This is a genomic window from Paucilactobacillus salsurae, from assembly GCF_054784995.1.
This window is the reverse complement of record NZ_BAAHWX010000001.1, coordinates 230,157-345,499: the sequence shown is the minus strand read 5'-3', so window position 1 is coordinate 345,499 and position 115,343 is coordinate 230,157. Positions and strand designations below refer to the sequence as shown.

Genomic DNA, 115,343 nt, shown 5'->3' with positions numbered 1-115,343 from the left:
CTTTGGTGGTTATGATGATGCGGAAATGCAACGAGTTTTGCTATACCCAGCGTACTATCAACCAACCAAAGCCGATTTTCAATTACAGGTTTTGCAAGTGAAATATCCACAAAAATTTGCTGAACTGAAACATCGTCAAATACTTGGCACACTGATTAGTCAAGGAATCGAACGCAGCTCATTTGGAGATATTATTACGGATGGACGCGAATGGCAGGTTATTGTTGATGAAAAAATGGCGCAATATTTTGAACTGAATGTCGACAAAGTTGCGAATATAAAAGTGGCATTGGTTGAAGTGTCACCAGAAGCTGTTCTCATGCCTGTATCTGACTGGGAAGTGCGGGAAACAACAGCAACTTCATTGAGAATTGATATTATTGTGTCAACGGCATTTAACTATTCACGAAATCGCGCTAAAACGTTGATTGAAAGTGGTAATGTCCGGTTAAATTGGGTAACCGAAGTTAAACCAGATTACCCGATAAAAGTGCACGATATGATTTCTGTTCGTCATGCAGGAAGAATTAAATTAATCGAAATTGATGGCACAACAAAAAAAAATAAAATTCGAGTCACATTGGCAACCGTGACAGCGAGTTAACTGGAGGCAATATAATGAGTTTAACAGTAGATGAAATTCAAAATGAAAAATTTTCGACCAAAATGCGAGGTTACAATGTAGACGAAGTAAACCAATTTTTGGATAAAGTGGTTGCGGATTATGCACAATTACAAAAAGAAAATCAAGAATTACAAGAAACAGTTAAGTCAGATCAAGAAAAGTTGAAATACTTTACTGATTTGAAAGATTCATTGAATCAATCAATTTTAGTAGCGCAAGAAGCTGCCGATAAGGTGAAGTCAAATTCACAAAAGGAAGCAGATATTACGTTACGTGAAGCACAAAAGCAAGCAACAGATATCGTGTCAGAGGCAAATGAAAAGGCTAATCAGCTCGTTAATGACGCTGCTCAATCAACCAAAAAGTTGACTGTTGAAACAAATGATCTAAAGAAACAAACAAGAGTTTTCCGCCAACGTCTACAAGTGATGTTAGAATCACAACTTGAAGTTGTAAAAAGTAAAGACTGGGACAACCTGTTAAGTGAAGTGGATGTCAGTTCATATGATGAAATTGAAAAAGTTCTGGGAAAGACGCTTGACAATACAGGAAATCAAAGTGTAAACTCGATAGCATCAAGTTCTGAAGCTCCAGCCTCATCTGAGGCACCAGAAGTATCACATGAACCTGTGGAATCTCAACAACCTGCAGACGATGGTGAAACAGTTGTTATTTTTCCAGATGATGGTAGCAAAGAGTAGCTAGAACAAAATTTAATTAGCGATAAAATGATGAAAAGAACAGCAAGTTAGTTATTGAACCGCAAGCGAGTTAACAATTGGTGAGAGGTTAACCGGTCATCAAAACTAATAGATCATCTTTTCAATACTTGATTGAACAATGTAGATCAAGTCGGTTCATCACTGTTAACAAATGACAAAGAGAGTCAACTAGACTCTGAATTTGGGTGGTACCACGATATCTTCGTCCCTTGCGGACGGGGATTTTTTTATTTGCTAATTAAAAATATACATATTTGTCAGGAGGATGTCACCAATGCGAATCAAAGAAACATTAAACTTAGGGAAAACCAAATTTCCAATGCGTGGAAATTTACCAGTTAAAGAAGTTGAACGTCAAAACGTGTGGGCGGAAAATAAAGTTTACGAGCAACGACAAAAATTAAATGAAGGAAAACCAACTTTTGTCTTACATGATGGACCACCATATGCTAATGGTAATATTCATATCGGTCATGCGATGAATAAAATTACGAAGGATATGATTATTCGTTATAAGTCGATGACTGGATACCGTTCACCATATGTTCCTGGTTGGGATACACATGGCTTACCTATTGAACAGCAATTAACGAAGATGGGTTATGATCGTAAGAAGATGAAAACCTCAGAATTTCGTGATTTGTGTCGTAATTATGCTTTGGAACAAGTTGAAAAACAAAAAGAAGGTTTTATGCGTCTTGGTGTTTCAGGTGAATGGGACCATCCTTATTTAACCCTGCAACACGAATATGAAGCCGCCCAAATTCGCGTATTCGGTGATTTTGCACAAAAAGGACTCCTATATCGTGGTAAGAAACCAGTTTTCTGGTCATGGTCATCCGAATCCGCTTTGGCTGAAGCCGAAGTTGATTATAAAGACGTCACCTCACCATCTGCGTTTTATGCTGAACAAGTTGTTGATGGTAAAGGCGTTTTAGATACGGATACTTACATGGTTGTATGGACAACCACACCATGGACAATTCCTGGTTCTGAAGGTATTACGATTGATGCAACATTTGATTATTCGGTTGTCACACATAGTGGTGATGATAAAAAATATGTTCTTGCCACAGAATTAGTAACTAAATGTGCTGAATTGTTTGAATGGGAAGATGTACAAACAGTTAAAACAGTCAAAGGACAAGAGCTAGACAATGTTTTAGCACAACATCCATTTTTCAAAGACAAAAAGATGGTAACCATGCTAGGAGACTTTGTGACGCTTGATGCCGGAACTGGGTTAGTGCATACAGCTCCTGGATTTGGTGAAGACGATTATAATATTGGCCGTCAATATGGGTTGGACGTTTTTGTACCCGTTAATGATCAAGGGTATCTTACAAAAGAAGCTGGACCTGATTTTGAAGGTGTCTTTTATGAAGATGCTAACCAAATCTCACTTGATAAATTAAAAGAAGCCGGTTTGCTCCTCAAATATATGCCATACAAACATAGTTACCCATTTGATTGGCGAACCAAAAAGCCGATTATTTTCCGGGCCACGGATCAGTGGTTCGCTTCTGTAGATAAAATTAGAGATGAAATTTTGAGTGCGATTGATGATGTCACCTTCTTCCCTGACTGGGGGAAAGTCCGGCTTCACAATATGATCAGAGATCGTGGAGATTGGGTCATTTCACGTCAACGTGTTTGGGGTGTGCCACTGCCAATTTTTTATGGTGAAGATGGCGAACCAATCATGACCAAAGAAACTATTGACCATGTTGCTGATTTATTTGCAGAGTTTGGCTCAAATGTTTGGTTTGATCGCGATGCTAAGGATCTATTACCAGAAGGCTTTACAAGTGAACATTCACCGAATGGAGTATTCAAAAAAGAAACCGACATTATGGATGTGTGGTTTGATTCAGGATCTTCTCATCAAGGTGTGTTAGCTGAGCGTGATTACCTCACTTATCCGGCTGATATGTACATGGAAGGTTCAGACCAATATCGTGGTTGGTTTAATTCGAGTTTAATTACGAGTGTGGTCGTCTCAGGACACGCACCGTATAAGACAATTTTGTCACAAGGCTTCACGCTTGATGGTGAAGGTAAGAAGATGAGTAAGTCGATTGGTAACACAATCGATCCGAATAAAGTAATCAAGCAAATGGGTGCGGAAATTATTCGTCTGTGGGTTCTTAGTGTCGACTCTTCTTCTGATGTGCGAGTTTCTATGGAAGTCTTAAAACAGGTTTCAGAAAGTTACCGTAAAATCCGTAACACGATGCGGTTCTTGTTAGCTAACACAACAGATTTTGATCCGAAAACAAACGCCATTGATTATGATGATTTAGAATCAGTTGATCAGTACATGTTAATTCGGTTAAATCAGTTTGAAGAAAATGTTAAACAGCATTTTGAAGAATATGATTTCTTAGACGTTTATAAAAAATTAATGAACTTTGTCACAACTGAATTATCTGCATTTTATATGAATGTTGCTAAAGATGTCGTTTATATTGATGCGGAAAATTCACATACTAGAAGATCAATGCAAACTGTTTTCTATCAAATTTTAGTCACGATGACTAAGTTATTAACACCTGTTTTACCACATACGACCGAAGAAATTTGGGGCTATCTAAAAGAACCAGAAGAGTTTGTTCAATTAACTGAAATTCCAGAAGTACAGCACTTCGATAACGAAGCTGAAGTACTGAAGAACTGGACGGCGTTTATGGGTATTCGCTCACATGTTTTGAAAGTTCTCGAAGAAGCACGTGACTCTAAACAAATTGGTAAATCATTGGAAGCGCAAGTTGATTTATATGTGTCACAGGGCAATCAAGCAATTTTGGATTCATTAAATGCTGATGTCCGTCAATTGCTGGAAGTATCAGAATTAAATATTGAAACATTAGATGATGCACCTACTGATGCTAGTCAATTTGATGACGGAGTTGCTTTAAAAGTGACTGCTGCCCAAGGAGATTTATGTCAACGCTGTCGAATGATTACAAAAGATGTTGGCAGTGACGATGCATATCCAGAACTCTGTGCACGGTGTGCTCAAATTGTTAGAACTGAATTTCCTGAAACAGTTGATCAAGGATTAGAAGTTTAAGCCGTAACAATTTCAATTTTTAACAAGTGACAAAACCAAAAACAAACCTAGTTCAAAAAACGGTGAACTAGGTTTTATTTTGTGTTAGGGGTGACAATATAATATCCAAGTAAAACATAAATTGCTATAATGGAATGCATACTTTTAAAATAGAGGAGAAAACATGATGACCTATCCACAATTAGAACTCGAAAACGTAAAGGGGCCTCAAGCACAGATTAAAACAACCTTTGGAATCATTCAATTGCAATTATTTCCAGACCAGGCACCAAAAACAGTTGAAAATTTTGTGACACTTGCAAATCAAAGCTACTATGATGGTGTCATTTTTCATCGCGTTATTCCAGATTTCATGATTCAGGGTGGAGATCCAACTGGCACTGGAGCTGGTGGTGAAAGTAGTTTTGGAGACGCTTTTGAAGATGAATTTTCAGATGAAGTTTTTAATCTAAATGGTGCATTATCAATGGCTAATGCTGGTCCGAACACGAATGGTAGTCAATTTTTTATTGTAACTAATCAAAATATCAATCAACAAATGATCGAACAAATGGCTGATGCCGGATATCCAGCTGAAATCATTGAAGCTTATAAAAAAGGTGGCACGCCGTGGTTGGATTTTCGCCATACCGTATTTGGGCAGGTGATTAAAGGAATGGATGTTGTGGACAAGATTAGTCAGGTTGCTCGAGATATGTCTGACCGTCCTGAAGACGACGTGATCATTGAAACAATAAGCATTAAAGAATAATAAACAGGAATAAGAAAAGTCGGATTCTCAAAAGAGAATCCGACTTTTTGACTCTATATTTTATTTTGAACCGAGATTAATTTTACCAGAAATGCTGATAAAATAACGCGCCAAAGTAGAAAATTCATCTGGATCACTTCCAAAGGCAACAGCTCCACTTTGGGGATTGTTGACGACGTTTAAAGAAGATAAGGGTGATTTTTTCCAGGTTGGTGTACTTTGTTTTTTTGATTGGTTTGTGTGCGTGTCTTGGCTATTATCAGCCTTAACTGCAGCACCGTCAGGTTGAGAAGCTTTTGGTGTAGTCGATTGTGAAGCACTCTCAGTTGTCTGCGAACTAGAAGTTGTTGAAGGTGTGGCAGCTGATTTTTCGGATACCACAATAGATTTTTTCGTAGGGAACATTTCAGCAAATTTTTGAACAGAAGGCATTGAAGCGTGATGTAACGTTGCTTTTTTCTTACTGTTAACTTGTTGCATAGAAACTTTATAAATCGTGTGGGACATATCAAATTGGCCACCATACAGTGTCTCGTCATTTAAAACAATATAATTATTTTGGAAATATTGTTTAATAAATGTTGGTGTATCAAAATTGATTGGCGTGTTTAAGAGACCAGTCAAGATTTCACTAGTCAGCACTTTACCACTTTTGGCGTCTACATATTCAACTGAGACCTGACGGATTGGTTTGTCTTCATTTTTTGAGGTGTCATTAGGTTGAGTCCCATCGTTTGATGTGATAGGTGGGGTGTTCGAGTCGACATCTTTTTGAGGTTTACCAGTTTGACCAGGATTTGTTGTTTCTGTGGTTGAAGTACCGGGATTAGTTTGTGTTTCACCAGTAGGTGTAGAAGTGGTAGTCTGATTGCTTCCAGGTTGTTGAGTGGGTGAAGTGGAAGGTTCATTATTTGGATCAGTAATTGGTGTCGTTGTTGAACCGGTAGTTGTCCCAGTAGTAGTGCTACCAGTGTTGGTATCTGCTGTATTACCGTTATCTGTAGAGTTTCCGGATGATGTTTGATTACCACTACCAATTGTCAAAGAAATATCGTATTGGACGCCAGATTCTGGTGAAATTTTTGACGTGCCAGTGTTGGTCATTTCGGTGGTATAGGTTTTAGCATCTTCAAGTGACAGGAAAGCTAGGTAATTTGTACTACCATCGCTCTTCTTTTCTTCAACCCACCAAATTGTGACCTGCTTATTAATGCCATTGATCGACATAATTTGCGTGGTTGAAAGTGAGCCATCAGTCATATCATCAGGACTAATATATTTGCTAGATGTTTGAGACTGATTTGAGGTTCCCAAATCTACAGTCAAAGTGGCATTAGTTTTTGAGCCACTAATAGATGCGGTGCCGACGATATTTTGGCCTTTAAAAGTGGTACCACTGATTATTTTTAGATAGTCTTTCAGTGCTCGTCCACTGACTTCACCGAGCAACATCTGTGGATTAGTCAACTGCTGGCTAGTAATTGGTGAATTGTAAGGGGTATTTAGAATTGTTTGGCTGACCAGTGAACCGTTCACTGTCAAATTGACCCTAACAATTTCTTGAGCATCTGAAAGCTCATTAGATTTATTTGTAGCAGAATTTTCGGTAGTCGTAGTTGCGGTACTTGTTTGAGTTGTATTACTTTGTCCATTAGTGTCTTTAATTGCAGGTGGAAGTGTTTGACTCGTTGTAGAATAACTCCACGATGCAGCATGAGTGTCATTTGAATCAGTTAAACCTACTGAAATCAAGGCTACTGAAAATAGACTAGCAGTTAACCAACTTTTAACAGTTACTGAATGATTAAATTGTGAGTTTACTTTAGTCATTTTTATTGCTCCTTAATTTGTGGTTTTAGGTGATTCAATTTACTCTTTTTTTGATCTAAAATCATATCCGCTAGCTGTGACCAATCATTTGGTGTTGGTGGATCTTGCCAAATGATTTGTGGAACGGAAACATCATCCGTACGGAAATCTGAAATATAAATATCCGTATTGTCGGTCACATCTGGTTCAATGATAATGTGGGCGTGATTAAACGACCCTAGTGATTTTACGACATACTCAGAATATAAAGTACCTTCTGAAAAATCAACACAGATAAAAATTTTATCCTTTAATGCAGTAGGTGGTATTGAATTAATCAATGCAAACATATAACTAAAATAAAGATTAACGGCCATTTTTTGACTAATTTGTAAGTCCGGATCTGCTTGTAACTTAGTGATGAACTTAGTAATTACAATGTCAAAGGATGGGTATAAATCTTGAAAAAAACTAATTTGGTCGGGATCAATGAACGTTGTTGGCTCCACATAAAAGGTGGTAAATTGCAAATGAATCTGCATTAAATTTGCAGTTAAACGCTCTTTTTCCCATGTTATATTATCAACTAAAATTCCATTATTAACCACTTCAGCAATCATCTGTTGCGTTAATTTGGTAGCAATTGGAAAATCAGCGGGATCATTTTGCTGGGTTGTCAATGTTAAATAGCCTTGTGTATACAAGAAACAATATAGATAATCAATTTCATCTTGGTTAACAGTCAATGCCTGTTCGAGAATTTCTCGAATTTGAACCATTAATGGTCCGTATTTAACGTCGTCTTGACTATTTGGCAGGTCCAAATTACTAATGGTGAAGCCATTTTGCATTCTGAGTACCCAAATTTTAAGAAAAATGCCAAATTTTGCGCGCTGAGTTGGTTTGAAGGGCTTATCAAAATAGTCATTGAAGCAGTCATAAATTGTTTCCACCAACCCATCAAGCTCTGCAAACGGCGTTGAAACACCATTGTATGCTGTATAGTACAGTTGAAATAACTTCAACCGAATAATGAATTCATCATCTTGATAATGACTGACTGGTTGATAAAAGCTAATTTGATTGAGATCCTTATCCAGCTGTTTTAGTGATCTAAAAAAAGCTGATTTACTCATAAAGTGTTCACGCATGAACTGCGCTTTAGAGTATTGATTTGAATAAAAGAAACTATACTCAAAAACTGGCAGCATATTTGAACGTTCTAAATATAATAGTGTCAGTTTTTGCACTATTAATGTGTTCAAATTATTGGCATGCCATAAATCATGATCTTGCTCGTCGATATATGTGGGTTCTTCACCTGAAATAGTCATCAAGTCGCTGTTGATCAAGTCAAAATATTTATTCAATTGATAATTAGTTAACGATAAACGTTTGGACAATTCAGTTTTAGTCACTGATTGAACTGTTCGTTGACTGATCAGTTGAACAATTTGATTACAAATTAGATCATCGTTATTGAGTAAGAATTGATAATTCAAGATGCACCACTTTTCACCAGCGTTGGTCATAATATTAACTATTATTATAACATTTTTATAAATGTTTCATACAGTCTCTTTAGTGAAGTTAGAAAAAAACAGTCCCAAACTTTTTGAAAAGAAAAAAAATTGCGGTACCAAAAGTCCCTTAACAACTAAACCTTGTTGCATATATAATATTCTTATAGCAAGTGCACTATGCGAGATAGGAAATGCAATCTTTTGAGGAAAGTATTTGCATTCATTTGGGGGAGTATATATGCAAACAAGCGACAATAGTAAATACGAAAAGAATAGACGATCAAATCTCAAAAAGTATCGTGGGTTGTTACTCAGTGAGATGACTGACTTATATACAAAACACGATGCGATTCGAGATCATAAATTGGGTGAAGATACAGATCATTGTGAATATTGTGCACAATATGTAGATGATAAAAAAACTTTTGATAAATTGGGGCAAATTGTGAACGTTAAACGTCAAGAATTGCGTCAACGTCGTTTGTCAATGGTGCGTATTTATTATTATTTATGCACATATGCTAATGCAGATATGTATTTGTTAAAAGCTACTAGTTCATCAGAAGCAACGCGAATGATTACTAGTAAATTACAAACGATTGAACTGCCGGTTAAAACTTTTAGAATTAACAAACGGGATGCTTTGAACTTAATTGAAACATCTGATGTCGAAGATGCACAAAATTACGTTGATTTTCTAAAAAATAACCGTTCATTTACAGGCGTCATTATGAAAAAAGGTAGCGGCCGCATGGTTGCTCACAGTTAAAAAGTGCTCTAATTATACTTATTATTTCTTAAATAACAGCAAAACTGACATAACGTCATTGTTTTGGTGTTATTTTTTTATTAAATTGATCTAACAGATAGGCTTTTCGTTGCTTGAATCTAGGCAACGTAGTAAAATACCAGTTAATGAAATTACAAAGAAATGAGGCACAGACAATGGACTTTATTAAGGTACACGGATCAGAAAATGATTTTTTTATGTTAGACACCAGTCAATTTGAAACACCACTGAGTGAAGAACAAATCAAACAATTAGCAATTAAGGTCTGTGACCGAAAAAATGGTCTTCTAGAAGGAGCCGATGGTGTTTTACTTGTAGATCAACCTACTCACGAAGGGCCACTGGGAAAAATGCGAGTTATTAATGCTGATGGTAGTGAAGCAAGCATGTGTGGAAATGGGTTACGTTCAGTTGCCCGTTATTTAGGCGAGCAAAATAATCAACAGTCATTTAAGGTTGAAACAATGGCTGCAGATTTACCTGTTTCAAAAATGCCACAATTAGCTGAGGGTGTTGCGACTTATCAAGTTCGAATTTCACCAATCAGTTTTAAAGCACAAGATCTTAAGATGCATGTTAATGGGGAAGCGGAAACTTTGGTGGATCAACAAATTGCTGAACTGGATTCGGATTTAAAGTTTACGGCTGTTGCAGTTCCTAATCCACACTTGATTGCTTTTGTGGATGATGAAACATTAAAAAGTGACCAATTAGGTGCACTTGGACGATATCTCAATAATGGTACTAACCCAATTTTCCCAGACGGCGTGAACGTTAGTTTTGTGAACATTATTGATCAAAACAAAATTTTTGTGCGCACTTTTGAACGTGGCGTTGGCTATACCAATGCATGTGGTACGGCAATGTCAGCTTCCAGTTTAGTTAGCGTTTTATTGCATAGCAATCAAGTTGCTAACAATACCACTATCTCTGTATTGAATCCTGGCGGCATGGTGAAGACCAAAGTTCATCACCAAGTTAGTGGTGAAAGTTGGGTAGATCTGATTGGCAATGCTACTTTTGTTAAACATGTTTCAGTTTCATTGAATGATGCTTTGGCAGGAAACTTTGATGAAGTTACTGTTAATCAAACCGGTGAACAAGTAGCCTATCAAGATTTTGTGGCACAATTACAAGGCGCTTAAAGAAGTAAGTGGGGAATTAATGTGTTAGGAACAGTGAAAACATTTGATCAGAAACAAGGATTTGGGTTCATTAGTGTTGAAAATGAACCAGATGTGTTTGTCCATTTTGGCGCAATTGAGGGTCAAAGTGATAAAAACCTAGAACCGGGGCAAACAGTGGAGTTAGTGGTGGTGGTTGGTCGTAAGGGCCCACAGGCTGCGCATGTTCGCGTGATCCATGACGAAGATCAATTTTCCGGGGATGAAAACTGATGAATATGCGAGAAAAACCGTTAACAACTGAATCCGTGTTTAAGGGTCATATTATGGACGTTCAAGTGACCACAGTTGAATTGCCAAATGGTCAAAAAACAACGCGTGAGATTGTGCGTCATTCGGCTGCAGTGGCCCTGTTAGCACTTACTAAAGCGCGTAAAATGCTTTTGATGAAACAATGGCGAGCACTAATCGATGGGGCCACCCTTGAAATTCCGGCTGGAAAATTGGATCAACGTGATCAGGGTGACGCGCTTGCTGCTGCAAAAAGAGAATTAAATGAAGAAACACGATTTGCTGCAGAAAAAATGGCAGAAGTTAGTTCATTTTATACCTCAGTTGGATTTTCGGACGAATACATGACATTGTACTTAGCGACTGGTTTAACGGCTGTTCAAAAAGCATTGCCTCAAGACGATGATGAAAATTTAGAACTAATTGAAGTTAGCTTGAGTGAAGCACTTCAAATGATTCAAGACCATCAAATTGAGGATGCTAAGACAATTATGGCCATTTATTATTGGCAAGCAAAAGTGTTAAGTGGTGAATTAGATGGCAAATGATGAGCTGAATGAGAAATCAAAAAAGCCTTTATCACGAGCTGAATTTCGTAAACAACAACAGGCCGAATTTGAGCAACGAGATAAAAAAAGGGTTGAAGTCGAACGTGAATATGCTAAACATCATCGTCATCAAGAACCTGATGACGATTTTGTGTCGGATCATTTTGAACCAGATGTGGATGATCAAGCAGATACACTTGTGACACGTAAACAAGCCCATACGAAAACGCCTGACGAAAAGATAAGTCACCTAAAGAAAAAATTAAACTGGGCAATTTTATGGCTAACGCTAGCGATAATTATTGTTTACTTAATTTTGTTTTTTGTCGGATAAATAAATTAAGAAATGGAGTCAATTATGAAATTTGGAATTATTTGTGCAATGCCAGAAGAATTAAAAGAACTGCTTGCAGAACTTCAAGATCGGCATGAAGTCGCACTGGGTGATAAAACATACTACGAAGGTCAAATTAACGCACAAAATGTGGTACTGGTTGAATCTGGTATTGGGAAAGTGGAGGCAGGCATTACCACTGAACATTTAATTTCTGAATTTCAAGCAGATATCATCATTAATTCTGGCTCTGCTGGCGGTATCGGTCAAGGATTGCATGTTGGTGATGTTGTCGTCTCATCCGAAACGGCTTATCACGATGTAGATGCAACTGCGTTTGACTATGTGTATGGACAATTACCTGGCCAACCGGCACGATTTCCAGCATCAAACAAGTTGGCGGATGAACTTGTAAAAGCAGGACAGCAAACAGGATTAACGGTTTACAAGGGATTAATTGTTTCCGGAGATCAGTTTGTAGCTAGTCAAACTGCAATTGAACAGATTTTAAAACAGTTTCCAGATGCGCTTTCTAGTGAAATGGAAGGCGCTGCAGTAGGGCAAGTGGCTAATGACCATCAAGTGCCGTATGTGGTTGTGCGTGCCATGTCGGATACCGGGGATGAAAATGCAGGGGTTTCTTTTGATGAATTTATCATTGAAGCCGGGAAAAAATCAGCACAAATGTTATTAGCACTGTTGAACAACAAAGGAGCATAAAGTAGTGGAACGTGTATATTTAGATAACGCAGCAACAACACCAATGGCACCTGCTGTCGTTGATGAAATGATCGATAAAATGCAACACAACTTTGGCAATGCGTCAACAACCTACAGTTTTGGTCGGGAAGCAAAAACAATCATGGAAAATGCAAGACACATCATTGCCCAAAGTATTAATGCGCAAGATACGGAAATTATGTTTACTAGTGGTGGTAGTGAAAGCGACAATACAGCAATTATTCAAACAGCCCTCAAACGTCAATCTGAAGGCAAACATATTATTACTACTGCGATTGAACATGAGGCCGTTTTAAAGCCATTGCATTATTTAGAAACACTTGGTTTTGAAGTGACATATCTACCTGTTGATCAAAAAGGGAATATTTCAATGACTGATTTTAAGAATGCCCTACGTGATGATACAATTTTAGTAACCATTATGTATGGCAACAATGAAGTTGGTTCACAAATGCCGATTCATGAAATTGGCGAACTGTTGAAAGACCATCAAGCATGGTTCCATACTGATGCCGTTCAGGCATATGGGTTATTAGATATCGACGTGGAAGCTGATCATATTGATTTATTATCGACGTCGGCTCATAAATTAAATGGTCCTAAAATGATGGGCTTCTTGTATCGACGAACCGGTGTTAATTTTGATTCGTTTGTTAAGGGTGGCGACCAAGAAACCAAACAGCGAGCAGGAACTGAAAATATTCCGGCGATTGCAGCATTTGGCAAAGCTGTTTCGTTGGTTACTTCTGAAGAAAAAAAAGCGCGTCAAGCTAAGTATTTAGGGTTTAAAAAGCAAATTGTTGCTGGTCTAACCGCTGCTGGTATTGAGTTTGAAATCAATGGCGAAATTACATCACATAATTTAAATCATGTGTTTAATATTTGGTTAAAAGGTGTCTCAACCTATGTGATGCAAACTAATTTAGACTTGGCTGGGTTTGCCGTGTCTGGTGGATCTGCATGTACCGCTGGTAGCCTAGAACCATCACATGTGCTAACAGCCATGTATGGTGCCGAGAGTCCCCGTATTAGTGAATCAATTCGTGTCAGCTTTGGTAAAGATAATACCACTGAACAAATTGACGCATTTATTCAGACAGTGGTGCAAATTATTGGACGATTAAATTCACAAAAGGAAGGTGTTTCAAATGGCATTTAGTACGTCAGTACAAGTAAAGGGCGATCAAGATACGTATGAGATTAGTGATCAAATTAAAAAGTACACATTACGTGATTTGGGGTTTGATGTTTCCAACAAAGGTACATTTTCTTATGAACGTTCTCTTGATCCAACTTCACCATATGCGGCAGGTGCCAAATTAAAGATTGCCGTTAATGCAGATTTGACGGGCTTTAAAATGAACACTGTGAATGCGAGCGGTACGCAATCAATGAATATCTTCACGAATCAACGAGCCAGCGAATTTGTGCAGCAATATCATTACATTTTGGATGAAATGGTTGAACGTGGTGTGTTCATAAAAAAATAAATTAGTCTGATAAACTACCAATGAAGTGTTTCTGGTAGTTTATCTTTTTTATTTTTGGTATAATCGATTTTACTGAATTATTACGACCTTCAAATCGTGGATTGTTCAGAATCTATTTGAAATGATGGTGATGATATGACTGACCACAGTCAAACTCGTGTAGTAGTCGGCATGAGTGGTGGCGTCGATTCATCGGTTGTTGCTTTGTTACTGAAACAGCAAGGATATGATGTCGTAGGTGTCTTCATGAAAAATTGGGACGATACCGACGAAAATGGCGTCTGTACGGCTACAGAAGACTATAAGGATGTTGCCAAAGTAGCGGCTAAAATTGGTATTCCTTATTATTCTGTCAATTTTGAAAAGGAATATTGGGACCGTGTGTTCACATATTTCTTGGATGAATACAAAAAGGATCGAACCCCGAATCCTGATGTGATTTGCAACAAAGAAATAAAGTTTAAAGCCTTTATTGATTATGCAAATCAGTTAGGTGCAGATTATGTAGCAACTGGTCATTATGCAGATTTAATGCGCGATGACAACGGTCATATGCATTTGATGCGGGCAACTGATCAAAACAAGGATCAAACATATTTCTTGAGCCAATTGGATCATGAACAGCTTGATCGGGTTATGTTTCCTTTAGCTAAGCTCACTAAACCTGAGGTACGGGAAATTGCCAAAGAGGCTGGCTTAGCAACTGCTGAGAAAAAAGATTCTGTCGGAATCTGCTTTATCGGTGAAAAGGGTCATTTTCGTGACTTTTTGAGTACCTATTTGCCGGCCACACCTGGTAAGATGATGACCTTAGATGGTGAAGTCAAAGGTGAACATGCTGGCTTAATGTATTACACCATTGGCCAACGAAAAGGATTAGGCATCGGTGGTAATGGTACAAGCAATGATCCATGGTTTGTGATTGGTAAGGACCAAGCCAAAAATGTTTTATATGTTGGCCAAGGTTATCATAATGAGCATCTCTATGCGACACATTTAAACGCTAGTGATATCCACTGGGTTGATGACATTACAGCCGATTATGGCAATGAGTTTCACTGCACAGCAAAGTTCCGTTATCGTCAAAAAGATACGGGTGTCACAGTTTCTTTAGCAGATGACGGTCAGCAATTAACTGTTAAGTTTGATGATCCTGTTCGTGCGATTACACCAGGCCAAGCCGTTGTTTTTTACGATGGCGAGGAATGTCTTGGAAGTGCGATCATTGATCATGCTTATAATGAGGAACGCTTATTGCAATATGTTTAATATTTGAAGAAGAAGGGTGAAATTTCACGCCTTCTTTTTTTGAATTGTTGTGAAAATCAGGCGCGTAAAGGTTGCCATTTCAAGTATAAATTGGGATAATGAAATCAATTGAAATTAAAGGACGAATTATGACTAAACTGTATTTTATTCGACATGGAAAAACTGAGTGGAATTTAGAATCTAGGTATCAGGGGATGCATGGTGATTCCCGATTACTGCAAAGTAGCTACCAAGAAATCGATCAATTAGCAAAATATTTAAAGACGACTAAATTTCAACAAGTTTATGCAAGTCCAATTAAACGGGCTTTTGATACAGCTGTGTCATTAATTGAGGCACTAAAGCAACCCTTGAGATTGACACTGATGAGTCAGTTAATGGAATTCAACCTAGGCAAAATGGAAGGCATGCATTTTGACGAAGTTAAGAAACAATACCCACAAGAGTATGTGGCATTTCGCCATCATCCTGATCAATACGATCCAACACCAATTGATGGGGAAAATTTTACAGAACTCATTAATAGGATGACTGGTGGTGTGCAAGAAATTTGTCGCGCGCACCCGCAATCAGATGAACGTGTCATTATTGTGTCACATGGCGCGGCATTGAATGCGGCAATTAATGCTCTGTTGGGTGTGCCATTACCTCATTTGCGTGATCGTGGCGGATTGAGCAATACTTCTACAACTATTTTGGAAACATTAGATCAAGGAGCTCATTTTGAGTTGTTAAAATGGAACGACACGAGTTATTTAACACATCAAGGTGATCCAACGGATACGATTTAGGAGAGAAACTATGGCAGAAAAACAAGATAGTACAAAACGCAGTCAGCAAAAAGTTCAATCTGAGCAGTTGGTTCAAAAACTCGTTGATGCAATTGATGCACAACCCGACAAAGTGCAAAATTATTATGACTTGGGGAGTTTATTAACGAAACTCAATAGTTTCGAGCAGGCTGAAGAACTTTACATGAAAGCGATTGGTCGTTTTGAACATGACCAAAAAAGCCAAAATTTATTAAAGTATGGACTCGGAAACGTTTATTATGAAGTTGGCAAGTATGATGAGGCAATTACCTATTATGATCAAATTAGTGATCATAAACTAAAGGCGGATGCTTACTTGATGATGGCACAAAGCCTAATGCAAAAAAAAGACTATAAGCGCGCAATTGCTTATGGATTGACGGCCCATGATTTGCGTAAGCAAGATCCTGAGATTAATCAAGTGATTGGAGACTGTTTGCTAGCGATTGGTGAATTTAAGCAAGCTGGGGACTTTTACGATCAGATTTTGAAGTTTCACCCAGGTCGCGCCGATACGCAGTTTAATCGGGGATTAGTTGCGATGGTTCTTGGGGAAGACTACACAGATTATTTGACACAAGCCAAGCAACTTGATCCAGACTATTACAAACAAAGTGAAAGTCGAATTGACGACATTCAAAAAGTTTTAAAGAATAAAAAATAAAAAGGGAGGCTTTCTGATGGATAATTCAATGAACTTATTTGAACAACCATCTGAGCCTGCTTTTTTAATTGGCAAACTAATTACGACTTTTTTTGCGAGTGATGATGGATTTTATAAAGTATTGCTGGTGCAAATTGAACAAACCAATATTGAGTTTCCAGAAGAAGAAATTGTCGTGACAGGCAATTTTGGAGATATTAATGAGGAAACTAGTTATAAATTTATCGGCAAGCTTGTGAATCATCCACGATATGGCCAACAATTTCAGGCGACTAATTATTCGCAGGCGCAGCCAACTACTAAACAAGGTATTATTAATTTTTTGTCTGGTGACCAATTTAAAGGTATTGGCAAAAAAACAGCTGAAAAAATTGTTGATCAACTGGGCTTGAATGCGATTAATAAAATAGTCGCAGACAGCACAGTGTTAGCGCCGTTACATTTGAAACCAAATTTAGTTCAAACGTTAGTTGATCATTTGAATACCGTTCAAGGCATGGATAAAATTATTATCGGGCTAAATGATTTTGGCTTTGGGAGTTCTTTAGCTGGCGCAATCTATGAAAAATATCGGGATGAAACATTGGAAATTATTATGCAAAATCCCTATCAATTGGTTGCTGATATTGATGGTATTAGTTTTAAAAGGGCTGATGCAGTTGCCCAAAAATTGCACATTGAGTTAGACGATCCACGGCGCGTGCAAGCAGCAATTTTACAAGTTTTAGATGATGTGACAGTGCAAACTGGCGATACATATACAACCGCAAAGCCACTGGTTACTAAAACATTGGCATTATTAGAAGAAAATAGTAGTACTGCGATCGCACCCAATGCAGTGTCTAAAGAATTAATTGGCATGGCTAAACAAAATGAGGTGGTTGCCCAAGATGATCGAATTTATCCGGCAACATTATTTCAAGCAGAATGGCAAATTGCACAACATCTTTATCGAATTCAAACTGCCGTAGAGTTGGAAACCTCTGCAAAACAAGCTCAAAAAGCTTTAAAACAAGTGGAACGACAATTGGACATCGATTATGATCAATCACAAGAAGAAGCCATTTTAGCGGCACTTAAATCACGAATCTTCTTATTAACAGGTGGTCCAGGCACGGGTAAGACAACCATTATTAATGGCATCGTTGCCGCTTTTGCCAAACTCCATGATTATTCACTGGACATCAATGAATATAAACAACAACCATTTCCAATTTTATTAGCTGCGCCTACTGGAAGGGCTGCTAAACAAATGGGTGAAACAACAGGATTACCGGCAAGTACGATTCATCGTCTGTTAGGATTAAATGGCCGTGAAGCCGCCAGTGACATGAATGTCAAAGATCTAGATGGTGCTTTATTGATTATTGATGAGTTATCTATGGTTGATACATTACTATTCAAAGCGTTACTTCAAGCTATTCCCAGCACCATGCAAGTCGTGTTTGTTGGAGATAAAGATCAGTTGCCATCAGTGGGATCGGGTCAAGTTTTTCATGATTTACTGGATTTTGAACAGTTACCAAAAAAAGAATTAACGCAAATTTACCGACAAAATGAGGATTCTTCCATTATCCCATTAGCTCACCATATCAAAATGGGACAGGTACCGGCAGATCTCACTACTAATTTTCCGGATCGTTCCTTCATTGCTTGCGAGCAATATCAAGTGGCCGATGTGGTTGAGCAAATTACCAAAAAAGCCATGGAAAAAAAATTCGATGCGAAAGATGTGCAAGTTCTCGCACCGATGTATCGTGGCAGCGCTGGCATTAATCAATTAAATACGCTGGTTCAAAACGTGTTTAATGATAACAGTCAGCAGCAACGTAAAGAAGTTGAATTTCGTGGTCAACACTTTCGGATTGGTGATAAGGTACTGCACTTAGTCAATAGTCCAGAAGATAACGTATTTAACGGAGATATTGGGACAATTGTGGGAATTGAACCAGCACTTAAAAATGGTAAGGAAAATAAATCTGATGCACTAGTCATTGCATTTGAACAAACAGAGGTCACCTATCCACGTAATGAATGGCAACGAATTACGTTAGCTTATTGTATTTCGATTCATAAGTCACAGGGGAGTCAATTTCAAATGGTGATTTTGCCCCTAGTGAATGCTTTTCATAAAATGTTACAACGTAATTTGCTTTATACAGCGGTCACAAGAGCGCAGAGTAAGCTGATCATGGTGGGGGAGCCATCAGCTTTTGCGGCATGTATTGAAAATCAATCTGTTAATCGGAAAACGTCATTACCGTTACGATTACGAGCTACTTTCAATGATGAAACGATTGATCAGCAAGAAGCGGCCATTGATGAACTAGATAAAACTAATGAACAGGATGAAATAGTTTCAAATGATGACGAACCTAGCATCACTGAAAATCATCAACTAACACAAGCAATGATTGCAAATGGTAAGGTTGATCCAATGATTGGCATGCATGGGATTAAACCTGATGATTTTATGGCGGTCTAATCGGGATAGATACTTGCACATGTAAGTAAATGTTGCGATAATGGAGAGTAAAAGCAGATAAAAAGTGATCACTGGAGGATCGTGTAAATGGCAGAAATGAAACAAGCGGGTAACGTGAGATTATTTAGCTTAAATTCAAATCAACCATTGGCTCAAAAAATTGCTGCACAGTTGAAAATGCAGCTTAGTAATGCAACAATCAAAAAATTTGCCGATGGTGAAATTCAAATTAGTATTGACGAAAGTGTACGAGGATGTGAAGTCTACGTTGTTCAGTCAATATCAGATCCCGTTAATTCAACGTTAATGGAATTGTTAATTATGATTGATGCGCTTCGTCGGGCAAGTGCGAAAACAATTAATGTGATTTTGCCATATTATGGTTACGCAAGACAGGATCGTAAGGCCCGTTCGCGGGAACCGATTACCGCTAAATTAATTGCATCATTAATTGAAATGGATCAGGCGGATCGCGTGATTACACTTGATTTACATGCTGCACAAGTGCAAGGTTTCTTTGATATTCCAGTGGATCACTTATTAGCTGCACCATTACTTGCAAATTATTTTTATAGCCACCAACTGTTAGATAATGTCGTCGTGGTGGCCCCTGATCATGCAGGTGTTTCACGAGCACGTAAATTTGCAGAATTGTTAAAAGCGCCAATTGCCATTATTGATAACCGTAATCCTGAAGAAATTGAGCGTAAGACCGAAGCAGTGCCTGAGTATGTGATTGGAGACGTCAGTGGTAAAACAGCCATTTTAGTGGATGATATTGTTGATACTGGCGTACGTATGGCAGTTTCGGCGCAAGCTGTCAAAAATTTTGGGGCTAAAGATGTTTATGCTTGTGCGACACATCCTGTTTTTTCTGGGGATGCGATGACTAAAATTGAAGAATCGCCGATCAACAAGATGATTGTGACGGATTCAATTAATATTCCTGAACAAAAACAGACTAGTAAGTTAATTCAACTTTCTGTGGCCCCGTTGTTCGGACAGGCTATTTCGCATATTCATAACAATGAACCGGTTGATGCACTGTTTGTTAGTCGAGATAACAAAAACGTTAAATTATAAGCAAAGTTGCTTTACTATTCATGAAGAGCAACCTACAATGTACACAAATACTATTAAATGAGGCGAATATAATGGCTGAATTCGATTTAGCTGCAGCACGAAAGCAATTAACAACAGGGTTAGAGGAATTTTTTACGGAGTCAGATTTTCAAGAAGATGCACTGATTGTTTTGGGATCCAGCACTAGCGAAATTCATGGACAAAGAATCGGTAAAGATTCTTCAATAGAAATTGGGCGCATGGTCATTGATGTTATTTTACCAATGATTGAGAAACGTGGCCTTCATCTTGCTGTTCAAGGCTGTGAACATTTGAATCGTGCTTTATTATTAGAGCGGAGTGAAGCAAAAAAACGTGGCTTTGATCCCGTTACTGTTGTACCTGCGCTTCACGCAGGTGGGGCAACACAAATGGCTGCTTATGAACGATTTAGTGATCCAGTAGAAGTTGAACATATCGTTGCGGATGGTGGCATTGATATCGGTGATACTTCCATTGGAATGCACGTTAAGTTTGTGCAAATTCCTGTCAGAACTTCCGTTAAAGAAGTGGGATCTGCGCATGTTACTTATTTAAGAAGCCGACCAAAATTAATTGGTGGCGAACGTGCTCAATACGTTTGGAAGGGCATTGATTAATATTTGATATTTAAAAAAACGAGGATTATCTGTCTAGCTGACGAATAAGCCTCGTTTTTAAATTACAAATTTTAGTGTTGTTCATTATAGGAAAGCACGGTTACTTGATTGGGTTGTAATTGAAGTTTAGTAACGCTCCCGTTGTCTGGAAAGTGGTGAACGGCATCAAATTTATTTTGACCATAGGTTATGGCAATTGAGCGAATTAAGGTACCGTGAGCCACTAAAATAGCACTTGATTGATCCTGCATGACTGTCAATAATTTTTCAAAGCCGGCGTTTACTCGCGTCCAAAATTGTTCGCCAGTTTCTGCAAATCCAGTTGGATCAGCTTGATGCATTCTGTCTCGTACAACAGTTGGTGTGACTTTTTCCAACAAATCCGTTTGGGTGTGTCCACCATAGGGAGTGGCAACCTGATTCCAAACACGGTCATTGTCTAGTCCCTCGAAACCACCAAAGAATGCTTCACGAAAATTGGTGAGTTGGGTAAGAGAATGATTTTTTAAACTAGGATTACTGGCCATAATTAGTTTAGCAGTATCAATTGCACGTTTCATATCTGAAGAAAAAGCGTAATCAAAATGAGTATTAGCTAAATTTTTACCAGTCGTTTTAGCCAGATCAATGCCTTTAGGTGTCAGTGGCGAATCAGCCCAACCCTGAAGTTTATTCATTGTATTGAAAATCGTTTCACCATGACGAATCATGTAAATCGTAACTTGTTTCATCAATTCATACCCCATATGTCTTATTTTAGTGGTTGAACAAAAAAGACTCGCACAAGCGAGTCTTTTTAATTAAGCTAACTTAATATTTTGCCCGTTTCCAGGTTTAAGTTTAGCAAATAAACTAGACAATTCAAGTTTTCTCAATTTCTTTGGCATAAAAGCACCAATTTTTTCTAAATCAAATCCAGCAGTGATTTTGTGCTTATCAAAAATAATGGGATTTTTTAGAATGTGCGGATTTCTTTGAATTGCAGCTGTTAGCTGATTAATTGTCATGTCATCTGGATCCATATTCAAGGCCTTAGTATACTTTGAACGTTTTGAAATGAGTTCGTCAGTACCATCAATTGAAAGTGTCAGTAAGTGCATGATTTCATCTTCTGATAATGATTGGTTTTCAATGTTACGTTGTTCAATATCTACTGAATGTTCGGCGAGCCATTTAACGGCTTTTCTCTTGGATGGATCATTTGTATGAAAATATAAATTTACCACTAAATCGCCTTCTCTTCTTAATCGATTGCATAGATTTTAACTCATATTTGGTATAGATAGCAACTAATTTATCGCAAATTTAGTAAATATTTTTCCAATTAAAAAATGGTAGATTAATCAGATGGCAAGACATCATTTGGTGAATGTTTCAGAGGCATTAAATAATACTATTGTACTGTCAAATCAACATCACCAAGTCCACTAGTAAAGTGGCAAGTATAGTGTCCTTTTTGGAGATGTGGTGGTAAAACGAACGTACCACTAGAAACACGTTGTCCTTTTTTCAATGTTTGTCCTTGGCTGTTCAGCTTTTTAACTAGCCATTGAAGTGAATTGAGTGGATTTCCCAAAACTTCACTGGAATCCCCAGATGCTAATGATTCACCATTCAATTTTAACTCAGCCTGAACTCTCGTTAGATCGTCAACTGTGAAATTACTAGTATCTTGTTCTTGACCATAGACGACGCGTCCAGCTACTGCATTATCAGACATGACCATGTGCTTTGATAACGCTGGGAACCAATTTTTAAACCGCGCGTCAGGGAGTTCTAGAGCCGGAGCAACTGTAGTTTTAGCTAGTAGCCTTTCTAATGAGTCAGTGGGATCAAGATCCTCAGTGGCACGGAAGACTAATTCAACTTCTACCAGTGGTTCCATTAAATCAGTCAGCTTAACATTAACTGGTGATTGAAGCCATTGACTCGCTACTTCAGCACCATAAAGTGGGGCATCAGCATCAAACATGTCTTGAGTTTGCTTGCTGGTTAAACTAACTTTATAGCCACCAACGGGTTCGTTTTTAAGTTGCGTTAATGCATATTGGACACGATAGGCGGTATCGTCATCTTGAACTAAATCACGATAATCTTCTTCAGTTAATTTATTTTGGGTAGTTAACGCATTAAAAAGTGTTTGGGCAAATTTGGTTTCAGTGGTGGTTGCTTTTGTAAGATCTGTTTGAGTTGTCATATGTAGTTCCTCCTAATTTTGACTATGTATGTGTATGTATGTTTGTGATGGCTAGATGGTGGTAAAATAAGCGCCTCCTTTGTTAATTTAGATGAAAAAACACGCCCTTAAAATAATAAGGACGTGTTAACGTGGTACCACCAAATTTTCTGTCATTATTGCTAATGTCAGCTCAGTAACTAACTTAATTTAGTTTAGTTAGTTCATTTGTTAATGAGGTGTATTCCCCACATACAGAGTTGTATGTCACTCATAGTTGATATTCATCTAACTAACAAATACCTTTTTGCACCGATACAAGGCTCTCTAAATTTGTCGAAGTTAAATTACTGACTAGTCATCATGTTTTCTCATCTAAATTTAATAATTCTAAAATACACGTCCAATTATTAATTGTCAACTACGGAAAATAATCGTCATTATACTTGTGTGGTAATCATAATTGACAGATAATGAAGGTAGGCAAATGATGGAGGTAAGAACAATGACAAGTATAGACCCGAATGTCATTAAGCGTAGAAATACCATTGCGTTAAAATTACTCGCAAGTTCAGATAATAAGGTTCAAATTAAGTCACTAGAGGAAGGACAACAAGGCAATGTGGATGACGATTTACCTGTTATTCAAGAGATGATGATTGCCTTTGATCTCATTACGGATTACGGCTTAGGTTCAGTTCGAGTTAAGGGATTAGAAACCGATATTCGACGGGCAATGCGCATGATTTTGCAAGATTTTATAGAAACAAACCAAATCAGCGATATAAAGAAGTTGTTGGAAGAATATCCATTACTTGACTCAGGATCACAAAAAAATATTTTGGCCATTATCCAAAATATTTTGAAGCAGCACGATGAAATTAATTTAGTTTCATCGGAATTTTTGCTGACGGAATTGTATATTCTCTATCTCAGATACGAGAATGGTGCTCCTAAGACACATCAATTAAGTCAAATGTTTACAACACACCAGTTAGCCATGATTCAAAGTAACCGTTCGTTATTTGATTTGTCCAAAACGGTGATTGCAACATTAGGAAAAGCAGTTAAAAAAGATATTCCAGAAATTGAGATTTATTACTTTATGCTAAAAATGTGGTTAAGTGTTCAATCATAAATTTGTGATGCACAATTAAATTGGTTGTTATATACAATTACATGGTAATAGCAAGATTTGTTGAGGCAGTATGCGTTTTCTGCTATACTTTAATAGTTGATATGGAAGCGCCAACTTAAAAGTTGTGCGCTTTAATTATCGGTCATAAATTAGATTAAGGAAGGTAACTTCATGAGCAATACAGTAACGGTGTTAGGAAGTTTAAATGTTGATACAATTTTTCGAGTTAAGCGTATTCCATTACCCGGTGAAACGCTATCGATGAATGATAAGAGTTCTGCGCCTGGTGGAAAAGGGGCTAATCAAGCTGTGGCCGCTAGTCGCGCTGGTGCTAAAACAAAATTCATTGGTCAAGTCGGAAATGATGATGCGGGGAACTTTATGGTAGAATCGCTGCAAGATAATGATGTTGATACAACTTCAATCGCTACGGATAAACTTGTTGGTACTGGTCAAGCTTACATTATGCTTGATGAGAATGGTCAGAATAGTATTTTAGTTTTTGGTGGATCGAATCAAACGCTAAGTCCAAACGAAATTGACGAAAGTGCCCAGGCGGATATCAAGCAATCTGATTTTTTAATTGCTCAATTTGAAACACCACAATCAGCAACTGCTAAGGCATTTGAATATGCTAAAAGTGTTGGTGTCATGACGATTTTAAATCCTGCGCCTGCACATGAAATAGATGGCGATATTTTAAAGTCAACAGATCTTATTATTCCTAACGAAACTGAAAGTGCTCTTTTGACAGGAATTGAAGTGACAGATGAAGACTCAATGGTGGCAAATGCTAAAAAATTTGCAGAATTGGGTGTTAAAAATGTCATCATCACTGTTGGTAGCAAAGGTGCATTTTATTCAACTCCAACTGGACATGGTTTTGTCCCAGCATTTAAAGTTAAGGCAGTGGATACAACAGCTGCAGGTGACACTTTCATTGGGGCCCTAAGCTCTCAGTTGAAAAAAGACTTCAGTAATATTGAAACTGCATTAATATTTGCACAAAGAGCTTCTTCAATTACGGTGCAGCATTTGGGGGCAATGCCGTCGATTCCTACATTGACTGAAATTAAAACTGAAGAAGCAAAATAAATTTTGAATTGAATCAATGCAAACAAAAGTCACGGATCATTTAGGTTCGTGATTTTTTGCGTTAAAATGAAATTATCAATAATAGTCAATACCAATATATGAGGGGTGCGGTTTAATGTTAAATCGAAGAAAGAAGTTTGTTTGGATTATTGCAGTCATCATAGTTGTAGCTGGAGTTTTGGCTACAGTACTAACACTAGCTAATCAACATAAAAGTCAATCCAAGCAAACCAAATCTAATGTACAAAGAATTGTTCAAAATAAAGGAAGTTGGCAAGGAAAAAATGTGTACGCTAAACGTGGGCAAGTTACTATGAAAATTTCATTTAAAGAACATCGACGCTACCAATTGATAGAAACTAATACAGTTAGCCAGTGTTGGCAGCGAGTTTATCAAGGAAAGTACAGTAAGAAAGGTGCTAATATAACTGCTAAGCCTGATCAAGTCATTGTTAAAACATTTGCGAATAAACAAAGCCTGAAAAGAAATCAAGTTAGTGCACAGGAAGTAGTTTCAAACGCTGATATGTATCATCAATTTGGTAATCAACAGATTAGTAGAATCAAGTTACAAAAGAAAACAATGTTGATCAATCACGACCATGAAAAGATAAAATTAACACGAGAATAGCATTTAGTCTTTAGTTGTAACATAAATGTAATATGATTTGGTTAAGATGCTTAAAAATGTATTAAGGCCCGTCTTGAAGCGTGTTTGGTATATGCATAAAATATCTATTTTAAGAGCAAAATTAGTTGTATGAGCCTGCAAAATATTTTCATAATACAATTAACATGTTATTCTGGTACCAACGTTTAATTGGTGGGGTCTATCAGTATTGAAAAACACCCACTCATGTGAATTTTTTAGAAACTAATCTTGAAAAATTAAATTTAAAAATATACGAGGAGTGGCGTCTATATGTCGAGTGTGTATTCCAAAGTAAAAAACAACCAAACAGAAATGACAAATAATAGTAAATACATTAAGGGAGTTACGATTGGTGCTGTTAGCGCACTTAGTTTATTAGCATTCAGTGCACAAAATGCCAATGCAAGTACAGTGACGGTCAAAGATGGTGACACAATTTGGGATTTTGCTCAAAAGTATCACGTGTCAGTGCAGGATCTTGAAGCTAAAAATGCTTCGACCATTAAAAAAGTCAGTTCTAGTGTGGATTTAATTTATGCTGGTCAAAAAATTGAATTGAGCGGTACAACCGCAACACAACCAACAAAAACCAGTACAGCCACTGCTACTAGCAGTGCTGCAGTAGAAAAGAGTGGCCAACATGTTGTTCAGAATGGTGAAACCCTTTCTGAAATTAGCGCTCATTATGGTGTTTCGTTGGCTGCTTTAGAGCAAGCAAATGGTATTAGCAATCCAGATGAGATTGTTGCTGGTCAAGTTTTAACTATTCCTAATAGTGACACGCTTGCTAAAACTACTACAATCGCACCGAGTGCAGCTCCAGCCAGTGCTGCTCCTGTTGCAAATTCTGCCGCTAAGGTTACAGACCAACAAGCTGATGCAGCAACTACAAATAGCGCAGCTAGTCAGGCAACCAGTGCTAGTGCACAAGTTAGTTCAAGCGCAGTTAGTCAAGCAACAAACGCTACACAACAAAGTAGTGCGGTAGCTTCTAGCGCACCTGCTGCGCAAAACACCACTGCAACGACTTCTTCAGTTGCTACAAGCGCTTCTAGTCAAGCAAGCAGTGTCGCACCAGCAGCAACACAAACAACTCAATCAGTTAATGCAACAACTGCTAATAACAGCAACAAGCAAAGTACGCCTGCTACTACGAATCAAAGTTCAACTACAACAAGTAATGCAAACTTACAATCTGGTTCTGTAGTTAGTTTAGCCGTTAAATTAGCCGGTGCAAATATTCCTTATGTTTGGGGCGGCTCATCTCTGAGTGGAATGGATTGTTCTGGATTAGTTGCATATGTCTATTCTCACGCTGAAGGTATTAATTTGCCACATTATACGGTGGCATTGGAATCTTCTGTAAACAAACATTCTGTCGCTTCCGCACAACCAGGTGACATTTTATTCTGGGGTAGTGCTGGGGCAACATACCATGCGGCTATTTACATTGGTAATAACCAATATGTGGCAGCTCCAACTGAAGGACAAAATGTTCAAATTCAAACGATCAGCAGCTATTTTATGCCAAGTTTTGCTGGAACTGTTAAATAATTTTTATTTATTGAATGATAAGGGCCAACGACGAATCTCGTTGGCTTTTTTGTCTAATAAAAAAATAAGGACGATCTAATCCGAGTGCAAGTCTCAAGAAATAAACATTTAGAAGATGATAACTCAAATTTTACACTATTTAATGAAACTAAAATTCTCTTAATTCACGTAACATAACTGTAATCAAAAAAAGGTTAACTTTTTTGTAAGATGGTGGTATATTCAGAGTTGCAAATTTGAGTTTGCTTTTAATACTTTACTTTTGAGTTAAGGGAGTGTTTGAGGTGAGTAACAGATTTGAGATTCAGCAAGAATTAGCTGATGCTCAAAATGACTTGCAACACATTTGTCGTGAAGAAGCCAAGATGGCTAATCGTCAAGAGATAAATACTGTTACAATTGAGCCAAAATACGGACGTGAAATGACGGCACTGCGTGAAAAGTGCAGTCAATTAAGAATGATTCTCGATGCTATGGAAGCGTCAGAGGATTAATGAAAAAGGTTCAGTTTACATTAGTGTAAGCTGAACCTTTTATTATGCATTTAAATCTATCCAAAATGGATACTGAGAAACGTTCATTTGAAGATCGAAAAAGCGATTACCCATCACTTCACCGTCAATCTGACCATATTCCAGCGAAGTGGTTGTGACCCTGATGTGTGGTGATTTATAGTGGTGGAAAAAACGTGAATTTAGATGCTTTCCAAACATTAACAAAATTGCCACCCACACAAGTACTAACCAGTTTTTCTTTTCAAAAACGGCCAGTTCCAAATTATCGTCAAAAACTGACGCACTGGGCAAAATGGCAACACCACCACCAAAATATGGATGGTTAGAAGTGGTGACAAGAAAGGCTTGTCGATAAATATCATGAGCAGAATCAGTTTCAACATTAAGTTCGAAATTTGATTGGTGATATAAGACGCCAATGACGGAAGATAGGTAAGATAACGAACCTAAATGATATTTATTTAGTCTTTTTTTACTGGTAGAAGAATTGGTCTGACTAACAACGGCAGCATCAAAACCAACGCCGATGTTATTGACGAAGTAGCCGGATTCGTTTTTTATATTTTCACGATACTGACCAATGTGAATGTCAATGGGCTTTTGGCAATTCAGAATTTGATTCAAAGCCGCAAGCGGGTTGGTTTTCATTTTTAAACCACGGGCAAAGTCATTGCCTGAACCAGCGGGAATGTATGCTAGCGGTAGTTTAACACTCAAATTGGCTTGTAAGGCACCATTCAATGCCTGATGCAATGTTCCATCACCACCAATGACTAGCAGAACCGCTTGACTTGGATTGGTTGCATGAATGGCATATTGCTTAGCCAAATAGGTAGTGTGGCCAGGATACTGTGAAATTTTAAGTTGGTAGTCAACTTGTCGACGGTTTAACTCTGGTTCGATTTGTTGCCATACTTTCGCGGCAGTGCCACTACCTGCATGTTTATTTAAAATGATTAAAAATTCCATTAGTGATAACGTGCCTCCGCAAATTTAACTATTTAATATTATACAAGAATTAAATAGGAAAAATACAGTAATTTTTTGGGTGAACACAAAAAAAGAGCTCAGGGTCGACCTGAGTTCTCAGTGGTAGTCCTAAAAAGTGGTAACTTGAAAATTAGGATTTTGTTTTTCGTAAGCAGCAGTAGCGTCATCTAGTTGTTCGATGAATTCAATATTATGATCAGTATTTTGTTCGACCATGATACGTGCTTCTGATTCGCTAGCAGCTTCAACATACAATGATAATGTGTCTTCGCGTTTAGGATTTCGAACTTTAGTAGCTTGGTAATAAACTTTAAACAGCATTACGTAACTTCCTTTATCTATATTAATGAACAAAATTAATTTTAGCACACTGAACTGAATGGGGGTAGAATTAAATTCCTTGTTCACTGTTATTACTACTTAAAACAACTAAATCATGGTATGCTTTAGTTGAACAACAGGAGGTGGCCAAAGTATGTCAATAGGTGTAATCACGATAGTTGTATTTATTTTGGCAATCTGCATCTATTTATTTATCCATTATGAAATCACTAAACATGCGACATTAATTGTCAGAAAGCAAGCACAAGATGTAACAGATGACGCCGTTAAAGCTTGTTTACCCATTTTGGTGCAAAGCGATTTATTACAGGACAAAGAAAGCCAGTTTGATGAGTCTGAGAAAGTTGCAGATGTGTGGGGCAGAGGAGTCATGGCATTTGAATATGTTTTTAAAGTGCAAGATGTTGTTTCAGATGATTTAGCGTCAATTAAAGGGCTATTAACCCAAGAACTATCAACTTATGCTGTTAATACACAAGTTGAAAAGACGGCACAAGCGACGCAAGCTTTTGTGGTGACAGATGCTTGGCTGTACAAGCAGACGTTACATTTAGATATTGCTTATCTAATGAACGAAGCAACTTTTGAATATGTGCATGATTTGAAAAAGTTAAAATAAAAAGCATAATATTGTAAAAATATTCACAATATTTTGTATAAAAAAGAGTCTGCCGTCGGCAGACTCTTTTTAACTGAACATAACGGTACCTTCTGGTGCTTCAAATGGATGTTCTTTATTAATATGATCATAGAAGAGGGTGCCATGTAAGTGGTCAATTTCGTGTTGACACACAATTGCAGGATAATGTTTTAAGCGAATGGTGTGCTCCTTACCTTCAACATCACTATATTTTAGGGTAATACGATCATGTCGTGGTACATAACCAGGTACATCAGTGTCAACGGATAAACAGCCTTCACCTTCTGTCAATGCTCCAGGTTGAACAGATTCACTGATAATAACTGGATTGATAATGACATCTTTAAAAAGAGGGCCTTCATTTTCTTCATCCGAAGGCACTAAAACAGCAGCCATCTGTTTGGATACATCTACTTGCGGTGCAGCTAAACCAACTCCAGCGCGAAGTTGATATTTTTTACATAAATCAGGGTCTTGGCTAACTTCAAGATATTCCATCATATCATGTGCAAGTTGCCGATCTTCCTCTGATAAAGGGAATGTAACTTTTGCGGCTTGTTTTCTCAGTGTTGTATTACCATCTCGGATGATATCTTTCATTAATATCAAGGATTTCATCTCCAAATTAAGTTTGTTATAAAGCATCAGTCCATTTTATCATAAAAATCGATATGTTTGAAAGGAGAAAATTTAGTTTGTGAAATATTGAACTGTTAAGTATGCTGAACTTACAATACAGAAGTTAAATTTTTGATCATGAAAGGGCTTGCATTAAGATGTCTTTGGTGTATACTCGTAGTTGTAACAAGGTGAAGTGCTTTTTAAGTGGTTTTTGAAAGCGCTTAACAAAAGTAGAAAGGAATGTGTTGATTATGGCCAAGGCAAGCAAGAAAGCCGCTGATTTTGCTGCAATTAAAGAAAATTTAGGCAGCGATTTCAAACCGGTTCAAATTTTGGATAACGACGGCAAGGTCGTTAACCCGGATTTGATGGCAAACTTTTCCGACGATGAGTTGGTTGATTTCATGAAGAAAATGGTTTGGGAACGTGCATTGCATGAACAAACTATGAACTTCTCACGTCAAGGACGTTTAGGATTCTATGCTCCAACTTATGGAGAAGAAGCTAGTGAAATGGGGACTGTATCTGCATTTAAAGATAATGACTTCCTGTTACCTGCTTATCGTGATATTCCACAATTAATTCAACATGGCGCAACAGTTGCTGAAGGATATTTGTGGTCACGTGGACACCTGCTTGGAAATCAATTCAAAGCACGTGCATTAATGCCACAAATTATCATTGGTGCTCAAATTGTTGAGACTGCCGGTGTTGCATTAGGATTAAAGAAAAATAAGGAAGATGCAGTTGCATTTACCTACACAGGTGATGGTGGTTCATCACAGGGTGATACTTATGAAGGTATGAACTTCGCTGGTGCTTTCCAAGCCCCTGCAGTGTTCATCATTCAAAATAATGGATATGCTATTTCAGTTCCTCGCGCAAAGCAAACTGCAGCACAAACAATTGCTCAAAAAGCAATCGCTGCTGGAATTCCAAGTGTCCAAGTTGATGGTATGGATGTTCTTGCTTGTTATGCCGTGGCTAAAGAAGCACGTGAATTTGCTGCAGCCGGTAATGGTCCAGCAATGATCGAAACATTAACTTATCGTTTCGGTGCCCACAGTAGTGCCGGTGATGATCCTAGTCGTTATCGTACAAAAGAAGAAGAAAAACCATGGTTTGAAAACGATCCATTAATTCGGATGCGTAAATATCTTGGCGAAAAAGGCTTATGGTCTGAAGAACAAGAAAATTCATATGCAGAAGAATGCAAGAATTCATTTAAAGATGCAATTAAAGAAGCTGATGGTGTTGCACCTGAAAAGGTTACCGACATGTTGAAGAATACCTTTGAGGTACCAACCCCAGACATCAAGAAACAAATTGCAGAATTTGAAGCAAAGGAGTCGAAGTAATCATGGCTAAAAAAAGTTACATTCAAGCTATTACCGATGGGTTAGATATTGTTCTAAATGAAGATCCAAAGACTCTGATTTTTGGTGAAGACGTTGGTAAAAACGGTGGTGTGTTCCGTACCACTCAAGGCTTACAAGAAAAGTATGGTGAAGATCGAGTATTCGATACGCCACTTGCAGAATCAGGTATTTTAGGATTAGCAATTGGTTTAGGCTTAACTGGTTGGCGTCCAATTCCTGAAATTCAATTTATGGGTTTCACATTTGAAGCTGTAGATTCAATTGCAGGTCAAATGGCACGTATGAGATTTAGATTTGGTGGTTTAAAGCACTCACCAATCACAATCAGAACACCATTTGGTGGTGGGACACATACTGCTGAAATGCATGCTGATAACTTGGAAAATTTCTTTACTGGCATTCCAGGTTTACGTGTTGTGACACCAAGTAATCCATATGACGCTAAAGGTTTAGTTATTTCAGCAATTGAAAATAATGACCCAGTGCTATTCATGGAAAACTTGAAGTTATATCGTTCAATGAAAGACGATATTCCTGATGAAAAATACACCGTTCCTTTGGACACAGCTAAAGTTGTTCGTGAAGGAACTGATTTAACAATTGTTGCTTATAGTGCTGAAGTTAATGAATCACTAAAAGTAGCTGAAAAACTTGAAAAAGAAAATATTTCAGTTGAGGTTGTGGACCTTCGTTCATTATCTCCAATTGATACAGATACCATTTTTGCTTCAGTTGAAAAGACACATAAAGTTGTAGTCGTTCAAGAAGCTCAAAAGATGGCTGGTGTTGGTGCACAAGTTGCGTCAGAGATTTCTGAACATGCAATTATGTCACTAGACGCACCAATTGCTCGTGTTGCTGCTCCAAACAGTGTATATCCATTTGCACAAGCTGAAAATGTTTGGATTCCTGAAGCAGACGATATCGAAGCAAAAGTTCGCGAAGTGTTGGAATATTAATTAGCGATAAGCGGCTTATTTAAATGAAGAAGGGAAGTTTGTTTCATGGCATTTAAATTTACACTCCCAGAACTTGGAGAAGGAATGGCCGAAGGCGAAGTTGCTTCATGGCTAGTTAAAGAAGGAGACACCGTTAAAGAAGACGACACTTTAGTTGAAATTCAAAACGATAAGTCTGTTTCAGAATTACCTTCACCAGTTTCCGGTACCGTAAAGAAAATTGTAGCTCAAGAAGGAGATACAGTTGAAATTGGAGATACTTTAGTAGAAATTGATGATGGTTCACCAGATACAGGTGACGAGGCTCCTGCTGCTGATACTGCTGCAGCACCTGCTGCACCAGCAGCTGCCCCTGCAGCCGGCGGTGGCTATTATGAATTTACACTCCCAGAGCTTGGAGAAGGAATGGCTGAAGGAGATATTTCTTCATGGCTAGTTAAAGAAGGAGACACCGTTAAAGAAGACGACCCACTGGTTGAAATTCAAAACGACAAGTCTGTTTCAGAATTACCTTCACCAGTTGCTGGTAAAATTATGAAGATTGTTAAACAAGAAGGGGAAACAGCCGAAATCGGTGACGTTTTAGTACAAATCGATGACGGTAAGCCTCATGAAGCCTCAACGGCTGCACCAGCAGCTCCTGCTGCAGATGCTAGCGCAGCTGCAGCACCTGCACCAACTGCAGGTGGCAGTGTCGCACCATTAGCAGAACCAAATAAATTAGTATTGGCAATGCCATCTGTTCGTCAATATGCGCGTGACAAAGGCATCGATATTTCATTGGTTCAACCAAGTGGAAAACATGGTCAAGTTGTTAAAGCTGATATCGATAACTTTAACGGTGCCGCTGCACCAGCTGCAGCCACAGCACCAGCAGCTGCACCTAAGGCTGTTGCACCAGCAGCAAAGGCCGGTGGTCAAGCTGTTGCCGCATACAAGTCAGATACACCTGAACTTGAAACACGTGAAAAGATGACACCTATGAGAAAGATCATTGCTAAGTCAATGAGAAATTCTAAGGATGTTTCACCACACGTTACATCATTTGATGACGTTGAAGTTAGTGCTTTGATGGCGAACCGTAAGAAGTACAAACAAGCAGCCGGTGATCAAGGAATTCATTTGACATTCTTGCCTTACATTGTAAAGGCTTTAGTTGCCACAATTAAGAAATTCCCTGAATTGAATGCTTCAATTGATGATACAACGCAAGAAGTTGTTTATAAGCATTATTACAACATCGGAATTGCAACTAACACTGATGATGGACTTTATGTTCCAAACATTAAGAATGCTGATTCAAAAGGTATGTTCCAGATTGCTAAGGAAATCACAGAAAATACTCAGGCAGCATTTGATAATAAGTTAAGTCCAAAATCAATGAGCGGCGGTTCAATCACTATTAGTAATGTTGGTTCAATCGGTGGTGGCTGGTTTACACCAGTTATCAATCAACCAGAAGTTGCTATTTTGGGTGTTGGTAAGATTGCTAACGAACCAATTGTTAATGAAGATGGCCAAATTGTTGTTGGTAAGATGCTTAAATTGTCATTGAGTTATGATCACCGCTTAATTGATGGTGCTTTGGCTCAAAACGCATTGAACTACATGAATCAGCTACTTCATGATCCAGATATGTTACTAATGGAGGGATAATGTTCTCATGGCAGATGTTGAAGAAAAAGATACAGTGATTATTGGCGGAGGCCCTGGTGGTTATGTAGCTGCCATTCGTGCTTCAGAATTAGGCCAAAAAGTAACATTAATTGAAAAAGGAACATTAGGTGGCGTTTGTTTAAACGTCGGCTGTGTGCCATCAAAAGCATTGATTAATGCAGGTCATCGCTTACAAGAAGCAAATGACGCATCAGTTTTTGGCATTACCACTCAACCTGCAACCCTTGACTTCACCAAGACTCAAGCTTGGAAAGACGAAAAAGTGGTTGCACGGATGACCGGTGGTGTTGAAATGCTATTGAAGAAACACAAGGTTGAAGTTATTGAAGGGGAAGCTTTTCTTGACAACGATTCACAACTTCGTGTTATGTCAGTAGGACCAAAACAATTCATGGACAACGGCGGTGGGGCTACTATTAAGTTTAAGAACTTGATTTTAGCTACTGGTAGTCGTCCAGTTGAAATTCCTAACTTCAAGTTTGAGGGACGCGTTGTTGATTCAACAGGTGCGTTAAACTTCACTGAAGTGCCAAAGGAATTGGTTGTTATTGGTGGAGGTTACATTGGAACTGAACTTGCTGGGGCTTATGCAAACTTAGGATCACACGTTACAATTCTTGAAGGAACACCATCAATCTTACCTAACTTTGAAAAAGACATGGTTTCAATCGTATTGAAGAAGCTGAAGAAAAAAGGCGTCGATGTGATTACCAATGCCATGGCTAAAAAGTCAGTTCAAGATGACAAGAGTGTCACTGTGACTTATGAAGTAGATGGCAAAGCTACTGACGTTAAAGCAGATTATTGCTTAGTTTCAGTTGGACGTAAGCCAAATACTGATAACTTTGGACTTGAAATGACCAGTGTCAAAACATCTGATCGTGGATTAGTTGAAGTTGATGCACAAGGTCGGACAAGTGTTAACAACATTTTTGCCATTGGTGATATTGTGCCCGGTGCCGCATTAGCTCATAAGGCATTCTTTGAAGCTAAAACAGCAGCTGGTGCAATTGCTGGACAAAAAACTGCTAACGACTGGGTAGGTATCCCTGCAGTTTGTTTTGCTGATCCTGAATTAGCTACTGTTGGTATGAGCCAAGCAGAAGCTAAAGACAAAGGACTTGAAGTAGCAACTGCTAAATTCCCATTTGCTGGTAATGCACGTGCCGTTTCTCTTGATCAACCAGATGGCTTTGTTCGCTTAGTTTATACTAAAGACGAAGGCAATTTAGTTGGTGCTCAAGTAATCGGACCTGAAGCCAGTGATTTAATTGCTGAATTATCACTTGCTGTTAATGGTGGTATGAACGTTGAAGATGTTGCTTTGACAATTCATCCACATCCAACATTGAGTGAACCAATCCAAGAGGCAGCTGACGTTGCTTTAGGATTCCCAACTCACATTTAAATCTTAGTATTTTAAATATCGACACCCTAATTCTTTAAGAATTAGGGTGTTTTTATGTTATGATTTATTGGATTAATATTAAATGAGGTTTATATAATGAGTAAAGAATATAGTTATCCATTAAATTTAGACTGGTCCACAGATGAGTTAATTACCGTAACGCAACTCTTACAGCTTGTTGAAGATGCATATGAAGGTGGCGTTAAAAGGCAGACAGTTCTTGATCAATATCAAAAATTTAAACAGGTCGTGCCTGCAAAATCAGAAGAAAGTCAGCTTGGCAAAGAATTTGCAACTAATTCTGGTTATGTTTTATATGACGTAATTAAAGCAGCAAAAGAAAGTTCTAAAAACGTGATTAGATTGGAGACAACGCATGGATGATTTGAAAAATTTGGACGAACAAATCAGTGACTTAATCACGACAGTTGGTCGCCAAACCCGTTTGAAGCTAAGTGAACCATTGAAGATTGAACAAAAAACGAGTCGGCGCGATTTAGTGACTAACGTAGATAAGAACAATGAACAATTGATTATCTCAGCATTAAAACAGATCGATCCTAATGCTCAAATTTTAGGGGAAGAGGGTTTCGGTAACCAAATTAGCAATACTACAGGTCGCATATTTGTAGTTGATCCAATTGATGGCACGATGAATTTTGTCATGCAGTCAACAAATTTTGCTATTATGATTGCAGTTTATGAAGACGGTGTTGGCACACTGGGTTATATTCTGGATGTCATGAATCAAAAATTATATCATGGTGGGCCGCAATTTGGCGTTTACATTAACGACCAACGTGTAACCTCTCCTGAAAACAAGTCACTGGCTGATACGTTAATTGCAATTAGTGGTCCATTATTGATGGATAATGTTTCTAATTTGCAACAAGTTGCTAAACGAAGCCGTGGTGTTCGCATGTATGGCAGTGCAGGGATTGAAATTAGTGCAGTCATTAATGGTCAACTCGGTGGTTATATTTCTTACTTGAAGCCGTGGGATTTTGGTGCCGGAAAAATTTTAGCACAAGCACTTGGATTGACGGTCAAAGGTATTGACGGTAAGCCCTTAGATATGCTATCATATACTGTTGTGTTAGTAGCGACAGAAAGGGCAAGTCAAGAAATTATCAAACTTGCTAATTAGATTGGTTGACTGTGACCAGATTGTCACAGTTTTTTTATGCCAACAGCCTGCCTTTATGAAAAAATGCAATTTGTACGTTGTACAACGAAAGGAAGAAATACTTTGAAATTACGTGACGATATTAGAAATATTGCAATTATTGCCCATGTTGACCACGGTAAGACAACATTGGTTAATGAAATGTTAAAACAATCAGATACACTTGACGAACATACAGCAATTGAGGATCGTGCCTTAGATTCTAATGCTATTGAACGTGAACGTGGTATTACCATTCTTTCAAAAAATACTGCCGTTAAATATGGTGACAAGCAAATCAATATTTTGGATACACCAGGACATGCTGACTTCGGTGGTGAAGTTGAACGAATTATGCGTCTAGTTGACGGCGTATTGTTAGTTGTTGATGCTTTTGAAGGAACGATGCCACAAACTCGGTTTGTGCTTAAAAAAGCCTTAGAACAACATTTAACACCCATTGTGGTGATCAACAAAGTTGACCGTCCAGGTGCTCGTCCTGAAGAAGTTGTTGATGAAGTTTTGGACTTATTTATTGAATTAGGCGCTGATGAAGAACAACTTGATTTCCCAGTTGTTTACGCTTCAGCTATGAATGGAACTTCTAGTTATGATTCTGATCTTAGTACTCAAGAACATACGATGAAACCTATTTTTGATACGATTGTCGACAAAATTCCAGCGCCAATTGACAACTCTGATGAACCCCTTCAATTCCAAGTAGCAATGTTAGACTACAATGATTTCGTTGGTCGTGTGGGAATTGGTCGTGTGTTCCGTGGCAGTATCAAAGTCGGTGATAACGTTACTGTTATGAAACTTGATGGCTCAAAGAAAAACTTCCGTGTAACGAAACTATTTGGTTTCTTTGGTTTGAAGCGTCTTGAAATTGATGAAGCCAAGGCCGGCGATCTCTGTGCCGTTTCTGGAATGGATGACATTAATGTTGGAGAAACAGTTGCTGCTTCAAGTACACCAGAAGCATTGCCAATTTTACGAATTGACGAACCAACGCTTCAAATGACATTTAGAACTAATGATTCACCATTTGCAGGTCGTGAAGGAAAATTTGTGACGTCTCGTCAACTAGAAGATCGACTGAAGGCAGAATTGCATACAGATGTTTCTCTTCGTGTTGAAGATACAACGGATCCAGGTGCCTGGGTTGTTTCAGGTCGTGGTGAATTGCATTTATCAATCTTAGTAGAAACAATGCGTCGTGAAGGATATGAATTACAAGCATCACGGCCAGAAGTTATCTACCGGGACATTGACGGTGTTATGTCAGAACCTTTTGAAGAAGTTCAAATTGACACACCTGATGAATATACAGGTAGTGTGATTGATAGTCTTTCACAACGTAAAGGTGAAATGCAAAATATGGAATCAACAGACAATGGTCAAACTCGTCTGACATTCTTAGCACCTTCACGTGGTTTAATCGGTTATTCAACTGAATTCATGTCCATGACTCGTGGCTATGGAATTATGAACCATACCTTTGAAAAGTATGCACCAGTTATCAAAAATTGGAACCCTGGTCGTCAAAAGGGAACCTTGGTTTCAATGAATGCAGGTAAGGCAACCACATATGCCATGATGGGAATTGAAAGTCGTGGAACGTTGTTAATTGATCCAGGTACCGAAGTTTATGAAGGCATGATTGTTGGTGAAAATAGTCGTGAAAATGACATCACTGTCAATATTACCAAGGGTAAGAACTTAACGAACGTTCGTGCAGCTGGTTCTGATGATATGGCTAGAATCAAAACACCAACTCATTTATCATTGGAAGAATCATTGGAATTCTTAAACGATGATGAGTATTGTGAAGTAACACCTGAAAGTGTTCGTTTGCGTAAGCAAATTCTTGATAGTAATTCACGTGAAAAAGAAGCTAAAAAGCGTAAAATTGCATCAAGAAAGTAATTACAATTAATAAATAACATTAGCAACCTAAGAATTTAAAAATTCTGGGTTGCTTTTTTTGTTCTCGTTCAAATCTGACCGGTGGTTTATGATATAATATTTTCAATTTAAAACATTTTTTGGAAAGAGTGTCGATCGGTGGCAATTAAGCTATGTTAAAGAAAAAAAGAATACTTTTTGATTACTATTTGTTTGTTCCTTATTTGATTTTATGTTTGATAGGTATTGTGATGGTTTATTCATCAAGTGCAGACATTGCGAGTCAAAATGGTGGTTCACCAACTGCTTATTTAATTAAACAGGCGGTGTATGTCGTAGTTGGTTTTGTAGTATTGGTGTTTGTCAGGTCAATTAACATCAAAATTTTGCAAAGTCCAAAAATCTTATTGATTTTTGCAATCGGGTTGTTAGGATCATTGGTATTTGTCAGATTGTTTGGTCAGGCCGTTAACGGTGCCCGCGGTTGGATTAACTTAGGATTCATGAGTATTCAACCAGCAGAAGTCTGTAAAATTTTTCTTGTGTTATATTTAGCACGAATGTTGTCACAAAATGAAAATCGCATTCAACAATCATTTGTTAGCTCAGTGATGGGACCATTGTTAATTGCTGGCAGCATGATTCTTCTCATTTTAATTCAACCTGATTTAGGTGGGGCTGTCATTAATGCAGCCATTGTGGCAATTATGTTGTTGGCCAGTGGTATTTCATGGCGAAAAGGTGTATCGATTGTCTTCGGTGGCATTGCGGCTTTTATTTTTGTCGTGTTACCGGTATTAACCAAAATGGCCCAAAATTCCTCAATTAAGTCTTATAAATTGCAGCGAATTATTGCTTTTGTGAATCCATTTGGTACTGCTAGAGGTGCCGGAAGCCAGTTGGTAAATTCATACTATGCTATTAGCAATGGTGGTATTTTTGGTCGAGGACTAGGTAACAGCATCCAAAAAATGGGTTATCTACCAGAGCCGAATACAGATTTTATTCTTGCCGTGATTAGTGAAGAGTTAGGACTAGTCGCCATTTTAATCATTTTGACACTGTTGACGATTATTATTGCACGAACGATTTGGTTAGGTGTTCGAGCTGATGATGCATACAGTTCATTAATCTGTTATGGTGTTGCAACTTTTATCACCGTTGAAACGTTGTTTAATGTTGGTGGTGTGGTTGGATTGCTGCCCATTACTGGAGTGACTTTTCCATTTATTAGTTATGGTGGTTCCAGTATGCTCGTTTTATGTGCTGCACTAGGTTGTGTGTTGAATATTAGTAAACAAGAACAAAAGCAAGCAAGATTACAACCCGTAGAAAGCTAGGAGGAATTGACTATGCAAAGAGTGTTAGTTGCTAACCGTGGTGAAATTGCAACACGAATTTTTCGCGCCATTCATGAATTGAAAATGACCGCCGTTGCGATTTATGCAAAAGAAGACGAATATTCTGAACACCGGTTCAAGGCTGATGAAGCTTATTTAGTTGGCGCAGGGAAAAAACCAATTGAAGCCTATTTGGATATTGAAGGCATTATTCAAATAGCTAAAGCCCATCATGTGGATGCTATTCATCCGGGATACGGTTTCTTAGCTGAAAACGCACAATTTGCTAAGCGATGTGCTGAAGAAAATATTATCTTTATCGGTCCGCGAGTGGAACATTTGGAAATGTTTGGCGATAAAATTGCGGCCAAAATCGCGGCAAACGAGGCCAATGTTCCCACAATTCCGGGTACGAAAGAACCTGTTAAAGATGTTCAAGAGGCCAAAAAATTAGCGGCTGAAATTGGCTACCCAATTTTTGTTAAGGCAGCAATGGGTGGTGGGGGCCGCGGTATGCGGGTTGTTATCCATGAGGCACAACTAGTCGAAGCTTTCGAACGCGCTGCGAGTGAAGCTCAGCAATCATTTGGCGACAGCGAAATTTACCTTGAAAAATATTTGGCTAGTCCCAAACATATTGAAGTTCAAATTCTGGCAGATAGTCATGGTCACGTTGTTCACTTATTTGAACGGGATTGTTCTGTTCAGCGGCGTAACCAAAAGGTGATTGAAATTGCACCTGCAACTGCATTGCCAGTGGAGTTACGACAAAAAATTTGTGCAGCTGCCGTTAGATTTATGGAGCATGTGCATTATTTAAATGCGGCCACGGTTGAATTCCTTGTTGAAGGAGATCAGTTCTACTTCATTGAAGTTAATCCACGTATTCAAGTGGAACATACGGTTACAGAAATGATCACGGGCTATGACATTGTGCAGGCGCAAATTTTAATTGCGCAAGGCAAAGATTTGCACGAAGAGATCAATTTACCAGAGCAAGCACAAATTACTTATCACGGTTCAGCAATTCAAGCGCGGGTGACCACGGAAGACCCTGCGAATAATTTCATGCCAGACACTGGTAAGATTGAAAGTTATATTTCACCAGGTGGTAATGGTGTCCGTTTAGATGGTGGTAACGCCTTTACAGGCTCAGTGATTACACCTTATTTTGATTCACTGTTGGTTAAGGCAGTTGTCTATGCCGATACGTTTGGCGAGGCCTGCGATAAAATGATTCGGGTTCTGGATGAATTTACGATTCGCGGTGTTAAAACTAATATTGATTTTATGAAAAATGTGATTGCCCATCCGATATTTAGTGCAGGAAAGGCGACTACGACCTTCATTGATGACACACCAGAGTTATTCAAATTAACGACGGAAAAAGATGAACAGGCTAGATTGATTCATTATATTGCCAATACGACGATTAATGGATTTCCTGGAGTTAGCCGCGAAAAAAAATACTATCCTCAATTTAGTTATAATGAAACCTTTGAAGAATTACCAAGTGGATTAGTAACTGCTAAGGATGTGTTGGATCGCGACGGTGCAGATGCAGTTGTAAAGTGGTTGCAGCAGCAACCTAAAGTATTATTAACAGATACGACAATGCGTGATGCACATCAAAGTTTATTTGCAACCCGCATGCGTACTAAAGACATGGTATCGATTGCTGCTAAATTACAAAAAGCAATGCCACAATTGTTTTCATACGAGATGTGGGGTGGTGCTACCTTTGATGTTGCCTACCGTTTTTTGGGTGAAGACCCATGGGCACGATTACGTGAACTAAGACAACTAATTCCACGAACTTTGACTCAGATGTTGTTCCGGGGATCTAATGCGGTGGGTTATCAAAATTATCCTGATAATGCTTTGCAGGCATTTATTGAACAGTCTGCACATGAAGGAATGGATGTCTTTCGCATTTTTGATAGCTTGAATTGGATTGAACAGATGGAAAAAAGTATTCAATATGTGCGAGATACTGGTAAGATTGCTGAAGCAACAATGTGTTATACCGGGGACATTTTGGATCCTGATAAAACTAAGTACAATTTAAAATACTATGCGAATTTAGCAAAAGAATTGCAGGCAGCTGGAGCACATATCATCGCGATTAAGGATATGGCTGGTCTATTAAAACCACAGGCCGCTTATGAATTAGTGGATACATTGAAACAAACTGTTGATTTACCAATTCATCTGCATACACATGATACAACTGGTAATGGTGTTAATTTATACGTTGAAGCGGTCAAAGCGGGTGTCGATATTATTGATGTGGCGTCAAGCTCAATGTCATCTACCACTTCACAACCAAGCATGGGCAGTTTATATTACGCTTTGCAAGGTAATCAACGTCAACCCGATTTAAACATTGATCATGTTGAAGCTATCGATCGCTATTGGAAATCAGTTCGACCATACTATGCACAATTTTCAAATCATATGGTGGGACCACAAACGGATATTTATCAAACAGAGATGCCTGGCGGACAATACTCGAATCTGCAACAACAAGCTAATGCGTTGAGATTAGGTGACCGGTTTGAGGATGTTAAAAAAATGTATCGCCAAGTTAACCAAATGTTTGGTGATATTATCAAAGTGACACCGTCATCAAAGGTTGTGGGAGATATGGCACTGTTTATGGTGCAACATGATTTAACACCAGACGATATTTATGACCGTGGCGAACAACTAGACTTTCCAGATTCAGTCGTTAGTTTCTTTAAGGGCGATATTGGGCAGCCCGTCGGTGGCTTTCCTGAGAAATTACAAAAAATTGTGCTCAAAGGCAAAACCCCTATGACAGTGCGGCCAGGAAGTTTAGCAAAACCAATTGACTTTGATCAGCAAAGAACAGAATTGGAAGCTAAATTACAACGTTCAGTGACTGATGAAGAAGTCATCAGTTACGTGCTGTATCCTAAAGTATTCCTAGACTACGAAGCGCGGCAATCTGAATACGGACCAGTGACGGTATTAGATACACCCACTTTCTTCCAGGGCATGCGCTTAGGTGAACGAGTGGATATTCAATTGGCAACTGGCAAGTCAATGATTGTTTCACTTAATGAAGTAGGAGAAGTGGACGCCGATGGCAATAAGACCCTTTATTTTGATATTAATGGGCATGCGTTAGCTATCAAGGTAGCTGATCTGAGCATTCATAAGACCATTGTCACCAAGCGTAAGGCAGAACCTACACAACCTGGTGAAATTGGGGCAACCATGAGTGGTTCTGTATTAAAAGTGCTAGTTGAAAAAGGTCAAAAAATTAAAAAGGGTGATCCAATCATCGTTACTGAAGCAATGAAGATGGAAACAACCATCCAGTCTCCTGTAGACGGGATAGTTGACCAGATTCATGCGCAAGCTGGTGATGTGATTGATAGTAATGATTTGTTGATGGAAATCAATTAGAGTGTAAAAAAAGACGTTTAGCTCTCTAAATATAGGACGTTTCCCAGTTGATTCAGGTTTTGAATCAGCTGGGAAACGTCCTATATTTACGGGAGCTGTCTTTTTTTACACGTTTTGGCAATAAGACAGAGAAAACTATTAGTTGATGCAGGTTCTGAACCGACTGAAAATCACTTTATATATACGAAATCTGTCTTTCTATACGCATCAATCGGTTCAAAACTTGTTAATTTTTAAAAACGGCAGTCTAATTTATGTAAGGTGCTTAAAAATCTGCTACAATATGTAACATTGATAAGTTTATTATGTGGGATGATGAAATGACAGAAAAAATTCAGGCACGTCAGTCTTTGGCGGTCTACGTTAATAATTTAAAAATGGTTCGTCATTTAAAAAAATTTGGCAGAATTCAGTATGTTTCAAAAAAAATGCATTATGTTATTTTGTATACAGATCAAGAAACAATAGACCAAACGGTAGAAGAGGTTAAAAAGCAACAATTTGTTAAATATGTCCGCGTTTCTCAGTGGCCATTAGTTGATCCAGAAATGTCTGATTTAAAGGCTGCCGGCATTTATAATCAAGAAATTGATGAGGATGATCGCCAATGAGAGTTGTTGCGGGAGAATTTCGTGGTCGTAAGTTAAAGGCAGTACCGGGAATGGGGACACGACCAACCACGGATAAAGTCAAAGAATCATTATTTAATATTATTGGTCCTTATTTTGATGGGGGTAACAGCCTTGATTTATACGGTGGAAGTGGCGGACTATCAATTGAAGCGGTATCACGCGGTATTGAAAAAGCAGTGGTAATTGATCACCATTATCAAGCAATCAAAACGATTAAAGAAAACATTGCTGCTACAAAACAAGATGCTAGTTTTGAAGTCTATAAACAAGAAGCACGAAAGGCATTGCAGTTATTAAATAAAAAAGAATTCAGCTTTGATTTAATCTTTTTAGATCCACCGTATGCCCAACAAAAAATTGCTCAAGATATGCAAAAAATGAGTGAATTAGATTTGTTAAACGATCAGGCGACTATCATAGCCGAAACTGACCAAAATGCTAATTTACCTGAAGAATTACCCCATTTTGAGTTCATCAAGAAACAGGATTATGGCATTACTTTGTTAACGATTTACCGATTTCAAAAGGAGTGAGTGAAATGAAAGTGGCAGTTTATCCGGGTAGTTTTGACCCTTTGACAAATGGTCATTTGGATATTATTAAACGTGGTAGTCAGCTATTTGACCAATTGGCAGTAGCTGTAATGAATAACACTAGTAAAACGCCAGTGTTTAGTGTGCCAGAACGGATTGAACAAATTAAAGACGTTGTTTCTGTTTTTGATAATGTCTCGGTCATTACGGCCGATGAGTTAACCGTTAATTTGATGAACCGTGTTGGCGCAGATTATTTACTAAGAGGACTGCGCAATGGAACAGACTTTCAGTATGAACAAGATATTGCGGCCATGAATCAGCATTTGGATGACCAAGTTGAAACTATTTTTATGTTGGCTGATCCAAAGTACGCTCATTTATCGAGTACCTTAATCAAAGAAGTTGTTAAATTTGGTGGAGATGTCAGTCAGTATCTACCCACTGCAATCAATACTGCATTAATTCAAAAATTGCGAGGGTAATGATTTGAAAAATAAATCACGTAACCATTTTTTAAAACAAAGCAGTCTCATTATTGGTGGGATTTTAATTGTTCTAGCACTGTTATTTGTGCCATTAAATGCTTATATTGAAAGCCCCGGCCAAGCAGATAGTTTGAAGAGCTATGTGAGGGTTAATCATCGTACAGATAAACAAAAAGGAAATTATATGATCACCTCAGTTTATCTGCAACGAGCCAGACCAATTACATATTTGTGGGCAATGTTAAATCCGCATGCTTCTATTGAATCAACGGCGTCAGTGACCGGCGGACAAAGTGATCAAACGTATAATAAAGTGCAAGACTTTTATATGCAAAGCGCTATAAACGAGGCGATTGCCACAGCCTATCAGCAAGCGCATCAATCAGTCACCAAAAAATACCTGGGTATTTATGTCTTAGAGGTGCAAAAGAATTCACACTTTAAGAATAAAATTAAAGTCGGCGATACCATTACGAAGGTTGATGGAAAGCATTTTAATAATGCACAAGGCTATCAGCGATACCTTGCCAAACGGCCAAAAAATAGTCGCGTCACGGTGACTTATATTCAAAATGGTAAAACAAAAACATCGACACAGTCATTGGTGAAATTGGCTACCAAAAAAATGGGTGTGGGGGTTACATTGACTGACAACGTGAAGGTCACAACTAAAATTCCGGTCAAGGTTAACCCTGGTGAATTAGGCGGACCATCCGGCGGATTAATGTTCAGCCTGCAGATTTATAATCAATTAACCGGTAAAAACCTGCGTCATGGTAAGCAAATTGCTGGCACGGGGACCATTAACCCTGATGGGAGTGTTGGCGAAATTGGTGGCATTGATAAAAAAGTAATTGCGGCAAAAAAAGCCGGTGCAACGGTATTTTTTGCGCCGTATGTCAAGCCAAATAAGACGTTACTCAAATACGAAGAACAACATCAAACCAATTATCAATTGGCTAAGAAGACAGCCAAAAAGTATGCACCAAATATGCATGTTGTGCCCGTGAAGACATTTGGTGACGCAGTGGATTATTTAAAAACACACTAAGTTTGAAAGATGAAAACAGAAATGTTTTCATCTTTTTTTGTAAAATATTGAAATGGTGACGTATCTAATTTGTGAAGGAGGTAATCACAATTGGAAATGTTACAAACCATTTGGTTTGAGTATAAAAAATATTGTTTAATCGGGATTGGAATAGCTGCTGTTTTATTAGCTAGTTTAGTTTCTGGAGTTAAGCAAAATAGTCATTTGGACAATAAGCAAACTGTGGAAACCAGTCATAAGCCAGCAAACTCACGAAGTAAAAGTAATGAAAAACAGTTGATTTACGTCGATGTTAAAGGCGCGGTAAAAAAACCAGGCGTTTACGCATTGCAATTTGGGATGCGTGCCCAAGATGCAGTCGAACGTGCTGATGGACTGACGTCACTAGCCGATCAAAATCATGTTAATATGGCCCAGCAAGTCCGTGATCAACAAGTAGTGTACGTACCTGCAAAAGGAGAAGTGACGACACCAATAGGACAAACAGCCAGTGAAGGAAATGTTACCAGTGGAGATGGACAATCTGAGAGTGGTCCAATTGTCAATATCAATACAGCTGGTAAGGAAGAGTTAATGAAGATAACGGGGATCGGCGATAAAAAAGCAGACCTAATTTTAGAATATCGGCAACAACATGGGCAGTTCAAATCGGTTAAAGAGCTGCAGAATGTTAGTGGGTTTGGCGAAACCAGTGTTTCCAAAATAAAAGATCAAATCTCTATCTAACTGCGTGCAAACTTTTTGTTATACTTAATGGCAAAGATAAAGAAGGTGACAATATGGCTGAAAAAAGAATCGATTGGGATCAATATTTTATGATGCAAGCTGTTTTACTTGCCTCAAGGAGTACCTGTAAAAGACTTTCAGTAGGTGCCACAATTGTGCGTGACAAGCGTATCATTGCGGGCGGTTATAATGGTTCGGTTTCGGGTGATGAACACTGTATTGACTCGGATTGTTATTTAGAAGATGGACATTGTGTACGTACTATTCACGCAGAAATGAATGCCATTTTGCAATGTGCAAAATTTGGCGTGACAACTGATCAAGCAATTATATATGTGACTGATTTTCCATGCCTACAATGTACTAAAATGTTATTACAGGCTGGCATCAAGCAAATTAATTATTTGAGAAATTACCATAATGATCCATACGCGATGAAGTTACTGAAATTAAAGAAGATTGCCTTGAAACAAATTAAGTTAGATAAAAATGTTTTGGAAGAAGCAAATATTGCGCAGTATTTGGATTAATAATCAATAAGTAATGCAACGTTTTTGGATATTTCCGGCCCTGGGATGTGGTATAGTGGCCGGAATTATTTATGGGCAACATTATTTTTTATTTTGGTTACTAGGCTGGTTAGTGGTGCGTGTTGTTTCACTGAGAAAAAGAGGTCCGTTATTATCAACAATGATTGTCGTTGTGATATTTGGTGGTTGGTGTTTATATCAGCAATCGATTGATCGCACACAAAAAATTACACAAGAACAAAAGGGTCAATTTAAATTACTGGTTTATCCAGACCAAATCAAAGTGAATGGTAATCAGTTTCAGATGATTGCAAAAAATTTAAGCAACAACGAAAATATGCAAGTTTTTGGCGAGATAAAAACGCGTGCTGAAAAAGAGCAACTAGGACAGATTGATCAAACTTTTATTTGGCAAATCAAAGGTGTGCAACAGCCCATCTTACCTGCCACAAATGTGAATCAATTTGATCCTCAAATGTATTTAAAATTACATCATATTAACGCGCAATTAATTGCGCAACAACATGAGAAAATATCGATTGAAAATGTTTCATTGAGTCAGCAAGGCTTAATTTGGTGTCATAATATTCGTAAAAATTTGATAAATTATTTTGATACAATGCCTAAAACATTACGGATGTATTGTAATAGTCTAATTTTAGGTAATTCAGTTTCGGATTTTGGGCAAACAATGATTGGCGTTCGTCAGTTAGGGTTAGTTCATTTGTTCTGTATTTCTGGGATGCACGTCGTTTTACTGGTATCTTTGATCAGAAAAGGCTTAATCTATTGTCGATTAAATATTGAAACGATTAACGTCTGTCTGATGATTGTATTACCTAGTTATTTAATTGTTGGAGGTAACTCACCTAGTTTGGTGAGAGCTACCATGATGAGTGAATTATTGCTTCTAGGACAACTATTTCAAAAGCGTATTTCGGCGCTAGATATTTGGAGTTTAAGTTTGCTAGTGGGCCTGATCTATCAGCCAACTGTTTTAATGACACTAGGTGGGCAGTTAAGTTATCTATTATCTCTGATGCTCCATTTTTTACCAGAAAAGGGGCGTCCTTTTGTGAATGCGATTCTAATGAATTTGTTGGGGTTACCGTCAATTTTATACTTTGTTTTCGAATGGCATTGCTTGAGCTTAGTGGCCAGTTACCTAATGATTCCATTTTTTAGTAGTTTTATATTTCCAGGAGTCTTGATTACGAGTATTCTTTTCAAATGGTATCCAATTATTGGTCAAATTGTTGATCAATTTTTAGTGATGTTTCAAAGTTTGATTGATACGGTATCACGACTACCTGGAATGGTTCATTTTGGCAAACCAACAATGATCTTATCCTTTAGTCTGTTTTTTTTGACATTATTATTGGTCACTAATTTTGCAAAAAGGAAGTACTGGTTATTACTCATCGGTGCTTATTGCATAGTTTTTGTCAGCATCCATTTTCCAATAACCGGTGAAGTTAATTTTTTGGACATCGGTCAGGGTGATAGTTTTTTAATTGTGCAACCATTTCACCGTAATGTGACATTAATTGATACGGGTGGGCAATTGTCTTTTCCACAAAAAAAGTGGCAAAAACGAATCCAAATTAATGATAAAGCTAGCAAAGTTACAATTAACTATCTCAAAAGTAAAGGAATTTCTAGAATTGATACAATTTGTTTGAGTCATGCGGATGTTGATCATATTGGATTTAGTCCAACGATTCTGAACGCGATGAAAGTGCGACAGATTATTTTTCCCGCGGGGATGCAACATCAACCTAATTTCAAACAGAAAGTATTACCATTTGCACAACAACAAAGAATTGCGCTTGTTCCAGTGATAGCCAACCAAAAAATTAATCATTTACCATTAATGATTCTTCATCCGTTTAAATCAGGGCAAGGTAAAAATGAAGATTCCATGGTGTTATTTGGTTCATTTGGCCAACAACGATTTTTATTTACTGGTGATTTGCATCGGGCAGGAGAACGACAAGTTTTAAAACAATATCCAGAATTAAGGGCAGACGTGTTAAAATTAGGACATCATGGTAGTAAAACTTCGTCGGATCCACAATTTATTCATACCATTAGTCCACAACTTGCTATTATATCTGCGGGTAGGCGAAATCGTTATGGTCATCCGAATGAAGAAACACTACAAACGTTAAAAAAACAACATATCGTCTCGCTTTCAACTCAGACAAGAGGAATGATCACTTACCGATTCGGATCACCTTTTAGTCCAAATCATTGGCAGACAAAATTAAAGGGAGATGAAGTGGCGTGGATGTCGACACCCTCACTGACAAAATAGAACAAAATAAAATTGACACTGTATATTTGGTTTTAGGCACGCAAGATCAGCTTCGTCAAAAAGCTAAACAAACGTTGTTAACTTTGATTCCACCAGAAGAACAAGTGATGAATGTTGGTAGTTATGACATGGAGGTGACACCGTTAGCCGTGGCACTTGATGATGCCAGTTCTGCTCCTTTTTTTGGTGAACGTCGCCTAGTGCTGATCAACAAGCCGTACTTTTTAACTGGAGAAACGAAATCTAGTAAGATTCAACATGATGTTGATGCACTTCAGGTATATTTGGAGCATCCACAACCAGAAACGGTGTTGGTATTCTTGGCACCATATGAAAAATTGGATGGCCGAAAAAAAGTAGTTAAGCAACTTAAAAAGGTTGCTCAAGAAGTTGACGCAGGGCCGTTAAAAGAGGGCCCGGCACGTCAAAAAATAATGAACCAAATTGAACAGGATGGCTATCAAATTCAGCCAGTAGCAATGGAGGAACTTGTCCAGAGAACGAACGCCGACTATTCATTAATGAGTGCTGCTGTCAATAAATTAGAATTGTATAGTCTGAAGGATAAAGTTATTTCGCAAGATGCAGTTGTTGGGCTAGTTACTCAAAGTCTCGATCAAAACGTCTTTGACTTGGTTAATGCTGTACTTAAAAGAGATCAATCTCAAGCAATTCAACGCTATTCAGATTTAACAGCGGAAAACGAGCAACCGATTAAAATTAATGCCATTTTGGTCAGTCAATTTCGGTTATTAATTCAGGTTAAAATTTTGGCTCAAAGCGGCACAAGCCAAGGGGTCATTGCATCTCAATTAAAAGTTCATCCTTATCGCGTAAAGTTAGCAATGCAAACCGTAAGACAGTTTAACTTGGCACAATTGGAACAAGCTTACCTGGGCTTAATTGAAAATGAGACAAAATTAAAAACCACCAGTCAGTCACCACAATTATTGTTTGAGTTATTTATGCTTCAGTACAACCATTATTTAAAAGCAAAATAAAAAGCGAAAACCAATTTGGTTTTCGCTTTTTCACTAAATTTCAGTTTAGGTTATTTGGCATAACGTGCGGCTAAACGTGACTTGTCACGTGCAGCTTTGTTTGCTTTGATTAAACCCTTTGAATGAGCACGATCAATAGCTGAAAGGGCGTTTTTAAATGCTTCTTCAGTATTGTCTGCACTTGCAGCATTTGCAGTTTCAAATTTTTTAATAGCGGTACGCATTGTACTCAATTGTGATGCATTTTGAGCTTGTGCTTTTTCATTTACTCGAACACGTTTGAACGCAGATTTGATAATTGGCATGTATTTCACCTCCACAAAATGATCATGTCTGACCTTAAATTTTCAACATCTGCCATTATACAAAATGAAAGCGTAGTTTGCAACTAGATGTTAGTGAATTATTCCGAAAGTTAGATGGCAGTTCTTGCACAAAGAAAAATATTCGTGTATAGTGTTTAAAGCTGATAGATATCAGTGAGCCTCTTCTCAGTTTGGCGACGACACCGACGTCATACTTAGAACTAGGAATATTGAAAAGAAAGGTGGAAACTAATTATGGCAATTTCTAAAGAACGTAAGAATGAACTAATCAAGGAATATGGTCGTCACGATGGCGATACAGGTTCTACTGAAGTTCAAGTTGCAGTGTTAACTGCTGACATCAATGAACTTAACGAGCATTTACGTGTTCACAAAAAAGATTTTCATTCACAACGTGGTTTAATGAAGAAGATTGGTCATCGTCGTAACTTATTAGCTTACTTACGTAAAACTGATATTCAAAGTTACCGTGACTTAATTCAAAAATTAGGCTTACGTCGTTAATATTAAACTTTATCTTAAGCTACAGCTGATGCTGTGGCTTTTTTTTACATAACAATTATCTTAAGTGCCCAACTCACACGATTTGTGGTAAGATAGATCTAATTTGAGACGGGTAGACAATAAATAAAACTAAATAGCAAGGAGATAATAAAATGACTTTTGAAAATGCAGACTTAATGACAGCGATTATTACGCCGTTTAACGATCAGGATGAAATTGATTTTGATAGTTTAGAAAAGTTGATTAACCATTTAATTGATAATGGTTCAAAAGGATTTGTTGTTGGTGGAACAACTGGTGAAACGCCAACTTTAAGCCACGATGAGAAGATTGAACTTTATACTCGCAGTGCTCAAATTATTAATGGTCGAGTACCTGTAATTGCAGGAACGGGTTCAAATAACACAAAAGAAACAGCTCAATTCACTAAAGAAGTTGGGCAAATTGATGGTGTAGATGCGGCACTAGTGGTTGTCCCATACTACAACAAGCCGAACCAAAAGGGCATGAAAGCTCATTTTGAGGCAGTTGCAAAAGAAAGCACGTTACCAATTATCATCTATAATATTCCAGGTAGAACAGGTGTGACAATGGCGGTTGATACTGTTGTTTCGTTGAGCCATGTGCCGAATATTATTGGTGTTAAGCAATGTACAGACATTGACGATATGGGTGCCATTGTTGAGAAAACTGATGACGATTTTCTGGTCTATTCAGGAGAAGATAATCTTGCACTAGCGTCTAAAGAAATTGGAGCAGCTGGTGTTATTTCAGTTGCTAGCCATATTTTTGGCAACGAAATCGCTGAAATGTATGCAGATGTCGATCAGGGCAATTATAAAGCGGCAGCTAAGTTACAACGTTATTTAACGCCTAAAATGAAGGCGTTATTCATGTATCCTTCACCTGCACCGGTTAAAGCAGCGTTAAATCATACAGGACATCAAGTTGGTAGCAGTCGATTACCAATTTTACCGTTGGACGAAGAAGAACAAACTAAATTATTCAAAATTTTAGAAATTTAAAAAGATTGGAACCAAGGTGACATAATGAGTAGTAACAATATTAATATCATTCCTTTTGGTGGTGTACGCGAAAACGGCAAGAATTTGTACTCCGTTGAAATTAATGATCAAATTTTCATATTAGATTGTGGTTTAAAATATCCAGAAAACGAACTATTAGGAATTGATGTTGTGATTCCTGATTGGGATTATTTAAGAGATAACAAAGATAAAATTGAGGGTGTTTTTTTAACTCATGGGCATGCTGATGCTATTGGGGCACTGCCTTATTTTTTGAGTGAGTTTAAAGTGCCTGTTTTTGGGTCACAGATGACCATTGCCTTAGCTAAATTAAATGTTGAGGCTAACGATCAAGTTAAAAAATTTAATGATTTTCATGTTGTTGATGAAAAAACAGAAATTGATTTTGGCGACATCACAGTTTCATTTTTCCAAACAACGCATACAATTCCTGAAACTTTAGGAATTGTTTTACAGACAGCTGATGGGAACATTGTTTACACGGGTGATTTTAAGTTTGATCAGACTGCCACTAAGGGTTATCAAACAGATTTGGCCCGTTTAGCTGAAATAGGATCTCAAGGTGTTTTAGCGCTGTTAAGTGATTCAGCTGGCGCTGAAAGTACCGGGCAGAGTACACGTGAAAAAGATATTGGTGAGTATGTATTAGAAACATTCCAATATAGTAAAGGCCGAATTGTTGTGGCCAGTGTTGCGTCAAATATTATGCGAATTCAACAAATTTTTGATGCCGCTGCCAAAGTCGATCGTAAAGTAGTTTTATCTGGCCATGATTTAGAAAAAATTGTGAAAACTGCCATGGACCAAGAAAAACTAACATTACCTGCAGATGATTTATTAATTTCATTTGCGCAAGCCGATAAATTAGAACCCAAGCAAGTTGTTGTTTTAGAAACTGGCAAAATGGGTGAACCAATCAAGTCGTTGCAAAAAATGGCGAATGGCCAAGATAAAAATGTGAAATTGTCTGAAAGTGACTTGGTATTTATTACCACAACGCCTTCTTACGCCATGGAAACGACTGTTCAAAAAACACGAGATATGATTTATCGTTCAGGAGCGGAAGTAAAAGCCATTTCTGATGACTTACAGCCTTCTGGCCATGCCAGTCAAAACGATTTGCAATTGATGCTTAATTTTATGAAGCCAAAATACTTCATTCCTATTCAGGGTGAATATCGGTTGTTGAACCGTCATGCACAATTAGCACAAGAAGTTGGCGTACTGCCTGAGAACATTTTTATTACTGGTAAAGGTGACGTGATTAACTTCGATGGTGAGACAATGCATCTTGGTGATCACATTGACGTTGGTGATACCATGATTGATGGAATTGGTGTAGGTGATATTGGTAATATTGTCTTACGAGACAGACGCGTGCTTGCTGAGGATGGTATCTTTGTTGTAGTGGCAACCATTGATCGTAAAAAGAAGAAGATTGTGGCAAAGCCTAAAATTACGTCACGTGGATTTGTGTTTGTTAAGACAAGTCGTGAATTAATGGATGAAAGTGCTAAACTAGTTGAAACGGTTGTTCAAGATAATTTAGACAATAAGGAATTTGACTGGGGTCACTTAAAACAGGATTTACGCGATAAATTAAATCGTTTCTTGTTTGAACAAACGAAACGCAGACCAGTAATTCTTCCAGTAATTATGGAAGTCAATCAACATGCTAAAAAGAAAGCAAAACGCAAAAAGAGTGTTGAAAAAGAAGATTAGTATTAGCAGGTTAATAGAGTCGTGGTCATTCAACCACAACTCTATTTTTCTTATAGGTGGTGAATTTATGGCATTATCAGATGAACAACAACAAATTTTAACGCATGCCCATCGGCTAATTGATGAACAAAAAGTCGAGCAGGCAATTGAACTATTAGACGATTTATATGGTCAAACTAGCGATGCGCAAGTTAATCAAACGTTAGTTGAGGTGCTAAATGAAGATAAACAATATCATTTGGCACAACAATTGATGGAAGAAAAGTATTTGACTTATTTTAGAACGGAAAAACAATTCATATTAATGATCGATGTTTTTTTGAGCAACCATCAATTAATTAAAGCTCAAATTGCAAAGTTAAAGTGCGACAATGTAAAATGGCAACAACTTGCAGCTGTGAAAATTGAACATCAAGAATTGCAAGATCAGCAAGAACTTGGTGAAACAATTAAAATTAATAGTCGGCAGTTCGTCCATTTAGGTGATGAAACGCTTGGTCAGCAACAAATCAGATTTAGTAAGGCCTATCAGTTACCACAAAGTGAGTATATTAAAGATGCGCAGTTCCTATTGCGAGATCCGTATGTCCACCAATTGATTAAATCGAGTATTTTACAAACATTGCAAGAGCTAGAAGTAAATCTGTTAGTTAAATATTTATGGATTGATGAACAAGAATATGAAATTAATCCAAGTGAGTTAACTGCAATTGAGAATGTTCCCGCGTATCAAAAAGTGATTCAACATTTTGATGAACAACAAGGTCAGAATGATCCGATTGGTTATCAAAATAATTTACAGGTGTTTAAGTTGGAAATGGCGCTCGTCTTTCCACGTATTACAGAAACAATTATGGATCCGCAAATTTGGGTGACAGTGGCGTTAAACATCATGCAAGGTAAGTCGGTAGATCAACACCAGCAAGTGACCAAGAAAATCTATCAAGCACAAACTAGATTACAAAAAATGGTAAATCAACTTTTTTTAGAGATGACAAATCAGGATTAAATAAAAAAATTATTGTCACTTTAAAATTTATCTGTTTACAAATTAGTAGGCACTATATATAATAGTTTAGGATTCTTCTTGAAACAGCTATTGATAGCTTTAAATTATCGAGGGGAAGTAGTATAATATTTTTAAAGGTGTGTCAGCCTGCTGCCTAATGGCTGACATTATTCTTGTAAAAATAACAGGAGGGTTTCATTAATGGCAGAAAAAGAACATTATGAACGTACAAAACCCCATGTAAACATTGGTACTATTGGCCACGTTGACCATGGGAAAACTACTTTGACGGCCGCTATCACAAAGGTATTGGCTGCGAAAGGTTTGGCAAAAGCTGAAGATTATGCTGATATCGATGCTGCGCCAGAAGAAAAAGAACGTGGTATTACAATCAACACAGCCCACGTTGAATACGAAACAGAAAAGCGTCACTACGCACATATTGATGCGCCAGGACATGCTGACTATGTTAAGAACATGATCACAGGTGCTGCACAAATGGATGGTGCTATCCTTGTTGTTGCCGCAACTGATGGTCCTATGCCACAAACACGTGAACATATTCTTCTTGCTCGCCAAGTTGGTGTTGAATACATCGTTGTATTCTTGAACAAGACTGACTTAGTTGACGATGATGAATTAGTTGACCTTGTTGAAATGGAAGTTCGTGAATTATTATCAGAATATGATTTCCCTGGTGACGATATTCCTGTCATTCGTGGCTCAGCCCTTAAGGCTCTTGAAGGCGACGAAGAACAAGAAAAAGTTATTCTTCACTTAATGGATGTTATTGATGATTACATTCCAACTCCAGAACGTGATACTGACAAGCCATTCTTGATGCCAGTTGAAGACGTATTTACGATCACTGGTCGTGGTACTGTTGCTTCAGGTCGTATCGATCGTGGACAAGTTAAAGTCGGTGACGAAATCGAAATCGTTGGACTTAAAGAAGAAGTCTTGAAGACAACGGTTACTGGTCTTGAAATGTTCCGTAAGACATTGGATCTTGGTGAAGCCGGAGACAACGTTGGTGCATTATTACGTGGTGTCAACCGCGAACAAGTTGAACGTGGACAAGTTTTGGCTGCTCCAGGTTCAATTCAAACACACAAGAAGTTCAAGGGTGAAGTTTATATCTTGACAAAAGAAGAAGGTGGCCGTCATACGCCATTCTTCTCAAACTACCGTCCACAATTCTATTTCCATACTACAGACGTTACTGGTGTTATTGAATTACCAGAAGGTGTAGAAATGGTTATGCCTGGTGACAACGTTACATTTACAGTAGAATTAATCAGCCCAGTTGCTATTGAAAAAGGCTTGAAGTTTACTGTTCGTGAAGGTGGTCACACGGTTGGTGCCGGTGTCGTATCTGAAATCGACGACTAAATTTTAGTTAGTTATTTTAAAAAGCTTGGTGAGAATCAACTCTCATCAAGCTTTTTTCTTTTTGAAAACCCGCGAAAATGTTTACAAGAGCACTGACTTACGTTAAACTGATTAAGTATGCAATGAATAAGCATTTAATAAACGAATTTATTTGTTATGGAGGAAATAAAATGTCAGCTAAATGGGAACGCGATAGCGAAACCAACCAAGGGACATTAACGTTTGAAATTGATGTCGACACAATCAAAAAGGGAATTGATCAAGCATTTGATAAAACAAAGAAGAATTTGACAGTTCCTGGTTTTAGAAAGGGTAGAATTCCACGCCAAATCTTTAACCAAATGTACGGTGAAGAAGCACTTTACCAAGATGCTTTGAATATTGTTTTGCCTGAATCATATGAAGCTGCAATTAAAGAAGCAGGAATCGAACCAGTCGATCAACCTCAATTAGACGTTGAGAGTATGGAAAAAAATCAACCTTGGGTATTAAAAGCAGTTGTCACTGTTAAACCTGATGTTAAGTTAGGCGAATACAAAGGTTTAACTGTTCCAAAGCAAAACACTCGTGTTTTGGTCAAGGAAGTTGATGCCGAATTAGAAAAGAAACGTCAACAACAAGCTGAATTAGTGCTTAAAGAAGACAAGCCAGCCAAAGATGGCGATACAGTTGTGATTGATTATAAAGGTTCTATTGACGGTGAAGCTTTTGATGGCGGTTCAGCTGACAATTATTCATTAGAACTTGGTTCAAATTCATTTATTCCAGGTTTTGAAGATCAATTAGTTGGCCACAAAGCTGACGAAGATGTTGATGTCAAGGTTACCTTCCCTAAAGACTATCAAGCTAAGGATCTTGCTGACAAAGAAGCATTGTTTAAAGTTAAGATTCATGAAGTTAAAGAAAAACAATTACCTAAGTTAGATGATGAATTCGCTAAAGATGTTGATGAAGATGTCGATTCATTAGATGAACTTAAGGAAAAAACTAAAGAACAACTCAAAGAACAAAAGAAGAATGCTGCTCAAGAAGCCATTGAAGAATCTGCAATTGGCCAAGCAGTTGATAATGCGGAAATTAAAGAAATTCCACAATCTATGCTTGATGATGATACTGATCGTCAATTGCAACAATACTTAGCTAATATGCAACAACAAGGTATTAGCCCAGAAATGTACTTCCAAATCACAGGAACTAAGGAAGAAGATTTGAAGAAGCAATTTGCTGCTGATGCACAACGTCGTGTTAAAACAAATCTTGTCTTAGAAGCAATTGTTGAAGCAGAAGACATCAAACCAAGCAAAAAAGAAATTGATGGTGAGATTAAGGACTTAGCACAACAATATGGTATGGAAGAAGATGCTGTTGCTAAAGCATTAACACCTGACATGTTGGCTCATGATATTGCTGTTAAGAAGGCCGTTGATTTGATTTCGGGTTCTGCAAAGCAAGAAAAAGCTGCTAAGAAAACTGAAAAAAAGAGTGAAAAGAAGAGCGACAAAAAAACCGATAAAAAATAATTTTCACTAAATTTTGAGTCAATGATCCCGATCAAAACGTTTACGTTTGTTCAGGATCATTTTTTTGTGAAAAATTTGAGTCAAATGTTCGTATTAATACCGCGAGTTTGATATGATGAGAACAGTACAAAATAGGGGGTCGCAATGGATGTTTGAAGATACTAACGAAATGGAAGCTGTGAACTGTTCATTTTGTGGCAAATCACAAGATCAAGTTAAAAAAATCGTTGCAGGGCCGGGCGTGTATATTTGTAACGAATGTATTGATCTTTGTAAAGATATTATTGATGAGGAACTTGCCCAAGATGCTGCAGACGCATTACTTGATGTACCAACTCCAGCAGAAATTGTTTCGCGTTTAGATGATTACGTCATTGGACAAGATGATGCCAAAAAGACATTGTCTGTTGCGGTGTATAACCACTATAAACGAGTTAATGAAATGTCAACTGCCAGTGATGATGATACGGAATTGCAAAAAAGTAACATTAGTTTAATTGGACCAACGGGTTCTGGAAAAACGTACTTAGCACAATCTTTAGCGCGTATTTTAAATGTACCGTTTGCAATTGCGGATGCCACAACTTTGACAGAGGCTGGCTATGTTGGTGAAGACGTTGAAAATATTATTTTGAAACTGTTACAATCTGCCGATTATGATGTTGATCGAGCAGAAAAGGGCATTATTTATATTGATGAAATCGACAAAATTGCCAAAAAGAGTGAAAATGTCTCAATTACCCGGGATGTTTCTGGTGAAGGTGTGCAGCAGGCACTTTTGAAGATCCTTGAAGGCACAATTGCCAACGTACCACCTCAGGGTGGCCGTAAGCACCCACAACAGGAGTTTATTCAGGTAAATACTAAAAACATCTTATTTATCGTTGGTGGGGCATTTGATGGCATCGAGAATATTGTGAAGGATCGATTGGGTGATAAAACGATTGGTTTCGGAACAAATTCACGAGAAATTGATGAAGTGACGGATAAAAATGTATTACAACATGTTATCCCAGAAGACTTACTTCAGTTTGGTTTGATTCCAGAATTCATTGGTCGATTGCCAATTTTAACGGCCTTGCAAAAGTTAGATCAAGATGATCTCGTTCGAATTTTAACGGAACCTAAGAATGCATTGGTTAAACAATACAAGAAGTTAATTGGTCTTGATGGAAGTGAACTCGAATTTACGGATGGTGCTTTGAAGGCAATGGCTCGTCAAGCGATTGATCGAAACACCGGTGCTCGTGGCTTACGTTCAATCATTGAAGAGGTTATGCGAGACGTCATGTTTGACTTACCAAGTCGCCAGGATGTCGCTAAAGTTGTAATCAACAAACGGACAGTTGACAAGCATTGTGAACCTGAGTTTGTTCTAAAAGATAAAAAAGCTTCATAATTTAATTAAAGCGATTGTGATAAGGATTATTACAATCGCTTTTTATATTCGAAAAAATAATGAATTGTATCTGTCTTTTGTTTCAGCTACAATAGACCTTATGCAATTCAAAAGAAATGATGGAGGATCATATGGAAGTTCAAAATGTCGAACTCGTGATGAGTGCCGTTTCACCAAGCCAATATCCAAGTACTGGATTAACTGAGATTGGTTTGGTTGGGCGCTCCAACGTTGGCAAATCATCATTAACCAATACCTTGATCAATCGCAAAAATTATGCGCGTACTTCCAGTCAGCCGGGTAAAACTAGAACACTGAACTTTTATAAAATAGAAGATCAATTATATTTAGTAGACGTTCCGGGGTATGGCTATGCGAAGGTTTCTAAAAAAGAAAGAGAAAAATGGGGACCAATGATTGAAACTTATCTGTCAACGCGAGAAACACTCCAAGGTGTGATTCAGTTGGTAGATTCACGACATGAACCTACTGCAGATGATGTGTCTATGTATCAGTGGCTGCAGTATTATCATATTCCAACTCTAGTTGTGTTGACAAAGATCGATAAAGTGAAACCAGGTGTGGTGAATCGTCAGGTCAGTTTAGCAAAGAAAAAATTACAGTTTGACAATAGTAGTAGTCAAATGATGGTTTTTTCTGCTGAAACAAAAAAAGGTAAAACAGAAATATGGCAATGGATTGAGGACCACATGGAGGAATCAAATTAATGGAATTTAATGACTATCAAAAAGCAGCAAATCGGACGTTATTTGGCGATGAGCAAGTTTTAACCAATTGTGCCTTGGGGTTAGCAGGTGAAGCTGGTCAAGTGGTTAATTTGGTTAAAAACTATACATTTCGTGGAAAAAAATTAGATCGCCAAGAACTAACTCATGAAATGGGTGACGTACTGTGGTATCTTTCTCAAGTTGCCCAGTGGGCTGATATTGATTTTGATGAAGTTGCCAAAACAAACATTGAGCAACTTAATACTAGATATCCTGATGGTTACAGAAATGAAAATTAGCTTCTTAACAATTACAAATAAAAATAAGAATCACAACCAAAAAATTGGTGGTGATTCTTATTTTTTATCTTCGCTAGCTTTTTTTTCGTCTTTTGGCTTTTTGTCCGGTTCTTGTTTCGCTTTTTTCTTTGGATCAACAGCTAAATCATTAAAAAGCTTTTCTAAATTCATTTCGCGTTTAACGACCAGTCCCATGGAATCAGTCCCTTCACATAATTTATGTTGCATTTATGCTAGCACGAAATGAGCTTTTTGTAAATATATACAGTTTTTTCAGAGTAATAGTCGATAAAACTGTATAAAATTAATAAAAAGCAAAAAACTATTGCATAAACAAACATTCATGAGTATAATGATTATTATTGAATGGTCGCAATAGTTATTATTGCTGGCAAGGAGGAATTAGAATGGAAAATCAAGCAGTCATTGAGGTTAAAGGACTTCAAAAGAAATTTGAAAACAACGCGGTTTTAAAAGATATTACAGAAACAGTTAATAAGGGTGAAGTGATCTGTGTTATTGGACCTTCTGGTGCTGGTAAATCAACATTTTTACGTTGTCTGAATTTATTAGAACATCCTACTGGTGGGCAGGTCTTATTCCATGGAACAGATCTAACAACTTTAGATGAAAAACATATCAATGAATTACGTGAAAAAATGGGAATGGTTTTCCAAAGTTTCAATCTGTTTCCTAACATGACTGTCCTTGAAAATCTTAAATTGGCACCGATGAAAGTTAAAAATATGTCTGATGCAGAGGCAGCTAAAATTGGACAAGATTTGTTGGAAAAAGTAGGACTTGGTGAAAAAGCAGACGCCTATCCAGCCAGCCTATCTGGTGGTCAACAACAACGGGTAGCGATTGCACGTGCCTTGGCCATGAATCCAGAAGTGATGTTGTTTGATGAACCAACAAGTGCGTTAGACCCGGAAATGGTTGGTGAAGTTTTGAAAGTTATGCAAGACCTGGCTAACGATGGCATGACAATGGTGGTCGTAACTCATGAAATGGGTTTTGCCAAGAGTGTGGCGGATAAAATTTGGTTTATGGCTGATGGATATATTCAAGAATCAGCCGATCCACAAACCTTTTTCGAACATCCACAAACGGATCGTGCCAAGGATTTTTTGGAGAAGATTTTAGAGGCTTAATAATTATTAATAATAAAAAAGGCTGTGACGTTTGTCACGGCCTTTTCTTTGCGAAAAGTAAGTCTCTGAATTATAATAATATTCAGCAAAAAGACGGGAGGCCATCAAGTGGCAAGTGAGTATCTAGAACGCAAATTGGCATTGCTACCTGCAATGCCTGGTTGCTACTTAATGAAAAATATTAATAGTCAAATTATTTATGTTGGCAAGGCCAAAAATCTACGTAATCGTGTTCGTTCGTATTTTAAAAGTAGCCATGAGGGCAAAACGGCTAAACTAGTTTCTGAAATTGCAGACTTTGAAACGATTGTGACATCCACAAACAAAGAGTCTTTTTTACTGGAAATTACCCTGATTCAAAAACACCAACCGTATTATAATATTAAGTTAAAAAAAGGAACCGGTTATCCGTATATTAAAATTACGAATGAACGCGATCCACAAATTTTAATTACCGGTGATGTAAAAAAAGACGGAGCTTATTATTTTGGCCCGTATCCGAATGTCTATGCGGCAGAGGAAACACTGCATTTCATTCAAAAAGTATACCCATTGAGACGCTGCAACGGGTATCAAGGGCGCCCTTGTCTGTATTATCATATGGGGCAATGCTTAGGCGCCTGTTTCAAAGAAGTGCCAGAAAAAAAATATGATGAGCAAATTGCCAGAATTAAGTCGTTTTTAAATGGTAATACCAAAACTGTTAAAAAACAGCTCAATAAACAAATGAATGAAGCTGCACAAGAGATGCAATTCGAACGAGCTGCAGAATTACGCGACCAAATTCATTACATTGAAGTGACGGTTGAAAAGCAAAAAATTATTAGTAATGATAAAACACCACGGGACTTGTTCAACTTTTATATGGATAAAGGTTGGCTATCTATTCAAGTTTTCTTTATTCGGCAAGCAAGATTGATAAAACGAGAGAAACGACTATTTCCAATTGTTGATACTGCGCAAGAGGAAATGGCCAGCTTTATTATGCAATTTTATAATCGCAAAAATAACGTCTTACCAAGAGAAATTTTGGTGCCAAATGGACTACCAACAAAAGAAATAAGTGAAATTTTAAATATTCCCGTGCGCACACCCAAGCGGGGTGAAAAACGAGAATTATTAGAGTTAGCCGGTAAAAATGCGCAATTGGTGTTAGAAGAAAAGTTCCGTTTATTAGAATTAGACGAACGCAAAACAACTGGTGCGATGAAAGAAATTACTGATGCGCTTGGTTTACCAGAAGGACACAAAATTGAGGCATTTGACCATTCTCACATCCAAGGGAGTGATTTAGTGTCAGCAATGGTGGTCTTCACAGATGGACAGCCTAATCGCAAACTATATCGCAAATATAAACTGCAAACGGTTGACCATGCGGATGAAACTGCCAGTACACAAGAAGTGATTCGTCGACGTTATTCACGATTATTAAAAGAGCACAAGCCAATGCCAGACATGATTTTTATGGATGGCGGCGAAATTCAAATGAATGCTGTGAAAGACGTTTTAGAAAATGAACTCAATTTAAATATTCCGGTTGTGGGGATGGTTAAAAATGATCACCATAAAACGGCTGATTTATTGTTTGGGGATGCCGATGAACATATTAATTTAGATCCAAAAAGCCAGGGCTTTTATTTAGTTCAGCGCATTCAAGACGAAGTGCATCGCTTCGCAATTACTTTTCATCGTCAGGTTCACTCAAAGCATTCACTCAGCTCAAGACTTGATGAAATTAATGGTGTTGGTCCGAAAACACGCAATAAGTTATTGCGTAAATTTGGTTCAATTAGTAAAATTTCGCAAGCTTCAATTGACGATATTCGCGAGTTAGGAATTTCGCAAACAACTGCTCAATTGATTAAAGTTTCATTGCAAAAAAATGCGGAAATGGCGCATGGCAGCAGCCACGACTAACTTTGACGTAGACTACATTTTAGCCTATAATGAACATTCACGATAATGAAGACGGAGAAAAAATATGTTTGTTGATCAAATTAAAATACAAGTAAAAGCAGGTAAGGGTGGCGACGGAATGGTTGCATTTCGTCGTGAAAAATTCGTTCCCAATGGTGGCCCGGCTGGCGGTGATGGTGGTCGCGGCGGCGATATCATTTTAAAAGTTGACGAAGGGCTACGCACGTTGATGGATTTCCGGTATCATCGCATTTTTAAAGCTGACAATGGTGGTAACGGGATGATTAAGCAAATGACCGGCCGGAGTGCGGAAGATACTGTGATTGCGGTACCACAAGGGACAACCGTTAAAAATGTAGCAACTGGAGAAATTTTGGGTGATTTACTCAATAACGGTGATCAGTTAATTGTGGCCCACGGTGGACGCGGTGGACGCGGCAACATGCGTTTTGCCAGTGCCAAAAATCCAGCACCAGAAATTGCTGAAAATGGTGAACCTGGTGAAATTTTAGATATTCACTTAGAACTGAAGATGTTAGCTGACGTTGGATTGGTTGGTTATCCGTCTGTGGGTAAGTCGACGTTATTATCCATTGTCACTGGAGCTAAGCCTAAAATTGCTGAATATGAATTTACGACACTTGTTCCTAACCTAGGAATGGTTCAGTTGGATGATGGTCGTGATTTTGCTATGGCAGATATGCCCGGTTTAATTAGTGGTGCATCTAAAGGGGTCGGCTTAGGACTTCAATTTCTCCGGCACATTGAACGAACTCGCGTTATCTTACACCTTGTTGATATGAGTAATGAAGATCAGGATCAAGCCTTAGACCGTTTCCATTCAATTAACCACGAGCTGGCTAGTTATGATCCAGCGCTATTAGATCGACCACAGATCGTTGTGGCAACCAAAATGGATATGCCAAATGCTGATGAAAACTTGGCGTATTTTAAGGCACAATTAAAAGATGATCAAACGTTACCTAATCAGCCAGAAATTTATGCGATTTCAGCGATCACGCATGATGGTTTAACGGTGTTGTTGCAAAAAACGGCTGACCTGTTAGATACAACTGAATCATTTATTCAACCAACACAAGATCAAGAAGAGACGGTTGCTAAGTATGAATTTAAGGATGATGAAAAACCAGCCTTTGAAATTCATCGTGATAGTGACGGTATCTGGATCTTGAGTGGTGAAAAATTAATGAAATTATTTGAAATGACGAATTTTCAACATGATGAAAGTGTGATGCGCTTTGCACGCCAACTTAGATCAATGGGTGTTGATGAAAAATTGCGTGAAAAGGGTGCTAAGAGCGGTGATACTGTTCAAATTGAAAAATTCAGTTTTGATTTTGTTGAATAGTTAACCAATAATAATGTTTTGCTGATCTAGTCGATATCCAAAAATTGGATGGTCGACATCAGATACATAGATTCTTGTCGTTGCAGGCAAATTGCTACAGCGTGCACGAAACTGGTCTAGAGTTAAACAAGCTAGGTCGGGGTTTGATAGTAGTATTATTTTATGATTATCTAAGGTAATGTCACTCAACGGTAGCAAATTAGTAGTTGTTTTTTGATTAAGTTTCAAATTAGCGTCTAAATTACTTGTTGATAATAAAAAATCAGACAGTCTCATCGATTTACCCCTCAGTGTTAATTTGATTGAAATGTTAATCCAATTATAGATGTACTGACTGTGAGAAACAATTAAAAAATAGGAGAGTTGTCACTAATGCAATTAGAATTTTTAGGAACTGGAGCGGGGTCACCCAGTAAGCAAAGAAATGTTACTAGCGTTGCCTTGAAACTGTTGGAAGAACGTAATGCTGTCTGGTTATTTGACGTCGGTGAAGCAACTCAGCACCAAATCCTGAGAACTACAATTCGACCACGTAAGGTTGAAAAAATTTTTATTACTCATTTGCATGGTGATCATATTTTTGGTTTACCAGGTTTTTTGAGTTCACGTTCATTTCAGGGTGGAGAAGGTCCTCTGACAATATATGGCCCCAAAGGAATCAAATCATTTGTTGAAGTTAGTTTGCAAGTGAGTGAAACCAAATTAAGCTATCCAATAAAATTTGTTGAATTGACACAGGCTGGTACGATTTTTGAAGATGACACCTTTAAAGTGGAGTGTGATTTATTGGATCACAAAATTACCTGTTTTGGGTACAGAATCACGGAACAGGATCATCCCGGCGAACTTTTAGTCGATCGTTTGCGTGAACTGAATATTCCTTCTGGTCCCGTCTATGGGCAATTAAAAGCTGGTAAAAAGGTTACATTGGCAGACGGCCGTGAAATTAATGGTGCCGATTATATTGGTCAACCCCAAAAAGGACGAGTTGTTACAATTTTAGGTGACAGCCGTAAAACCAATGCCAGTGTTACGCTAGCAAAAGATGCTGATGTTTTCGTTCATGAAAGTACATTTGCCAAAGGTGAGGGTAAAATGGCGCATAATTATTATCATTCAACCTCAACTCAAGCTGCAACTGAAGCAAAAAAGGCGAATGCTAAAATGCTATTGTTAACGCATATTTCCGCCCGCTATGCTGGTAAATCAGCGAATGATTTAGCTTATCAAGCTCGAACCATTTTTCCTAATTCGCGTGTTGTCAATGACTTTGATATAATTGACTTACCATTTAACGAAAAAAATTAAAGGAGTGCCTTTATGTTACGACGACAAAAGGAATTACGCGTACTAAAGAATAAAGTTGTCTTGATTACTGGTGGATCAAGCGGTATTGGTGAAGCGACGGCGTATGAAGCAGCCAAACGTGGTGCTATCGTCGTATTGTGTGCACGCAATTTAACAAAACTAAAGTTAGTTGAAAAACGTTGTCTGATTTTGTCTGGCAGACCAGCATTTTCGTATCAACTCGACGTGAGTGATGTTGAGCAAGTGGACAAAGTGATTGAAACCATCCATGAAGAGGTGGGCGCTATTGATGTTTTGGTTAATGCTGCTGGATTTGGTGATATGCGGGCCATTGTGGACGAACCAAAACAAACGTTGCAAAAAATGGTGGCTGTTAATTTACTAGCTTTAATGTATCTCAGTCGTTGTGTTGCACGACAAATGATTGTTCGCAAGCGTGGCGCAATTGTCAATATTGGCTCTGTTGCTGGCAAAATTCCAACACCTAATAGTAGTGTCTATTCAGCCACTAAGGCTGGTGTGATTAACTTTAGTAACGTCTTGCGAATGGAACTAGCTGATTTAGGTATTCAAATTTTAACAGTTAATCCCGGACCGGTTGCTACGCATTTCTTTGATCAAGCTGATCCTAAGGGCGATTATCTTTCTCATTTACCAAGCCGAATGGTATTACATCCCGCCATCATTGCCAGAAGAATTTGGAATAGTGTGGGACATAATATCCGTGAAATTAATATTCCGCGTTACTTTTCCATTGCGGCAATCGGCTATCAAATTTGGCCAGGCATGGGTGATTGGGTAATCAAAAACTTTTTTGCTTTTAAAAACAACTAACTTAAACAACTTAGAAACACTTAATTGTCGATTTTTATCGGCAAATACATATTATTTAGATGAAATGGCGGGATTCTTGTTTGATTAAGGCGCACTATGAATGGCAATTAAATGATTTTTCTGAACAGACTCAGGCTGATCAATTGGCTAAGCAATTAAATATATCACCGATTGTGGCTGAACTGTTGGTAGAACGTGGCATGACAACGCAACAAGAAGCTAGCCAATTTTTAACACCGCAACTAGATACACTGCACGATCCGATGCAAATGCACGATATGCAAAAGGCAGTGACGAGAATTACGACCGCGATTGAAGAAGGTCAACGCATAACGGTTTATGGTGACTACGACGCAGATGGTGTAACCAGTACGGCCTTAATGTATGAAACTCTGCTAACGCTAGGAGCTAACGTCAATTACTATGTACCTAATCGTTTTACTGACGGGTATGGACCAAACGTCAAAGCATTTGGCCAATTAATTGATGAGGGCACCCAATTATTTGTGACGGTTGATAATGGTGTTGCCGGTAATGATGCCATTGAAACAGCTAATGAACGACAGGTTGATGTCATAGTGACTGATCATCATGAATTGCCAAAGCAATTACCCAACGCGTTCGCCATTGTGCACCCTAGATATCCTGGATCGGAATATCCATTTGGTGATTTATCAGGAGTAGGAGTCGCTTTTAAAGTTGCTTGGGCGCTATTAGAGGAACTACCCACAGAGTTACTTGACCTGGTGGCAATTGGTGAAGTGGCAGATCTGGTGTCAGTGACTGATGAAAATCGCGTTTTAATTAGTTTTGGCCTGCAACAATTACGTCAGGGTTTACGACCAGGAATCCATGAGCTAGTTAATTTAGCTGGTTTAAATGAACAACAATTGACTGAAACAAATATTGGTTTTGGGATTGCGCCTAGGTTAAATGCACTTGGTCGCATGGATGATGCTAACGTCGGTGTGCAGCTATTGACGACGTTAGATGATGACGAAGCACAGCAGCTTGCTCAGAAAACAGAAACATTAAATCAAAAACGACAGAAATTAGTCAACGATATTACTGAAGAAGCATTGGTGCAGGCTAATTTGCCCGAAAACGAGGATCGTCATACTTTAATTGTTGCTGGTGAAAACTGGCATGAAGGTGTTCTAGGAATCGTTGCTAGCCGTTTGGTTGAACAAACAGGTAAGCCGACTTTAGTCTTGAATATTGACAGTCAGAAAGGCCAAGCGAAGGGATCTGGTCGTAGTGTTGCGCATTATGATCTATTTAAAGCAATTGATGCGTATCGGGAAATAACGACAGCTTTTGGTGGCCATCAGATGGCAGTTGGACTTACTATTCCAGTGACGGAAATTGATCATTTAAAAGAAGGTTTGGAGACGGCTGCAGCGCAACAAAATTTTGACGGCACGACTAAACCGATCTTAACCATCAACGAACAAATCGAACCAAACCAAATTGATCTGACTTTATATAATCAAATTGAACAGTTAGCGCCGTTTGGACCTGATAATTTACGCCCCGTTTTCGAAATTAAGAATTCGGACATCTCAGCTGTTAAAAGTATGGGGAAAACAAATAAGCATCTTAAGTTCCAGGTGGGTAATTTAACAACAATTGCATTCAACCAAGGGCAACATGCCCAACTTTTATCACAAGATGCCAATGGATTAAAGCTTGCAGTCACAATTGATCTGAATGAATGGCAAGGTCGGCAAAAAGTGCAATTAATGTTGAAAGATTTTAGTTTGCCAGGAGTACAAATCATTGATCAACGGACAAATAAATTATCGCAGCAGTTATTCGAAAAACCTGATATTTATGTTTGTTTTAGTGCCAAATTAGCAAAACAAATTGAACAAACTGTTAATGCGCAACAAATTATGGTGGCGCAGTCAATTGAGTCAGACATTTTATTAAATCAACGCGTTACTTTGGTTGATTGTCCAACTAGTTTTGAACAATTAAAAGCGCTATTCAATTTAGGCGGACGACCTTCAATTCTGACTTTATTGTTATTTGAAACAAACAACGTTTATTTAAGCGGGATGCCCACTAGAGACGAATTTGCTACCTTATATAAATTTGTGAATTCACATCAAAACGTTGATGTTCATCATCAACTGACAGAGTTGAGTGAGTTTTTAAAACTTGATCGAAATAAGTTGATTTTTATGATACAGGTGTTTTTTGAAGTTGGATTTGTTAAAATAGACCATGGCGTTTTAAATAGGGTAACCGAATCAAGCAATGCCGATTTGAGTTCAGCGCCCGCTTTTAAACAACGACAAGCACAAATGAAAACTGAAAAATTATTGATTTATAGCGACTCTAATACATTGAAACAATCAATTTTGAGCTGTTTTGATGCAAATTAAAGGAGTGTCATTTAATGGCAATTGAAATTAAAGATTATATTGCAAGTATTCCAGATTACCCAGAAAAGGGAATCATCTTCAGAGATATCTCACCACTGATGGCTAATGGTGAGGCTTATCGACAAGCTACTGATGAAATTGTTAAGTATGCCAAAGATAAAAATGTTGAAATGATTGTGGGACCTGAAGCTCGTGGCTTTATTGTTGGCTGCCCGGTTGCTTACGAATTAGGTGTTGGGTTTGCTCCAGCTCGTAAAAAGGGGAAGTTACCGCAAGAAACCATTAGTGCCTCTTATAAATTAGAATATGGCACGGCAGAATTGCAATTACAAAAATTAGCAATTAAACCAGGTCAACGAGTATTAGTGACCGATGATTTACTGGCAACAGGCGGCACCATTTCAGCTACGATTCAGATGGTTGAACAACTTGGTGGCATTGTTGTTGGAACAGCCTTCATTATTGAATTAACTGCCTTACATGGTCGAGACAAAATTAAAGACTATGATATGCTTTCCTTAGTTCAGTATTAACGATCAAAAAAGCGATCTCGATTGCGAGATCGCTTTATCAATTTCTAAAATGTTTTGCCAGTATATTCATTTTCAGGCAGGGTGTCAAAGTTGTATTGAGCAACATCGGCAATTGATTTTGTATAATAAGTGGCTGCTTGGCTAATCATTAAGTTCAGCGGTGCGTCCAATTCCTGTAGAAGAACAATCGGTTTATGTTGGTTAAAAGCATAGCCGACTTCAAAGGCTGTACCACTGTCCATATTCTCATGAACAAAATCTGTGATGACGAGTAAAGCATCAGCACGGTCAATTTCTGTGACATCTTTTTTAAATACACGTTTTGCCCAGGCTGGTGATCCAAACTCAGTTTGATCATCACTTTCGTCCGATTTTCGCGGACTAAAAAAGTCACTAACAGTGGGATTTGTAGCTAACGCAGTTTCAACTTTTTGAATACGGTCAAGTTGTTCATCACTGAAAAACGGACCGGCGAGATAGATATGTTTCAAAGCAGACCCTCCTGAAATTTGTTATACTTAATTTTAATGAAGTTTGAGATGGGTTACAATCGCTTTTTAGAAAAATTTATAAATAATGTAATGACGAGGTTTTGATAATGATATTTTTAGTAATTTTTGGTGGATTAATGTTAATTTTGAGTGCTTTTTATTTGGTAAACTCCTGGCAACAGTACGGTACTTGGATGTGGGCAACATTCCTGGTTATCATTAGTATCGCAATGACAGCATATGGTGTATGGAAACTGCCTTATTGGAATGGCAATACCAATAGTCAACAACAAACGGCAAGTTCACAAACTACTTCAAACAACTCAAATAGTGCTTCAAGTATGTCAGGTGTTAGCAACACGGGATTAAATGGCATGACAGGCAGTCAAACTGAAGAAAAGGCACAAAAAAATATTTTGGGCCAATTGCAAAAAAACTTCCAAACAATTGGTAGTGTTGAGTTTGACAGTAAAACAAAAACTTATAATGTCACACCAACTAGTGATGATGTTGTGAAAGCATTAAATTACTTAATTGAAAATCCAAGTAAAGCTAGCCAAGTTGGGTGGACCGATCTCACAAAAACATTATTAAAAACCTCGCAACAGATTAAAAAAGTGATGGGCGATGGCTATTCAATCTCGTTATTACGGCCAGATGGTAGTAAGACCATGTATACCGTTAAAGATGGTAAAGCAACTTATGACATGACGAAGTAACAATAATGGTACTTAAAAATACCTCGTTTGAACTGATTTGTTTCAGTTCAAACGGGGTATTTTTTTAATGGGAGCGTCGCTTTTTTGATTCCCAAACCATGATAATCAATAAACTAATTAACCCAATTAAACTGGCTATTTTACCAACTTGGAGCAGTGGACTTCGATAGAGCAATTTAATATGATTTTGACCTTGTTTAACGGGAATACCAATAAAAGCTTTGTTGACACGTGGTAATTTTTTATTCGAGCCTGACAAATGCCAACCAGATGAGTACGGAATGGTTGTTGCTAATGTTGTGTTATGCGTAGCGTCAAATTGTGCAGTTACTTGATTACGATGATAACGAATATGAGTCGCTGCTTTGTTTTTCTGAATAGAGCGATCAATGATTTTACCACTTGGAACTGCCCAAAGACTGATATCGAATGTATATTTTCCTTGAGTTGGTAAACTTATTTTAACATCCTGGTGATTCTTCCTGATGGTGCCAAGATTTAAGGTTGTTGCAAATCGCGGATGATAGAATGAAAGATTATCTTGACCTTCCTGAGCAAAAATATTTTCAGTACCGTTATACTTTAGACCAATGTTGAATTCACCAGTATCAGAACTAATACTCATTACGTTTTGACGTAACCAATTTAGTTTATATAAACTGGAATTGTAACGGAGGTCAGAGTCATCATTTTCGTTCATGATTTTCTCGTTATGCTGATCAATATAATTATCAGTGGCGAGTTTATAACGATTTTTTAATTTGCCTGCTGAATAGTGCACATGGTTCAGACGCGCGTGCAATTCGTAGCCTTTATAATCGCTACTATCAAGCATCGTTAGTAACGTGGGGTTGTAGTTAATACTAGGGGTCTCAATTGAAATATGTTGGCTAGTCACATTTTTGGCTGGTAAGTTATCGAATTTGATTAACTTAGCTTTTTTGATTAATTCACGATCAGCACCAGTAGCGGTCGATTTTTTTGAAGGAATAGTATTATTAATTAATGCCAATTCTTTTTGATTAGGATCTAATGCATTGAACTGTTGATTAGTCATATTTCCGGTAGACTCATAAATGAGAGGCATCGTTGTGTTACTAGACAAAAGTCGTTGGCCATTTATTTGTTGATATTGATCATCAAAACCAGTCGGGATCAGTGGGTTATCTGGATTAATAAAGACGCGAGAAACACCTAAAAATTTTAGTATGGCATTTCTAAAATCAGCATTATCAGTGACATCATTCGGATTGCTAGTGTTATTTTCTAATGCATCGTTTAGCTGACCCAAATAGCCATTTTGGAGTGACCAGTAGCTATTAATGTTAAATGTTTTAGCCAAAATGGGTAGGTTATCAGCTGGTGACTTATCTGTGTAGTTATTTAGTTGATTATCAATTAGGCTTCGATGATGTTTCGTCGATGAGGTTTGATTATCAAGATAAGCTTGTTGTGCCGTTGTGAGTTTTGCAACTGATTGGGCTGACATGAGCATTGACGTATCAACGTCAAATTGATTAGCATGGCGATCACGCATAATTGATATGGCGTTCCAACTGACCAACACTACCACGCCGAGGATAATCATGCGGCTAACGTGTTGATTTGATCCGAAGTAACGATAAAGCACCATTAATAATATCAATCCTGTATAAGCGACTAAAACGCCACCAAGGTCGAATTTGAAACTGAAGTTATGGGCCAGATAGAGGCTAGCAGTGATAATAAGTTCACAGCTAAAGAAGATCACAAAGTCTTTAACAGTAAGTTGCGATAAATGCTCAAGCAGATTAACCGTTGCTAGTGCGATGGGTAACATTAACATAAAGGTAAACCGATTTGAAGGGGAAGTTCCACCATTTAAGATTGCAGCTAAAATGGGAGATAATACAAATACAATACCAGTCAAAATAACGAGATTAATAAGAAGATACTTTTTGAACCGCCGCAGGCTCCAAATAACAGCAATGACCCCAATCGTTAAAATAGCGCCAGTAATCCAATAAGGACGTAAATGGTTGCTAATTGTCAGTCCAGGTAAACTTAAGTAGTATGCTAATGGATAAATTTTTAGACCGTTGGCAATCGTAGTTGTGCTACGAGCAGAATTAATCATTTGAAACAGTGAAGGTAAAAATAGTACTGCACTGAGTAAGCAACCAACAATAACGCCAGCGATTAGTTTTAAATTTAATTTAATAGTACGAAAAGATTTTGTCGTAATAAGCGAGATAAGGTAATAAATAACCGTCCCCATGCCCATTACAGCACCTAAGTAGAAGCTATTAAATAGTGTCCACGCGGTCATAATGATGAGTGGCGAAATTCGACCACCCTTTTGGGCTGTGATGACTGCCAAAATTAACAATGGAAAAATAATGAGTGGATTTAAGAAAAACGGGTGTGCAAAAGTTACATAGGCACTATATCCGGAAAAAACATACACAATACTAGCAGTTAAAATTGTCCAATTGTGATGAAAATGGATTAATCGACGAGCAACAAAAACAAACGAGATACCAATTAAAAATAGTCTCACAATGACCATTACTGAATAATAAGTGGCTAACTGACTGGTATGAAAGAAGACACTTGGATAAGTGAAAATATCACCCATTACGTAGTATGAGAAGGTTTGGATGGTGTCTTGGCCTAAGCCAATGTTCCAATCCCATTGCGTCCAAAGCTGATAATGAAAGAGGAGTTTTCGAAGCATATCATGCCAATACACCAGTGCTGGATAATGTTGTGTAATTCCGTCAGAGTTCCAAATCAGCGTTGATTTGGTTGCTGGAACTACAGCAAATATGAAAAAGGCGATGATGGCAAAGACAATCATGTATTGAATATAAAGATTTGATTTTAGTTTTTTTATTTGAGTCATGTGTAAAATCCTATCATAAGAGTTCGTGACTATTATTGTATCGTATTGTGGCTCAATTATGTTAAAGAAGCATAAATTTTAACGATCAATTAAAACAACGCATTAAACTAAACGTTCAGCTAGATAAGTTTAATTATAAACGGATGTTAATATTGTTTTTGCAAATAAAAATCCTATTTCACTCAAACAAACGCTGGTGTAATAGGATTAAAACGTAAAAAAGCTTTTTACATGCAAAGATCAGGGCGATTCCTGCCTGCACCATACCTGTAGCTCCGCTTGATATTTGTGCGCTGTGGTAAAAAAGCTATTTTCCAGTTTATTATTTCTTCTCTTCATCCAAAGGTTCTGTAATTTCTAGCACTCCTAAACCAGCGACAAGAACAACAATTGATACGATGATGGCAGGGATACCTGTGAACAGTCCAAAGAATGAAAACATTAGTCCATGACCAAGGATTGATGTAATAATTGGTCGAGCTATTAAGCCAATTCCTATGATACTGACAACGATCCCAAAAATTCTGAGGTATTCACTGTTAATTTTTTTCATGATGTTGACTCCTATTAGTGTGATTCACGTATTGTAACTGAATTTTATTAACATTGGCAACGTGAGGTGGCCATCAAACAATAAATACATTCAACGACCAAATGATTTTGATAAAGATGAATTGAAATACATCCAAAAAGACAATCACAATTAAGTGACTGCCTTATTTTTTACATTCGTTCATTAATAATATCGTCCATGTTGTTCTTGAGATGTTCAAAGAATTCGGAAGCATCATCTACTGATTCACATTCTTTGGCATAGATTGCTTTGTCGTTACAAAGAATAGCAACCCAGTGCGCTGTTTGTTCTAATAGATGGTAGTGATCGTTCGCTTTGAAATAGAATTGTTTAATCATGTCATTTCTCCTTAATTTAGTACGTATGCGAAGATGTAGTATTTTACTTTTTTAATGTTAAAAAGTTAATGCAGTTTTAAACAGGTTAAGTAAAAACGGGCACATTTCGGGCACGTGGGGCAAAGCTTTTAGAGCTTTCTTGTGCTTTTTCACAAAACAAAATCCTAGTACATGATTTATAAACGTTGATGTATTAGGATTTATATTTTTTGAAAAATGTTTTAGATTCACAAACTAAGGAGAGTACAGGATTTGAACCTGCGCGCCGGTATTAGCCGGTTCGCCGGATTTCGAGTCCGGTGCATTACCACTCTGCCAACTCTCCAAAATAGTACATATGACAGTATAACAATTAATAAAACAATCGTAAAGCTAATAATTTTCTTAAAATAAGCGTCAAAATCACGTTTCAGCAAAGTTCATGCTAAACTAGAAAGTGATATTTTACGAACTTAAGAAGGGAACTGTTTTGATGCAAATTGGAATCGATAAAATTTCATTTCAAACAACAAATCTATTTCTAGATCTTAGTGAATTAGCACGTGCGAGGGATGTTGACCCAAATAAATACTTAATTGGTATCGGCCAAGAAAAGCAAGCAGTAGTGCCACCAACACAAGATATTGTGACATTGGGTGCAGCTGCCACTGAGAAATTGTTAAGCGACGAAGACAAAGCGCAATTGTCAACGCTCATTGTGGCAACTGAATCCGGAGTTGATCAATCAAAAGCAGCAGCAATTTATATTAAAAAGTTATTGGGCTTGGACAATTTTGTGCGAACCATTGAATTAAAAGAGGCGTGCTATTCAGCAACTGCTGGTCTTCAGTTTGCGCGTGGATTAGTTAACCTTCATCCGGAAGAAAAGGTGCTAGTGATTGCAGCCGATATTGCCCGGTATGGGCTAAAAACATCAGGTGAAGTAACACAAGGAGCGGGTGCCGTTGCTATGCTGGTTAGTGCAGATCCAAAAGTGTTAGCGTTTAAAGAACCAAGCGTTTTTTATAGCGATGACATTATGGATTTTTGGCGTCCTAATTATGCCAGTGAAGCAGTGGTTGATGGTAAATATTCAACTAACGTCTATATTGACTTCTTTCAACAAACCTGGCAAAGATATTGTCAAAAAACGAATCAGGGTTTTGATGATTTTGATTCAATTGTCTTTCACTTACCGTTCACTAAAATGGGCAAAAAAGCACTTGAAGCAGCACTGAACGATCGCCAGGATGCTGTTGCCACGAGATTACGTGAACGGTTATTCAATAGCCAATTGTTGAGTCGACAAGTCGGTAATTTGTACACTGGGTCGTTGTATTTAAGTTTATTATCTTTAATTACCAATGTCCCATTTGCTGGTGGCGAACAAATTGGATTATTTAGTTATGGCTCAGGAGCCGAAGGCGAATTTTTTGTTGGTGAAATGATGCCATCATACTTAAGCGGTATTGTAGACCAAGATATTAAAAATGATTTGTCTGAACGAAAACAAGTCAGTGTGCAGGAGTATGAAAAATTATTTAATGCGCAATTAGGTATGAGCAGTGAGTCTGTTAATTTTGAGCTTGATCAAGATCACAGTCAGTTCGTTTTGACCGGTTTAAAAAACCAACAGCGACTCTATGCTCGTCAATTTTAAATAAGGTAACAAAAAAAGATAACCAATAACTTGGTTATCTTTTTTAAAATGATTAGTATATTTCGTCTCTAAATAGTCCAACAACTTTTCCAAGGATTGAGACTTCCGTCAAAATAATTGGTGCCATTGTATCATTTTCAGGTTGTAGTCTAAAGTGGTCAGATTCTTTGAAAAACCGTTTGCAAGTTGCTTCGTTATCAGAATTCATGGCAATCACGATATCACCATTATCAGCGTTCGCTTGTTTACGAACAATGACTTTGTCGCCGCTAAAAATACCAGCGTTAATCATACTTTCACCACGAATTGTCAACATAAACAAACTATCTGTTTGGTTGGCTAGCGAAGGCGGGATTGGAAAATAATCAGTCGCTTCCTCTACAGCCAAAATTGGTTCCCCGGCAGTGACTACTCCTAAAAGTGGAATTTCGTTTTGTTCTTCTTGAATGCCTAAATATTCCAAACCTGCAGCGGTGATTTCCAAAGCTCGTGGTTTGGTTGGATCTTTTTGCAAGTATCCTTGTTTAATTAGACGATTAATGTGGCCGTGAACTGTCGAAGTGGATGAAAGATCGACCGCCTCGCAAATTTCGCGAACAGTCGGTGGATATCCTTTACTTTCAACTCTTTCATGGATAAAACTAAGTACAGCAAATTGTTTAGCCTGACCAGCTTTTGACATATGAACACCTCAGTAAATATTATCTTGTCATTAAGAATAGCATAAAGTCATTCACATTTCAAACGTATGTTCGCTTTTTTTGAAATACTTGTGCATGTCTCTTGCAACCCGTTGTACACATGTTCTATTATAGTAAGGATTATTGAACTTATTAGGAGGCTAAAATGGCTGAATCAAAAGAACAAGAAGCTTTAACTGCAAGAATTAATGAACTTGCACGTAAGGCGAAAACAACTGGATTAACACCTGAAGAAAAAATTGAACGCAAAAAGTTGCGAGCTAAGTTTTTGGCAAATTTCCGAAAGGCATTTAAGAGTCAAGTTGAAATGATGCAAGTGTTTGATAAGAGTGGTAAAGAGGTTACACCGGAAAAGGTTAAAAACATTCAACGAAAAAAAGGGTTACGTGACGATTAAGCCGATTTAACAAGTTTTTTCAAAAAATTGTTTTATTTAGGCTTTTCATAAGCTTGTTTTTTGTGTAACATAAGATACTGAATGAGAAAAGGGGGAAAATACTGTGTCAACAGGCATTTGGATTTTACTTTTGTTCGTTGCTTTGCTAATCGGATTGGTTGGCGGATTTTTTGGAGCACGAAAGTATATGGAAAGTTATCTCAAGAATAACCCACCAATTAACGAAGATATGTTAAGAACCATGATGTTACAAATGGGACAAAAACCATCAAATAAGAAGCTTCATCAAATGATGCAAGCAATGCAAGCCCAAGCAAAAAAGGGTAAATAAAAAATCGGCGAATAGCCGATTTTTTATTTAGAAATGATCATTTTCAGGTTTAACAGGGACCACATATTTAAAATCTGGATTAATTTGTTGATCTAAAGTGTTAAAAGCACTTTGCAATTGTTGCTCAATGTCTTTTTGAACTTCGTCGGTCAATTTTTGTTTGCGATCCAGTTTGATAGGTTCACCGAATGCAACGGTAGTTTTTTGGCGACTAAATAGTTTTTTAAAGGTTAATGGGCCTTGATAAACTGTTGGAATTAGAGGTACGTCAGCTAACTTGGCAATTACAAGTGCACCACCTTTAAGTTGATCTGAATAACGTGATCCACTTGGAAAAATAATTGTGGAAAGTTCTGATTGTTTCAAAAGTTTAACCGGTTTTTTAATGGCAGAAGGTCCTGGATTCAATCGATCAACTGGGTAACCATTTACATGAACCAGTAGAAAGCGAATAATCGGATTTTTAAAAAGTTCTTCTTTTGCCATGAAGCTGAACTTTTTTGGAGAAGCGGCCAGGGCAAAATAGACCGGATCAAACCAGGTTCGATGGGGGCCGACTAATATGTAATTACCAGTTGGCAGATTTTTTTTATTTAAATAAGTCGGCTTGCCATTAATAAGATATAATAAACAGCGAATTACGACTCTTAAAAATGAATATAACATTGTAACAAAGTCTCCTAATTTAGTTTAAATTGGATTTGTGTGAGTCTATTTTCACATTACATAGCCTTTAATATATGAAAAAAAATAATATTTTGCAAGTAACAACTTAGTTTGGAGGATTGAAATGGTCGCATCTGATTCACAATTTTTGCATTCGAATGAACGAATTGATCAACTTTATAGTCAAGACATCAAGATTATTCAAAGTGAGGACGTTTTTTCGTTTTCTCTTGATGCTGTACTATTAGCGAATTTTGTCCCAGAAAGTAAAAAACGACACCTTAAAATTGTGGATTTATGTTCAGGAAATGGCGCTGTGGGGCTGTTTTTACATGAACGACTGGCGGGCAATGTAACGCAAGTGGAAATTCAACCACGCTTAGCAGAAATGAATCAGCGAAGTATTCTGCTTAATCAACTGGAAAATCGATATCAAGTTTTGAATATTGATCTTAACGATGTTTTTGGTAGTATTCCTAAAGATAGTGTGGACTTAATCACTTGTAATCCACCTTACTTTTCGAATTTTGAAACTAGTAAGAAGAATCCTAATCCCTATTTGGCCATCGCTAGACATGAAATAAAAACCAATTTAAACATGGTTTTGGAAAAAATTAGTGGACTTCTTAAAATGAATGGCCGTGCCTACTTGGTTCATCGACCTGATCGACTTGAAGAAATTTTTGCAAACATGCGAGAGTTACGATTGGCACCCAAAAAAATTCAATTTATCTATCCAAAAGAAAATCGCAACGCTAACATGGTTTTAATTGAGATGATCAAAGACGGTAAACAAGGCGGCGTTAAAATTGTGCCACCGTTAGTGATTAATGAAAAAAACAGTGATGAGTATAGTCCGGAAGTCAGGAAATTGTTATATGGAAAATAAGGCTTATTATTTTTATGTTATTTATTGCGCTGATGATACGTTTTATGGTGGCTTTACAGATGACGTATTGAGACGATTTGCTACTCACGAAAGCGGGCAAGGTGCAAAATATACCCGTGTTAAAAAAAGACATCCGTTGCACCTAGTGTTCTCACAAAGATTTGCTACTAAATCTGAGGCGATGAAAGCGGAATATGCGTTTAAACACCAAACGCGGGCCAAAAAAGAGCAGTTTTTACAAGAACAGCAAATTAATTGGCAACAATATCGCCAGTAAAAGGACTTGCACTAAACTTGCATTTTTTGTATACTAATTGTCGGCGGTAAAATGCCAATTCACACCTAGTGTTGATAATTTAAAGAGTGCTTATTCATTAAGTTTTTAAGTTAGATGATCGCTGGGGAGGAAAAAACTATCTGGAGGTACTATTCATGTCAGTTATTAGCATGAAACAATTATTAGAAGCCGGTGTTCATTTTGGACACCAAACACGTCGTTGGAATCCTAAGATGAAGCCATACATCTTTACAGAACGTAACGGTATTTACATTATCGACTTACAAAAGACTGTTAAGATGATCGACTCAGCATATAACTTCGTTAAAGAAGCTGCTGAAGATGATGGTGTAATCTTGTTTGTTGGTACTAAGAAACAAGCACAGGATGCCATTGAAGAAGAAGCCGTTCGTGCAGGTCAATACTACGTTAACCATCGTTGGTTAGGTGGAACTTTAACTAACTGGGACACAATTCAATCACGTATCAAGCGTTTGAAAGAATTGAAGAAGATGAGTGAAGACGGTAGTTTTGACGTGTTACCAAAGAAAGAAGTTTCTTTGCTTAACAAGCAACGTGAAAAACTTGAAAGATTCTTAGGCGGTATTGAAGATATGCCAAGAATCCCAGATGCAATCTTTATTGTTGATCCACATAAGGAACAAATTGCTGTTAAGGAAGCACAAAAGCTTAACATTCCAATCGTTGCTATGGTCGATACAAACACTGATCCAGACGATATTGATGTTATCATTCCTTCAAACGATGATGCCATTCGTGCCGTTCGTTTGATTACTGCTAAAATGGCAGACGCAGTTATCGAAGGTAAGCAAGGTCAAGATGATCAAGCTCAACCAGAAGCTGCTGCAGATGCACCAGCAGAAGACGCAACTGTTACTGGCGAATCTTTAGAAGATTTAAAAGCAACTGTTGAAGGAACAAAACAAGACGACAAATAATGAAACACTTAGGCTGTCTCAAATGTGATTAGGACCGTATCGGCCTGAGAACACAGGGACAGCTTTTTTATTTATTAATAATTAGTGATTAATTAAGGAGAAATAAACATGGCAGAAATTAAAGCAGCTCAAGTAATGGAATTACGTAAAAAAACTGGTGTAGGAATGATGGACGCTAAAAAGGCGCTCGTTGCTACTGAAGGTGACATGGAAAAGGCCACTGATTTCCTTCGTGAAAAAGGAATTGCTAAAGCCGCAAAGAAGAGCGATCGGGTGGCTGCTGAAGGCTTAACAGATATTAAAGTAGAAGGAAATAAAGCAGCTATTGTTGAATTAAACTCAGAAACTGACTTTGTTTCTGGTGGAGATCAATTCAAATCATTGCTTGACCAAGTAACAAGCGTAATTGCTGAAAATAACCCTGCAGATGTCGAAGCCGCTTTACAATTACCAGTTGAAAATGGCACTCTAAACGATGCTATTATTACAACCACACAAGTAACTGGTGAAAAAATCAGTCTTCGTCGTTTTAAAGTTGTGAATAAAGCAGATAACGAGAATTTTGGTGCTTACCTTCACATGGGTGGTAGTATTGCAGCATTAGTCGTGCTCGAAGGCGCTGATGAAGCTACTGCTAAAGACGTAGCAATGCACGTTGCTGCCGTTAATCCAGAATTTGTTTCAAGAGATGACGTTCCTGCTGATCGTTTAGCTCACGAACGTGAAGTTTTAACTAAAGAGGCTTTAAATGAAGGAAAACCAGAAAGTATTGTTGAAAAGATGGTTACCGGACGTTTAAATAAATTCTTGGCTGAAATTAGTTTAGCTGATCAAGACTTTGTTAAAGATCCTGATATGACTGTTGCTAAATACGTTGAATCAAAAGGCGGCAAGTTAAAATCATTTGTTCGTTATGAAGTCGGTGAAGGTATCGAAAAGAAACAAGATAACTTTGTTGATGAAGTTATGGGACAAATTAAAGACTAAATCAAAAGGGCGTACGGGCATGTACGCTTTTTTTGACAGTTAACGATAGCAGTTATCAGCAGTGAAAGGACAAAATCAATGAGTTCAGTGAAATATAAACGTGTCATCTTAAAATTAAGTGGAGAAGCATTAGCAGGGGATAAAGGCTTTGGTATTAACCCTCCAGTTATCAAAACCGTTGCAGAAGAATTGAAACAGGTTCATGACCTTGGCGTTCAAATTGCCATTGTCGTTGGTGGTGGTAATATGTGGCGAGGTGTCACAGGTGCTCAAATGGGAATGGAACGGGCCCAAGCAGACTACGTTGGCATGCTCGGTACAGTTATGAATGCCTTGGCATTGCAGGATAGTCTAGAATCTAATGGTGTTCCAACTCGAGTCCAAACCGCCATTGAAATGCGCCAAATTGCTGAACCTTATATTCGCCGCAAGGCCATTCGCCATTTAGAAAAAGATCGCATTGTGATTTTTGCGGCTGGCACAGGAAGCCCCTATTTTTCCACTGATACGACTGCTGCGCTACGAGCAGCTGAAATCAACGCAGACGCTATTTTAATGGCTAAAAACGGTGTTGATGGGATTTACTCAGCAGATCCTAACAAGGATGCTAATGCAGTTAAATTTGAAACGTTAACCCATTTAGAAATTATTCAGAAGAATTTACACGTTATGGACTCAACGGCTAGTTCTCTTTCAATGGACAATGATATTCCACTAGTCGTATTTAATCTCAATAAAGCTGGTAACATCATGAAAGTTGTTGAAGGCGAAAATATCGGAACAACAGTTAGGGGGAATAAAGATGGCGACAAGTAAAGAAATTTTAAACGAAGCCAAAGATAAGATGAATAAATCGGCAGAGGCACTGCAACGTGAGCTTGGAAACATTCGTGCCGGTCGCGCCAATGCAAGTATTTTAAACCGGGTAACAGTAGATTATTACGGTGCCCAAACACCATTAAACCAATTAGCATCGATTACCATTCCAGAACCACGTGTCTTGTTAATTACACCATTTGATAAGAGCGTGCTGGAAGCTGTTGAACAGGCTATTTTTGCATCTGATTTGGGACTCACACCCGCAAATGATGGTTCTGCCATTCGTTTAGTGATCCCACAATTGACTGAAGAACGTCGTAAAGAATTAGTGAAAGATGTTAAATCTGAAACAGAAAATGCAAAAGTTGCCATTCGAAATGTGCGTCGTGACGCTATGGATGCCTTGAAAAAAGGTAATAAAGACGGCGATTTTAATGATGATGAATTTCATGATTTAGAAAAGCAGACCCAAAAAATCACTGACGATGGTATCAAACAATTAGATCAAATTGCATCTGATAAAGAAGACGAACTCATGCAAATTTAGGCGTTGCCTGAAGGATTCTAAAAGCATCATTGGAGCTTGTATCTAGTGATGCTTTTTGTTTTATAATTGTAACCGTGATTATTAAAAACAAGTTACGTTTTAAACGAAGATAGAATCGGGATAATATTTTTGCTACAATATGATAGATTAGATTCTAGTGTCACCGGAGGCATAAATTGTTTTTTAAATCGAAAAATGATGCACAGCATCAGACAAAAGCAACTACCCAGTTAAATATGGATAACATTCCCCACCATGTTGCGATTATCATGGACGGCAACGGTAGATGGGCGAAGCAACGTCATATGCCACGAGTCGCTGGCCATAAACAGGGAATAGAAACCGTCAAAACGATTGCCATTGCTGCAAGTCATCTAGGTGTAAACGTCTTGTCGTTGTATGCTTTTTCAACTGAAAATTGGAAGCGACCGAATGATGAAGTCAATTACTTAATGCAACTGCCAGTCACGTTCTTTAATACCTTTGTTCCAGATTTGGTTAAAAATAATGTTCGCGTCACTGTGATGGGTGATATTACTAAGCTACCTGAAAAAACACAAGAGGCCGTCGTGAATGCCATTGATGACACCAAAGATTGCACGGGGATGATTTTGAACTTTGCATTGAACTATGGTGGCCGTGATGAAATTATTCATGCCACGAAAGAAATTGCTAAGGCAATCAAAAATGATCAACTGCAGATTGATGAAATTGATAATCAAGTCTTCGAACAGCATTTGATGACTAATATGCTGGGTGATTATCAAGATCCTGAGGTAATTATTAGAACGAGTGGTGAACAACGAATTAGCAACTTTATGCTGTGGCAATTGGCCTACAGCGAGTTTGTTTTTGTTGATGAACATTGGCCAGAGTTTACAGATGAGTCCCTCAAAAATGCAATTGCCATTTATCAGGCACGTCACCGACGTTTCGGTGGTCTTTAAAATAATTTAGAAATGAGTGTATTTGACTAATGAAGCAAAGAGTAATTACGGCAATCGTAGCACTAATAATTTTTATTCCACTAATTGTTTATGGTGGTCTGCCACTAACGTTTGCGGGAATAGTTTTAGGCGTTGTCGCATTAGATGAAATTTTAATCATGAAGAAAATGTTACTGGTTTCATTTGAAGCTATTGTGAGTTGTCTGGGCTTAATTTTAGTCATTATTCCTAACAATTGGCTATCATTTTTACCTGGTAGTTTTAATCGTTTAGTTGTCTTTTACATTGCGGCACTGCTATTACTGATGCATACCGTTATTAAAAAAACACGATTTACCTTTGATGATGCTGGTGTTCTTACATTGGCAATGTTGTACATTGGAATTGGCTTTCATTTCTTTATTGCTGCACGAGCAGATGGTTTTACAACGTTACTCTATGGCATGCTCATTGTTTGGCTGACGGACAGTGGCGCATATATGATTGGTCGCAAAATTGGTAAACATAAGTTGGCGCCTAAAATTAGTCCCAATAAAACTTGGGAAGGTTCAATTGGGGGAACCATTGCTGCAACAGTTATTTTGGCAGTCTACTTGTGGTTCTTCCCGGTTGGTTACAACTGGGTTGTTATGGTATTCTTGACATTAGTCTTATCAATTATTGGTCAAATTGGCGATTTAATTGAGTCAGCATTGAAACGATTTTATGGCGTTAAAGATTCAGGTAAAATATTGCCAGGTCACGGTGGTATTTTAGATCGTTTTGACAGTATGTTACTTGTGATGCCAATGCTTTACTTATTAGGAATTATTTAAAAGAGGACACAAAGGAGTCGTCATGATAGTTACCATTATTACATTCATCATCGTGTTTGGGGTCATTGTGTTAGTGCATGAATTTGGGCACTACTATTTTGCCAAGCGTTCAGGAATTTTGGTTCGTGAATTTTCAATTGGTATGGGTCCAAAGATTTGGTGGTATAAAAAAAATGGCACAACCTACACTATTCGAATTTTGCCGCTGGGTGGCTATGTCCGAATGGCTGGAGCCCAGGATGATGACGAAGACGAACTAAAACCTGGGACACCGATTACAATTCAATTAAATGATCAGCAAAAGGTGACAACGATTAATGCGAGTCAAAAGACGCAGTTATTCAATGGCATTCCGTTGCAGGTTAGTAATAGCGATCTTGTTGATGGTCTTTGGATTGAAGGTTATGTTAACGGTAACGAAGATGAATTACAGCGCTACGATGTAGATCACGATGCCTCGATTATTGAAACTGATGGGGTACAAGTTCGAATTGCGCCGCGAGATGTGCAATTTCAATCAGCAAAATTGCCACAAAGAATGATGACTAATTTTGCAGGACCGATGAATAATTTTATTTTAGCAATTATTGTCTTTATTATTTTAGGGTTCATGCTACCGGGCATTCCTACAAACAGTAATACGCTAGGTGGCGTGACCAATGGATCGGTGGCCCAAAAAGCGGGTTTGAAAACTGGCGATCAAATTACCGCGGTGAACGCCAAAAAAACAAAGAATTGGAATGATTTGTCGGCCGCAATTTCAAAACACCCTGGAGACAAATTACGTGTGAGCGTTAAATCTCATAAAACAACTAAGCAGATTTCAATTACACCGAAAACGGTTAAGCAGGGGTCAAATAAAGTTGGTCAAATTGGTATTAAAGAAAAAATTGATACCAGTATTGGAGCGCGCATTAGCTATGGGTTTAAACAGACTTGGACAATCATTGCTTTGATCTTTGGTGTCTTAGGTCATATGGTGACTCACGGCTTTAGTTTAAATGATTTTGGCGGACCCGTGGCCATTTATGCAGGTACTTCACAAGCTGCCTCTTTAGGTGTCTTAGGTGTGTTAAACTTTATTGCGGTACTCTCAATCAACTTAGGTATCGTTAATCTGTTACCCATTCCAGCACTGGATGGGGGTAAATTACTATTAAATATTATCGAAGGTATCAGAAGAAAACCTATTCCAGAAACCGCAGAAGGAATTGTGACCTTGATTGGTTTTGGATTATTAATGGTTTTAATGATTCTGGTGACATGGAATGATATTCAACGATATTTTTTCCATTAAAAAAAGGAGCGCGTAACTGATGAAACAATCAAAAATGTTAATTTCCACTTTAAAAGAGGCACCTAGTGATGCTGAGGCACTCAGTCATCAAATGATGCTTCGAGCAGGCTATATTTATCAAGTTTCTGCTGGGATGTATGCTTATTTACCATTAGCATTTCGTGTCCTCAGAAATATTGAAACCATTATGAGAGAGGAACTTGAAAAAATTGATGCTGTTGAAATGATTGTTCCAGCGGTGTTACCCGCAGATCTTTGGCGTCAGTCTGGTCGTTACGAAACCTATGGCGATAATTTGTTTAAATTACAAGATCGTCATGAACGAGACTTCATTTTGGGACCAACGCATGAAGAAACATTTACAGAAATCATTCGTGATAGCATCAAATCTTATAAAAAATTACCGTTAACTTTGTATCAACTGCAGCCAAAGTATCGGGACGAAGATCGACCACGGTTCGGCTTATTACGTGGCCGTGAATTTGATATGATGGATGCCTACTCTTTTAGCGTTGATGAAGAAGGGTTGGATCAATCTTATAAACAAATGGAAGCAGCATACAACAATATCTTTGAACGTTGTGGTCTTGATTTCCGCACAATTATTGGGGATGCAGGGGCCATGGGCGGTAGTGATTCAAAAGAATTTTCTGCTATTGCGCCAATTGGTGAAGACACAATTGCTTATTCTGATAGTAGTGACTATGCCGCTAACTTGGAAATGGCAACTAGTCAATTTGTGAGCCATAAGTCTCACGCTCCATTACAAGATCTCGAAAAAATTAGTACACCAGGGGTAAAATCAATTGACGATTTAGCCACATTTTTAGATGTGAAACCAGAAAGTTTAGTCAAAACATTATTTGTGATGGCAGATGGTAAACCAGTGATGGTGTTAGTTCGTGGTGATCATGAAGTTAACGAGGTCAAAGTGACTAATTATTTACATGCTGATTCACTTGAACTGGCGACAGAAGAAGAAACTAAGACCTATCTTCACGCACCTTTTGGTTCACTAGGACCTGTTGGCGTTAGCGAAGACGTCCTTATTTTAGCGGATCAGTATGTGAGTGATATGGTGAATGTCGCCGTTGGTGCTGATGAAGCAGATCATCATTATATTAATGCAAATATTGATCGTGATTTTCGGGTTGATCATTTTGGCGATTTCAAGATGGCAGTTGAAGGAGAAACTTCGCCGGATGGCCAAGGCCAATTACAATTTACTCGTGGTATTGAAATTGGACATATTTTTAAACTGGGCACTCGGTATTCGAAGGCTCTGGACGCGACTGTTTTGGATCAAAACGGCCGTCAAGCCGATGTGATTATGGGCTGTTACGGAATTGGTATTTCACGCTTATTGTCTGCAATTGCTGAACAATATGCCGATGAAGATGGCTTAGTTTGGCCTCGTGAAATTGCACCATTTGATGTTCATGTCGTGCCAATTAATACTAAAAAAGAAGAACAGGCACGGTTAGCAACTGAAGTCACACAACAACTAGACGCTGCGGGTTATGAAGTTTTACTTGATGATCGTAATGAGCGTCCAGGAGTTAAATTTGCTGATTCTGATTTAATTGGCATTCCTTTACGCATCACTGTTGGTAAAAAAGCAGATGAAGGAATCGTTGAATTAAAACTCAGACGCACTGGCGAAACGCTTGAAGTCCGTCAGGATGAATTGGAAAATACAATTGGTATTTTATTTAAAACCAGTCAACAAGAAAATGAACAATAATTAAGTGATACAAAACGGGATGTCTACCAAACTGCAGTTTTGGACACATCCCATTGTTTGTTTATACAGGTAAGGAGGAGTCATTGTGGCATTAAACCAACATGAATTGTTCAACAAATTGTTGGAACAAATTAATTTTCATCCACAATCCACTGAAGATTTTGATGATGCACAAATTAAACAAGTGATTGTCCATCAAAAATCAAAGATTTGGGAATTTCATCTTTATTTTAAACAAGTACTTCCCTTTCCAGTTTTTAGTGAATTTATCGCTGCCTTAATGGCTGGTTTTAAAGATATTGCTGAAATTAACTATGTCATCACAACGGGAACAAGTACGTTGGATCAAGCAACTATCGCTGATTACTGGCAATGGATTGTGCAAAATAGTGGTGTGCAATCGCCTTTGATTCAGGAACTATGTGGTAATGGATTACCACATGTGACTGATAATCGCGTGATGTTTGTGGCTGAAAATGAAATTGTCCGTAATTTTATGGTTAATCAAGCTTTAGGACCGATTGAGGATTTGTATCAACGGGTTGGTTTTCCTAAATTTAACATTCACACTATCATTGATGAAAGTGCTTCTGAGGCACAAATTCAAGAACTGAAAGCCCAACAAGAAATTCAAGATGCCAAATTAGCGGCTAAGGCTGCTAAACAAATTCAAGAAGCCAGTAAGAAGCAATCTACGGCGGCTGTTCCGAGTGGACCAGCAACACTTGGTAAACAAATTAAAGCGACTGATGACGTCCGCCGTTTAGCAGATATCACAGAAGAAGAACGTTCTGTCATCGTAGAAGGCTACATCTTTAATAAAGAAATCCGCACTTTAAAATCACAACGTCAGTTGATGATTTTAGAGATTACAGATTATTCATCGTCAATGACAATTAAGAAGTTTTCAAGAGACAGTAGTGATGAGCAACAATTTGCGAAAATCAGTGAAGGCGATTGGATTAAGGTTCGCGGCCCGGTTCAAGAAGACACCTTCATGCGCGATTTGACGATTAATGCTTATGATATTAATACGGTGCAACACCCCAAGCGTCAGGATACAGCCGAAGGACAAAAACGCGTTGAACTCCATTTACATACAACGATGAGTCAAATGGATGCGACGAATTCAATTGCGGATTTTGCCAAACAAGCTAAAGAATGGGGCCACAGTGCGATTGCAATTACGGATCATGCAGCAGTACAAGGATTTCCCGATGCGTTTCATGCCGCAGAAAAAAATGATTTAAAAATGATTTACGGTGTCGAAGCAAACGTCGTCGATGACGGAATTCCGATTGCCTACAATGACGATCATCGCCCATTAATGGATACTGATTATGTCATTTTTGACGTGGAAACTACTGGATTATCTGCTATTTATGATCGCGTCATTGAGTTGTCTGCGGTTAAAATGCACAATGGCGGCGTTCTTGAAGAATTTGAAGAGTTTATTGACCCTGGTTTTCACTTATCTGAAACAACCACTAATTTGACGAGTATCACGGATGATATGGTTCGTGGATCAAAAAGTGAAGAAGAAGTTTTTAAACTATTCCGTGAATTTTGTGGTGACACGATTGTGGCTGGCCATAATGTCACGTTTGACGTTGGGTTTATGAACACAGGTTATGCTCGTTATGAATTAGAACCTATTCAAAATCCGATTATTGATACATTGACGTTGGCTCGTTTCTTATATCCAGATTTGAAGAGTTATCGCCTCAACACCTTGGCAAAGAAGTTTAATGTTGCCTTGGAACATCACCACCGTGCCATTTTTGACGCAGAATCAACTGGTCATTTATTACATTTATTCTTACAAGATGCAGAAGATCGTTATCAGATCATGTATCATGACCAATTGAATGAGCATATGAGTGATAATGGGGCTTATCGGCATGCCCGACCATTTCATGTAACGATTTTAGCGAAAACGCAGGCGGGGTTAAAAAATCTTTTTAAACTAATTTCACTTTCAAATGTTGACTACTTTTACCGGGTGCCAAGAATTCCGCGTAGTCAACTGAATAAGTATCGAGATGGATTATTGTTGGGCACGGCTTGTTCGTCTGGTGAAGTATTCACTTCAATGATGCAAAAGGGACGCGATGAAGCCTTAGAAAAAGCAAAATATTATGACTTTATCGAATTACAACCTAAAGCCATGTACGCGCCACTCATTGAAAGTGAATTAATTAAAGATGATGCGAATCTCGAAGAAATTTTGATGAATATGGTCGAAATTGGGGACCAACTTGATAAGCCAGTAGTAGCTACGGGTGATGTTCACTTTCTCAATAAAGAAGACAGTATTTATCGCAAAATTCTCATTCATTCTCAAGCAGGTAATCCGTTGAATCGACAGATGTTACCAGATGCTCATTTTCGGACTACAAATGAAATGTTGGACGCGTTTGCTTTCATGGGTGAAGCAAAAGCCCATGAAATCGTGGTGGAAAACTCAAACAAGATTGCTGATATGATTGAAGAAATCCATCCATTAAAAGATAAACTGTATACACCTAAAATGGTTGGTGCAGAAGATGAAATTCAAGAGCGAACACTTAGCAAAGCTAAAGAATGGTACGGGGATCCGCTACCTGAATTGGTGCAACAACGAGTGGATCGAGAATTAAAAAGTATCGTTGGCAATGGATTCTCCGTTATTTACTTAATTGCGCAACGGCTGGTGGCCAAATCAAATAAAGACGGTTATTTGGTTGGTTCCCGGGGGTCTGTCGGATCTAGTATTGTAGCCACGTTGACTGGCATTACAGAAGTTAATCCATTGCCACCGCACTACCGGTGTCCAAATTGTAAATACAGTGAGTTCTTTACTAAAGGTGACGTTAAATCTGGTTATGATTTGCCAGATAAGAGTTGTCCAAAATGTGGCACACTGATGGTTAAAGATGGTCATAACATTCCGTTCGAAACGTTTTTGGGCTTTACTGGAAACAAAGTGCCTGATATTGATCTAAACTTCTCTGGTGACTATCAACCAATTGCCCATAACTATACAAAAGTTTTGTTTGGTGAAAAAAATGTATACCGAGCAGGAACAATTGGAACCGTGGCGGATAAAACCGCATATGGTTACGTCAAGGCCTATGAACGAGATACTGAACAACAGTTTCGGAATGCTGAAATTGATCGTTTAGCTAAAGGGGCTACTGGTGTCAAACGGACTACTGGTCAACATCCAGCGGGAATCATTGTTGTGCCTGATTATATGGATATTTACGATTTTACACCAGTTCAATATCCGGCCGATGATCAAAGTGCCGCTTGGCAAACCACTCATTTTGATTTCCATTCGATTCACGATAATATCTTGAAAATTGATATTTTGGGACATGATGATCCCACGATGATTCGGATGTTGCAAGATTTATCAGGTATTGATCCGCAAACGATTCCAACTGATGATCCAGGTGTGATGAGTTTATTCTCAAGCCCTGATATTTTAGGTGTTAACGAAGATCAAATTTTTTCTAAAACAGGAACGTTAGGTGTACCAGAGTTTGGAACCAGATTTGTTCGGGGGATGCTGGAAGAAACGCATCCTAGCAACTATTCGGAATTGCTACAAATTTCTGGTTTATCTCATGGGACTGACGTTTGGTTGGGTAATGCCGAGGAATTAATTAAAAAAGGCACAGTTACCATTGCGGATGTTATTGGTTGTCGTGATAACATTATGACCGATTTAATTACTTACGGAATGGATTCCGAGATTGCCTTTCAAATTATGGAACATGTTCGGAAAGGACGCGGAATTCCAGACGAATGGCAAGATAAAATGAGAGCCTCTGATGTGCCAGAATGGTATATTGATTCTTGTTTAAAAATTAAATATATGTTCCCACGGGCACATGCAGCGGCATATATTTTGATGGCCTTACGGATTGCCTATTTTAAAGTCTATTTTCCATTGGTTTATTATTGTGCTTATTTTTCTGTTCGTGCAGATGACTTCGATGTTGTCGCCATGGCGCATGGTAAAGAAGCCGTTAAAGCAGCCATGAATGAAATTAATCAAAAGGGTAACGATGCCTCAGCTAAGGAAAAGAGTCTTTTGACGATTTTGGAATTAGCTAACGAAATGTTGGAACGTGGTTTTGAGTTCCAGATGGTTGATTTACAACATTCAGATGCTTCTAATTGGTTAATCGATGGTAATCGATTGATTGCGCCATTTAGAGCAATTCCTGGATTAGGGCTGAACGTTGCCAAACAAATTGTAGCTGCTCGAGAAGAACGTGAATTTTTGTCAAAAGAAGATTTAGCAAATCGTGGTAAAGTTTCTAAAACGTTAATTGACTTTATGACGACCAATCATGTTTTAGATGGATTACCTGATGAAAACCAGTTGTCGTTGTTCTAATGATGAGGTAAGCAGATGGACTATGTTTTATTACTACGCGGTATTAATGTTGGTGGCCATAGAAAAGTAGTCATGGCCACTTTAAAAGCGCAATTAAGTGCAGCAGGGTTCAGTAATGTTATTAGCTATATCAATAGTGGTAATTTAATTTTTAAAAGTAGTGCGGAAAACGTTGATAAAATTGTAGAAGCTGTTTTAACGCAAAATTATGAATTTCCAATTGGCTTTACAGTTATTAGTCAACCAACGTTTTTAGCGTTGGCACAACAGATACCAATGTATTGGGACGAAAATGATCAATTGCGCCATAACGTTTTGTTTAAACTAAATGATTATTTACCTGAATATGATCAACGAATTACAGCGCAGCTGACGCCATATGATCAGGTCAAAATACTATCAAATTGTATTTTTTGGAGCTCACCGACAAAGGTCAATTATAGTCGCGCTTTTTATGCCAAAATGTTAGGCGAGCCCTTTTATTCAGTAGTCAGCATCCGCAATCGAAACACATTTTTGAAACTGAAACAATTGTTGATAGCAAGACAAAATTCAAGCCACAGCAGTTAAGTTGAAATTGATGTCAATTTTTGGTATATTAGTACCTGTAAGTTAAAAACTCGTAGTGAGTGAGCAGAAATGCTCGCTCTTTTTATTGCAAAAATGGAGGTGTGGTAGTGAGCAGTGTTGTTGAAACTGTTACACAGTTAGTAACGCCAATCTTAGAAGAAAAAAAGTTTGAATTATATGATTTAGAGTTTGTTAAAGAAGGCAAAAGTTGGTATTTGAGAGTTTATATCGATAAACCTGGTGGCATTACCATTGAAGAGTGTGCGCAAGTCAGTGATCAATTAGGCACGCGACTAGATGAATTGGATCCAGATCCAATCCCACAAGCCTACTTTTTAGAAGTTTCATCACCAGGAGCAGAACGTCCTTTAAAACGTGAAAAAGATTGGCAACAAGCCGTAAACGACTATATTCATGTTTCGTTGTATCAACAAATTAACGGTGAAAAGACGTATGAAGGAACATTAACTGACTTGAATGATCAGCAACTCACCCTTGATTATTTAGATAAGACACGGCACAAAACGATTACAATTGATCGCAGTAATGTTGCTAAGGGTCGGTTAGCAATTAAATTTTAAATTATTATTGGACAGGAGTTATTAAAAATGAATAAGGAATTAGTAGCGGCGCTTGATGCGTTAGAAAAAGAAAAGGGAATCAAAAAAGAAATCGTTATTGACGCCCTAGAAGCCGCTTTAGTGTCAGCTTACAAACGAAATTATGGGCAGGCCCAAAATGTTGAAGTTGATTTTGATGATCAAAAAGGCAACATTAAAGTTTATGCGGTTAAAACGGTTGTTGAAGAAGTCCAAGATGACCGTCTTGAAGTGAGTTTGGAAGAAGCTTTAAAAATTAATCGCGGCTATGAATTAGGGGATGAAATTCGTTTTGAAGTTACCCCACAAAACTTTGGTCGCATTGCAGCACAAACTGCAAAACAAGTGATCATGCAACGTGTTCGAGAAGCAGAACGTGAAGTCATCTACAACCAATACAGTGAATATGAAAATGAAATTGTTACAGGTGAAGTTGAACGACAAGATAGTCGTTTTATCTATGTTAATCTCGGTAAGGTTGAAGCAGTCATGAGTCAACAAGACCAAATGCCTAATGAAACATACCGCATTCATGATCGTATCCAAGTATTTGTGACTAAGGTCGAAAATAGTAGTAAGGGGCCACAAGTTTTTGTTAGCCGAACAGCGCCAGAATTATTAAAACGCTTGTTTGAAAAAGAAGTTCCTGAAATTTATGACGGCACAGTTGAAATTGTTTCAATTGCAAGAGAAGCGGGGGATCGTGCCAAGGTTGCAGTCCGTTCCAATGATGCTAATATTGATGCCGTCGGAACTTGTGTCGGCCCTCGTGGTCAACGTGTTCAAGTGATTGTTAATGAACTGGGTGGCGAAAATATGGATATTGTGGAATGGGTCGATGATCCAGCACAATATATTGCTAACGCTTTAAATCCTGCCGAAGTTTTAGACGTCATTTTTGATGAAGAAAACGAACGTGCTTGTACGGTGATTGTACCAGATTATCAGTTATCACTTGCTATTGGTAAGAAGGGCCAAAATGCGCGACTTGCAGCTCGCTTGACTAATTATAAGATTGATATTAAACCTGAGTCAGAAGTTAGCGATCAAGACCAAGCATCACAAGATGATGAATCAGCTCAAGAAATTGATGATCAAGAAGATTAGGAGTTGATGTAAAATGAAGCAACGTAAAATTCCGATGAGAAAAGATATTGTTACTGGTGAAATGGTGCCTAAACGACAACTAGTTCGAGTAGTGCGGAATAAAGAAAATGAAGTTTCATTGGATCCAACTGGCAAAAAGCCGGGTCGTGGTGCTTACGTACAAATTGACGTTGAAGTTGCCAAAAAAGCCCGCACCAATCGAACATTTGATCAAGTATTCGGTGTTAAAATTGATGATCAATTTTATGACGAGTTAGTTGATTATGTGGATCACCAACAAGCCAGAAGAGAATTGTTTGGTAATGAAAAATAACGAGAAAGTTTTACAACTAATTGGATTAAGTCATCGGGCAAGATTATTAATATCTGGATCAGATACAGTGTTACGCAGTATTCGCAAACAATCAGTTAAATTAGTATTAGTTGCTAACGATGCTGGAGCAACAACGAAGAAAAAGTTTTTAGACAAATGTGAGTTTTATCAAATTGATGTCGACATGACTTTTTCAAAGCAACAACTAGGTCAGGCTAGCGGACAGTCAAATATCGTATATGGCATTTTAGATAATGGCTTTGCAAAAAAGATCAAGGAGCTGCTTCAAATGTAAAGGGGCGTGAAGTAATGGGAAAACAACGAATTTATGAATTAGCAAAAGAATTAAAGGTGACCAGTAAAGAAGTATTGGACGTTGCTGCAAAAAATGGTATGAGTGTCAAAAATCATATGTCTACGGTTGATGAAACTCAAGAAAAAACATTACGGCAAGCATTTGGTAAATCAAGTGCGCAACCAAAGAATCAAACAAAACCAGCGGCCAAGCCACAGCCTGCCAAAAAAGCAACGACACCTAAAGTGGCACCTAAAACGACGAATCAAAGTAAAACGACTTCGCAAAGTCACAGTACAAACACAAGTGCTAAGACAACAAACAAGAAACCACAGACGAATCATACGCAACAACAAGGCCAAGGAAGTCGTCGGTCAAGCAATACTACTAATCAAAATCGCCGTAATAACGGTTCACAAGGTAATAACAACCACCGTCCAAATAATCAAGGACCACAAAATGGTCAACGCACACAAAACAACCAACATCAAACAAGTGGCAACCAACACAGCAGTCAACAAACTGCGCGCCACAACGGTGGTGGACGCTTTGGTGGTAGCCTGAATAGTAATAATAATCGTAATCAACAAGGTAACCGCTACAACAAGAACAATCGTTTTAACAAGAAAAATAAAAAGAACAAGAAAAATCAACGTATCCAACAAACGAATACCAAGCCAATGCCAACCAGAAAAGATCGGCCATTGCCAGAAACATTGATGTATTCAGAAGGGATGAATGCCCAAGATTTAGGGAAAATTTTGCATCGTGAACCAGCAGAAATTGTTAAAAAATTATTCATGCTCGGTGTGATGGTTAATCAAAACCAATCCCTAGATAAAGACACAATTGAAATTTTAGCAGCGGACTATGGCATTAGTGCGCAAGAAAAAGTTGAAGTTGACGTTGCTGATATTGATAAGTTCTTTGAAGAAGAACAAAAAAATAATGAAAATGATACGCCAAGACCACCAGTTGTTACAGTCATGGGTCACGTTGATCATGGTAAAACAACCTTACTTGATCAATTACGCCACACCCATGTGACTGAGGGTGAAGCTGGTGGTATTACTCAAGCCATTGGTGCCTACCAAGTTAAGTACAATAACAAGTTAATTACTTTCCTTGATACACCAGGACATGCGGCCTTTACTGAAATGCGGGCTCGTGGTGCTGATATTACCGATATCACGGTCTTAGTGGTTGCCGCTGACGATGGTGTTATGCCGCAAACCATCGAAGCAATCAACCATGCCAAGGCTGCGGGCACGCCAATTATTGTCGCTGTTAACAAAATTGATAAGCCAGGCGCTAACCCCAATCATGTTATTGAACAATTAACTGAATATGGTCTTATACCAGAAGATTGGGGTGGAGACACGATCTTTGTTGAAATTTCAGCTAAATTTGGTAAAAACTTGGATGAATTATTAGATATGTTGTTACTTCAAGCTGAAGTGATGGAATTAAAGGCCAATCCTAATCAACACGGTGCAGGTTCAGTTGTTGAAGCCCGTTTGGATCAAGGAAAAGGTTCAGTAGCTACACTACTCATTCAACAAGGAATTTTACATGTTGGGGACCCTGTAGTTGTGGGTAACACGTATGGTCGTGTGCGAACAATGACAAATGAATTAGGTCGTCGGATTAAAGAAGCAACACCATCTACGCCAGTTGAAATTACTGGATTAAACGATGTGCCTGAAGCAGGGGATCGCTTCATCACATTTGATGATGAAAAGACCGCCCGAGCTGCCGGTGAAGAACGTGCTAAACGTGCTTTAATTGCAGAACGTGCGAATACGACTCACGTTACCTTAGATAATTTGTTTGACTCTCTTAAAGAGGGTGAAATGAAGTCAGTGCCAATCATTATTAAGGCTGATGTTCAAGGATCAGTCGAGGCGTTAGCACAAAGTCTCAAGAAGATTAAAGTTGATGGTGTTAAGGTTGATATCATCCATACTGCTGTTGGGGCAATCAATGAAAGTGATGTCACTTTGGCTGAAGCTTCAAATGCAATTATTATTGGTTTTAATGTTCGTCCGACTGGTCAAGCTAAGACTCAAGCAGATGCAAATGAAGTTGATATTCGCCTTCATCGTGTGATCTACAACGCGATTGATGAAGTTGAATCTGCAATGAAGGGGATGCTGGAACCTGTCTACGAAGAAGAGGTTACTGGTGAAGTAGAAGTACGTGAATTATACAAGGCTTCTAAGATTGGTACCATTGTTGGTGGAATGGTCACTTCAGGTAAGATTACCAGAGATGCTAGTGTTCGCTTGATTCGTGATGGTGTCGTGATTTATGAAGGTAACCTCGGTAGCTTGAAACGCTTTAAAGACGATGTTAAAGAAGTTAAACAAGGTTATGAATTGGGACTGACCATTGAAAACTTTAATGATGTGAAAGTTAATGACGTCATTGAAGCTTATGTCATGAAAGAAGTTCCTGTTAAATAATAATGAGGTGAAATAAATGCCTGATAAACGGTATCGAGTAGGTCGCTTAAGCCAAGAAATTCAACGCGAAGTGGATGATATTCTATTAAAACGAGTTCGTGATCCACGAGTTCAAGGAATTACGATCACAGGCGTTGATTTAACCGGCGATTTGCAACAAGCCACGATTTATTACAGTTTATTGTCAGATAAAGCATCAGATGGACAAAAAGCCCAAACAGGCTTAGACAAGGCAACTGGATTAATCAGAAGTGAGCTTGGTGCACGACTAAATATTTTTAAAATTCCTGAATTGAAATTTGAAAAAGATCAATCTGTGGCTTACGGTAGTCATATTGATGAACTTTTAAATAAATTACATCAGGATGAACGAGAACTTTAAATAAAAACACAATTCCAATTGGAATTGTGTTTTTATTTTGGTTATTAATTGTGTCAAACGTTTGGTATGCTATAATTATTTCTGGTTTGGAGGGGCTTGCATGGACGGAATTATTCCACTATATAAAGAACGCGGATTGACTAGTCATGACTGTGTCAATCAGCTCAGAAAAATTTTACATACAAAAAAAATTGGTCATTCAGGCACCTTAGATCCCAATGTGGACGGTGTATTGCCAATTTGCATTGGCAAAGCGACCAAAGTGGTTGATTATTTAATGGATTCGGGTAAACAATACAAAGGTCAATTACTGATCGGCCAAGCGACAACTACAGAAGATTTAGATGGCGAAATTATCGCAGAGACAAAATTAAAACAGGCTATTTCGGCTGATGAAATAACAGCTGCCATGCAGACGCTAACAGGTTCAGTTATTCAAATTCCACCCATGTATTCAGCAGTTAAAGTAAACGGCCGAAAACTTTATGAGTATGCCAGAGCCCATGAACAAGTTGAACGGCCAAAAAGGACAATTGAAGTTCATGAATTTAAGCTTCTAGAAACGAATTACGATGGTAAGTCAGGTACGCAAACTGTTGACTTTATTGTGACATGCGGTAAAGGAACCTATATCAGAACGTTAGTGGTTGATTTGGCAAATAAACTCGGCTATCCAGGAGTGATGAGCAACCTAACACGTCAAAAAAGTGGTGGTTTTTCAATCGAACAAACTTATTCGATGGATCAAATTGAAACGGCAGTCGCAGATCAAAGAATTGAAGCATTTTTACTGCCACTTGATTACGCGTTGAAAAAATTTGACCACATCACGTTGTCAACAGACCAATGGGCCGGAGTTCAAAACGGAGTATGGTTAAAAACTAGTGAGGTCAACAGCACTGCTGACGTTGTCGCCCTAGTTTTTGATCAGGAGACAAAAGCGTTGTATCAAAAAAACGAGGAGCAGGACTGTTACAAGCCACTCAAAATGTTTTCAAATCATTAATCATCATAAATAACTAGGAGAATTCAAAGATGCAAGTAATCAAAATACGACATCCGTTGACCAAAGATCAAGTTGTGGATACACCGGTTGTTCTTGCAATGGGTTTTTTTGATGGTGTTCATCTAGCCCATCAAAAAGTCATTAAAAATGCCAAAAAAATAGCAACTGACAGAAAAATGAAACTAGCGGTGCTCACTTACGATCACCATCCTGGTCTGGTTTATCAAGCGATGGAAACACCTATCAAATACTTATCACCATTTCCACGTAAATTGGAGTTATTTGAAGCACTTGGTGTCGATATTGTGTATGCAGTGAGTTTCACTTCCAAGTTTGCCATGCAAACGCCGCAACAATTCGTGGATCGTTATTTAGTTGGTTTTCATACCAAGGTTGCAGTCGCGGGTTGGGATCATACGTATGGACCTAAAGATATCGCGACAATGAATAAACTTGATAGTTATAGTAAGGGCCGTTTTGAAACTGTCACCATCAAGGAACTGGAAGAAGATGGTCACAAAGTTAGTTCTTCGCGTATTAGAAACCTGTTTAAAGACGGGACAATTCAAGAAATTAACGAGTTATTGGGGTATGATTACCAGACGACTGGATTAGTCATCCATGGTGAAGCACGTGGCCGTGAACTAGGTTATCCGACAGCCAATATCGCTGGTAAACAAGATGAGTGGTTACCAAAAGTTGGTGTTTATGCTGTCCAAATGCAAGTAGGTGAAACCTGGTATGATGGGATGGCCTCGATTGGCTATAACATTACTTTTGGCGATAAACGGCCAAAAACCGTTGAAATTTATTTATTTGATTACAATGATCAAATTTATGGTGAAAATGTCAAAGTTAAATGGTTAGCATGGATGCGTGATGAAATTAAATACGATGGTGCCAAAGCTTTAATCGATCAGCTTGAACAAGATGAAATTAACATCAAAAAATTATTAGCAAAAAAAGAAAACCACTAATGCCGACTGGCATGGTGGTTTTGTTGTGTGTGGCCTTTAAGATGACGCGCTTTAAATTGCGGATGATTTTCGGTGACTAGTTTAAAATTTTTCATTTTAAATTGAAAAGGTTGATTTGTTAAGCGCATTTTGGTCCAAGTTTGCATGGCAACAATCATTTGTTGTAGTTGGCGCTCAAGTTCTGGTTTCTGTTCAGCAAGGACTGTTTGATAAATATCGGATTGCAGCCGTTGAATTAATTGTTGATGATAATTCAGCACTTCTTTTGTTAATGGTGCATGCCGATATTGGTTAAAAAGTGACTCAATTAACTGCATGGCTTCAAATGCATTTTTAGGTGTGATGAAACGTTGTGATGACTTAATTGGAATTCCTCCTCCAAGGTAGACTTTTCTTGACTTTCTTTGACGAGGTTGGTATATTATAAATTGTGTTTAGCACTTGATGGTGTCGAGTGCTAAAAAGGGAAGTGATAAGGGTGTTAACACAACGTCAAGAAACAATTCTCCAAGCGATTGTACGTCAATATACGGCTACCGGTCAACCGGTTGGTTCAAAAATATTAACGAGCTTATTGCCAGTGAAAGTTAGTTCAGCCACGATTAGAAATGAGATGGCAGAACTCGAAGATCAAGGCTTGATTACAAAAGAGCATACGTCTTCTGGGCGTGTGCCATCGACAAAGGGCTATCGCTACTACGTTGATCATTTATTAGATCAAGCAGTTCTTGATGATAATGATGTTTCGATAATTCGAAACTCATTTGGGACCAACTTTCATAAAATTGATGAAATTGTTTCTCAATCGGCGGATATTTTATCTAACTTAACGAGTTATACGACATTTACTTTACGACCAGAACAAAAAAATGTTCATTTAAGTGGCTTTAGATTGGTACCGTTGGGCAATCACCAAGTAATGGCCATTCTAGTGACGGATAGTGGTGAAGTAGAAAGTCAAACTTTTGGTATTCCACGAGATATGAATACCGACGAATTGGAATCAGTTATTCGACTGATTAATGACCAACTATCTGGATTACCTTTAGATGAAGTGTTTGCCAGATTACAACAGGATATTCCAATTAAAGTGATGCAGTACATGCACAGTTCAGACGGTGTTTTGGATATCTTTGATAGCATCTTATCGCATGCTGCTAGCGAACGATTCTTTGTGGGCGGCCGCATGAATTTACTCGGCTTTTCGCATAACAATGATCCGAATGTGTTGCGTGCCTTGTATTCGATGTTTGATAAAAATGAAGACTTATCAAATTTCATCGATCCCAAAACTGACTCACAAAACGACGGAATTAACGTTAAAATTGGTAATGAAATATCCAACAAGTTGTTAGAAGATTTCAGCTTGATCACGGCAACGTATGATGTTGATCAGTATGGCAAGGGCATTATTGCAGTATTAGGTCCAACGAGAATGCCATATTCACGAACAATTGGAATTGTTAGCGCGTTTCGTCAAGAATTAGCGCGACAGTTGCTTGATTACTATCGACGATACTATGATCAATGAGGAGGAATTAGTGCATGGCACAGCAAGATAAGAAAAAAGAACAAACGCAACCCGTTGATGAAGGCTCAGATAAAACAGTTGATGCAACAAAAGATGTCAAAAAAAATGATGCATCAAAATCAGATCAACCAAAGGCTGCACCTGATGAATCTGAACAACTCAAAGCAAAAGTTGATGAGTTGACGCAACAACTTGATGAAGCAAACGACAAGTATTTGCGTGCAGAAGCAGAAATTCAGAATATGAATAACCGTTTTAAAAAAGAACAAGCACAGTTATTAAAATATGATGGACAATCACTTGCTAAAGCAATTTTGCCGGTCATGGATAATTTAAAACGGGCGTTAGAAATTGAAGTTTCAGATGAAAATGGTCAACAATTGAAAAAAGGAATTCAAATGGTCCATGATCATTTGGAAGAAGCTTTGACAAGCAATGGCGTTAGTGAAATTGCTGCGCTTGATCAAAAATTTGATCCGACATTGCACCAAGCTGTTCAGACAGTGGCCGTGCAAGGTGATCAACAACCTGACACAGTTGTTCAGGTTTTTCAGGCCGGTTATCAATTAAAAGACCGCGTTTTAAGACCAGCAATGGTCGTTGTAGCACAATAAATTAGATTAAATAAAAAGAGGGAAATTTTACATGGCAACTAATAAAATTATCGGTATTGACTTAGGAACAACTAACTCGGCAGTCGCTGTAATGGAAGGTAATGAACCAAAGATCATTACAAACCCTGAAGGGGCTCGAACAACACCATCAGTAGTGTCATTTAAAGATGGCGAAACACAAGTCGGGGAAGTAGCAAAACGTCAAGCAATTACTAATCCAAATACAATTGTTTCGATCAAGAGTCATATGGGTGAACCCAACTATACTGTTGAAGTCGAAGGCAAGAAATATACACCACAAGAAATCTCAGCAATGATTCTCCAATATTTGAAAAAATATGCTGAAGATTATTTGGGTGATGAAGTAACACAAGCTGTTATTACTGTTCCTGCTTACTTTAACGATGCGCAACGTCAAGCAACTAAAGATGCTGGTAAAATTGCCGGTTTAGATGTTAAGCGAATCATCAACGAACCAACGGCTTCTTCTTTAGCTTATGGCCTTGATAAACAAGAAAAAGACGAAAAAGTACTTGTTTATGACCTTGGTGGTGGTACTTTTGATGTTTCTATCCTTGAATTAGGCGATGGGGTCTTCCAAGTATTATCTACTAATGGTGATACGCATTTAGGTGGAGATGATTTTGACCAAAAAATCATTGATTGGCTAGTTGATGAATTCAAGAAGGATAATGGCGTTGATTTGTCTCAAGACAAGATGGCCCTTCAACGGTTAAAAGATGCCGCTGAAAAAGCTAAGAAAGATGTTTCTGGTGTTAATGAAGCCACAATTAGCTTGCCATTTATCTCTGCAGGTGCTTCTGGACCATTACATTTGGAAAAGAAACTCACTCGCGCACAATTCAACCAATTAACAGTGGATCTTGTTGAACGGACAAAACAACCTGTTTTGAGCGCTTTAAAGGATGCTGATCTTTCATTTGGTGATATTGATGAAGTTATCTTAAATGGTGGTTCAACACGAATTCCAGCTGTACAAGAAATGGTCAAAGACTTAACAGGTAAGGAACCTAACCATTCCATTAATCCTGATGAAGCCGTTGCCCTTGGTGCCGCTGTTCAAGGTGGTGTCTTAACTGGTGATGTTAAGGACGTTGTTTTACTTGATGTTACGCCATTGTCATTAGGTATTGAAACCATGGGTGGTGTCTTCACGAAGTTAATTGATCGGAATACAACCATTCCAACTTCAAAGAGTCAAGTATTCTCAACTGCTGCGGACAATCAACCAGCCGTGGATATTCACGTGTTACAAGGTGAACGACCAATGGCAGCTGACAACAAGACGTTAGGTAACTTCCAATTAACTGATATTCCTGCTGCTCCTCGTGGTGTTCCTCAAATTCAAGTGACATTTGATATTGATAAGAACGGAATTGTTAACGTTTCGGCTAAAGACATGGGTACTAACAAAGAACAAAAAATTACCATTAAGAGTAATTCTGGTCTTTCTGACGATGAAATCGATCGCATGATGAAAGAAGCCCAAGAAAACGAAGAGGCTGATAAGAAGAAACGTGACGAAGTTGACTTAAACAATGAAGTTGACCAATTATTATTCCAAGTTGATAAGACATTGAAAGATGTTAAAGGCAAAGTTGACGACGCAGAAATCAAGAAGGCTGAAGATGCGCGTGATGCATTGAAGAAGGCTAAAGATGATAATAACGTTGAAGATATGAAAGCCAAAAAAGATGACTTAAATAAGATTGTGCAAGATCTATCAGTTAAGTTATATCAACAAGCACAAGAAGCACAAGGTAGTAATGGTGCAGACGGGGCTGATAATAAAGACGGTAAATCTGATGACGACAATACGGTCGATGGTGATTTTGAAGAAGTCGATCCAAAAGATAAGAAATAATCACGTCACACTTTTAAAACGTTGATTAGATTGTAAAAGCCAAAGGACGATTATTATATTGTACTTTGGCTTTTACTTAGTTTAAAATATTCTTGATTAACCAGAATTTTAAAAATTTGTTTTTGGGGGACCACAATGGCAGAAAAAGATTTATATGATATTTTAGGTGTGTCAAAAGATGCATCCCAAGACGACATTAAACATGCCTATCGGAAATTATCCAAAAAATATCATCCAGATATTAATAAGGAGCCAGGCGCAGAAGAGAAGTTTAAAGACGTCAATGAAGCCTATGAGACTTTAGGTGACGAACAAAAGCGTCAGCAATACGACCAATTTGGTTCCGCTGGACCACAAGGCCAAGGTGGTTTCGGTGGTGCACAAGGATTTGGCGGTGGTGGCTTTGACGACATCTTTAGTCAATTCTTTGGTGGCGGAGGTCGTCGTCAACCAGACCCTTCAGCACCGAGACCTGGCCGTGATTTGCAATATAATATGACTTTGAAGTTTGAAGAAGCCATTTTTGGTAAGACAACCACCATTAAATACAATCGTGAGGCTTCGTGTGAAACTTGCGGTGGCTCTGGTGCCAAGCCAGGAACTTCTCCTGTGACTTGTTCAAAGTGTGGCGGCCGTGGTTATGTTGAAGTCATTCAAAATACGCCACTTGGCCGGATGCGTTCACAACAGACTTGTGATGTTTGTGGTGGAACAGGTAAAGAAATTAAGGACAAGTGTGAAACTTGTGGCGGTTCTGGTCACGTGTCACAACGTCATGAATTAAAGGTAACTGTTCCCGCTGGTGTTGATGACGGTCAACAAATGCGTTTACAAAATCAGGGTGAAGCCGGTGAAAATGGCGGCCCTTATGGTGACCTCTATATTGTCTTTACGGTGACACCAAGTCGTGATTTCAAACGAGATGGCTCAAATATTTACTTTGATCAACCAATCTCATTTGCGCAAGCTGCGTTAGGTGACGAAATTGAAGTTAAGACGGTTCATGGAGATGTTAAGTTAAAGATTCCAGCTGGAACTCAGACTGGCACTAATTTCCGCTTGAAAGGTAAAGGTGCGCCCCGCTTAAATGGTAATGGTAACGGAGATGAACATGTTACTGTTGAGGTTCGAACACCTAAGTCATTAAACAAGCAACAAAAAGAAGCGTTAAGTGCTTTTGCAGCTGCAAGTGGTGAGAAAGTATCAGGCGTTAAAAAAAGTGTCTTTGATAAACTAAAAGATGCCTTTGATGAATAAATGAAACAATAAAAAAGTCTACTGAATCAAAACGCATTGATTCTGTAGACTTTTTTCAACCAGGAATCCATTGAGTTACCTAACTGCCATTGGTATACTGAATAGGATAACTAATTCGGAGAGAGTGAGTTCAAAAATGGATTTAAAACAAATGCAAGATCGGCAAAAACATATTCGCAATTTTTCAATTGTTGCGCATATTGATCATGGTAAATCCACATTAGCAGACCGTATTTTAGAATTAACGGATACGGTATCCAAAAGAGAAATGCAAGATCAATTACTAGATACAATGGATTTGGAACGCGAGCGCGGAATTACAATCAAATTAAATGCCGTTGCCCTGAACTATACTGCAGAAGATGGTGAGACTTATATCTTTCACCTAATTGATACACCAGGACACGTGGATTTTTCATATGAAGTGTCACGGTCACTTGCGGCCTGTGAAGGTGCCATTTTGGTGGTAGATGCGGCTCAGGGAGTTGAAGCCCAAACGTTAGCTAATGTTTATTTGGCCCTCGATAACGATCTAGAAGTCATTCCGGTAATCAATAAAATTGATTTACCATCGGCTGAGCCTGAAAAAGTGCGCAAACAAATTGAAGATGAAATTGGCATAGATGCTTCAAATGCCGTATTGGCTAGTGCTAAAAGTGGTATTGGTATTGAAGAAATTCTCGAACAAATTGTCAAAGAAATTCCGGCACCCAGTGGGGACTTGCAAGCACCTCTAAAAGCGTTGATTTTTGATTCCGTTTACGACGATTATCGTGGCGTTGTTTTGAGTGTGCGTGTACATGAAGGGACCGTCAAAGCCGGTGACAGAATCTTACTGATGAATGGTGGCACTGAGTATGAGGTCACAGAAGTTGGTGTGAACTCACCCAAACCGATTGCCCGTGATATGTTAATGGCAGGTGATGTCGGGTATATCACTGCTAGTATTAAAGACATTCAAGATACGCGAGTTGGGGATACTGTCACGAGTGCCAGTCATCCAACAAAAGAAGCATTACCAGGTTATCGTCAGATGACACCAATGGTGTATTCGGGGATGTATCCAACTGATAATGCCAAGTTTAATGACCTTCGTGAAGCACTGGAAAAGCTACAATTAAATGACGCGGCCCTGACTTTTGAACCAGAATCATCTCAAGCTCTTGGGTTTGGGTTTCGTTGTGGTTTCTTAGGTTTGTTGCATATGGATGTGGTTCAAGAACGCTTGGAGCGTGAGTTTAATCTTGATTTGATTACCACTGCGCCATCAGTAACTTATCGACTAGACTTAGCAGATGCCACGCAACAAGCAGTTGATAATCCTGCTGAAATGCCGGATGCTTCAGAAATTAAAACAATTAGCGAACCGTATGTGAATGCTCATATCATGGTGCCAAACGAATATGTTGGGGCAGTCATGGAGTTATGTCAACGCAAGCGCGGTATTTTCGACACAATGGAGTACTTAGATGATATACGCGTGAATGTGATTTATCACATTCCGCTATCTGAAATTATTTATGATTTCTTTGATAAATTGAAGAGTAATACGCGTGGGTATGCATCACTTGATTATGAGCTAGAAGATTATAGACCAGGCAACCTAGTTAAGATTGATATCTTGTTGAACGGTGATAAAGTTGATGCGCTCAGTTTTATCACCCATAAAGATTTCGCAGCACAACGTGGTCGTGAAATTACAGCCAAGTTGAAGACCATTATTCCACGGCAAAACTTTGAAATTCCAATTCAAGCTGCAATTGGAGCTAAGATTATTGCGCGGACAAATATCAAAGCCTACCGAAAAGATGTGACCTCTAAAATTCACACAGGTGATCCTGATCGGCGGGCTAAGCTACTAGAGAAACAAAAACGTGGTAAGAAACGTATGAAGGCAGTGGGAACAGTGGATATCCCTCAGGAAGCCTTTATGGCTGTCTTGCAAACAGGCGAGGAAGAAACGCATAAAAAAGGATAATACTACCGTTTTGAATGGTCATTATAAGGTTAATAATGATCATTTTTTATTCCTAAAAAATCACTTAAGTTTTACTAAATTCTCTAAAATTCATGGGTTAACCACCAAATTTTCGATAAACTATAATAGAGTAGAGATTGGGAGTAAATTTTTTTGGAGGAGTAGGTTCAGATGATTAAGAAAAAGGGGTTAATTTTTGTACCGTTATTGTGTGTTGGATTACTGCTAGGGGGATGTAGTAATTCTGACCAATCAAAAAGCAACAAACATGTTCAATCAACTAAGGTTTCTTCAAGTAAAAAAGTAGATTTGGCACAGAGATCATCACAAAAAAATACAACAAAATCGTCCGTCGATACTAAGGCTAAACCAACGACTGAAGCGTTTATACCTGCTAATTTACAAAAAACATGGTATAGTGTTGATGAAGATGGTAACGTAGACAAATTAAGTTTTACGGCAAATGCAATTCATTATGAAAATAGCGTTGACTCTGGGACTACCACCATCCATGATGGTAGTAGTGAACCAGATCCAGATACAGCATCCATTCATAGTGACTGGGGTCGAAGTGGTAAAGTGTCCATTCATGGCATTAACTTTTTGAATGTTCGTGGTTGGAACCAGTCGGCTGGCGATGGCACCTATTTTGGAATTAAGTCTGAAGTCATTAATGGAAAACCCACTGATATTTTGGTGGACGCTGAGGGAGCTGGCGTCTGGTGTTCAGCAACGTATTATGAGAGTGAAGCGCTAGCTCACCAGGAAGCTGGGAAAAAATACAGTGACATTGTGTATTCAGAATAGTGAAATTATTGAATTGTGAACGTTTGAATTAATTGACGCAAAGCTCTTTACAAGTCAGTCAAATTCAAGTATTATATTAATTTAAAAGTTATCATTATTAATAGTATTATATTTGTGGAGGAGGTGATTACCTTGTTGAATCGGACAAAGCAATTTATGAGACAAAACGATTTACAATACAAGAAGGAATACATTCGGCCAATGATGACGCCGCAACATGTGTATGTTTTTTCATTCGGGAAAAACAAACTAAATAATCGGGTAATCATTCGATACTCTCACACATGGACGGGACGTTTGAAGATTAATGAAATTGATTTGCGGCTGCATAAGCAACATAATCCACGCATTTTTCAAACAGAAGCACAATTGATTGATTACCTTCAACGTCACTTAGAATCAAATATCTTAAAGTACGCTAATGATCCTTCTACCGATGAAAAGTATCGGGAGCAGTTAAAAGCAAAAGCTGACAAGTAATTAGTAGTTTTATAATACTTTAAGAACACACAAAAGGACCGTAAACAAATTAATTTGTTACGATCCTTATTTGTTTTTTTAAAATGATGTTAACTGCATGCAACTTTTGCTAGAATATGTAGTAATACATTTAATGAAAGATGTCAGCAAAATGACATCTGACACTAATCTAATAAAGGATGGAAAATCAATGGACTGGACTGAAGTAAGTGTCACAACTGAAAGTGAAGTAGTCGAAGCGGTTAGCTATATTTTAAATGACCTAGGGGCCAGTGGTGTTCGCATTGATGATGCTAAGGATTTTGAAAAATTGAAACCTGGCAAGATCGGCAAATATGGTGAGATTGTTGATGTTAACGATATTCCCCATTTAACGACTGGCGCTAAAGTGACGGCCTACTATCCACAAACGGTCTATGTTCCAGAGATCTTACCAATTATTAAACAACGTGTTGCCCAATTAAATGATTTCGGATTGAATCCTGGAGATTTCAAAATTACTAGTGATGCTGTTTCCGATGAAAATTGGGCGACAGCGTGGAAAAAGTATTATCATCCAGTCCGGATCACTAGAAATTTAACTGTCGTGCCGAGCTGGGAAGATTATGAACCTGAACAGCCCAATGAACAAATTATTTCACTAGACCCAGGAATGGCATTTGGAACAGGGACTCATCCAACCACTGAACTGATGTTACAAGGGCTAGAAATTGTGCTTCGTGGTGGGGAAACAGTGATTGATGTAGGTACTGGGTCTGGTGTATTAAGTATCGCAGCCAGTTTGATGGGTGCAAAACAAATTTATGCGTATGATGTGGATGATGTAGCAGTCAAACAAGCGCAAGAAAATATTAACCTTAATCCGGGTGTGCAAAATATTTCAGTGGCGGCCAATGATTTATTGACGGGCATTACCACCCAAACAGATGTGATTGTGGCCAACATTTTAGCTGAAATCATTATGCCATTAATTCCGCAAACGCTAGCATGTTTGAAGCCTGGTGGCAAATTACTTTGTTCTGGCATCATTGTGGATAAAAAAGACGACATTATTGCCCGTTTAGAAGAATTTGACTATCGTATTGACGAAATTTTAAGAATTAAAGATTGGTATGGCATTATTGCAACCCGTCCCTTACCAGATGAATAGGTGAAAGCATGCATCGTTATTTTTTAGAAAAAACTGAATCATTAGAGCGACCAATTGTCTTACCACCAGAGGTGAGTCATCATTTAGTGACAGTTTTGCGTGCTCAAGTTGGGAGCAAGGCGGAGTTTGTTTTCCCAGATCAAACTGTGTTTATTGGGCAAGTGAGTACTATAGAGAACAAAAAAGTGACTGTGAAATTTGTTGAGCAGATCAATAATGACAACCAATTACCGATTCAAATCATCATTGCCTGTGGGTTACCAAAAGGAGAAAAGACGCAACTCATTACCCAAAAGGCCACTGAATTAGGTGTCCATCAAATTATTTTCTTTGAGTCAGAACGCTCAGTTAGCAGATGGGCAAGTAATAAGGTGATCAGAAAAATTGAGCGGCTGCAAACGATTGCCAAAAACGCGAGCGAACAATCGCATCGTAGTAATATTCCGACGGTCACGTACTTACCAAATCTTGATGATGTTTTAAAGCTAGATGCAAATCAAAAAGTGGTCGCTTGGGAAGAAGCCGCTAAACAAGGTGAACAGGCTAAATTGGCGCAGGTATTCAACACAATGAAAGCTCAGCAAAGGTTACTGGCTATCTTTGGACCTGAAGGAGGTCTCAGTGAGACAGAGGTAAAACGGATGCAAGCACAAAACGTGATTGCTGCTGGTTTGGGGCCGCGAATTTTACGAACAGAAACAGCACCACTGTACTTATTGGCAGCAGCCTCATATCATTTTGAACTAGAGAGAAAGTAGGAATGTGAAATGAAAAAAGTGTGGGATCAAACAGATAAATGGCTTTTTGGTGGGGCTATTATACTTGCTTTTGCTTATCGGCTTTGCGGCATTTTTTTGGTATTTTAACGAGTCCAACATATGCACTATGGATTTTATTAATTTTGAATGGTGCGTTTAGTATCTATGCAGGTGTTCATGTTGCTCATCAAGGACGCCATTGGTGGGAATTATTGGTGTTTCCAGTATTATTTTTAGGGGCCTTGTACTTTTTCTTGCCTAAGTATGCGATTTATTTTCCGTTAATGTATCTTTGTCTCAGCTATTTGAGTTATGGCCTAAATAAGGCAACAACAGAGTCATAAGGTTGTATTTAGCGCTTTAATAACTGTATAATTGGAACAATTAATTTTTGAATAGAATAGAAATGTAGAAAGTAAGTTGGTGAATAATATGGCCAAGCAAAAAGATTTAACACATGAAGATGTTAAAAAAATAGTTTCTGAATATATGAATGATGAACACGTAGCGATGGTGGAACGTGCTTATCATTTTTCTGAAACTGCCCATAACGGACAAACGAGACAATCTGGGGAGCCATACATCGTTCATCCAATTCAAGTAGCCGGTATCCTGGCTAACTTACATATGGATCCAGAGACAGTGAGCGCGGGGTACTTACACGATATCGTTGAGGACACTGGGGTTATTATTGAAGATGTTCGGGAGTTATTTGGCCCAGCAGTGGCCATGATTGTCGACGGAGACACCAAACTCAGCAAAATTAAATATAAGTCTAACAAAGAACAGATGGCTGAAAACCATCGAAAATTACTACTTGCGATGTCAAAAGACATCCGTGTGATGATCGTAAAATTAGCGGATCGTTTGCATAACATGCGCACACTGCAGCATTTACGTCCTGATAAACAACGACGAATTGCAAATGAAACACTGGAAATTTATGCGCCGATCGCAGATCGTTTAGGGATTAGCACCATTAAATGGGAACTAGAAGATTTATCGTTGCGCTATTTAAACCCACAACAATATTATCGAATTGTGCATTTAATGAATTCCAGACGAGATCAACGGATCGAATACATCGAAAATGCTATTAATCAGATCAAAACGGCTATTAATGATTTAGACTTAGACCAAGATACGGAAATTTACGGCCGTCCAAAGCATATATATTCTGTTTATCGCAAAATGGTGACACAACATAAGCAGTTTAATCAAATTTATGATTTACTGGCTATTCGCGTGGTGGTCGATTCTATTAAGGATTGTTATGCAGTTTTAGGGGCAATCCATACAAGTTGGACACCAATGCCAGGCCGGTTTAAAGATTATATTGCTATGCCTAAAGTCAATGGGTATCAATCATTGCACACGACGGTGGTTGGACCAGAAGGCCGCCCTTTGGAAATTCAAATTCGCACGCATCACATGCATGAAGTCGCTGAATTTGGGGTTGCGGCTCACTGGGCCTATAAAGAAGGTAACAAACAAGGAGTCGCCCAAAGCCAATCAGGCGACAAGTTGAATTTGTTTAAAGAAATCATTGAGTTGCAAAAAGAAAGCAATGATGCTGATGAATTTATGCAGGGTGTCCAAGGCGATATCTTTGCTGACCGTGTTTATGCTTTTACGCCTAAAGGTGATGTCATTGAATTGCCAAAGGGTGCAGGACCACTAGATATGGCTTATTCAATTCACACTGAAGTTGGTAACAAAACAACAGGTGCTAAAGTCAATGGTAAAATTGTGCCCCTAGACTATGAAATTAAAAATGGTGATATTGTTGATATTTTAACCTCTACGTCATCGGCGGGTCCAAGTCGCGACTGGGTAAAATTGGTGTCAACGCGTCGTGCCCGGAATAAAATTAAACAATTTTTCCGTCAGGCTGATCGCGAAGAAAATATTACTGTGGGCCAAGAAATCATTGAACGCAAATTGCGTGATGATGGCTACGATGTCAAATCAATCATGACCCCCGAAAAAACAGAACAAGTTGCGACAAAGTTGCACTACAGCAGTGCCGATGATATGTTTGCGGCAATTGGATTTGGTGACCTGCAGCCAGTGGGGGTTGCCAACCGCATGACGCAAGATGTTCGTAAACAACGCGAAGATGATCGTCAACGCCAAGCAGAAAAAGAAATTCTGGAAGATCATAAAAATCCAAAAGAAGAAGCGACTTCGGACCAACAAGAAAAGCAAAAGCGCAAAATTAGTTCTTCAGGTGGGGTTATTATTGAAGGCGTCGACAATTTATTGGTGCGCTTAAGCCATTGTTGTAGCCCAATTCCTGGCGATGAAATTGTGGGTTACATTACCAAGGGTCGTGGTGTCTCAGTGCATCGCGTTGATTGTCCAAATATTAAAGCGGCTGAAGAGCATGGTGAACGGATTATTAAAGTCAACTGGGAAAATCCAGATGGCGATCGGACGAATTATAATGCCGATTTGGAAGTTCAGGGATACAACCGCAACGGATTGTTGAATGATGTTTTGAAATCGATTAATAACAGTACTAAATTTTTAAATTCGGTAAATGGAAAAGTTGATCACGATAAAATGGTGACAGTTACTGCATCAATTGGTATTCGCAACCGCGTTCATTTACAACACATCATGGATAATTTGAAAAATATTCCTGATGTTTATGTTGTTAAACGGACGATCCATTAAAACTGATAATCATTGTAGTCATAGGAGAAAATTATGCGGGTTTTATTACAAAAGGTTAATCATGCACAGGTCCAAATTGATAATGAAGTGGTTGGGCAAATCCAAAAAGGGTATCTGTTGTTGGTCGGCTTTGGACCAGATGACGGACCCAAGCAAATTGAATTTATGGTGCATAAAATTGTCAATATGCGCATTTTTGAAGATCCAGATGGCAAGATGAACTTATCTATTAAAGATGTTGATGGTGATATTTTATCTGTGTCACAATTTACACTTTACGCAGACACCAAACATGGCAACCGACCAGGATTTTCATTGGCGGCTGATCCCCAAATTGCTGAGCCCTTATATCAAGAATTTAATCAACAATTAGCAGCTGTCGATATGCATGTTGAAACTGGTCATTTTGGCGCTGATATGAAAGTCGAGCTTGAAAACGACGGTCCAACCACAATTTGGTTAGAAAAATAATTGCGAGGTTAACTGATGTATAAAGAATTTTTCTGGGATTTAGATGGTACGCTATATAACACCTACCCACAAATGGTCACCGCTTTTTTACAGACGCTCCATGAAGTAGACGTGGAAATGCGCCAACAAGCAATTTATGAAATTATGCGACAACAAAGTCTTGGGGCAGCATTTGATCACGTTGAACAACAATTTGGGGTTGCCAGGACAAAACTAGAAAAAATATATTATCCGCTGGAACATACTCTACAGCATCCTCAGTTGTTTGCGGGCGTTAAAGAAGTCCTGGAAAAAGTTGTTGCAGTGGGTGGGCATAATTTCTTATTAACGCACAGAGATGATAGCTCATTAACCTTTATGAAAAACGACGGCATTACATCATTGTTTAAAGACTTTGTGACAGCCGCGCAACCATTTCCGCGCAAGCCAGATCGCACGTCATTGAACTACTTAATTGAACGTAATCAGGTTAATCGTCATGAGGCAGTGATGATAGGTGATCGTAATTTAGATGTTGATGCAGGCCATAACGCCCAAATTGCTGGCATTTTATTTGATCCAGATCATTTAATTACAGCCACGTCGCAACCGGAACAAACGATTCGTACAATGACGTCGTTATTAAACTTTATTACATCAAAATAAAAAAGACTCGTGAGAGTCTTTTTTTAGTAGTATTGTAAAATGCGATCAACGGCCGCACCGTACGTTTCTCCGAACAAATTAAGATGCATACAGAGATAATAAAATTGATACCATGGTAGCCGATCTTCAAAGCCACTTGCTAATGGAAAAGATTGTTCATAAGCTTGATAGAAAGCTTCTCTAAAGCCGCCAAAAATGGTTGTCATGGCTAAATCTAGTTCACGATCACCGTAAAAAACATCGGGATCAATTAAAACTGGGCGACCATCACTGGCAAACATATAGTTACCAGACCATAAATCACCATGGAGCAAACTAGGTTGAACTGAGTGCTTCTTGTAATATGCAACGAATTGTTGCCGCATGCTTTCAAAATGCTGTTGGCGCCAATTATTCCAAACATGATTTTGTTTTGCGGCCACTACCAATAAATCTAATCGTTGTTGGGCATAAAAATCTGCCCAAGAAG

113 protein-coding genes and 1 tRNA gene (2 of these 114 cut by a window edge) are annotated in these 115,343 nt (G+C 38.2%); 94 read left to right on the top strand and 20 right to left on the bottom strand.

What is annotated here, in order from left to right:
• The 4 genes from ACYVQZ_RS01750 to ACYVQZ_RS01735 all read left to right on the top strand — a co-directional run.
• On the top strand, positions 1–604 hold the 3' portion of the coding sequence (locus ACYVQZ_RS01750; protein ID WP_461239679.1) for a YlmH family RNA-binding protein. The gene continues 185 nt to the left of window position 1, outside the view; the window shows 604 of its 789 coding nt (coding positions 186–789); the start codon falls outside the window, past its left edge; its stop codon occupies positions 602–604.
• Between the two features lie 14 nt (positions 605–618).
• Positions 619–1,326, top strand: coding sequence for a DivIVA domain-containing protein (locus ACYVQZ_RS01745; protein ID WP_461239678.1), 708 nt, complete (start codon positions 619–621; stop codon positions 1,324–1,326).
• A 295-nt stretch (positions 1,327–1,621) separates the two neighbouring features.
• A complete protein-coding gene (gene ileS, locus ACYVQZ_RS01740) occupies positions 1,622–4,420 on the top strand; it encodes an isoleucine--tRNA ligase (RefSeq protein WP_461239677.1) in 2,799 nt (932 codons plus the stop codon).
• A gap of 163 nt (positions 4,421–4,583) precedes the next feature.
• Positions 4,584–5,171, top strand: coding sequence for a peptidylprolyl isomerase (locus ACYVQZ_RS01735; RefSeq protein WP_461239676.1), 588 nt, complete (start codon positions 4,584–4,586; stop codon positions 5,169–5,171).
• Positions 5,172–5,231: 60 nt separating this feature from the next.
• On the opposite strand, the gene ACYVQZ_RS01730 is transcribed toward ACYVQZ_RS01735, so the two are convergent.
• A complete protein-coding gene (locus ACYVQZ_RS01730) occupies positions 5,232–7,001 on the bottom strand; it encodes a mucin-binding protein (protein ID WP_461239675.1) in 1,770 nt (589 codons plus the stop codon).
• A 2-nt stretch (positions 7,002–7,003) separates the two neighbouring features.
• Complete coding sequence (locus ACYVQZ_RS01725; RefSeq protein WP_461239674.1) at positions 7,004–8,482, bottom strand: hypothetical protein; 1,479 nt, start codon at positions 8,480–8,482, stop codon at positions 7,004–7,006.
• Between the two features lie 259 nt (positions 8,483–8,741).
• Between ACYVQZ_RS01725 and ACYVQZ_RS01720 the strand changes: the two genes are divergently transcribed.
• The 14 genes from ACYVQZ_RS01720 to ACYVQZ_RS01655 all read left to right on the top strand — a co-directional run bounded on the left by ACYVQZ_RS01720 (position 8,742) and on the right by ACYVQZ_RS01655 (position 20,772).
• Positions 8,742–9,272 carry a hypothetical protein gene (locus tag ACYVQZ_RS01720; RefSeq protein ID WP_461239673.1) on the top strand — a complete coding sequence of 177 codons (531 nt, stop codon included), beginning with the start codon at positions 8,742–8,744 and terminating at the stop codon, positions 9,270–9,272.
• Positions 9,273–9,448: 176 nt separating this feature from the next.
• Positions 9,449–10,438 (top strand): diaminopimelate epimerase, encoded by a 990-nt coding sequence (gene dapF / locus ACYVQZ_RS01715; protein WP_461239672.1) that lies wholly within the window; start codon positions 9,449–9,451, stop codon positions 10,436–10,438.
• Between the two features lie 21 nt (positions 10,439–10,459).
• Complete coding sequence (locus tag ACYVQZ_RS01710) at positions 10,460–10,690, top strand: cold-shock protein (protein ID WP_461239671.1); 231 nt, start codon at positions 10,460–10,462, stop codon at positions 10,688–10,690.
• Positions 10,690–11,256 (top strand): NUDIX hydrolase, encoded by a 567-nt coding sequence (locus ACYVQZ_RS01705; RefSeq protein WP_461239670.1) that lies wholly within the window; start codon positions 10,690–10,692, stop codon positions 11,254–11,256. The genes ACYVQZ_RS01710 and ACYVQZ_RS01705 overlap by 1 nt, the downstream gene beginning before the upstream one ends.
• The gene (locus ACYVQZ_RS01700; RefSeq protein WP_461239669.1) at positions 11,246–11,590 is read left to right on the top strand and encodes a hypothetical protein; all 345 of its coding nucleotides are present in this window, start codon (positions 11,246–11,248) and stop codon (positions 11,588–11,590) included. The genes ACYVQZ_RS01705 and ACYVQZ_RS01700 overlap by 11 nt, the downstream gene beginning before the upstream one ends.
• Before the next feature lie 24 nt (positions 11,591–11,614).
• Positions 11,615–12,310, top strand: a complete 696-nt coding sequence (locus ACYVQZ_RS01695; protein ID WP_461239668.1) for a 5'-methylthioadenosine/adenosylhomocysteine nucleosidase — start codon at positions 11,615–11,617, stop codon at positions 12,308–12,310.
• Positions 12,311–12,314: 4 nt separating this feature from the next.
• Positions 12,315–13,490 (top strand): cysteine desulfurase family protein, encoded by a 1,176-nt coding sequence (locus ACYVQZ_RS01690; protein WP_461239667.1) that lies wholly within the window; start codon positions 12,315–12,317, stop codon positions 13,488–13,490.
• Positions 13,480–13,821, top strand: coding sequence for a DUF1831 domain-containing protein (locus ACYVQZ_RS01685; protein WP_461239666.1), 342 nt, complete (start codon positions 13,480–13,482; stop codon positions 13,819–13,821). The genes ACYVQZ_RS01690 and ACYVQZ_RS01685 overlap by 11 nt, the downstream gene beginning before the upstream one ends.
• Positions 13,822–13,956: 135 nt before the next feature.
• Positions 13,957–15,090, top strand: a complete 1,134-nt coding sequence (gene mnmA / locus ACYVQZ_RS01680; protein ID WP_461239665.1) for a tRNA 2-thiouridine(34) synthase MnmA — start codon at positions 13,957–13,959, stop codon at positions 15,088–15,090.
• Positions 15,091–15,218: 128 nt separating this feature from the next.
• Entirely contained in the window at positions 15,219–15,881 is a 663-nt protein-coding gene (locus tag ACYVQZ_RS01675) for a histidine phosphatase family protein (protein WP_461239664.1), read from the top strand.
• A 10-nt stretch (positions 15,882–15,891) separates the two neighbouring features.
• Positions 15,892–16,566, top strand: a complete 675-nt coding sequence (locus ACYVQZ_RS01670) for a tetratricopeptide repeat protein (RefSeq protein ID WP_461239663.1) — start codon at positions 15,892–15,894, stop codon at positions 16,564–16,566.
• A 16-nt stretch (positions 16,567–16,582) separates the two neighbouring features.
• Entirely contained in the window at positions 16,583–19,051 is a 2,469-nt protein-coding gene (recD2, locus tag ACYVQZ_RS01665) for an SF1B family DNA helicase RecD2 (protein WP_461239662.1), read from the top strand.
• An 87-nt stretch (positions 19,052–19,138) separates the two neighbouring features.
• Entirely contained in the window at positions 19,139–20,134 is a 996-nt protein-coding gene (locus ACYVQZ_RS01660) for a ribose-phosphate diphosphokinase (RefSeq protein WP_461239661.1), read from the top strand.
• A 71-nt stretch (positions 20,135–20,205) separates the two neighbouring features.
• Positions 20,206–20,772: a TIGR01440 family protein gene (locus ACYVQZ_RS01655; protein WP_461239660.1), complete on the top strand. Its 567-nt coding sequence runs from the start codon at positions 20,206–20,208 to the stop codon at positions 20,770–20,772.
• 71 nt (positions 20,773–20,843) lie between these two features.
• Here ACYVQZ_RS01655 and ACYVQZ_RS01650 read toward each other — a convergent pair whose 3' ends face one another.
• From ACYVQZ_RS01650 to ACYVQZ_RS01640, 3 genes are all read right to left on the bottom strand, one after another.
• Positions 20,844–21,503: a histidine phosphatase family protein gene (locus ACYVQZ_RS01650; protein ID WP_461239659.1), complete on the bottom strand. Its 660-nt coding sequence runs from the start codon at positions 21,501–21,503 to the stop codon at positions 20,844–20,846.
• A 69-nt stretch (positions 21,504–21,572) separates the two neighbouring features.
• The gene (locus tag ACYVQZ_RS01645; protein ID WP_461239658.1) at positions 21,573–21,998 is read right to left on the bottom strand and encodes a Spx/MgsR family RNA polymerase-binding regulatory protein; all 426 of its coding nucleotides are present in this window, start codon (positions 21,996–21,998) and stop codon (positions 21,573–21,575) included.
• Positions 21,999–22,165: 167 nt separating this feature from the next.
• Positions 22,166–22,969, bottom strand: a complete 804-nt coding sequence (locus ACYVQZ_RS01640; protein ID WP_461239657.1) for a 2-keto-4-pentenoate hydratase — start codon at positions 22,967–22,969, stop codon at positions 22,166–22,168.
• Between the two features lie 484 nt (positions 22,970–23,453).
• Here ACYVQZ_RS01640 and ACYVQZ_RS01635 point away from each other — a divergent pair, with 484 nt between their 5' ends.
• The 5 genes from ACYVQZ_RS01635 (at position 23,454) to ACYVQZ_RS01615 (ending at position 27,881) form a co-directional block, all read left to right on the top strand.
• Positions 23,454–24,086 carry a BglG family transcription antiterminator gene (locus ACYVQZ_RS01635; RefSeq protein WP_461239656.1) on the top strand — a complete coding sequence of 211 codons (633 nt, stop codon included), beginning with the start codon at positions 23,454–23,456 and terminating at the stop codon, positions 24,084–24,086.
• Between the two features lie 171 nt (positions 24,087–24,257).
• Complete coding sequence (gene rbsK, locus ACYVQZ_RS01630) at positions 24,258–25,181, top strand: ribokinase (protein ID WP_461239655.1); 924 nt, start codon at positions 24,258–24,260, stop codon at positions 25,179–25,181.
• Positions 25,182–25,296: 115 nt separating this feature from the next.
• The gene (locus tag ACYVQZ_RS01625; protein ID WP_461239654.1) at positions 25,297–25,812 is read left to right on the top strand and encodes a hypothetical protein; all 516 of its coding nucleotides are present in this window, start codon (positions 25,297–25,299) and stop codon (positions 25,810–25,812) included.
• A 291-nt stretch (positions 25,813–26,103) separates the two neighbouring features.
• Positions 26,104–27,387 carry a LysM peptidoglycan-binding domain-containing protein gene (locus tag ACYVQZ_RS01620; RefSeq protein ID WP_461239653.1) on the top strand — a complete coding sequence of 428 codons (1,284 nt, stop codon included), beginning with the start codon at positions 26,104–26,106 and terminating at the stop codon, positions 27,385–27,387.
• 284 nt (positions 27,388–27,671) lie between these two features.
• Complete coding sequence (locus ACYVQZ_RS01615) at positions 27,672–27,881, top strand: hypothetical protein (protein ID WP_461239652.1); 210 nt, start codon at positions 27,672–27,674, stop codon at positions 27,879–27,881.
• Positions 27,882–27,923: 42 nt separating this feature from the next.
• On the opposite strand, the gene ACYVQZ_RS01610 is transcribed toward ACYVQZ_RS01615, so the two are convergent.
• Together ACYVQZ_RS01610 and ACYVQZ_RS01605 are read right to left on the bottom strand one after the other, a co-directional pair.
• Positions 27,924–28,871: a diacylglycerol/lipid kinase family protein gene (locus ACYVQZ_RS01610; protein WP_461239651.1), complete on the bottom strand. Its 948-nt coding sequence runs from the start codon at positions 28,869–28,871 to the stop codon at positions 27,924–27,926.
• Between the two features lie 129 nt (positions 28,872–29,000).
• Positions 29,001–29,213, bottom strand: a complete 213-nt coding sequence (locus tag ACYVQZ_RS01605) for a DNA-directed RNA polymerase subunit epsilon (RefSeq protein ID WP_461239650.1) — start codon at positions 29,211–29,213, stop codon at positions 29,001–29,003.
• A gap of 154 nt (positions 29,214–29,367) precedes the next feature.
• Between ACYVQZ_RS01605 and ACYVQZ_RS01600 the strand changes: the two genes are divergently transcribed.
• Positions 29,368–29,853 (top strand): hypothetical protein, encoded by a 486-nt coding sequence (locus ACYVQZ_RS01600; protein ID WP_461239649.1) that lies wholly within the window; start codon positions 29,368–29,370, stop codon positions 29,851–29,853.
• Between the two features lie 69 nt (positions 29,854–29,922).
• On the opposite strand, the gene def is transcribed toward ACYVQZ_RS01600, so the two are convergent.
• A complete protein-coding gene (gene def / locus ACYVQZ_RS01595; RefSeq protein WP_461239648.1) occupies positions 29,923–30,483 on the bottom strand; it encodes a peptide deformylase in 561 nt (186 codons plus the stop codon).
• A gap of 263 nt (positions 30,484–30,746) precedes the next feature.
• Here def and pdhA point away from each other — a divergent pair, with 263 nt between their 5' ends.
• The 17 genes from pdhA (at position 30,747) to holA (ending at position 51,044) form a co-directional block, all read left to right on the top strand.
• Positions 30,747–31,853 carry a pyruvate dehydrogenase (acetyl-transferring) E1 component subunit alpha gene (gene pdhA, locus ACYVQZ_RS01590; RefSeq protein ID WP_461239647.1) on the top strand — a complete coding sequence of 369 codons (1,107 nt, stop codon included), beginning with the start codon at positions 30,747–30,749 and terminating at the stop codon, positions 31,851–31,853.
• A gap of 2 nt (positions 31,854–31,855) precedes the next feature.
• Complete coding sequence (locus tag ACYVQZ_RS01585) at positions 31,856–32,833, top strand: alpha-ketoacid dehydrogenase subunit beta (RefSeq protein ID WP_461239646.1); 978 nt, start codon at positions 31,856–31,858, stop codon at positions 32,831–32,833.
• A gap of 45 nt (positions 32,834–32,878) precedes the next feature.
• On the top strand, positions 32,879–34,489 hold the full coding sequence (locus tag ACYVQZ_RS01580) for a dihydrolipoyllysine-residue acetyltransferase (RefSeq protein WP_461239645.1): 1,611 nt from the start codon (positions 32,879–32,881) through the stop codon (positions 34,487–34,489).
• A gap of 7 nt (positions 34,490–34,496) precedes the next feature.
• Positions 34,497–35,918 (top strand): dihydrolipoyl dehydrogenase, encoded by a 1,422-nt coding sequence (gene lpdA / locus ACYVQZ_RS01575; protein ID WP_461239644.1) that lies wholly within the window; start codon positions 34,497–34,499, stop codon positions 35,916–35,918.
• Between the two features lie 96 nt (positions 35,919–36,014).
• On the top strand, positions 36,015–36,302 hold the full coding sequence (locus ACYVQZ_RS01570; RefSeq protein WP_461239643.1) for a UPF0223 family protein: 288 nt from the start codon (positions 36,015–36,017) through the stop codon (positions 36,300–36,302).
• A complete protein-coding gene (locus ACYVQZ_RS01565) occupies positions 36,295–37,065 on the top strand; it encodes an inositol monophosphatase family protein (RefSeq protein WP_461239642.1) in 771 nt (256 codons plus the stop codon). Before ACYVQZ_RS01570 ends, ACYVQZ_RS01565 begins: the two co-directional genes overlap by 8 nt.
• Before the next feature lie 102 nt (positions 37,066–37,167).
• Entirely contained in the window at positions 37,168–39,012 is a 1,845-nt protein-coding gene (gene typA / locus ACYVQZ_RS01560; protein WP_461239641.1) for a translational GTPase TypA, read from the top strand.
• A 152-nt stretch (positions 39,013–39,164) separates the two neighbouring features.
• On the top strand, positions 39,165–40,331 hold the full coding sequence (locus ACYVQZ_RS01555; RefSeq protein WP_461239640.1) for an FtsW/RodA/SpoVE family cell cycle protein: 1,167 nt from the start codon (positions 39,165–39,167) through the stop codon (positions 40,329–40,331).
• 12 nt (positions 40,332–40,343) lie between these two features.
• Positions 40,344–43,766 (top strand): pyruvate carboxylase, encoded by a 3,423-nt coding sequence (locus ACYVQZ_RS01550; protein WP_461239639.1) that lies wholly within the window; start codon positions 40,344–40,346, stop codon positions 43,764–43,766.
• A gap of 320 nt (positions 43,767–44,086) precedes the next feature.
• Positions 44,087–44,377 carry a DUF2129 domain-containing protein gene (locus ACYVQZ_RS01545; protein WP_461239638.1) on the top strand — a complete coding sequence of 97 codons (291 nt, stop codon included), beginning with the start codon at positions 44,087–44,089 and terminating at the stop codon, positions 44,375–44,377.
• Positions 44,374–44,931, top strand: a complete 558-nt coding sequence (gene rsmD / locus ACYVQZ_RS01540; RefSeq protein ID WP_461239637.1) for a 16S rRNA (guanine(966)-N(2))-methyltransferase RsmD — start codon at positions 44,374–44,376, stop codon at positions 44,929–44,931. Before ACYVQZ_RS01545 ends, rsmD begins: the two co-directional genes overlap by 4 nt.
• A gap of 5 nt (positions 44,932–44,936) precedes the next feature.
• Positions 44,937–45,416 (top strand): pantetheine-phosphate adenylyltransferase, encoded by a 480-nt coding sequence (gene coaD / locus ACYVQZ_RS01535; protein WP_461239636.1) that lies wholly within the window; start codon positions 44,937–44,939, stop codon positions 45,414–45,416.
• Positions 45,417–45,465: 49 nt separating this feature from the next.
• A complete protein-coding gene (locus ACYVQZ_RS01530; protein WP_461239722.1) occupies positions 45,466–46,470 on the top strand; it encodes a SepM family pheromone-processing serine protease in 1,005 nt (334 codons plus the stop codon).
• A 96-nt stretch (positions 46,471–46,566) separates the two neighbouring features.
• Positions 46,567–47,196 (top strand): helix-hairpin-helix domain-containing protein, encoded by a 630-nt coding sequence (locus ACYVQZ_RS01525; protein ID WP_461239721.1) that lies wholly within the window; start codon positions 46,567–46,569, stop codon positions 47,194–47,196.
• A gap of 53 nt (positions 47,197–47,249) precedes the next feature.
• Positions 47,250–47,726, top strand: coding sequence for a ComE operon protein 2 (locus ACYVQZ_RS01520; RefSeq protein ID WP_461239635.1), 477 nt, complete (start codon positions 47,250–47,252; stop codon positions 47,724–47,726).
• A 55-nt stretch (positions 47,727–47,781) separates the two neighbouring features.
• Positions 47,782–50,043, top strand: a complete 2,262-nt coding sequence (locus ACYVQZ_RS01515; RefSeq protein ID WP_487247580.1) for a DNA internalization-related competence protein ComEC/Rec2 — start codon at positions 47,782–47,784, stop codon at positions 50,041–50,043.
• Positions 50,013–51,044, top strand: coding sequence for a DNA polymerase III subunit delta (holA, locus tag ACYVQZ_RS01510; protein WP_461239633.1), 1,032 nt, complete (start codon positions 50,013–50,015; stop codon positions 51,042–51,044). The genes ACYVQZ_RS01515 and holA overlap by 31 nt, the downstream gene beginning before the upstream one ends.
• A 50-nt stretch (positions 51,045–51,094) precedes the next feature.
• On the opposite strand, the gene rpsT is transcribed toward holA, so the two are convergent.
• On the bottom strand, positions 51,095–51,349 hold the full coding sequence (gene rpsT / locus ACYVQZ_RS01505) for a 30S ribosomal protein S20 (protein ID WP_461239632.1): 255 nt from the start codon (positions 51,347–51,349) through the stop codon (positions 51,095–51,097).
• A 255-nt stretch (positions 51,350–51,604) separates the two neighbouring features.
• Here rpsT and rpsO point away from each other — a divergent pair, with 255 nt between their 5' ends.
• The 9 genes from rpsO (at position 51,605) to ACYVQZ_RS01460 (ending at position 60,989) form a co-directional block, all read left to right on the top strand.
• Positions 51,605–51,874 carry a 30S ribosomal protein S15 gene (gene rpsO, locus ACYVQZ_RS01500; RefSeq protein ID WP_461239631.1) on the top strand — a complete coding sequence of 90 codons (270 nt, stop codon included), beginning with the start codon at positions 51,605–51,607 and terminating at the stop codon, positions 51,872–51,874.
• Between the two features lie 152 nt (positions 51,875–52,026).
• Positions 52,027–52,899 carry a 4-hydroxy-tetrahydrodipicolinate synthase gene (dapA, locus tag ACYVQZ_RS01495; RefSeq protein ID WP_461239630.1) on the top strand — a complete coding sequence of 291 codons (873 nt, stop codon included), beginning with the start codon at positions 52,027–52,029 and terminating at the stop codon, positions 52,897–52,899.
• 24 nt (positions 52,900–52,923) lie between these two features.
• A complete protein-coding gene (locus ACYVQZ_RS01490; RefSeq protein ID WP_461239629.1) occupies positions 52,924–54,642 on the top strand; it encodes a ribonuclease J in 1,719 nt (572 codons plus the stop codon).
• A gap of 67 nt (positions 54,643–54,709) precedes the next feature.
• A complete protein-coding gene (locus ACYVQZ_RS01485) occupies positions 54,710–55,651 on the top strand; it encodes a hypothetical protein (RefSeq protein ID WP_461239628.1) in 942 nt (313 codons plus the stop codon).
• A gap of 201 nt (positions 55,652–55,852) precedes the next feature.
• Positions 55,853–57,043 (top strand): elongation factor Tu, encoded by a 1,191-nt coding sequence (gene tuf, locus ACYVQZ_RS01480; RefSeq protein ID WP_461239627.1) that lies wholly within the window; start codon positions 55,853–55,855, stop codon positions 57,041–57,043.
• Positions 57,044–57,213: 170 nt separating this feature from the next.
• Positions 57,214–58,563: a trigger factor gene (gene tig, locus ACYVQZ_RS01475; RefSeq protein WP_461239626.1), complete on the top strand. Its 1,350-nt coding sequence runs from the start codon at positions 57,214–57,216 to the stop codon at positions 58,561–58,563.
• Positions 58,564–58,711: 148 nt separating this feature from the next.
• Positions 58,712–59,962, top strand: coding sequence for an ATP-dependent Clp protease ATP-binding subunit ClpX (gene clpX, locus ACYVQZ_RS01470; protein ID WP_461239625.1), 1,251 nt, complete (start codon positions 58,712–58,714; stop codon positions 59,960–59,962).
• Positions 59,963–60,093: 131 nt separating this feature from the next.
• Positions 60,094–60,690 (top strand): ribosome biogenesis GTP-binding protein YihA/YsxC, encoded by a 597-nt coding sequence (yihA, locus tag ACYVQZ_RS01465; RefSeq protein ID WP_461239624.1) that lies wholly within the window; start codon positions 60,094–60,096, stop codon positions 60,688–60,690.
• Positions 60,690–60,989: a nucleoside triphosphate pyrophosphohydrolase family protein gene (locus ACYVQZ_RS01460; RefSeq protein ID WP_461239623.1), complete on the top strand. Its 300-nt coding sequence runs from the start codon at positions 60,690–60,692 to the stop codon at positions 60,987–60,989. The genes yihA and ACYVQZ_RS01460 overlap by 1 nt, the downstream gene beginning before the upstream one ends.
• A gap of 57 nt (positions 60,990–61,046) precedes the next feature.
• Here the strand turns inward: ACYVQZ_RS01460 and ACYVQZ_RS01455 are convergent, their stop codons facing one another.
• Positions 61,047–61,217 (bottom strand): SPJ_0845 family protein, encoded by a 171-nt coding sequence (locus ACYVQZ_RS01455; protein ID WP_461239622.1) that lies wholly within the window; start codon positions 61,215–61,217, stop codon positions 61,047–61,049.
• Between the two features lie 179 nt (positions 61,218–61,396).
• On the opposite strand from ACYVQZ_RS01455, the gene ACYVQZ_RS01450 reads away from it, so the two are divergent.
• From ACYVQZ_RS01450 to obgE, 3 genes are all read left to right on the top strand, one after another.
• Positions 61,397–62,143 (top strand): amino acid ABC transporter ATP-binding protein, encoded by a 747-nt coding sequence (locus ACYVQZ_RS01450; RefSeq protein WP_461239621.1) that lies wholly within the window; start codon positions 61,397–61,399, stop codon positions 62,141–62,143.
• A 108-nt stretch (positions 62,144–62,251) separates the two neighbouring features.
• Positions 62,252–64,060, top strand: coding sequence for an excinuclease ABC subunit UvrC (uvrC, locus tag ACYVQZ_RS01445; protein WP_461239620.1), 1,809 nt, complete (start codon positions 62,252–62,254; stop codon positions 64,058–64,060).
• A gap of 64 nt (positions 64,061–64,124) precedes the next feature.
• Entirely contained in the window at positions 64,125–65,429 is a 1,305-nt protein-coding gene (gene obgE, locus ACYVQZ_RS01440; RefSeq protein ID WP_461239619.1) for a GTPase ObgE, read from the top strand.
• Here the strand turns inward: obgE and ACYVQZ_RS01435 are convergent, their stop codons facing one another.
• The gene (locus tag ACYVQZ_RS01435; RefSeq protein ID WP_461239618.1) at positions 65,430–65,705 is read right to left on the bottom strand and encodes a hypothetical protein; all 276 of its coding nucleotides are present in this window, start codon (positions 65,703–65,705) and stop codon (positions 65,430–65,432) included.
• Between the two features lie 96 nt (positions 65,706–65,801).
• Here ACYVQZ_RS01435 and rnz point away from each other — a divergent pair, with 96 nt between their 5' ends.
• The 4 genes from rnz to ACYVQZ_RS01415 all read left to right on the top strand — a co-directional run bounded on the left by rnz (position 65,802) and on the right by ACYVQZ_RS01415 (position 70,494).
• Positions 65,802–66,737 (top strand): ribonuclease Z, encoded by a 936-nt coding sequence (rnz, locus tag ACYVQZ_RS01430; protein WP_461239617.1) that lies wholly within the window; start codon positions 65,802–65,804, stop codon positions 66,735–66,737.
• Positions 66,738–66,749: 12 nt separating this feature from the next.
• Positions 66,750–67,571 carry an SDR family NAD(P)-dependent oxidoreductase gene (locus ACYVQZ_RS01425; RefSeq protein WP_461239616.1) on the top strand — a complete coding sequence of 274 codons (822 nt, stop codon included), beginning with the start codon at positions 66,750–66,752 and terminating at the stop codon, positions 67,569–67,571.
• Between the two features lie 80 nt (positions 67,572–67,651).
• Complete coding sequence (recJ, locus tag ACYVQZ_RS01420; RefSeq protein WP_461239615.1) at positions 67,652–69,961, top strand: single-stranded-DNA-specific exonuclease RecJ; 2,310 nt, start codon at positions 67,652–67,654, stop codon at positions 69,959–69,961.
• Positions 69,962–69,975: 14 nt separating this feature from the next.
• Positions 69,976–70,494, top strand: coding sequence for an adenine phosphoribosyltransferase (locus ACYVQZ_RS01415; RefSeq protein ID WP_461239614.1), 519 nt, complete (start codon positions 69,976–69,978; stop codon positions 70,492–70,494).
• A gap of 44 nt (positions 70,495–70,538) precedes the next feature.
• Here ACYVQZ_RS01415 and ACYVQZ_RS01410 read toward each other — a convergent pair whose 3' ends face one another.
• Entirely contained in the window at positions 70,539–70,985 is a 447-nt protein-coding gene (locus ACYVQZ_RS01410; protein ID WP_461239613.1) for a nucleoside 2-deoxyribosyltransferase, read from the bottom strand.
• A gap of 107 nt (positions 70,986–71,092) precedes the next feature.
• Between ACYVQZ_RS01410 and ACYVQZ_RS01405 the strand changes: the two genes are divergently transcribed.
• A complete protein-coding gene (locus ACYVQZ_RS01405) occupies positions 71,093–71,704 on the top strand; it encodes a DUF308 domain-containing protein (protein WP_461239612.1) in 612 nt (203 codons plus the stop codon).
• A gap of 64 nt (positions 71,705–71,768) precedes the next feature.
• Here the strand turns inward: ACYVQZ_RS01405 and ACYVQZ_RS01400 are convergent, their stop codons facing one another.
• The 4 genes from ACYVQZ_RS01400 to ACYVQZ_RS01385 all read right to left on the bottom strand — a co-directional run bounded on the left by ACYVQZ_RS01400 (position 71,769) and on the right by ACYVQZ_RS01385 (position 75,825).
• Positions 71,769–74,588, bottom strand: coding sequence for a YfhO family protein (locus ACYVQZ_RS01400; RefSeq protein WP_461239611.1), 2,820 nt, complete (start codon positions 74,586–74,588; stop codon positions 71,769–71,771).
• A gap of 322 nt (positions 74,589–74,910) precedes the next feature.
• Positions 74,911–75,141 carry a hypothetical protein gene (locus tag ACYVQZ_RS01395; RefSeq protein WP_461239610.1) on the bottom strand — a complete coding sequence of 77 codons (231 nt, stop codon included), beginning with the start codon at positions 75,139–75,141 and terminating at the stop codon, positions 74,911–74,913.
• A gap of 170 nt (positions 75,142–75,311) precedes the next feature.
• Entirely contained in the window at positions 75,312–75,500 is a 189-nt protein-coding gene (locus ACYVQZ_RS01390) for a hypothetical protein (RefSeq protein ID WP_461239609.1), read from the bottom strand.
• Positions 75,501–75,737: 237 nt separating this feature from the next.
• Positions 75,738–75,825 (bottom strand) — tRNA-Ser (locus ACYVQZ_RS01385).
• Positions 75,826–75,972: 147 nt separating this feature from the next.
• On the opposite strand from ACYVQZ_RS01385, the gene ACYVQZ_RS01380 reads away from it, so the two are divergent.
• On the top strand, positions 75,973–77,139 hold the full coding sequence (locus tag ACYVQZ_RS01380) for a hydroxymethylglutaryl-CoA synthase (protein ID WP_461239608.1): 1,167 nt from the start codon (positions 75,973–75,975) through the stop codon (positions 77,137–77,139).
• Between the two features lie 52 nt (positions 77,140–77,191).
• Here the strand turns inward: ACYVQZ_RS01380 and lexA are convergent, their stop codons facing one another.
• Positions 77,192–77,821: a transcriptional repressor LexA gene (lexA, locus tag ACYVQZ_RS01375; RefSeq protein WP_461239607.1), complete on the bottom strand. Its 630-nt coding sequence runs from the start codon at positions 77,819–77,821 to the stop codon at positions 77,192–77,194.
• A gap of 164 nt (positions 77,822–77,985) precedes the next feature.
• On the opposite strand from lexA, the gene ACYVQZ_RS01370 reads away from it, so the two are divergent.
• Positions 77,986–78,237 carry a DUF896 domain-containing protein gene (locus ACYVQZ_RS01370; RefSeq protein WP_461239606.1) on the top strand — a complete coding sequence of 84 codons (252 nt, stop codon included), beginning with the start codon at positions 77,986–77,988 and terminating at the stop codon, positions 78,235–78,237.
• 103 nt (positions 78,238–78,340) lie between these two features.
• Positions 78,341–78,568 carry a YneF family protein gene (locus tag ACYVQZ_RS01365; protein ID WP_461239605.1) on the top strand — a complete coding sequence of 76 codons (228 nt, stop codon included), beginning with the start codon at positions 78,341–78,343 and terminating at the stop codon, positions 78,566–78,568.
• Between the two features lie 27 nt (positions 78,569–78,595).
• Here the strand turns inward: ACYVQZ_RS01365 and ACYVQZ_RS01360 are convergent, their stop codons facing one another.
• The gene (locus ACYVQZ_RS01360) at positions 78,596–79,234 is read right to left on the bottom strand and encodes a lysophospholipid acyltransferase family protein (RefSeq protein ID WP_461239604.1); all 639 of its coding nucleotides are present in this window, start codon (positions 79,232–79,234) and stop codon (positions 78,596–78,598) included.
• A 124-nt stretch (positions 79,235–79,358) separates the two neighbouring features.
• Between ACYVQZ_RS01360 and ACYVQZ_RS01355 the strand changes: the two genes are divergently transcribed.
• From ACYVQZ_RS01355 to ribF, 20 genes are all read left to right on the top strand, one after another.
• Positions 79,359–80,123: a tRNA1(Val) (adenine(37)-N6)-methyltransferase gene (locus tag ACYVQZ_RS01355; protein ID WP_461239603.1), complete on the top strand. Its 765-nt coding sequence runs from the start codon at positions 79,359–79,361 to the stop codon at positions 80,121–80,123.
• Complete coding sequence (locus tag ACYVQZ_RS01350) at positions 80,113–80,400, top strand: GIY-YIG nuclease family protein (RefSeq protein ID WP_461239602.1); 288 nt, start codon at positions 80,113–80,115, stop codon at positions 80,398–80,400. The genes ACYVQZ_RS01355 and ACYVQZ_RS01350 overlap by 11 nt, the downstream gene beginning before the upstream one ends.
• A gap of 155 nt (positions 80,401–80,555) precedes the next feature.
• A complete protein-coding gene (gene rpsB, locus ACYVQZ_RS01345; RefSeq protein WP_461239601.1) occupies positions 80,556–81,359 on the top strand; it encodes a 30S ribosomal protein S2 in 804 nt (267 codons plus the stop codon).
• 108 nt (positions 81,360–81,467) lie between these two features.
• Positions 81,468–82,346, top strand: a complete 879-nt coding sequence (tsf, locus tag ACYVQZ_RS01340; RefSeq protein WP_461239600.1) for a translation elongation factor Ts — start codon at positions 81,468–81,470, stop codon at positions 82,344–82,346.
• Between the two features lie 78 nt (positions 82,347–82,424).
• Positions 82,425–83,162: a UMP kinase gene (gene pyrH / locus ACYVQZ_RS01335; RefSeq protein ID WP_461239599.1), complete on the top strand. Its 738-nt coding sequence runs from the start codon at positions 82,425–82,427 to the stop codon at positions 83,160–83,162.
• Complete coding sequence (frr, locus tag ACYVQZ_RS01330; RefSeq protein ID WP_461239598.1) at positions 83,149–83,712, top strand: ribosome recycling factor; 564 nt, start codon at positions 83,149–83,151, stop codon at positions 83,710–83,712. Before pyrH ends, frr begins: the two co-directional genes overlap by 14 nt.
• Before the next feature lie 236 nt (positions 83,713–83,948).
• On the top strand, positions 83,949–84,659 hold the full coding sequence (gene uppS / locus ACYVQZ_RS01325; RefSeq protein ID WP_461239720.1) for an undecaprenyl pyrophosphate synthase: 711 nt from the start codon (positions 83,949–83,951) through the stop codon (positions 84,657–84,659).
• Positions 84,660–84,688: 29 nt separating this feature from the next.
• Positions 84,689–85,474, top strand: a complete 786-nt coding sequence (locus ACYVQZ_RS01320) for a phosphatidate cytidylyltransferase (protein ID WP_461239597.1) — start codon at positions 84,689–84,691, stop codon at positions 85,472–85,474.
• Positions 85,475–85,496: 22 nt separating this feature from the next.
• Positions 85,497–86,771, top strand: coding sequence for an RIP metalloprotease RseP (gene rseP / locus ACYVQZ_RS01315; protein ID WP_461239596.1), 1,275 nt, complete (start codon positions 85,497–85,499; stop codon positions 86,769–86,771).
• Positions 86,772–86,790: 19 nt separating this feature from the next.
• A complete protein-coding gene (locus tag ACYVQZ_RS01310) occupies positions 86,791–88,515 on the top strand; it encodes a proline--tRNA ligase (protein WP_461239595.1) in 1,725 nt (574 codons plus the stop codon).
• Positions 88,516–88,600: 85 nt separating this feature from the next.
• A complete protein-coding gene (locus ACYVQZ_RS01305; protein ID WP_461239594.1) occupies positions 88,601–92,905 on the top strand; it encodes a PolC-type DNA polymerase III in 4,305 nt (1,434 codons plus the stop codon).
• A 15-nt stretch (positions 92,906–92,920) separates the two neighbouring features.
• Positions 92,921–93,475 carry a DUF1697 domain-containing protein gene (locus tag ACYVQZ_RS01300; RefSeq protein WP_461239593.1) on the top strand — a complete coding sequence of 185 codons (555 nt, stop codon included), beginning with the start codon at positions 92,921–92,923 and terminating at the stop codon, positions 93,473–93,475.
• A 107-nt stretch (positions 93,476–93,582) separates the two neighbouring features.
• The gene (rimP, locus tag ACYVQZ_RS01295; protein ID WP_461239592.1) at positions 93,583–94,056 is read left to right on the top strand and encodes a ribosome maturation factor RimP; all 474 of its coding nucleotides are present in this window, start codon (positions 93,583–93,585) and stop codon (positions 94,054–94,056) included.
• A gap of 27 nt (positions 94,057–94,083) precedes the next feature.
• The gene (nusA, locus tag ACYVQZ_RS01290; RefSeq protein ID WP_461239591.1) at positions 94,084–95,181 is read left to right on the top strand and encodes a transcription termination factor NusA; all 1,098 of its coding nucleotides are present in this window, start codon (positions 94,084–94,086) and stop codon (positions 95,179–95,181) included.
• Between the two features lie 13 nt (positions 95,182–95,194).
• Positions 95,195–95,494 (top strand): RNase P modulator RnpM, encoded by a 300-nt coding sequence (rnpM, locus tag ACYVQZ_RS01285; RefSeq protein WP_461239590.1) that lies wholly within the window; start codon positions 95,195–95,197, stop codon positions 95,492–95,494.
• Positions 95,484–95,789, top strand: coding sequence for a L7Ae/L30e/S12e/Gadd45 family ribosomal protein (locus tag ACYVQZ_RS01280; protein WP_461239589.1), 306 nt, complete (start codon positions 95,484–95,486; stop codon positions 95,787–95,789). Before rnpM ends, ACYVQZ_RS01280 begins: the two co-directional genes overlap by 11 nt.
• Positions 95,790–95,803: 14 nt before the next feature.
• Positions 95,804–98,254 (top strand): translation initiation factor IF-2, encoded by a 2,451-nt coding sequence (gene infB / locus ACYVQZ_RS01275; RefSeq protein WP_461239588.1) that lies wholly within the window; start codon positions 95,804–95,806, stop codon positions 98,252–98,254.
• 16 nt (positions 98,255–98,270) lie between these two features.
• Positions 98,271–98,636: a 30S ribosome-binding factor RbfA gene (gene rbfA, locus ACYVQZ_RS01270; protein ID WP_461239587.1), complete on the top strand. Its 366-nt coding sequence runs from the start codon at positions 98,271–98,273 to the stop codon at positions 98,634–98,636.
• A gap of 100 nt (positions 98,637–98,736) precedes the next feature.
• Positions 98,737–99,642, top strand: coding sequence for a tRNA pseudouridine(55) synthase TruB (gene truB / locus ACYVQZ_RS01265; RefSeq protein WP_461239586.1), 906 nt, complete (start codon positions 98,737–98,739; stop codon positions 99,640–99,642).
• A gap of 29 nt (positions 99,643–99,671) precedes the next feature.
• A complete protein-coding gene (ribF, locus tag ACYVQZ_RS01260) occupies positions 99,672–100,619 on the top strand; it encodes a riboflavin biosynthesis protein RibF (protein ID WP_461239585.1) in 948 nt (315 codons plus the stop codon).
• Here the strand turns inward: ribF and ACYVQZ_RS01255 are convergent.
• A complete protein-coding gene (locus tag ACYVQZ_RS01255) occupies positions 100,616–100,936 on the bottom strand; it encodes a hypothetical protein (RefSeq protein WP_461239584.1) in 321 nt (106 codons plus the stop codon). The genes ribF and ACYVQZ_RS01255 overlap by 4 nt on opposite strands.
• Positions 100,937–101,097: 161 nt before the next feature.
• Here ACYVQZ_RS01255 and hrcA point away from each other — a divergent pair, with 161 nt between their 5' ends.
• From hrcA to ACYVQZ_RS01190, 13 genes are all read left to right on the top strand, one after another.
• Complete coding sequence (hrcA, locus tag ACYVQZ_RS01250) at positions 101,098–102,150, top strand: heat-inducible transcriptional repressor HrcA (protein WP_461239583.1); 1,053 nt, start codon at positions 101,098–101,100, stop codon at positions 102,148–102,150.
• A gap of 14 nt (positions 102,151–102,164) precedes the next feature.
• Positions 102,165–102,764 (top strand): nucleotide exchange factor GrpE, encoded by a 600-nt coding sequence (grpE, locus tag ACYVQZ_RS01245; RefSeq protein ID WP_461239582.1) that lies wholly within the window; start codon positions 102,165–102,167, stop codon positions 102,762–102,764.
• 31 nt (positions 102,765–102,795) lie between these two features.
• Positions 102,796–104,649, top strand: coding sequence for a molecular chaperone DnaK (gene dnaK / locus ACYVQZ_RS01240; protein WP_461239581.1), 1,854 nt, complete (start codon positions 102,796–102,798; stop codon positions 104,647–104,649).
• Between the two features lie 135 nt (positions 104,650–104,784).
• A complete protein-coding gene (dnaJ, locus tag ACYVQZ_RS01235; RefSeq protein ID WP_461239580.1) occupies positions 104,785–105,906 on the top strand; it encodes a molecular chaperone DnaJ in 1,122 nt (373 codons plus the stop codon).
• Positions 105,907–106,042: 136 nt separating this feature from the next.
• Positions 106,043–107,884 carry a translation elongation factor 4 gene (gene lepA, locus ACYVQZ_RS01230; protein ID WP_461239579.1) on the top strand — a complete coding sequence of 614 codons (1,842 nt, stop codon included), beginning with the start codon at positions 106,043–106,045 and terminating at the stop codon, positions 107,882–107,884.
• A 171-nt stretch (positions 107,885–108,055) separates the two neighbouring features.
• Complete coding sequence (locus ACYVQZ_RS01225; protein ID WP_461239578.1) at positions 108,056–108,691, top strand: hypothetical protein; 636 nt, start codon at positions 108,056–108,058, stop codon at positions 108,689–108,691.
• A 156-nt stretch (positions 108,692–108,847) separates the two neighbouring features.
• A complete protein-coding gene (locus ACYVQZ_RS01220) occupies positions 108,848–109,171 on the top strand; it encodes a hypothetical protein (protein ID WP_461239719.1) in 324 nt (107 codons plus the stop codon).
• 190 nt (positions 109,172–109,361) lie between these two features.
• The gene (gene prmA / locus ACYVQZ_RS01215; protein WP_461239577.1) at positions 109,362–110,321 is read left to right on the top strand and encodes a 50S ribosomal protein L11 methyltransferase; all 960 of its coding nucleotides are present in this window, start codon (positions 109,362–109,364) and stop codon (positions 110,319–110,321) included.
• 8 nt (positions 110,322–110,329) lie between these two features.
• Positions 110,330–111,079, top strand: coding sequence for a 16S rRNA (uracil(1498)-N(3))-methyltransferase (locus ACYVQZ_RS01210; RefSeq protein ID WP_461239576.1), 750 nt, complete (start codon positions 110,330–110,332; stop codon positions 111,077–111,079).
• Between the two features lie 38 nt (positions 111,080–111,117).
• Positions 111,118–111,423 (top strand): hypothetical protein, encoded by a 306-nt coding sequence (locus tag ACYVQZ_RS01205; RefSeq protein WP_461239575.1) that lies wholly within the window; start codon positions 111,118–111,120, stop codon positions 111,421–111,423.
• 88 nt (positions 111,424–111,511) lie between these two features.
• Positions 111,512–113,758, top strand: coding sequence for a RelA/SpoT family protein (locus ACYVQZ_RS01200; protein WP_461239574.1), 2,247 nt, complete (start codon positions 111,512–111,514; stop codon positions 113,756–113,758).
• A gap of 33 nt (positions 113,759–113,791) precedes the next feature.
• Positions 113,792–114,229: a D-aminoacyl-tRNA deacylase gene (gene dtd / locus ACYVQZ_RS01195; protein WP_461239573.1), complete on the top strand. Its 438-nt coding sequence runs from the start codon at positions 113,792–113,794 to the stop codon at positions 114,227–114,229.
• Between the two features lie 15 nt (positions 114,230–114,244).
• Positions 114,245–114,874 carry an HAD-IA family hydrolase gene (locus ACYVQZ_RS01190; RefSeq protein WP_461239572.1) on the top strand — a complete coding sequence of 210 codons (630 nt, stop codon included), beginning with the start codon at positions 114,245–114,247 and terminating at the stop codon, positions 114,872–114,874.
• 23 nt (positions 114,875–114,897) lie between these two features.
• Here ACYVQZ_RS01190 and ACYVQZ_RS01185 read toward each other — a convergent pair whose 3' ends face one another.
• A protein-coding gene (locus ACYVQZ_RS01185) for a fructosamine kinase family protein (protein ID WP_461239571.1) crosses the window boundary here: on the bottom strand, positions 114,898–115,343 show its 3' portion. Its footprint extends 394 nt past the window's final position; only the last 446 of its 840 coding nucleotides appear in the window; the start codon falls outside the window, past its right edge; the stop codon is at positions 114,898–114,900.

What these genes read in the sequence shown, in the direction of transcription:
- ACYVQZ_RS01745 (WP_461239678.1), top strand. Translation starts at nt 619, where the DNA reads ATGAGTTTAACAGTAGATGAAATTCAAAATGAAAAATTTTCGACCAAA.
- ileS (WP_461239677.1), top strand. Translation starts at nt 1,622, where the DNA reads ATGCGAATCAAAGAAACATTAAACTTAGGGAAAACCAAATTTCCAATG.
- ACYVQZ_RS01735 (WP_461239676.1), top strand. Translation starts at nt 4,584, where the DNA reads ATGATGACCTATCCACAATTAGAACTCGAAAACGTAAAGGGGCCTCAA.
- ACYVQZ_RS01730 (WP_461239675.1), bottom strand. Translation starts at nt 7,001, where the DNA reads ATGACTAAAGTAAACTCACAATTTAATCATTCAGTAACTGTTAAAAGT.
- ACYVQZ_RS01720 (WP_461239673.1), top strand. Translation starts at nt 8,742, where the DNA reads ATGCAAACAAGCGACAATAGTAAATACGAAAAGAATAGACGATCAAAT.
- dapF (WP_461239672.1), top strand. Translation starts at nt 9,449, where the DNA reads ATGGACTTTATTAAGGTACACGGATCAGAAAATGATTTTTTTATGTTA.
- ACYVQZ_RS01705 (WP_461239670.1), top strand. Translation starts at nt 10,690, where the DNA reads ATGAATATGCGAGAAAAACCGTTAACAACTGAATCCGTGTTTAAGGGT.
- ACYVQZ_RS01700 (WP_461239669.1), top strand. Translation starts at nt 11,246, where the DNA reads ATGGCAAATGATGAGCTGAATGAGAAATCAAAAAAGCCTTTATCACGA.
- ACYVQZ_RS01695 (WP_461239668.1), top strand. Translation starts at nt 11,615, where the DNA reads ATGAAATTTGGAATTATTTGTGCAATGCCAGAAGAATTAAAAGAACTG.
- ACYVQZ_RS01685 (WP_461239666.1), top strand. Translation starts at nt 13,480, where the DNA reads ATGGCATTTAGTACGTCAGTACAAGTAAAGGGCGATCAAGATACGTAT.
- mnmA (WP_461239665.1), top strand. Translation starts at nt 13,957, where the DNA reads ATGACTGACCACAGTCAAACTCGTGTAGTAGTCGGCATGAGTGGTGGC.
- ACYVQZ_RS01675 (WP_461239664.1), top strand. Translation starts at nt 15,219, where the DNA reads ATGACTAAACTGTATTTTATTCGACATGGAAAAACTGAGTGGAATTTA.
- ACYVQZ_RS01670 (WP_461239663.1), top strand. Translation starts at nt 15,892, where the DNA reads ATGGCAGAAAAACAAGATAGTACAAAACGCAGTCAGCAAAAAGTTCAA.
- recD2 (WP_461239662.1), top strand. Translation starts at nt 16,583, where the DNA reads ATGGATAATTCAATGAACTTATTTGAACAACCATCTGAGCCTGCTTTT.
- ACYVQZ_RS01660 (WP_461239661.1), top strand. Translation starts at nt 19,139, where the DNA reads ATGGCAGAAATGAAACAAGCGGGTAACGTGAGATTATTTAGCTTAAAT.
- ACYVQZ_RS01655 (WP_461239660.1), top strand. Translation starts at nt 20,206, where the DNA reads ATGGCTGAATTCGATTTAGCTGCAGCACGAAAGCAATTAACAACAGGG.
- ACYVQZ_RS01650 (WP_461239659.1), bottom strand. Translation starts at nt 21,503, where the DNA reads ATGAAACAAGTTACGATTTACATGATTCGTCATGGTGAAACGATTTTC.
- ACYVQZ_RS01640 (WP_461239657.1), bottom strand. Translation starts at nt 22,969, where the DNA reads ATGACAACTCAAACAGATCTTACAAAAGCAACCACCACTGAAACCAAA.
- ACYVQZ_RS01635 (WP_461239656.1), top strand. Translation starts at nt 23,454, where the DNA reads ATGACAAGTATAGACCCGAATGTCATTAAGCGTAGAAATACCATTGCG.
- rbsK (WP_461239655.1), top strand. Translation starts at nt 24,258, where the DNA reads ATGAGCAATACAGTAACGGTGTTAGGAAGTTTAAATGTTGATACAATT.
- ACYVQZ_RS01625 (WP_461239654.1), top strand. Translation starts at nt 25,297, where the DNA reads ATGTTAAATCGAAGAAAGAAGTTTGTTTGGATTATTGCAGTCATCATA.
- ACYVQZ_RS01620 (WP_461239653.1), top strand. Translation starts at nt 26,104, where the DNA reads ATGTCGAGTGTGTATTCCAAAGTAAAAAACAACCAAACAGAAATGACA.
- ACYVQZ_RS01610 (WP_461239651.1), bottom strand. Translation starts at nt 28,871, where the DNA reads ATGGAATTTTTAATCATTTTAAATAAACATGCAGGTAGTGGCACTGCC.
- ACYVQZ_RS01605 (WP_461239650.1), bottom strand. Translation starts at nt 29,213, where the DNA reads ATGCTGTTTAAAGTTTATTACCAAGCTACTAAAGTTCGAAATCCTAAA.
- ACYVQZ_RS01600 (WP_461239649.1), top strand. Translation starts at nt 29,368, where the DNA reads ATGTCAATAGGTGTAATCACGATAGTTGTATTTATTTTGGCAATCTGC.
- pdhA (WP_461239647.1), top strand. Translation starts at nt 30,747, where the DNA reads ATGGCCAAGGCAAGCAAGAAAGCCGCTGATTTTGCTGCAATTAAAGAA.
- ACYVQZ_RS01585 (WP_461239646.1), top strand. Translation starts at nt 31,856, where the DNA reads ATGGCTAAAAAAAGTTACATTCAAGCTATTACCGATGGGTTAGATATT.
- ACYVQZ_RS01580 (WP_461239645.1), top strand. Translation starts at nt 32,879, where the DNA reads ATGGCATTTAAATTTACACTCCCAGAACTTGGAGAAGGAATGGCCGAA.
- lpdA (WP_461239644.1), top strand. Translation starts at nt 34,497, where the DNA reads ATGGCAGATGTTGAAGAAAAAGATACAGTGATTATTGGCGGAGGCCCT.
- ACYVQZ_RS01570 (WP_461239643.1), top strand. Translation starts at nt 36,015, where the DNA reads ATGAGTAAAGAATATAGTTATCCATTAAATTTAGACTGGTCCACAGAT.
- ACYVQZ_RS01565 (WP_461239642.1), top strand. Translation starts at nt 36,295, where the DNA reads ATGGATGATTTGAAAAATTTGGACGAACAAATCAGTGACTTAATCACG.
- ACYVQZ_RS01555 (WP_461239640.1), top strand. Translation starts at nt 39,165, where the DNA reads ATGTTAAAGAAAAAAAGAATACTTTTTGATTACTATTTGTTTGTTCCT.
- ACYVQZ_RS01550 (WP_461239639.1), top strand. Translation starts at nt 40,344, where the DNA reads ATGCAAAGAGTGTTAGTTGCTAACCGTGGTGAAATTGCAACACGAATT.
- ACYVQZ_RS01545 (WP_461239638.1), top strand. Translation starts at nt 44,087, where the DNA reads ATGACAGAAAAAATTCAGGCACGTCAGTCTTTGGCGGTCTACGTTAAT.
- rsmD (WP_461239637.1), top strand. Translation starts at nt 44,374, where the DNA reads ATGAGAGTTGTTGCGGGAGAATTTCGTGGTCGTAAGTTAAAGGCAGTA.
- coaD (WP_461239636.1), top strand. Translation starts at nt 44,937, where the DNA reads ATGAAAGTGGCAGTTTATCCGGGTAGTTTTGACCCTTTGACAAATGGT.
- ACYVQZ_RS01525 (WP_461239721.1), top strand. Translation starts at nt 46,567, where the DNA reads ATGTTACAAACCATTTGGTTTGAGTATAAAAAATATTGTTTAATCGGG.
- ACYVQZ_RS01520 (WP_461239635.1), top strand. Translation starts at nt 47,250, where the DNA reads ATGGCTGAAAAAAGAATCGATTGGGATCAATATTTTATGATGCAAGCT.
- rpsT (WP_461239632.1), bottom strand. Translation starts at nt 51,349, where the DNA reads ATGCCAATTATCAAATCTGCGTTCAAACGTGTTCGAGTAAATGAAAAA.
- rpsO (WP_461239631.1), top strand. Translation starts at nt 51,605, where the DNA reads ATGGCAATTTCTAAAGAACGTAAGAATGAACTAATCAAGGAATATGGT.
- dapA (WP_461239630.1), top strand. Translation starts at nt 52,027, where the DNA reads ATGACTTTTGAAAATGCAGACTTAATGACAGCGATTATTACGCCGTTT.
- ACYVQZ_RS01490 (WP_461239629.1), top strand. Translation starts at nt 52,924, where the DNA reads ATGAGTAGTAACAATATTAATATCATTCCTTTTGGTGGTGTACGCGAA.
- ACYVQZ_RS01485 (WP_461239628.1), top strand. Translation starts at nt 54,710, where the DNA reads ATGGCATTATCAGATGAACAACAACAAATTTTAACGCATGCCCATCGG.
- tuf (WP_461239627.1), top strand. Translation starts at nt 55,853, where the DNA reads ATGGCAGAAAAAGAACATTATGAACGTACAAAACCCCATGTAAACATT.
- tig (WP_461239626.1), top strand. Translation starts at nt 57,214, where the DNA reads ATGTCAGCTAAATGGGAACGCGATAGCGAAACCAACCAAGGGACATTA.
- clpX (WP_461239625.1), top strand. Translation starts at nt 58,712, where the DNA reads ATGTTTGAAGATACTAACGAAATGGAAGCTGTGAACTGTTCATTTTGT.
- yihA (WP_461239624.1), top strand. Translation starts at nt 60,094, where the DNA reads ATGGAAGTTCAAAATGTCGAACTCGTGATGAGTGCCGTTTCACCAAGC.
- ACYVQZ_RS01460 (WP_461239623.1), top strand. Translation starts at nt 60,690, where the DNA reads ATGGAATTTAATGACTATCAAAAAGCAGCAAATCGGACGTTATTTGGC.
- ACYVQZ_RS01455 (WP_461239622.1), bottom strand. Translation starts at nt 61,217, where the DNA reads ATGCAACATAAATTATGTGAAGGGACTGATTCCATGGGACTGGTCGTT.
- ACYVQZ_RS01450 (WP_461239621.1), top strand. Translation starts at nt 61,397, where the DNA reads ATGGAAAATCAAGCAGTCATTGAGGTTAAAGGACTTCAAAAGAAATTT.
- obgE (WP_461239619.1), top strand. Translation starts at nt 64,125, where the DNA reads ATGTTTGTTGATCAAATTAAAATACAAGTAAAAGCAGGTAAGGGTGGC.
- ACYVQZ_RS01435 (WP_461239618.1), bottom strand. Translation starts at nt 65,705, where the DNA reads ATGAGACTGTCTGATTTTTTATTATCAACAAGTAATTTAGACGCTAAT.
- rnz (WP_461239617.1), top strand. Translation starts at nt 65,802, where the DNA reads ATGCAATTAGAATTTTTAGGAACTGGAGCGGGGTCACCCAGTAAGCAA.
- ACYVQZ_RS01425 (WP_461239616.1), top strand. Translation starts at nt 66,750, where the DNA reads ATGTTACGACGACAAAAGGAATTACGCGTACTAAAGAATAAAGTTGTC.
- ACYVQZ_RS01415 (WP_461239614.1), top strand. Translation starts at nt 69,976, where the DNA reads ATGGCAATTGAAATTAAAGATTATATTGCAAGTATTCCAGATTACCCA.
- ACYVQZ_RS01405 (WP_461239612.1), top strand. Translation starts at nt 71,093, where the DNA reads ATGATATTTTTAGTAATTTTTGGTGGATTAATGTTAATTTTGAGTGCT.
- ACYVQZ_RS01400 (WP_461239611.1), bottom strand. Translation starts at nt 74,588, where the DNA reads ATGACTCAAATAAAAAAACTAAAATCAAATCTTTATATTCAATACATG.
- ACYVQZ_RS01395 (WP_461239610.1), bottom strand. Translation starts at nt 75,141, where the DNA reads ATGAAAAAAATTAACAGTGAATACCTCAGAATTTTTGGGATCGTTGTC.
- ACYVQZ_RS01390 (WP_461239609.1), bottom strand. Translation starts at nt 75,500, where the DNA reads ATGATTAAACAATTCTATTTCAAAGCGAACGATCACTACCATCTATTA.
- ACYVQZ_RS01380 (WP_461239608.1), top strand. Translation starts at nt 75,973, where the DNA reads ATGCAAATTGGAATCGATAAAATTTCATTTCAAACAACAAATCTATTT.
- lexA (WP_461239607.1), bottom strand. Translation starts at nt 77,821, where the DNA reads ATGTCAAAAGCTGGTCAGGCTAAACAATTTGCTGTACTTAGTTTTATC.
- ACYVQZ_RS01370 (WP_461239606.1), top strand. Translation starts at nt 77,986, where the DNA reads ATGGCTGAATCAAAAGAACAAGAAGCTTTAACTGCAAGAATTAATGAA.
- ACYVQZ_RS01360 (WP_461239604.1), bottom strand. Translation starts at nt 79,234, where the DNA reads ATGTTATATTCATTTTTAAGAGTCGTAATTCGCTGTTTATTATATCTT.
- ACYVQZ_RS01355 (WP_461239603.1), top strand. Translation starts at nt 79,359, where the DNA reads ATGGTCGCATCTGATTCACAATTTTTGCATTCGAATGAACGAATTGAT.
- ACYVQZ_RS01350 (WP_461239602.1), top strand. Translation starts at nt 80,113, where the DNA reads ATGGAAAATAAGGCTTATTATTTTTATGTTATTTATTGCGCTGATGAT.
- rpsB (WP_461239601.1), top strand. Translation starts at nt 80,556, where the DNA reads ATGTCAGTTATTAGCATGAAACAATTATTAGAAGCCGGTGTTCATTTT.
- tsf (WP_461239600.1), top strand. Translation starts at nt 81,468, where the DNA reads ATGGCAGAAATTAAAGCAGCTCAAGTAATGGAATTACGTAAAAAAACT.
- pyrH (WP_461239599.1), top strand. Translation starts at nt 82,425, where the DNA reads ATGAGTTCAGTGAAATATAAACGTGTCATCTTAAAATTAAGTGGAGAA.
- frr (WP_461239598.1), top strand. Translation starts at nt 83,149, where the DNA reads ATGGCGACAAGTAAAGAAATTTTAAACGAAGCCAAAGATAAGATGAAT.
- uppS (WP_461239720.1), top strand. Translation starts at nt 83,949, where the DNA reads ATGGATAACATTCCCCACCATGTTGCGATTATCATGGACGGCAACGGT.
- ACYVQZ_RS01320 (WP_461239597.1), top strand. Translation starts at nt 84,689, where the DNA reads ATGAAGCAAAGAGTAATTACGGCAATCGTAGCACTAATAATTTTTATT.
- rseP (WP_461239596.1), top strand. Translation starts at nt 85,497, where the DNA reads ATGATAGTTACCATTATTACATTCATCATCGTGTTTGGGGTCATTGTG.
- ACYVQZ_RS01310 (WP_461239595.1), top strand. Translation starts at nt 86,791, where the DNA reads ATGAAACAATCAAAAATGTTAATTTCCACTTTAAAAGAGGCACCTAGT.
- ACYVQZ_RS01300 (WP_461239593.1), top strand. Translation starts at nt 92,921, where the DNA reads ATGGACTATGTTTTATTACTACGCGGTATTAATGTTGGTGGCCATAGA.
- nusA (WP_461239591.1), top strand. Translation starts at nt 94,084, where the DNA reads ATGAATAAGGAATTAGTAGCGGCGCTTGATGCGTTAGAAAAAGAAAAG.
- rnpM (WP_461239590.1), top strand. Translation starts at nt 95,195, where the DNA reads ATGAAGCAACGTAAAATTCCGATGAGAAAAGATATTGTTACTGGTGAA.
- ACYVQZ_RS01280 (WP_461239589.1), top strand. Translation starts at nt 95,484, where the DNA reads ATGAAAAATAACGAGAAAGTTTTACAACTAATTGGATTAAGTCATCGG.
- infB (WP_461239588.1), top strand. Translation starts at nt 95,804, where the DNA reads ATGGGAAAACAACGAATTTATGAATTAGCAAAAGAATTAAAGGTGACC.
- rbfA (WP_461239587.1), top strand. Translation starts at nt 98,271, where the DNA reads ATGCCTGATAAACGGTATCGAGTAGGTCGCTTAAGCCAAGAAATTCAA.
- truB (WP_461239586.1), top strand. Translation starts at nt 98,737, where the DNA reads ATGGACGGAATTATTCCACTATATAAAGAACGCGGATTGACTAGTCAT.
- ribF (WP_461239585.1), top strand. Translation starts at nt 99,672, where the DNA reads ATGCAAGTAATCAAAATACGACATCCGTTGACCAAAGATCAAGTTGTG.
- ACYVQZ_RS01255 (WP_461239584.1), bottom strand. Translation starts at nt 100,936, where the DNA reads ATGCAGTTAATTGAGTCACTTTTTAACCAATATCGGCATGCACCATTA.
- grpE (WP_461239582.1), top strand. Translation starts at nt 102,165, where the DNA reads ATGGCACAGCAAGATAAGAAAAAAGAACAAACGCAACCCGTTGATGAA.
- dnaK (WP_461239581.1), top strand. Translation starts at nt 102,796, where the DNA reads ATGGCAACTAATAAAATTATCGGTATTGACTTAGGAACAACTAACTCG.
- dnaJ (WP_461239580.1), top strand. Translation starts at nt 104,785, where the DNA reads ATGGCAGAAAAAGATTTATATGATATTTTAGGTGTGTCAAAAGATGCA.
- lepA (WP_461239579.1), top strand. Translation starts at nt 106,043, where the DNA reads ATGGATTTAAAACAAATGCAAGATCGGCAAAAACATATTCGCAATTTT.
- ACYVQZ_RS01225 (WP_461239578.1), top strand. Translation starts at nt 108,056, where the DNA reads ATGATTAAGAAAAAGGGGTTAATTTTTGTACCGTTATTGTGTGTTGGA.
- ACYVQZ_RS01220 (WP_461239719.1), top strand. Translation starts at nt 108,848, where the DNA reads ATGAGACAAAACGATTTACAATACAAGAAGGAATACATTCGGCCAATG.
- prmA (WP_461239577.1), top strand. Translation starts at nt 109,362, where the DNA reads ATGGACTGGACTGAAGTAAGTGTCACAACTGAAAGTGAAGTAGTCGAA.
- ACYVQZ_RS01210 (WP_461239576.1), top strand. Translation starts at nt 110,330, where the DNA reads ATGCATCGTTATTTTTTAGAAAAAACTGAATCATTAGAGCGACCAATT.
- ACYVQZ_RS01205 (WP_461239575.1), top strand. Translation starts at nt 111,118, where the DNA reads ATGGCTTTTTGGTGGGGCTATTATACTTGCTTTTGCTTATCGGCTTTG.
- ACYVQZ_RS01200 (WP_461239574.1), top strand. Translation starts at nt 111,512, where the DNA reads ATGGCCAAGCAAAAAGATTTAACACATGAAGATGTTAAAAAAATAGTT.
- dtd (WP_461239573.1), top strand. Translation starts at nt 113,792, where the DNA reads ATGCGGGTTTTATTACAAAAGGTTAATCATGCACAGGTCCAAATTGAT.
- ACYVQZ_RS01190 (WP_461239572.1), top strand. Translation starts at nt 114,245, where the DNA reads ATGTATAAAGAATTTTTCTGGGATTTAGATGGTACGCTATATAACACC.